The organism is Labrenzia sp. CP4 (assembly GCF_001579905.1).
Classification (GTDB): Bacteria; Pseudomonadota; Alphaproteobacteria; order Rhizobiales; family Stappiaceae; genus Roseibium; species Roseibium algicola.
In genome coordinates this window covers 820,001-935,343 of record NZ_CP011927.1, presented here as the reverse complement: position 1 = coordinate 935,343, position 115,343 = coordinate 820,001, and the positions used below count along the sequence as shown (strand labels likewise).

The 115,343-nt window shown below is 59.2% G+C and carries 94 protein-coding genes, 1 tRNA gene and 2 rRNA genes (2 of these 97 running past the window's edge); 31 read left to right on the top strand and 66 right to left on the bottom strand.

All coding sequences use genetic code 11. The features are described from left to right. The 10 genes from hemH to ACP90_RS04360 all read right to left on the bottom strand — a co-directional run. Positions 1-14, bottom strand: partial view of a ferrochelatase gene (gene hemH, locus ACP90_RS04405; RefSeq protein WP_023003580.1) — the beginning only. The gene continues 1,066 nt to the left of window position 1, outside the view; 14 of the gene's 1,080 nt are visible here — the first part of the coding sequence; the start codon lies at positions 12-14; the stop codon falls past the left edge of the window. A 299-nt stretch (positions 15-313) separates the two neighbouring features. Beyond that, the gene (locus ACP90_RS04400; RefSeq protein WP_023003582.1) at positions 314-1,552 is read right to left on the bottom strand and encodes an AMP-binding protein; all 1,239 of its coding nucleotides are present in this window, start codon (positions 1,550-1,552) and stop codon (positions 314-316) included. A gap of 40 nt (positions 1,553-1,592) precedes the next feature. Continuing rightward, on the bottom strand, positions 1,593-2,447 hold the full coding sequence (locus ACP90_RS04395) for an ABC transporter ATP-binding protein (protein ID WP_023003584.1): 855 nt from the start codon (positions 2,445-2,447) through the stop codon (positions 1,593-1,595). 61 nt (positions 2,448-2,508) lie between these two features. Beyond that, on the bottom strand, positions 2,509-3,840 hold the full coding sequence (locus tag ACP90_RS04390) for an ABC transporter substrate-binding protein (RefSeq protein WP_031270547.1): 1,332 nt from the start codon (positions 3,838-3,840) through the stop codon (positions 2,509-2,511). Between the two features lie 104 nt (positions 3,841-3,944). Next, positions 3,945-5,021 (bottom strand): branched-chain amino acid ABC transporter permease, encoded by a 1,077-nt coding sequence (locus tag ACP90_RS04385; RefSeq protein WP_023003588.1) that lies wholly within the window; start codon positions 5,019-5,021, stop codon positions 3,945-3,947. Positions 5,022-5,034: 13 nt separating this feature from the next. After that, on the bottom strand, positions 5,035-5,988 hold the full coding sequence (locus ACP90_RS04380; protein ID WP_023003590.1) for a branched-chain amino acid ABC transporter permease: 954 nt from the start codon (positions 5,986-5,988) through the stop codon (positions 5,035-5,037). A gap of 12 nt (positions 5,989-6,000) precedes the next feature. Beyond that, the gene (locus tag ACP90_RS04375) at positions 6,001-6,828 is read right to left on the bottom strand and encodes an ABC transporter ATP-binding protein (protein WP_023003592.1); all 828 of its coding nucleotides are present in this window, start codon (positions 6,826-6,828) and stop codon (positions 6,001-6,003) included. Next, complete coding sequence (locus ACP90_RS04370) at positions 6,825-8,810, bottom strand: AMP-binding protein (RefSeq protein ID WP_062486989.1); 1,986 nt, start codon at positions 8,808-8,810, stop codon at positions 6,825-6,827. Before ACP90_RS04370 ends, ACP90_RS04375 begins: the two co-directional genes overlap by 4 nt. 222 nt (positions 8,811-9,032) lie before the next feature. Beyond that, positions 9,033-10,061: a LacI family DNA-binding transcriptional regulator gene (locus tag ACP90_RS04365; RefSeq protein ID WP_023003596.1), complete on the bottom strand. Its 1,029-nt coding sequence runs from the start codon at positions 10,059-10,061 to the stop codon at positions 9,033-9,035. Positions 10,062-10,299: 238 nt separating this feature from the next. Beyond that, on the bottom strand, positions 10,300-11,430 hold the full coding sequence (locus tag ACP90_RS04360) for a porin (RefSeq protein WP_023003600.1): 1,131 nt from the start codon (positions 11,428-11,430) through the stop codon (positions 10,300-10,302). 728 nt (positions 11,431-12,158) lie between these two features. Between ACP90_RS04360 and ACP90_RS04355 the strand changes: the two genes are divergently transcribed. Both ACP90_RS04355 and ACP90_RS04350 read left to right on the top strand, forming a co-directional pair. Further along, positions 12,159-12,581, top strand: a complete 423-nt coding sequence (locus ACP90_RS04355; protein WP_023003602.1) for a MucR family transcriptional regulator — start codon at positions 12,159-12,161, stop codon at positions 12,579-12,581. Between the two features lie 56 nt (positions 12,582-12,637). Further along, positions 12,638-12,898: a hypothetical protein gene (locus ACP90_RS04350; RefSeq protein WP_139314245.1), complete on the top strand. Its 261-nt coding sequence runs from the start codon at positions 12,638-12,640 to the stop codon at positions 12,896-12,898. A gap of 33 nt (positions 12,899-12,931) precedes the next feature. On the opposite strand, the gene ACP90_RS04345 is transcribed toward ACP90_RS04350, so the two are convergent. Next, positions 12,932-14,845 carry a S8 family peptidase gene (locus tag ACP90_RS04345; protein ID WP_208993453.1) on the bottom strand — a complete coding sequence of 638 codons (1,914 nt, stop codon included), beginning with the start codon at positions 14,843-14,845 and terminating at the stop codon, positions 12,932-12,934. 168 nt (positions 14,846-15,013) lie between these two features. On the opposite strand from ACP90_RS04345, the gene ACP90_RS04340 reads away from it, so the two are divergent. The 3 genes from ACP90_RS04340 (at position 15,014) to ACP90_RS04330 (ending at position 18,545) form a co-directional block, all read left to right on the top strand. Continuing rightward, a complete protein-coding gene (locus tag ACP90_RS04340; RefSeq protein ID WP_062486983.1) occupies positions 15,014-16,984 on the top strand; it encodes a PAS-domain containing protein in 1,971 nt (656 codons plus the stop codon). Positions 16,985-17,136: 152 nt separating this feature from the next. Continuing rightward, positions 17,137-17,859 (top strand): response regulator transcription factor, encoded by a 723-nt coding sequence (locus ACP90_RS04335; RefSeq protein ID WP_062486981.1) that lies wholly within the window; start codon positions 17,137-17,139, stop codon positions 17,857-17,859. Beyond that, a complete protein-coding gene (locus ACP90_RS04330) occupies positions 17,856-18,545 on the top strand; it encodes a hypothetical protein (protein WP_062486979.1) in 690 nt (229 codons plus the stop codon). The genes ACP90_RS04335 and ACP90_RS04330 overlap by 4 nt, the downstream gene beginning before the upstream one ends. Before the next feature lie 80 nt (positions 18,546-18,625). Here ACP90_RS04330 and ACP90_RS04325 read toward each other — a convergent pair whose 3' ends face one another. The 3 genes from ACP90_RS04325 to ACP90_RS04315 form a co-directional block, all read right to left on the bottom strand. Beyond that, positions 18,626-21,292: a TRAP transporter large permease subunit gene (locus ACP90_RS04325; RefSeq protein WP_023003615.1), complete on the bottom strand. Its 2,667-nt coding sequence runs from the start codon at positions 21,290-21,292 to the stop codon at positions 18,626-18,628. 21 nt (positions 21,293-21,313) lie between these two features. Beyond that, positions 21,314-22,273, bottom strand: coding sequence for a TRAP transporter small permease subunit (locus ACP90_RS04320; protein ID WP_062486977.1), 960 nt, complete (start codon positions 22,271-22,273; stop codon positions 21,314-21,316). Between the two features lie 75 nt (positions 22,274-22,348). After that, the gene (locus ACP90_RS04315) at positions 22,349-23,449 is read right to left on the bottom strand and encodes a TRAP transporter substrate-binding protein (RefSeq protein WP_023003619.1); all 1,101 of its coding nucleotides are present in this window, start codon (positions 23,447-23,449) and stop codon (positions 22,349-22,351) included. A gap of 189 nt (positions 23,450-23,638) precedes the next feature. On the opposite strand from ACP90_RS04315, the gene ACP90_RS04310 reads away from it, so the two are divergent. The 3 genes from ACP90_RS04310 to ACP90_RS04300 all read left to right on the top strand — a co-directional run bounded on the left by ACP90_RS04310 (position 23,639) and on the right by ACP90_RS04300 (position 26,517). Next, positions 23,639-25,000, top strand: a complete 1,362-nt coding sequence (locus ACP90_RS04310) for a cache domain-containing protein (protein ID WP_055661157.1) — start codon at positions 23,639-23,641, stop codon at positions 24,998-25,000. A 7-nt stretch (positions 25,001-25,007) separates the two neighbouring features. After that, entirely contained in the window at positions 25,008-25,676 is a 669-nt protein-coding gene (locus ACP90_RS04305) for a response regulator transcription factor (RefSeq protein ID WP_055661261.1), read from the top strand. Positions 25,677-25,758: 82 nt separating this feature from the next. Next, positions 25,759-26,517 (top strand): gamma-glutamyl-gamma-aminobutyrate hydrolase family protein, encoded by a 759-nt coding sequence (locus ACP90_RS04300; RefSeq protein ID WP_062486975.1) that lies wholly within the window; start codon positions 25,759-25,761, stop codon positions 26,515-26,517. Here the strand turns inward: ACP90_RS04300 and ACP90_RS04295 are convergent, their stop codons facing one another. Further along, entirely contained in the window at positions 26,518-28,431 is a 1,914-nt protein-coding gene (locus tag ACP90_RS04295) for a DUF1007 family protein (RefSeq protein ID WP_286145736.1), read from the bottom strand. Between the two features lie 240 nt (positions 28,432-28,671). On the opposite strand from ACP90_RS04295, the gene ACP90_RS04290 reads away from it, so the two are divergent. Further along, entirely contained in the window at positions 28,672-29,745 is a 1,074-nt protein-coding gene (locus tag ACP90_RS04290) for a Glu/Leu/Phe/Val dehydrogenase dimerization domain-containing protein (protein ID WP_062486971.1), read from the top strand. Between the two features lie 133 nt (positions 29,746-29,878). Here the strand turns inward: ACP90_RS04290 and ACP90_RS04285 are convergent, their stop codons facing one another. The 5 genes from ACP90_RS04285 to ACP90_RS04265 form a co-directional block, all read right to left on the bottom strand. Further along, positions 29,879-30,418, bottom strand: a complete 540-nt coding sequence (locus ACP90_RS04285) for a TetR/AcrR family transcriptional regulator (protein WP_062486969.1) — start codon at positions 30,416-30,418, stop codon at positions 29,879-29,881. A 196-nt stretch (positions 30,419-30,614) separates the two neighbouring features. Further along, positions 30,615-31,514, bottom strand: a complete 900-nt coding sequence (locus ACP90_RS04280) for a LysR family transcriptional regulator (protein WP_062486966.1) — start codon at positions 31,512-31,514, stop codon at positions 30,615-30,617. A gap of 98 nt (positions 31,515-31,612) precedes the next feature. Continuing rightward, positions 31,613-32,113, bottom strand: coding sequence for a DUF2937 family protein (locus ACP90_RS04275; RefSeq protein WP_062486964.1), 501 nt, complete (start codon positions 32,111-32,113; stop codon positions 31,613-31,615). A 36-nt stretch (positions 32,114-32,149) separates the two neighbouring features. After that, a complete protein-coding gene (locus tag ACP90_RS04270) occupies positions 32,150-33,127 on the bottom strand; it encodes a WD40 repeat domain-containing protein (protein WP_062486963.1) in 978 nt (325 codons plus the stop codon). A gap of 12 nt (positions 33,128-33,139) precedes the next feature. After that, on the bottom strand, positions 33,140-34,234 hold the full coding sequence (locus ACP90_RS04265) for a GTP-binding protein (protein ID WP_062491349.1): 1,095 nt from the start codon (positions 34,232-34,234) through the stop codon (positions 33,140-33,142). A 230-nt stretch (positions 34,235-34,464) separates the two neighbouring features. On the opposite strand from ACP90_RS04265, the gene ACP90_RS04260 reads away from it, so the two are divergent. The 4 genes from ACP90_RS04260 (at position 34,465) to ACP90_RS04245 (ending at position 40,342) form a co-directional block, all read left to right on the top strand. After that, positions 34,465-35,646, top strand: a complete 1,182-nt coding sequence (locus ACP90_RS04260) for a pyridoxal phosphate-dependent aminotransferase (RefSeq protein WP_062491347.1) — start codon at positions 34,465-34,467, stop codon at positions 35,644-35,646. Between the two features lie 151 nt (positions 35,647-35,797). Continuing rightward, entirely contained in the window at positions 35,798-37,969 is a 2,172-nt protein-coding gene (locus ACP90_RS04255; RefSeq protein WP_062491345.1) for a diguanylate cyclase, read from the top strand. Positions 37,970-38,243: 274 nt separating this feature from the next. After that, on the top strand, positions 38,244-38,684 hold the full coding sequence (locus ACP90_RS04250) for a universal stress protein (RefSeq protein ID WP_208993452.1): 441 nt from the start codon (positions 38,244-38,246) through the stop codon (positions 38,682-38,684). Positions 38,685-38,713: 29 nt separating this feature from the next. Further along, positions 38,714-40,342 carry a BCCT family transporter gene (locus ACP90_RS04245; RefSeq protein ID WP_055661152.1) on the top strand — a complete coding sequence of 543 codons (1,629 nt, stop codon included), beginning with the start codon at positions 38,714-38,716 and terminating at the stop codon, positions 40,340-40,342. A 225-nt stretch (positions 40,343-40,567) separates the two neighbouring features. Here ACP90_RS04245 and ACP90_RS04240 read toward each other — a convergent pair whose 3' ends face one another. The 4 genes from ACP90_RS04240 to ACP90_RS04225 all read right to left on the bottom strand — a co-directional run bounded on the left by ACP90_RS04240 (position 40,568) and on the right by ACP90_RS04225 (position 44,096). Continuing rightward, positions 40,568-41,659: a LacI family DNA-binding transcriptional regulator gene (locus ACP90_RS04240; RefSeq protein ID WP_055661151.1), complete on the bottom strand. Its 1,092-nt coding sequence runs from the start codon at positions 41,657-41,659 to the stop codon at positions 40,568-40,570. A 115-nt stretch (positions 41,660-41,774) separates the two neighbouring features. Then, entirely contained in the window at positions 41,775-42,311 is a 537-nt protein-coding gene (locus ACP90_RS04235; protein WP_286145735.1) for an OmpA family protein, read from the bottom strand. 104 nt (positions 42,312-42,415) lie between these two features. After that, complete coding sequence (locus ACP90_RS04230; RefSeq protein ID WP_062486959.1) at positions 42,416-43,060, bottom strand: L,D-transpeptidase family protein; 645 nt, start codon at positions 43,058-43,060, stop codon at positions 42,416-42,418. Between the two features lie 130 nt (positions 43,061-43,190). After that, positions 43,191-44,096, bottom strand: coding sequence for a DMT family transporter (locus ACP90_RS04225; protein ID WP_023003659.1), 906 nt, complete (start codon positions 44,094-44,096; stop codon positions 43,191-43,193). A gap of 132 nt (positions 44,097-44,228) precedes the next feature. Here ACP90_RS04225 and ACP90_RS04220 point away from each other — a divergent pair, with 132 nt between their 5' ends. Beyond that, positions 44,229-44,684: a methylated-DNA--[protein]-cysteine S-methyltransferase gene (locus ACP90_RS04220; protein WP_023003661.1), complete on the top strand. Its 456-nt coding sequence runs from the start codon at positions 44,229-44,231 to the stop codon at positions 44,682-44,684. 141 nt (positions 44,685-44,825) lie between these two features. Here ACP90_RS04220 and ACP90_RS04215 read toward each other — a convergent pair whose 3' ends face one another. From ACP90_RS04215 to ACP90_RS04185, 7 genes are all read right to left on the bottom strand, one after another. Further along, entirely contained in the window at positions 44,826-46,799 is a 1,974-nt protein-coding gene (locus tag ACP90_RS04215) for a DNA/RNA non-specific endonuclease (protein ID WP_088665158.1), read from the bottom strand. A gap of 156 nt (positions 46,800-46,955) precedes the next feature. Next, complete coding sequence (locus tag ACP90_RS04210) at positions 46,956-50,054, bottom strand: AAA family ATPase (protein ID WP_062486955.1); 3,099 nt, start codon at positions 50,052-50,054, stop codon at positions 46,956-46,958. Then, positions 50,051-51,784 (bottom strand): serine protease, encoded by a 1,734-nt coding sequence (locus ACP90_RS04205; RefSeq protein ID WP_062486953.1) that lies wholly within the window; start codon positions 51,782-51,784, stop codon positions 50,051-50,053. The genes ACP90_RS04210 and ACP90_RS04205 overlap by 4 nt, the downstream gene beginning before the upstream one ends. A gap of 298 nt (positions 51,785-52,082) precedes the next feature. Next, entirely contained in the window at positions 52,083-52,421 is a 339-nt protein-coding gene (locus ACP90_RS04200; RefSeq protein WP_062486951.1) for a cupin, read from the bottom strand. Further along, on the bottom strand, positions 52,418-53,509 hold the full coding sequence (locus ACP90_RS04195) for an alkene reductase (protein ID WP_062486949.1): 1,092 nt from the start codon (positions 53,507-53,509) through the stop codon (positions 52,418-52,420). Before ACP90_RS04195 ends, ACP90_RS04200 begins: the two co-directional genes overlap by 4 nt. A 20-nt stretch (positions 53,510-53,529) precedes the next feature. Beyond that, positions 53,530-54,201, bottom strand: a complete 672-nt coding sequence (locus ACP90_RS04190) for an SDR family oxidoreductase (RefSeq protein WP_062486947.1) — start codon at positions 54,199-54,201, stop codon at positions 53,530-53,532. 1 nt (position 54,202) lies between these two features. Further along, a complete protein-coding gene (locus tag ACP90_RS04185) occupies positions 54,203-54,592 on the bottom strand; it encodes a glyoxalase (protein ID WP_062486945.1) in 390 nt (129 codons plus the stop codon). 117 nt (positions 54,593-54,709) lie between these two features. Between ACP90_RS04185 and ACP90_RS04180 the strand changes: the two genes are divergently transcribed. Next, complete coding sequence (locus tag ACP90_RS04180) at positions 54,710-55,588, top strand: LysR family transcriptional regulator (RefSeq protein WP_208993451.1); 879 nt, start codon at positions 54,710-54,712, stop codon at positions 55,586-55,588. A gap of 25 nt (positions 55,589-55,613) precedes the next feature. Here ACP90_RS04180 and ACP90_RS04175 read toward each other — a convergent pair whose 3' ends face one another. The 6 genes from ACP90_RS04175 to ACP90_RS04150 all read right to left on the bottom strand — a co-directional run bounded on the left by ACP90_RS04175 (position 55,614) and on the right by ACP90_RS04150 (position 61,182). Then, positions 55,614-56,594, bottom strand: a complete 981-nt coding sequence (locus ACP90_RS04175; protein WP_062486942.1) for a DUF1311 domain-containing protein — start codon at positions 56,592-56,594, stop codon at positions 55,614-55,616. Between the two features lie 256 nt (positions 56,595-56,850). Beyond that, positions 56,851-57,090 (bottom strand): hypothetical protein, encoded by a 240-nt coding sequence (locus ACP90_RS04170; protein ID WP_145915713.1) that lies wholly within the window; start codon positions 57,088-57,090, stop codon positions 56,851-56,853. Positions 57,091-57,239: 149 nt separating this feature from the next. Continuing rightward, positions 57,240-57,782, bottom strand: coding sequence for a MarR family transcriptional regulator (locus tag ACP90_RS04165; protein WP_062486938.1), 543 nt, complete (start codon positions 57,780-57,782; stop codon positions 57,240-57,242). Positions 57,783-58,009: 227 nt separating this feature from the next. After that, the gene (locus tag ACP90_RS04160) at positions 58,010-58,798 is read right to left on the bottom strand and encodes an ABC transporter ATP-binding protein (protein ID WP_062486936.1); all 789 of its coding nucleotides are present in this window, start codon (positions 58,796-58,798) and stop codon (positions 58,010-58,012) included. Between the two features lie 49 nt (positions 58,799-58,847). Beyond that, entirely contained in the window at positions 58,848-60,008 is a 1,161-nt protein-coding gene (locus ACP90_RS04155; RefSeq protein ID WP_062486933.1) for an MFS transporter, read from the bottom strand. 178 nt (positions 60,009-60,186) lie between these two features. Then, positions 60,187-61,182: a putative metalloprotease CJM1_0395 family protein gene (locus ACP90_RS04150; RefSeq protein WP_062486931.1), complete on the bottom strand. Its 996-nt coding sequence runs from the start codon at positions 61,180-61,182 to the stop codon at positions 60,187-60,189. Positions 61,183-61,354: 172 nt separating this feature from the next. Here ACP90_RS04150 and ACP90_RS04145 point away from each other — a divergent pair, with 172 nt between their 5' ends. Then, entirely contained in the window at positions 61,355-62,158 is an 804-nt protein-coding gene (locus ACP90_RS04145; RefSeq protein WP_062486929.1) for a creatininase family protein, read from the top strand. 228 nt (positions 62,159-62,386) lie between these two features. Next, positions 62,387-63,325 carry a LysR substrate-binding domain-containing protein gene (locus tag ACP90_RS04140; protein WP_062486927.1) on the top strand — a complete coding sequence of 313 codons (939 nt, stop codon included), beginning with the start codon at positions 62,387-62,389 and terminating at the stop codon, positions 63,323-63,325. 279 nt (positions 63,326-63,604) lie between these two features. On the opposite strand, the gene ACP90_RS04130 is transcribed toward ACP90_RS04140, so the two are convergent. Then, complete coding sequence (locus ACP90_RS04130) at positions 63,605-63,907, bottom strand: LuxR C-terminal-related transcriptional regulator (protein ID WP_077291702.1); 303 nt, start codon at positions 63,905-63,907, stop codon at positions 63,605-63,607. A 131-nt stretch (positions 63,908-64,038) separates the two neighbouring features. On the opposite strand from ACP90_RS04130, the gene ACP90_RS04125 reads away from it, so the two are divergent. Continuing rightward, positions 64,039-65,478: a helix-turn-helix transcriptional regulator gene (locus ACP90_RS04125; RefSeq protein WP_055661256.1), complete on the top strand. Its 1,440-nt coding sequence runs from the start codon at positions 64,039-64,041 to the stop codon at positions 65,476-65,478. Positions 65,479-65,748: 270 nt separating this feature from the next. Here ACP90_RS04125 and ACP90_RS04120 read toward each other — a convergent pair whose 3' ends face one another. From ACP90_RS04120 to ACP90_RS04050, 15 genes are all read right to left on the bottom strand, one after another. Further along, positions 65,749-67,368, bottom strand: a complete 1,620-nt coding sequence (locus ACP90_RS04120) for a GMC family oxidoreductase (protein ID WP_062486924.1) — start codon at positions 67,366-67,368, stop codon at positions 65,749-65,751. 258 nt (positions 67,369-67,626) lie between these two features. Further along, on the bottom strand, positions 67,627-69,138 hold the full coding sequence (locus ACP90_RS04115) for an FGGY-family carbohydrate kinase (RefSeq protein WP_201030452.1): 1,512 nt from the start codon (positions 69,136-69,138) through the stop codon (positions 67,627-67,629). After that, positions 69,131-69,973: a class I fructose-bisphosphate aldolase gene (locus tag ACP90_RS04110; protein WP_062486922.1), complete on the bottom strand. Its 843-nt coding sequence runs from the start codon at positions 69,971-69,973 to the stop codon at positions 69,131-69,133. Before ACP90_RS04110 ends, ACP90_RS04115 begins: the two co-directional genes overlap by 8 nt. Beyond that, on the bottom strand, positions 69,964-71,691 hold the full coding sequence (locus tag ACP90_RS04105) for a glycerol-3-phosphate dehydrogenase/oxidase (RefSeq protein ID WP_062491341.1): 1,728 nt from the start codon (positions 71,689-71,691) through the stop codon (positions 69,964-69,966). The genes ACP90_RS04110 and ACP90_RS04105 overlap by 10 nt, the downstream gene beginning before the upstream one ends. A 60-nt stretch (positions 71,692-71,751) precedes the next feature. Further along, entirely contained in the window at positions 71,752-72,747 is a 996-nt protein-coding gene (locus tag ACP90_RS04100; RefSeq protein ID WP_062486920.1) for an aldo/keto reductase, read from the bottom strand. Next, positions 72,737-73,717: a sugar-binding transcriptional regulator gene (locus tag ACP90_RS04095; protein WP_055661135.1), complete on the bottom strand. Its 981-nt coding sequence runs from the start codon at positions 73,715-73,717 to the stop codon at positions 72,737-72,739. The genes ACP90_RS04100 and ACP90_RS04095 overlap by 11 nt, the downstream gene beginning before the upstream one ends. A gap of 26 nt (positions 73,718-73,743) precedes the next feature. Beyond that, positions 73,744-74,688 (bottom strand): ABC transporter permease, encoded by a 945-nt coding sequence (locus ACP90_RS04090; RefSeq protein ID WP_051990117.1) that lies wholly within the window; start codon positions 74,686-74,688, stop codon positions 73,744-73,746. Between the two features lie 71 nt (positions 74,689-74,759). Next, the gene (locus ACP90_RS04085) at positions 74,760-76,277 is read right to left on the bottom strand and encodes a sugar ABC transporter ATP-binding protein (RefSeq protein ID WP_062486918.1); all 1,518 of its coding nucleotides are present in this window, start codon (positions 76,275-76,277) and stop codon (positions 74,760-74,762) included. A gap of 115 nt (positions 76,278-76,392) precedes the next feature. Next, complete coding sequence (locus ACP90_RS04080; protein WP_023003716.1) at positions 76,393-77,409, bottom strand: substrate-binding domain-containing protein; 1,017 nt, start codon at positions 77,407-77,409, stop codon at positions 76,393-76,395. A gap of 539 nt (positions 77,410-77,948) precedes the next feature. Next, positions 77,949-79,688 carry an OFA family MFS transporter gene (locus ACP90_RS04075; RefSeq protein ID WP_062491339.1) on the bottom strand — a complete coding sequence of 580 codons (1,740 nt, stop codon included), beginning with the start codon at positions 79,686-79,688 and terminating at the stop codon, positions 77,949-77,951. Between the two features lie 403 nt (positions 79,689-80,091). Next, positions 80,092-82,113: a HAMP domain-containing sensor histidine kinase gene (locus ACP90_RS04070; protein ID WP_062486916.1), complete on the bottom strand. Its 2,022-nt coding sequence runs from the start codon at positions 82,111-82,113 to the stop codon at positions 80,092-80,094. Continuing rightward, positions 82,106-83,410 (bottom strand): sigma-54 dependent transcriptional regulator, encoded by a 1,305-nt coding sequence (locus ACP90_RS04065; protein WP_353612768.1) that lies wholly within the window; start codon positions 83,408-83,410, stop codon positions 82,106-82,108. The genes ACP90_RS04070 and ACP90_RS04065 overlap by 8 nt, the downstream gene beginning before the upstream one ends. A 374-nt stretch (positions 83,411-83,784) precedes the next feature. Beyond that, positions 83,785-85,347, bottom strand: a complete 1,563-nt coding sequence (locus tag ACP90_RS04060; RefSeq protein ID WP_062486911.1) for a serine hydrolase domain-containing protein — start codon at positions 85,345-85,347, stop codon at positions 83,785-83,787. Positions 85,348-85,440: 93 nt separating this feature from the next. Further along, a complete protein-coding gene (locus tag ACP90_RS04055; RefSeq protein WP_158514157.1) occupies positions 85,441-87,162 on the bottom strand; it encodes a ShlB/FhaC/HecB family hemolysin secretion/activation protein in 1,722 nt (573 codons plus the stop codon). Between the two features lie 14 nt (positions 87,163-87,176). Continuing rightward, positions 87,177-88,451, bottom strand: a complete 1,275-nt coding sequence (locus tag ACP90_RS04050; protein WP_201030451.1) for a serine hydrolase domain-containing protein — start codon at positions 88,449-88,451, stop codon at positions 87,177-87,179. A gap of 218 nt (positions 88,452-88,669) precedes the next feature. On the opposite strand from ACP90_RS04050, the gene ACP90_RS04045 reads away from it, so the two are divergent. Both ACP90_RS04045 and ACP90_RS04040 read left to right on the top strand, forming a co-directional pair. Further along, complete coding sequence (locus ACP90_RS04045) at positions 88,670-91,414, top strand: AAA family ATPase (RefSeq protein WP_088665161.1); 2,745 nt, start codon at positions 88,670-88,672, stop codon at positions 91,412-91,414. 272 nt (positions 91,415-91,686) lie between these two features. Beyond that, positions 91,687-92,457 (top strand): IclR family transcriptional regulator, encoded by a 771-nt coding sequence (locus ACP90_RS04040; RefSeq protein WP_062486904.1) that lies wholly within the window; start codon positions 91,687-91,689, stop codon positions 92,455-92,457. Positions 92,458-92,488: 31 nt separating this feature from the next. Here ACP90_RS04040 and ACP90_RS04035 read toward each other — a convergent pair whose 3' ends face one another. The 10 genes from ACP90_RS04035 to ACP90_RS03990 form a co-directional block, all read right to left on the bottom strand. Beyond that, positions 92,489-93,994 (bottom strand): tripartite tricarboxylate transporter permease, encoded by a 1,506-nt coding sequence (locus ACP90_RS04035; RefSeq protein ID WP_088665162.1) that lies wholly within the window; start codon positions 93,992-93,994, stop codon positions 92,489-92,491. Positions 93,995-93,996: 2 nt separating this feature from the next. Then, a complete protein-coding gene (locus ACP90_RS04030) occupies positions 93,997-94,437 on the bottom strand; it encodes a tripartite tricarboxylate transporter TctB family protein (protein ID WP_023003738.1) in 441 nt (146 codons plus the stop codon). A gap of 19 nt (positions 94,438-94,456) precedes the next feature. Further along, the gene (locus tag ACP90_RS04025) at positions 94,457-94,843 is read right to left on the bottom strand and encodes a 5-carboxymethyl-2-hydroxymuconate Delta-isomerase (RefSeq protein WP_023003740.1); all 387 of its coding nucleotides are present in this window, start codon (positions 94,841-94,843) and stop codon (positions 94,457-94,459) included. A gap of 76 nt (positions 94,844-94,919) precedes the next feature. Then, positions 94,920-95,891, bottom strand: a complete 972-nt coding sequence (locus ACP90_RS04020; RefSeq protein ID WP_082809658.1) for a tripartite tricarboxylate transporter substrate binding protein — start codon at positions 95,889-95,891, stop codon at positions 94,920-94,922. A gap of 20 nt (positions 95,892-95,911) precedes the next feature. Then, positions 95,912-96,799, bottom strand: a complete 888-nt coding sequence (gene prpB / locus ACP90_RS04015) for a methylisocitrate lyase (protein WP_023003744.1) — start codon at positions 96,797-96,799, stop codon at positions 95,912-95,914. A 223-nt stretch (positions 96,800-97,022) separates the two neighbouring features. Beyond that, on the bottom strand, positions 97,023-97,784 hold the full coding sequence (locus ACP90_RS04010) for an HpcH/HpaI aldolase/citrate lyase family protein (protein WP_062491334.1): 762 nt from the start codon (positions 97,782-97,784) through the stop codon (positions 97,023-97,025). A gap of 5 nt (positions 97,785-97,789) precedes the next feature. Then, the gene (gene hpaH / locus ACP90_RS04005; RefSeq protein ID WP_023003750.1) at positions 97,790-98,590 is read right to left on the bottom strand and encodes a 2-oxo-hept-4-ene-1,7-dioate hydratase; all 801 of its coding nucleotides are present in this window, start codon (positions 98,588-98,590) and stop codon (positions 97,790-97,792) included. Then, positions 98,584-99,462, bottom strand: a complete 879-nt coding sequence (locus ACP90_RS04000) for a fumarylacetoacetate hydrolase family protein (RefSeq protein WP_062491332.1) — start codon at positions 99,460-99,462, stop codon at positions 98,584-98,586. The genes hpaH and ACP90_RS04000 overlap by 7 nt, the downstream gene beginning before the upstream one ends. 1 nt (position 99,463) lies before the next feature. Further along, positions 99,464-100,921: an NAD-dependent succinate-semialdehyde dehydrogenase gene (locus ACP90_RS03995; protein WP_062486901.1), complete on the bottom strand. Its 1,458-nt coding sequence runs from the start codon at positions 100,919-100,921 to the stop codon at positions 99,464-99,466. A 630-nt stretch (positions 100,922-101,551) separates the two neighbouring features. After that, positions 101,552-102,583: a LacI family DNA-binding transcriptional regulator gene (locus ACP90_RS03990; RefSeq protein ID WP_062486899.1), complete on the bottom strand. Its 1,032-nt coding sequence runs from the start codon at positions 102,581-102,583 to the stop codon at positions 101,552-101,554. A gap of 579 nt (positions 102,584-103,162) precedes the next feature. On the opposite strand from ACP90_RS03990, the gene ACP90_RS03985 reads away from it, so the two are divergent. The 11 genes from ACP90_RS03985 (at position 103,163) to ACP90_RS03935 (ending at position 112,703) form a co-directional block, all read left to right on the top strand. Beyond that, positions 103,163-104,455 (top strand): amino acid ABC transporter substrate-binding protein, encoded by a 1,293-nt coding sequence (locus tag ACP90_RS03985; protein ID WP_062486897.1) that lies wholly within the window; start codon positions 103,163-103,165, stop codon positions 104,453-104,455. 72 nt (positions 104,456-104,527) lie between these two features. Beyond that, a complete protein-coding gene (locus ACP90_RS03980) occupies positions 104,528-105,271 on the top strand; it encodes an ABC transporter ATP-binding protein (protein WP_023003760.1) in 744 nt (247 codons plus the stop codon). Continuing rightward, positions 105,271-105,999 carry an ABC transporter ATP-binding protein gene (locus tag ACP90_RS03975; RefSeq protein WP_055661121.1) on the top strand — a complete coding sequence of 243 codons (729 nt, stop codon included), beginning with the start codon at positions 105,271-105,273 and terminating at the stop codon, positions 105,997-105,999. Before ACP90_RS03980 ends, ACP90_RS03975 begins: the two co-directional genes overlap by 1 nt. 11 nt (positions 106,000-106,010) lie before the next feature. After that, positions 106,011-106,889 (top strand): branched-chain amino acid ABC transporter permease, encoded by an 879-nt coding sequence (locus tag ACP90_RS03970; protein ID WP_023003762.1) that lies wholly within the window; start codon positions 106,011-106,013, stop codon positions 106,887-106,889. Then, the gene (locus ACP90_RS03965; protein WP_062486895.1) at positions 106,889-107,926 is read left to right on the top strand and encodes a branched-chain amino acid ABC transporter permease; all 1,038 of its coding nucleotides are present in this window, start codon (positions 106,889-106,891) and stop codon (positions 107,924-107,926) included. Before ACP90_RS03970 ends, ACP90_RS03965 begins: the two co-directional genes overlap by 1 nt. A gap of 17 nt (positions 107,927-107,943) precedes the next feature. After that, entirely contained in the window at positions 107,944-108,738 is a 795-nt protein-coding gene (locus ACP90_RS03960; RefSeq protein WP_062486893.1) for a glutathione S-transferase family protein, read from the top strand. Between the two features lie 9 nt (positions 108,739-108,747). Beyond that, complete coding sequence (locus tag ACP90_RS03955) at positions 108,748-109,674, top strand: dioxygenase (RefSeq protein WP_062486891.1); 927 nt, start codon at positions 108,748-108,750, stop codon at positions 109,672-109,674. Further along, complete coding sequence (locus ACP90_RS03950; protein WP_062486889.1) at positions 109,671-110,417, top strand: SDR family oxidoreductase; 747 nt, start codon at positions 109,671-109,673, stop codon at positions 110,415-110,417. The genes ACP90_RS03955 and ACP90_RS03950 overlap by 4 nt, the downstream gene beginning before the upstream one ends. A 3-nt stretch (positions 110,418-110,420) precedes the next feature. Beyond that, complete coding sequence (locus ACP90_RS03945; RefSeq protein ID WP_062486888.1) at positions 110,421-111,299, top strand: 3-keto-5-aminohexanoate cleavage protein; 879 nt, start codon at positions 110,421-110,423, stop codon at positions 111,297-111,299. A 39-nt stretch (positions 111,300-111,338) separates the two neighbouring features. Further along, entirely contained in the window at positions 111,339-112,343 is a 1,005-nt protein-coding gene (locus ACP90_RS03940; RefSeq protein ID WP_062486886.1) for a zinc-binding alcohol dehydrogenase family protein, read from the top strand. A gap of 12 nt (positions 112,344-112,355) precedes the next feature. Next, positions 112,356-112,703: a cupin domain-containing protein gene (locus ACP90_RS03935; protein WP_031270608.1), complete on the top strand. Its 348-nt coding sequence runs from the start codon at positions 112,356-112,358 to the stop codon at positions 112,701-112,703. 324 nt (positions 112,704-113,027) lie between these two features. Here the strand turns inward: ACP90_RS03935 and ACP90_RS03930 are convergent. From ACP90_RS03930 to ACP90_RS03920, 3 genes are all read right to left on the bottom strand, one after another. Next, a tRNA-Met gene (locus ACP90_RS03930) sits at positions 113,028-113,104 on the bottom strand. Between the two features lie 249 nt (positions 113,105-113,353). Further along, positions 113,354-113,468: ribosomal RNA gene (gene rrf / locus ACP90_RS03925) — 5S ribosomal RNA — on the bottom strand. A 201-nt stretch (positions 113,469-113,669) separates the two neighbouring features. After that, positions 113,670-115,343 (bottom strand): 23S ribosomal RNA (locus ACP90_RS03920); it runs 1,049 nt beyond the window's last position.

Sequence of the window (115,343 nt, the reverse complement as noted above, 5' to 3'; positions counted from 1 at the left end):
GGTTGAACGGTCATCTGCGGGATTGGTCCTAAAACGATCTGTCTGTCTGACGCCATACATAGGCCAAGCACATGCCGAGGCCAATGCGGCATTTGTCATACGCAGATTTGAGCAGGCAGATCACCGAATTTCAGGCGGAAGTGCAACAACAAAAGACCTCAACCTGAGGAGAGCCGCCAGCTTCGTCCCGTCGGATGGGCAACCTGCTCCGGAGTATGCAGCCCATTCTTCGAAATAGCGGTTGCGCGCTTCTTCAGGATGAGACTGAAACTGGCATTAACTCCGGAGGCATGCCTGCGCGTTGCTTCGAGCCTCAGCCGTACTCCCGTTCATCCGCAATCACCTTGCCGTCATTCGGCAAACCACCCGGAGCAACGGTCAGGACGTCCCCTTTCAGATGGGTCACTTCACGCAGTGTTTCAGCAACCCGTTCCGGCAAGCCGTTGCCGGAGGCGTCGGTTTCCACGGTCAGTGTCATGGCATCGGCCTCGCCAATGCGGCTGACGGCAAGGCGGGCCTTGCTGATTTCGGGATGCGCGGCAACGATCTGCGCGATCTGCGCCGGGTCGACGAACATGCCTTTGACCTTGGTGCGCTGATCTGCCCGTCCCATCCAGCCGGCAAGTCGCATGTTGGTGCGTCCGCAGGGCGACTGTCCGGGAATGATCTTGGACAGATCGCCGGTTGCGAAGCGGATCAGCGGATAAAGGCTGTTGAAGTTGGTGACCACCAGTTCGCCGACCTCACCATCTGCCACCGGCTCGCCCGTGCCCGGGCGCACGATCTCCACGATGTAGTCCTCGTTGACGACCATGCCCTCCCTTGCCTCGCTTTCATAGGCGATGACGCCGAGGTCCGCTGTCGCGTAGCACTGTCCGACACGAATTCCGCCTGCCTCGTATTCCTCGCGCAGGGATGGAAACAGCGCACCGCCCGAGACCAGGGCCTTCTTGATGGAGGAGACATCCCGGCCCTGGTCCCGGCCACGATCGAGGAGGATCTTCAGATAGTCCGGCGTGCCGACGAAACCGGACGGTTTGAGCACCTCGATCGCTTCGACCTGACTGTCCGTATTGCCAACGCCGGCGGGAAACACCGTGCATCCAAGTGCAATGGCACCTTGATCCAGAATGAAGCCGCCCGGTGTCAGGTGATAGGAAAACGCATTGAGAACCACATCGCCCTTGCGGAAACCGGCTGCGAACAGGCTTCGCGCACCGTTCCAGGGATCGAGCCCGGGCGCCTGCGGTTCCCAGATAGGTCCTGGCGACATGAAAACCCTTGCAGCACCGGAAAGCTCACCTGCCAGAAATCCGCCGAAGGGCGGCTGTGCCCGCTGCTTTTCCAGAAGGTCAGACTTGCGCAGGACCGGCAGTCCCGCAAGCGCTGCCCGGTCGGTAACGCCAGCAATATCGCATCCGTCCAGATGTGCGGCCCACCCGGAGGATTTGCCTGTCGCATGGACAAGAAGATCCGGCAATCGGGCAAAAAGATCCCGTTCGCGCTGAGCGGCGTCTTGCCGCTCGCGCGCGTCAAACTGAATGTCGCTCATGGTCGTCTCCGCCTGTTTCGGCCCTGTGTCTGAAACCCCGTCAGGCCAGCCAGCGCTTCCTTCGCTTATAATGTTTGACATTCCGGAACGACCGACGGCCCTCGCCGCCAACGCCCAGATAGAATTCCTTGACGTCCTCGTTCTCGCGCAACGCCTTGGCGTCGCCGTCGAGCACAATGCGGCCGGATTCCAGAATGTAGCCGTAGGTCGCGTATTTCAGCGCCACGTTGGTGTTCTGTTCGGCAAGCAGGAAGGACACGCCTTCCTTTTGGTTGAGCTGGCGGACGATCTCGAAGATTTCCTCCACAAGCTGAGGCGCCAGCCCCATGCTCGGCTCATCCAGCAGGATCATCTTCGGCCGGCTCATCAGGGCACGGCCGATAGCGCACATCTGCTGTTCGCCGCCGGAGGTGTAGCCCGCCTGACTGCCACGCCGCTCGCGCAGACGCGGAAAATAATTGTAGACCATTTCCAGGTCCGCCTTCACGGCGCTGTACCCGTCCTTGCGGGTGTAGGCGCCCGTGAGCAGGTTTTCCTCGATGGACAGGTGACCGAAACAATGCCGGCCTTCCATCACCTGGATGCATCCCCGGCGAACCAGATCGTTTGGCGACAGCGCCTGGACTTCTTCGCCATCAAAAAGGATCTTGCCCTTTGTCACTTCGCCACGTTCGGCACCAAGCAGGTTCGAAATCGCTTTCAGCGTGGTCGTCTTGCCCGCTCCATTCGCGCCGAGCAGCGCCACGATCCCGCCTTTGGGAATCGTCAGCGACACGCCCTTCAGCACCAGGATCACGTGGTCATAAATGACCTCGATATTGTTGACCGACAGGATTGTCCCGGCAGCATCCCGAGCGCCCTGCGAACCAGGCTGTTCTACATCCAGCAATGCCATTCCCTCTTCTCCCTGGTTGCTCCGCCGCACGTTTATGCAGCGCGGCGGAGCGGACTGCCTATCAGTTCGGGCAGGGTTCGGTGCGCGCCGGCCACGGCGCATTCTTTTCTGCGTATTCCGCAGCGGCTGCTTCCAGCAGCGGACGGACCACATCGGTCATCGGCTCGATCCAGTCAGAAGCCTGACGCCACTTCTTGCCGTCCCACTCCTGGATGAACACCGGATGGCTGCCGGCATGGTCATCGCAGGTCACTTTCATCGGATGGGCGAAGCCTTTCAGGCCGAGCTCGGCCAGACGAGCCTCGTCCAGGTTGAGAGCCTCGAGACCAAGACGCATGTCTTCGCCTGTGATGACCGTCTTGCCGGTCAGTTGCTGGGCGCTGCGAATGCCTTCCGCGATGATGACAGAGTTCAGGACGCCGCGGTTATAGAGCGTGCTGCCGATCGTCTCCGCATCGGTGGAGGACTTGCCTGTATCGATGACGTGTTTCTTGATGTCATCGAGAGCCGGGAAGTCGGCGCCGACACCGGAGAAGTTCAGTGCCTTGTAGCCCTTGGCACCTTCACCGCCGGCGGCAGCATCGTCGTCACCTGCGGACCACCACACACCGATGAACTTGTCCATCGGGAAGCGGATCTTGACGGCTTCCTTGACGGCGGTCGGGTTCATCGCACCCCACCCCCACATGATCATGTAGTCCGGACGGTCGCGGCGTACGTTGAGCCACTGTGAGGACTGGTTCTGCATTTCCGCACCCGGAACCGGGTACTGCAGCAGTTCGAAGCCGTATTTTTCGGCCAGCTGCTCCAAAAGCGGCAGGGGCTCGCGACCGTAACCGGCGTCAAGGAAGATGTAACCGATCTTCTTGCCCTTGAGGTTCTCAAGACCGCCTTCCTGCTCACCGATGTACTTGATGACCACGGAAGCGCCGTCCCAATAGGTGTCCGGCACGTTGAAGATCCACGGGAACGTGGAACCGACAGCGGCAGCCGACAGGCCGTAGCCCATCGAAAGAACCGGGATCTTGTCGACACCGGCCTTGGGGATCAGCTGAAGCGTGATACCGGTGGAATAGGGGTTGTAGACCAGCGCGCCCTTGCCCTTGGTGGCTTCGTAGCACTCGACGCCTTTCTGGGCGTTGTAACCGGTTTCACACTCTTCCAGCGCCAGCTTGACGCCGCCGATGCCGCCATCGCGCTCGTTCAGCATCTGCAGGTAGTCATGCATGCCGTTGGCGATATGGATGCCGGAGCCGGCGTAAGGCCCGGTCCGGTAAGTCAGGAGCGGCACATAGTTGGTATCTTGTGCCTGGACCGCGGTCGTCATGGCGCCGGAGAGACCGACCCCGAGCGCAACAGCGGTTCCCAGCGCAAATTGCTTAATGCTTTTCATATTCTCCTCCCACGCGGCATCGAAATGAATACCGCCGGACCGGTTGCGCCATTCCTCACCGGATCGGTCCATGTCCGGATGGCGGGCGAAAAGGCTGGCAGCCCCTAGTAAGGGAACGGCCAGACCCTGAGCTTCTGCTTCGCGATCTGCCAGAGCCGCGCAAAGCCGTGCGGTTCGACGATCAGGAAGAAAATGATGAGAGCGCCAACGATCATGAAGGTCGCGTGCTCCACGGTCTCCGCGGCCAGGTCGATGCCGAGGAGGCCGGGTACGAATTTCAGAACAACAGGCAGGATCCAGATGAAGGCGGCTCCCATGAAGGCTCCGCCGAGGCTGCCCAGGCCGCCCAGGATCACCATGAACAGTACCTGGAAGGACAACCGGATGGAGTAGGACGACGGCTCGGCGGCATTCAGCCAGAAGAACACCATCATCGCACCGGCCACGCCGCAGATGTAGGACGACACGGCAAAGGCCATCAGCTTGGTCTGCAGCGGGCGAACGCCTATGAGTTCAGCCGCAATGTCCATGTCGCGGATCATCATCCAGGATCTGCCGATCCGGCCGCGCAGGACGTTCGCCATCAGGAAGGCGATCAGCACCGTGATACCGAGAACGATGAAGTAGCGTGCCAGCGGCGTTGCTTCCGCCCCCGTGGCGATGATGCCGAAAACTTCGCGGCGCGGCACTTCGATCGCGCCGGAGGCGTTGTAGTTGTAGAGCCATGGAATACGGATGAAGCACCATTCCAGGAAGAACTGCGCGGCGAGCGTTGTCACCGCCAGGTAAAGCCCCTTGATGCGCAGGCTCGGCAGTCCGAAGACCGCACCGATGGCAGCCGAGAACACGCCGGATACCAGAACCATCACGATGACATTGGCATCGGGAAAGATCGACGTCAGCTTGTAGGCGGCATAGGCACCGACCCCCATGAACGCACCGGTTCCCAGGGACAACTGTCCGCAGAACCCGGTCAGGATGTTCAGCCCGATCGCCGCCAGCGAAAACACCAGGAACGGGATCATGATGGAGGTCAGGAAGAAGTCGTTTGCAAGGGCCGGAATGACTGCAAACGCCGTGATGAGAATGACGGCCAGGCCGACGCGGTCCTGGAGGATCGGGAACAGCGCCTGATCCGCCTTGTAGCTCGTCTTGAATTGGCCAGCTTCGCGATAAAACATGGGTCAGATATCCCTAGATCCGCTCGATGATACGTTCGCCGAAGAGGCCTTGTGGCCGGAACAGAAGGAAGATCAGGGCGATGATATAGGCGAGCCAGGATTCAATACCGCCCCCCACAAGACCACCCCAGTACAGTTCGCCGATCTTCTCGCCGAAGCCGATGATCAGGCCGCCGACAATGGCACCCGGGATCGACGTGAAGCCGCCGAGGATCAGCACCGGCAACGCCTTGAACGCTACGATTTCCAGCGCGAAGGACACGTCGGACCGCGCCCCCCACATGATGCCGGTCGCCAGGGCCACGAGGCCCGCCGCGAACCAGACGATCGCCCAGATCTGGTTGAGAGAGATACCGACGGAAAGGGCAGCCTGGTGGTCGTCAGCAACGGCCCGCAAGGCCCGGCCGATCCGCGTCTTGTTGAAGAAGATGCCGAGCGCCGTCACCATCACCACCGCGATCACGGCTGCGGCAATATCGATATGCTGCAGGATCACGAGACCCCGGTCACCGAATTCGAACGCGGTCGAGCCGGTTGGAAGCCCCAGTTGCTCGGTAATCATCTGCTTGGGCTCGCCGCCGAAGACGAATTCACCGAAGCCAACGAGGAAATACGTCAGGCCGATAGTCGCCATCAGAAGGATGATTTCCGGCTGGTTGACCAGGGGTCTCATGACCACCCGTTCCACTCCGTATGCCAGAACCCCCATCACGCCGATGGTCAGGATCAGTGCCAGATAGGCAGGCACACCGTTTTCGTTGAGGCCCACCAGCGTCAGGCCGGCGAACACCACCATGATGCCCTGGGCGAAGTTGAACACGCCGGAGGCCTTGAAGATCAGCACGAAACCCAGCGCGATCAGCGCATACAGAATTCCGGCAACGAAACCTTCCCACAGGACCTGCAGGAAGAAATCCGGCATCTGGTACATCTGTACGAAGGGATCGATAAAAATGTCGTAGAGCATGGTTCGTCCCTCCTAGTGGCTCACACCGAGATAAGCGTCGATAACGGCCTGGCTGGCCTGCACTTCCTCCGGTGGCCCGTCGGCGATCTTCTTGCCGTAGTCGAGCACGACCACCCGGTCGGAGAGATCCATGACGACACCCATGTCATGTTCGATCAGGGCGATCGTCGTGCCGAATTCCTGATTCACGTCGATGATGAACCGGCTCATGTCTTCTTTTTCTTCAAGGTTCATACCGGCCATCGGCTCATCGAGCAGCAACAGGTCCGGCTCCATCGCCAGCGCGCGGCCAAGCTCGACTCGCTTTTGCAGCCCGTAGGGCAAGCGCCCGACAGGTGTCTTGCGGATTGCCTGAATTTCAAGGAAATCGATGATGTCCTCGACCTTGCGCCGATGTTCGATTTCCTCGCGCTCCGCGGGGCCGCGCCACAGAAGTTGCCAGAAGAAGTTCTTGTGCATCTTCAGGGTTCTGCCGGACATGATGTTGTCCAGCGTTGTCATGCCCTTGAAAAGCGCCACGTTCTGGAAGGTCCGGGCAATCCCCTGGCTGGCAGCCTCGTAAGGCTTCATCTTGCGGCGCACCTGGCCCTGCCAGGTGATCGTGCCTTCCTGCGGATGATAAAATCCGTTGATGACGTTGAGCATCGACGTCTTGCCGGCCCCGTTCGGACCGATGATCGCGCGGATCTCGCCCTTCTGGATGTCGAACGAAATGTCGGTGATCGCCTTCACGCCGCCGAAGGACAGCGACACGTTATCGACCCGCAGCAGCACCTCGCGCTCTGCCGGTTCCTGCGCACCATTCGGCGACAGTGTCTTGTCGGAAACGATCGCGTTCATTCGGCGGCCTCCTGTACGCCCGCTCCGGCGTCATGGGTGGACATGTCGCGGATCTCGACGGTGGCTTCGATTGCGCCCTTGCGGCCATCTTCAAAGGTTACTTCCGTACGCACATGCTTGGAGGTGGATCCGTCGTAAAGCGCGTCGATGAGTGGACCATAGCGTTCGGCGATGAAGCTCCGGCGAACCTTCTGCGTGCGGGTGAGCTCGCCGTCATCCGCGTCCAGCTCCTTGTGCAGGATCAGGAACCGCTTGATCTGCGCACCCGCCATCATCGGTTCGCGGGCAAGGTCCCGGTTCACCTGATCGACATGGCTTTCGATCATGCCGTAGACATCTGGATGCGCGGCAAGTTCCTGGTAGGAGGCATAGTTGACGTTGTTGCGTTCCGCCCAGGAGCCGACCGCGGTCAGATCGATGTTGATGAAAACCCCCACCATGTCCTTCTCGTGACCGAAGGCGACCGCCTCCTTGATGTTCGGGAAGAACTTCAGCTTGTTCTCGATGTATTTCGGCGCGAACAGTGCCCCGTCATTGAGCTTGCCCACATCCTTGGCGCGGTCGATGATCTTCAGGTGGCCGTTCTCGGCAATGATGCCGGCATCACCCGTATGCACCCAGCCGTCCGGCGTCTTGGTGCTGGCGGTAGCCTCGTCATTCTTGAAATAGCCGACGAAGACACCCGGCGAGCGGTACATCACTTCACCGCTGTCGGCGATCTTGAGCTCGACATCGGGAGCAGGTTTGCCGACCGTATCGCCGTAGATCTCGCCATCCGGCTGCAGCGTTATGTAGACGCTGGCTTCGGTCTGGCCGTAGAGCTGCTTGAGGTTGAGGCCGAGCGAGCGGAAGAAGCGGAAGATCTCTGGCCCGATGGCTTCACCGGCCGTGTAGCCGACTTTCATTCGGGTGAGACCCATGCGGTTCTTGAGAGGTCCGTAGACGCAGAACTCGCCGAGGGCGTAAAGCATCCGGTCCTTCAGGCCGACCGTTTCGCCATTCAGGATCTTCTCGCCCACGTTGCGGGCGACTTCCATGAAATAGTCGAAGATTGCACGCTTGGTTTTCCCCGCATCTTCCATGCGCACCATGATGCGGGTCAGCATGTTCTCGAAAACGCGCGGCGGTGCGAAGAAATAGGTCGGCGCGATTTCAAGCCGGTCCACGTCGATCGTGTCCATGCTTTCCGGACAGTTGACGCAATAGGCCGCCGTGAAAGCCTGCGCCAGGGAGAACACGTGGTCGCCGATCCAGGCCATCGGCAGGTAGGCGAGCACTTCTTCGGTCTCGTCCAGATGATCGAACTTGTTGCCGTTGCGCGCCGAAATGACCAGATTGTCGAAGGACAGCATCACGCCCTTCGGTCTCCCGGTGGTGCCGGAGGTGTACAGCATCACCGCAATGTCAGAGCCCTTGGCGTCGCGGAATCCGGCTTCCCACTCGGCTGCCAGGGACGGCGTTGCCGCTAGCAGCTCGCGTCCCTTTTCCTGTACCGAGGAATAGCCATGCAGGTGGGTATGATCGTAGTCGCGCAGGCCGCGCACTTCATCATAGATGATCTCGGTGAGCGACTTTACCTCGTCCGCCATCGACAGGAGCTTGTCGACCTGCTCCTGATCCTCGACCACCGCGAAGGTGACTTCGGCATGGCCGAGCACGAAGGCCATTTCCTCGGCGACACTGTCCGAATAGACGGGCACCGGAACGGCCCCGAGTGCCTGGGCGGCAACCATCGCCCAGTAGAGCCTTGGACGGTTCGCACCGACGATGGCGATCTTGTCTCCAGCCTTCAGGCCCAGAGATTTCAATCCGATGGAGAATGCGCGGATTTCTTCACACACCTCGGACCAGGTCCAGCTTTGCCAGATCCCGAAATCCTTTTCCCGGAACGCCGTCCGGTCTCCGAAGACTTGCGCGTTGCGCATGAGAATCTTCGGAAAGGTGTCCTCCCCGCGCGATGTAGCGCTGGCCGACCCTACCATAGATGTTTCTTCCCTTTAGAAGGCGCCCCGGTTTTCCAGGGTCGTTTCCTGTGGGGCTATGAAACGCCGTGCCGACCGAACCTTCAACCGGTAAATTGTTAAAGGCGAAGAAGGACGCTGTCCCAACCCGTTGAAAATCAGGCTAGGACGGCGGATTTTCAGCAATATGTTTCAATCGTGTCGAATTGTTTCATTTGCGTTGCATGTGCGAATGGCTGATGCCTAGACCAGCTCAACTGCACTCTTGCGAACCACCAGCCAGGGCTCCAGTTGAACGCTGCCGTTGTCCGGCTTTGCACCACCCAGCAGGTTGAGCAACAGTTTCGCAGCCTGCTCGCCAACTGCCCGGCGAGGCTGGTGGATTGTTGTCAGTGGCGGCACGAAATGGCCGGCAATGTCGATGTCGTCAAACCCCACAACCGAAACATCTTGCGGCACACGGATGCCGGCTTCGCTCAGGAATGAAATGAAGCCGAAGGCGGACCGGTCGCTGGCACAAAAGACGGCGGTCGGACGGTTCGGCAGGTCCAGCCATGCCTTTGCGGCCCTGACGCCGGCTTCCAGCGTGTAGTCCCCCTCGAAGATCCAGGCACTGGCCGGATCGAGACCCGCACCGCCCAACGTGGCCCGGAATCCGTCGAGCCGGTCCCGTCCCGGCTTGTGCGACAGGAGGCCCGTTACGTGGCCGATATTCGAGTGCTTCAGTTCGAGGAGGTGCGACACTGCCAGATCCGCCCCCATCAGATTGTCGACAACGGCAATTGGCACCGCCGGATCGTCGCTCCATTCGCCGGCCAGCACGATGGGCGGGGACTTGGGATTGGAAGATCTGATTCGGGAAATCGAGAAATGCCCGTCCAGGATAACGATCCCGTCGCAATTGTTCTTGCTGAAATAGTCACTCAGGCTCGAATGCGACATGGACGGCTTGCGCGTGTCGGCAATCAGCACTTTCAGCTGTCTTTCCGCGCAGACCGTTTCAATGCCCTGGAGAATGTTCGAAAAGTGGGAATTGCCGATGTCCGGAACGAGCGCAACGATCGTTCCCGTGTCCCGGCGGCGAAGATTGCGCGCGGCATGATTGAGGACGTAGCCGGTCTTTTCGACCGCTTCCGACACGCGGCGCCGGGTTTCCGCGGATACCCTGTCGGGTGTCGTCAACACGCGGCTGACAGTTGCCGTCGACACATTGGCAGCGCGGGCGACGTCCTGAACCGTCGGATTTTTCTTTTTGTATTCAGACTTTGGCATTCCGCGAATGTTAGCCGAGAACATTCTGGCGTCGCACGTCTTTTCAATTGGAGAGGCAAAGAATTTTCAGTCGCACCGGCTCGGTGTTGCCGCGGAAACCACAGCACAGCAGACACGGCGCTTTTCCTCTTGGCGACTGCGGGTGCCCTAAAACGGGGGAGGCCCGGCAGTTTGGAGTCTGCCGGGCCGATTGACTGACTGGAGGTCATTTTTAGTCAGTCAGAGTCTAACCGTAAGATTAGAAGGTGCGCTGCATACGAACACCGAAGAGGAGTTCGTCCTGGTCACCCTGGGTGTCGATGTCGGTGTTTGCATAACCAACGTCTGCACCCATGACGAAGCCGGAGACCGGCTCCCACTGAACCGAACCGTCGATTGCGTAACGGGTTACGTCGTTCAGGCCAGTTGCGGCATCGATGTCGGCATAGGAACCGTCAAGCGCGAGGCCGATCGTGGAAGTTGCCTGGATGTAGGCACCAGCAGACAGCGAGTAACCGGTGGAGGTGTCGTCGCCGTTGTAGTCGGCTACGCCGTCATACGTGGTGATGTAGGACAGTGCGCCATCAGCGTAGAAGCCCTGGAAGAAGATGTTCGAACCGGAGTTGAGCATCGGCAGGTTGATGGCAGCACCACCACCGACTGCCCAACCCAGGGAGTCTTCACCACCATTGTTGGTGCGGTTGGCAGCTGCATCCGGGTAAACCTGGTGCAGAGCACCGGACAGCTGTGCAGAACCCCAGCCCTGGGAAACGCCGAGAGCGGCAACGAAGTCCGGAGCACGGGTCCCGCCGTAATCACCATATTCACGATCGGAACGGTCTTCCAGAGCGATGGTCGCGGAGAAGCCGTTGCCGAAAGCAGCGGTGTAGGCAATCTGGTTGGACGTTACGTCGGACCAGTCACGATCCACGACACCGACAAAGGCCTGACCGGTGAAGATGTCGAAGTTCGAGGTCAGACGACCAGCTGTCAGACCGCCCCACTGGATGTAGGCGTTTTCCAGCGTGGTGCTGTTTTCGCCGTTGGTCACGGTGGAGTAGATGGACACGTAGGTGCGCAGGGTACCGAATTCGGTAGCCGTGCGAGCGTCCAGGTACAGGTAGCCGCGAGACAGCCAGGAGTAGCCGTCGGAATCACGGTCACTGAAGGCACCGTCTTCCAGAACGTTGTTGACGACAACCTGGGTACGAACACGGCCGCCAACGCGGAGGCAGGTTTCTGTGCCCGGGATGTAGTAGAAGCGCGCGCCGTATGCGTCACAAACGCGAACATAGTCGACCGGCTCCGGAGCGACCGGAAGGTCAGCCGCCTGGGCGGTGGTTGCAGCAGCAGCTGCGGCCGCGCCGAGCATCAAACTCTTGAGTTTCATTACATTACTCCAGTTTCAAATTCAGTCGGAAGGCTGAAGGAACGGATTCGAATACTTTAACGCGACCCCTTCAAACTAACCTTTAGACTACCAACAACAAGCGTTTACTTGCACCCCGTTGGCCGTCTCCGCATCAAAAAGCCAGTTCCGACGCCGGAATTCAAGCCAGAATTTTTCTCTGGCGCACATTGGCATTTGGAGTCATATTTTTGCAACACATTGATAATCCAACATTTTTTACAATTTTTCACTTTTTCATTTTTGCCCTTGAACTCCCGAAACCGCATCCCCATATCCCCCGCCCTTGCACTACTTTAAATACTTTGTGTTTATTTATGCTGTTTTTCTTACATTTGCTTTTGCTGCAGATGCGAATTTCATGACTACACTGTTCAGTTTACAGTTTTGAAAAGCAAGTTTTTCTATAGAGAAGAAATAGCATTTTCGATTTTGTCTATTTTTCCTGCAGATTTCAGCGGTTTTTGGAACAACCAGAATTTTTAGTCCAGTATTTCTTGAGAACTACAGTTGAGATTGCGCCAATGGAAAACTCTCCGGTTTCCCAAATCGGCGAAATTTCCTCATACATTTTTTTATTTGATAAAAACGTGATCGCTACTTGAAAAGCGAAGTCGTAAAACAAATCTATTTGGCACGGTTTGCCTGCGCGCCCGGCACCGCCCCGCCCACGGCCCTCTCCAGTCCCCAATTTCGGAAAAGGAACTCCCATGGCTGAACCAGAAGAAGGCGAGAGCTTCGATTCGCCGAACCTGATGGCGCTCACCGCGGGAATTGTTTCCAACTACGTGACGAACAACCCGGTCCCGCAGCAGGATCTGATCGAGTTGATTCTGGATGTCCACGTTGCCCTGGAAACCGCGACCAACAACACCCCGACCGTATTCAGGGCTCCCCTCGTGCCGGCTGTGCCAATAAAGCACTCGGTCACTCCGGAGTTCATCGTCTGTCTCGAGGACGGCAAGAAATTCAAGTTTCTGACACGCCACCTGAAGACGAAGTTCAACCTGACCCCCGCCGAGTATCGTCGCAAATGGGGCCTGAGTGCGGATTACCCGATGGTTGCACCGAACTACGCGCAAAAACGGGCCGAGATGGCCAAGGCCGCAAAACTGGGGCATCGGAAACGCTAACCCGGTTTTGAAGACCGGCAGCGCAGTGCTATATTCCAGGTATGGACTTCAGGCAGATGAAACTCAGCCCGCAGGCGCGCAAGGCGATCATGAGAAATGATCCCTCGGCGCAAATGAAGGCTATGGTCGAACTTGCACCGGGCAAGACCCCGGACGATCTGACTTTGCGTACCACCAGCGCGGGCGCCCCTGAATTGTTGTCCTGGAGCCCTCAAAGCCACCTGATGACGTTGCTCGTCACCGCAGAAAACCTCAACTCGCTCGCTGAGGATACCGCTGTCACCTATATCCAGGTCGGCGGTGCGATGCGGCGCTAACGACGCCGCATCCTGTTTTTCACATCAGAAGGCTCAAATCACCGCATCGGTGCGTCCGGGCTGATCGGGATCGCGCAGCAGCCGCAGAGCACGCGCCGCGTTCACCCGGCCAAAGCCCCAGGCAACATCGAACCCCGGTATGCCGTCCGGATTATCCGATGTCGCCATCAGGATGTTTGCGATCTGGGGCGCCGACAAGGAACGCGCTTCCTGAAACAGCAAGGCAACGATACCGGCAACATGCGGGGCAGCCATGCTGGTGCCGGATTTCAGCACACGCATCGGGTGGACCCCGCCGTTGCCGTTGTTCCGCCCGCCTTGCGCGCAGGACGCAACAATATTTGTTCCAGGCGCGGCAACCTCTGGCTTGTTCCGATTGTCGCGTGTGGGCCCGCGGCTGGAGGAAGCCGCCGGCGAAAGTGAATAGTGGCTGTAATTGGCAACCGCAATTGCCCTGCGTGTTGTTGCCGGAGTGCCGAGCGTGCGGACAGGGTCGAAATCGCCGCCCTGGAAGAAAGACTGATCGGCATAATTGTTGTCCCGATCACGCAGATCACGCTCGATCCAGGCGTCGAACCGGCCGTTTTCTCCTTCCAGTGCCTCCAGTTTCAAGGTCCAGACACCGGACCTCAGCATCCCGAGCCCGAATGGTGCTTCCAGTTGCATGTAGATCCGCGCTTGTCCGTTCAAGCTCGAAAAGCGCTCCGAATCGATAAAGACCTCGTCCTGAAGCAGGGATTTACCAGGGGTCACCGGTCCGTACTGTGTTCCATCCGGTGCTGTCAGTGTCACCGCAAACCTGTCGACACTCGAATACCAGATCTCCAGCTCGCTCGACGTCCTGTCCGTTCCGGTCTGGGTGATGGTTCCATCGGGCAAAGGCATGCCACCACCCGTTTTCCAGCGCAGTTCCCGGCTTTCGCCCGTCTTGATGTTTCCGGCGGCATGCCCATGCCAGACATGTTCATTTCCCGCCGCGCTCACGAACGCCCGCCCCAGAGGCTCCAGCAGACGGTCGATCGCCCTTTCGACAAGGCTCTCCCCATCGTGGCTACCGCCATTCTGCCCGAGGCTCATGTTGATGACACAGGGCATGTCGAGCGCATCCGCCTTGTTCATGATGTAGGCAACTGCATCGACCACGTGGCTGGAATCGGTAAATGTGCCGGACCCGTCGCGCGTATCCGGCTGAACAAAAATCAGCGTGGCTTCGGGCGCTGCTCCAAGATGCGCTCCTTCTGCGAAGTCGGAATCGTGCGATCTGCCGTTGCCTGCCGCGATTCCCGCAACATGTGTGCCGTGCGAAGCCGGATCCGGCCTGTGCCGGACAACACTGAACGGATCAGACGCATTCAGCGCCTGGTCAATCTGGTCGGCCCCATACTCCACGCCATAGGCGAAATCGTCCGGCGCGCTCTCGCCCGGACGGGCGTCGAGGCGCTGGTCCCAGAGAAACGCCAGCCTTGTGGTGCCGTCCGCCTTGCGGAAATCGTCGAGCGTGAAATCCATTCCGTAATCGATGATGCCCACCAGAACACCGGCCCCTGTGCGGCCCGGGACGCCGGTACTGCCCTGATGGACCGTGTTCGCCCTGGTTTCGGCAAGGGAGGTTTCGAGCATCGGAAACCAGCGCCGTCCGGCTTCGACAGTCTCCACCGACGGATGCGCATGCAGCTCCACCAGCCTGTTCATCGGAAGCGAGACGGAATAGATTTTCCCGGCCACATGTACCCAATGAAAGTCAGCAAAGGCCGCGGGCGGTTGATCCGCCTGCAGTTCGACCAGAACGCGCCGGACCTCCCCAAGCGGCGGCGACCCGGCAGAAGTGCTCTCCAGGGACGCGGGAGCGGACGGAAAGGTGTCGAGGGCGGTTTCGTCGTCAAATGATTTCAGTTCTGCCTCGGCCGCATACCGGCGCAGCCTCGGATCAAGTTTCTTTAATTGCATGGATCCCTCCATCGCAGGAAAAACAAAGTCAAAAATACTTGGCCAGCATATCATGAAAGGCGAAGTTTTTCGGCCTGCACGTGCCCCCCGTCGGGTCTTGTCGGCAAGGACTGCCATTCTCTTCTCGGATGAATGGTCAAACCTGCTTTTCGGGCTTACTCTCACCCCATGGAGGAGACACAACAGCTCAAGACGCAGCTCGATCTGATGCAGGCCGCGCTTGACCACATCAATCAGGGCTTTTCGGCCTTCGACGCCGATCTCAGACTTGTCGCGTGGAATCGAGGCCTTTGGGAAATGCTTGATTTTCCTCAGGAACTGGCTCGTCGTGGCACGCATCTGGAAGCGTTCCTGCGTGTCAACGCCGAGCGCGGCGAATATGGCCCCGGCGATATCGAAGGCAAGATCCAGCGCCGGCTGGAACGGGCCAAGCTGTTCGAACCGCATTATTTCGAACGCATCCGTCCAAATGGCCAGGTGATCGCCGTTTCAGGCACCCCACTGCCGAAGGGCGGGTTCGTCACAACCTATTCGGACGTCACCGAGGATCGTCGCCGGCAGGAAAAGCTGGAACGAACGGTGGAAGAGCGCACACGGGCACTGCAGCAGTCGGAAGACTGGCTCCGCCTGGTGACGGACAACATCCCTGCCCTGATTGCCTATCTGTCTCCCGGCCCCGTCTTCCGCTTCGCCAACCGCCGCTACGCCGACTGGTTCGGCCACTCGGTTGCCTCGATCGCGGGACGGCCGGCACCGGAAGTGGTTGGCGAGGAGCTGTTCAAGGAGCTGGAGCCTCATATCAACCGCTCCTTTGAAGGCAATGCCGTCAGCTACGAATATCAGCGCAATCGTTCGGACGGCAGTACCGCCTACATGCGCTCGACCCTCATTCCGGACATGACCAAGGACGGCAGGACCCTGGGCATTTTTGTGCTGTCGCTCGACGCCACGGACCAGAAGCAGGCGGAAGCAGCGCTTGTGCAGTCCCAGCGCATGGATGCCGTCGGCAAACTTACCGGCGGGCTCGCCCACGACTTCAACAACCTGCTTGCGATCCTGATGGGCAATCTTCTGTCTCTCGGGCGTATGGAAACGCCGCTCGACCGGGAAACCCTCGACAGCAAGCTGTCACCGATGCTCGAAGCGACCAAGCGCGGCTCGGATCTGATCCAGCGCCTGCTTGCCTTCAGCCGTGGCAAGGCGATCGATCCCCAGAATGTGTCGCTTGCCAAGGTCATCGCCAGTGCCGGCCGGTTGCTGGAAGGTTCCCTGCCGCCTTCGGTAGACGTGACGATTACCGCTCAGGACAAGGAAATCGGCGCCTGCATCGACCCGACGCAGATGGAAACAGCGCTGATCAACCTGGCCTTCAACGCACGCGATGCGATGCCGGAAGGCGGCACGCTGACCATCACTTTGGATGCATGCGAGTTGGACACCCGAGAAGCCGAAGACCTGGGCATTCCATCCGGCAGGTTTGCGCGTATTACCGTAGGCGACACTGGCGGCGGCATGGATCCGGACACGCAACTGCGTGTCTTCGAACCCTTTTTCACCACCAAGAACTTCGGCACGGGCAGCGGGCTCGGCCTGTCCATGGTCTATGGTTTCATTCGCCAGTCAGGCGGCGCGATCCACATCTCCAGTGCCCTGGGTGTCGGCACCTATCTGACCCTTTATCTGCCCTATAAGCGTATCACGCCAACCACTGGCCGGGACGCGGACGAGGGCGAAACGCTCCCCTTGAAACCGGGTCAGGGTGAACTTCTGCTTCTGGTGGAGGATGACCCGGACGTTGCCAACACGGTGACGGACCAGTTGCAGAACCTCGGATACGCGGTGCTGAGAGCCGAAAACGCGGAAGACGCCCGGAGCCTGGCGCTTGACCTTCCCGAATTGCGAGGAATGTTGAGTGACATCATCATGCCGGGGCAGATCAATGGTCTGGCGCTCGCGCGCGAGATCCAGCAGAAGCGTCAAGATCTGGGCATTGCACTGATGTCCGGTTACGCCGACTGGTCCGACCTTGCAGGACAGGAATGCGCCTGCGAATTTCCGGTCTTGGCGAAACCCTTCGCAGATGCTCAACTTGCAGACACCCTGCAAAAGATTCTCAGCCCCACACCAGATCCGGCCTGAAGGTTATGCAAAGAGTATTGCGATTGACCCATCAGTTCTGGTCCCGAGCCCCTTTCCAACTTGCCGGTCTCAGTTGCCAGGCTTTTCCGCTCAAACGATCCCACAGACGGATCGAAATCAGTAACCCTTGATCTAGGACACAGGAACGCGCCTTGCAGACACGCTCCCTCCAGGCAACCAAACGCACGGTTTTCATCGTCGACGACGAACCGGAAATCGGCAACTTGCTGCTGGATGCCCTTCTCCAGTTCGAGATGGAAGGCAAGGTCTTTTCCACGGCCTCACAGATGCTGATCGCACTCGGCCTGGAAACACCGGATGCCTGCATCGTCGATCTCGGCCTGCCTGATATGGAGGGCATGGCACTCATCAACGAGATCAGACGCCGGTCATCAGTGCCGATCATCGTTCTGTCGGCGCGCGGACATTCCACCGACCGTGTCATGGGGCTGGAACTTGGCGCGGATGATTACGTGGTCAAACCGTTTGACCCGCGCGAAGTGGTTGCGCGCATCCGCTCCATTCTGCGTCGCTCGTCCGACCAGGCACCGGTGAAGGCCAGCATCGACTGCGCCCGGTTCGAAGGCTGGACCTACCAGCCCGCCTCCCATTGCCTGACCTCTCCGGAAGGCGAGGAAACTTTTCTGTCCACCGGAGAGGCCACGTTGCTGGAAGCTCTGCTGAGAGCCCCGAAGCGCGTGCTGTCGCGAGACTACCTGCTTGAACATGGCGGCCGTGACGAGAGCCTCGACAGGTCCATCGACGTGCGTATTTCGCGCATCCGCAAGAAGCTCAACCGCAAGAACGAGCCCGCCCACATTCGCACCATCTACGGTTCCGGCTACATGCTGGCCTGTGATGTGAAGTGGTCATGAGCAACTCCGCACAGGAACTCCGAAAACTCGACGAAGGGCTCTGGACGCTCGATACCACCTTTACCAGGCTCGGCTGCAAGGGCAGCCTTCGCATGACCGTTCTGGAAACCGCTGCCGGACTGGTGCTCCACTCTCCGGTGGCACTGGACAAGGATGTCAGGAACGCCCTCCGCAGCCTTGGCGAGATCGCGGTGCTCTTTGCGCCGAACCTGTTCCATCACATGTATTTGCACGCCGCACAGGACCATTTTCCCAATGCCCGTGTACTTGTTCCCAAAGGGCTTGAACGGAAGATCGGCAAGATCGCGAACTCGGAAATTGTCACTGACAAAACAGTCGTGGCTGATGGAGAAATCGAGCATGCAACACTGAGCGGGCACGACTTGAACGAAACGGTTCTCTTTCACCGGCGTTCGGGCACACTGGTAACGGCTGACCTGCTCTATAACTACCAACCGGAACACAATTTCACCGAAAAACTGTTCTTCAGGGCAATCGGTTGCTACGGCGCGCCGGGCGTGGCCTTCTATCACCGCTACGCGATCCGCGACAAATCCGGCATCGTCCCCTTTCAGGAAGCCGTTGGCAGCTGGCCCGTGAAACGGATCGTCATGTGTCATGGCCGAATTGTTGAAGCGCCCGAAGCCGCCGGTATTTTCATGTCCGCCTGGCAGCGCTTCGCCTGACTTCCGCAAGGCCAATCAGACAATAAAAAAGGGCTGTCCACCGGGACAGCCCTTTTTGCATCTTGGAAAGCTTCTGAAGATCAGAAGCTCAGGGAAATATCCCGATGCCCGGACAGACATCCGGCAACATCCAGAGCCATATCCGTTGGCAAACGGTTCTGGGCTCTCACACCGATATTGGCTGCCACGGTGTCATCGAAGGTTTCCAGCTGCGGCAGGATTTCCTCGGCCCCTTTGCGGCGCCAGGCAAGATCCGCATCCAGAGCGGCAATCGACTTGTCGATTTCAGCAACAGCTTCTTCTGCGTTCGGCTGACGGCTGCGCATGATCTTGCGGGCTTCGTTCAGGCCATCACGGATATCGCTCGTGCCTTCCGCATCTCCAACCCGTGAACGCATAGCCGAAATCGCTTCTTCGGCCGCTTCCGGCTCAAGCGTCGGCACTTCGGCCTTCAGGGCTTCGAGTTCCGGTTTGAAGCTTGCAACAAGATCAGCACCGTTGAGGATCGCCTTCAGCTCCGCGATCGGCTCGTAAGCCTGATCGACAGTCCGACGATAGGTCATCCTGGCCACATCCTCTGCCTTCTGGATCTTGGCGAAGGTTGTGTAGGTATCCTGCCAATCGGACGGGATCTGAGCCATCAGGGCTTCATGCCGGGCTTTCAGCTCGTCGATGCGAGCCTGCGCACGTTCACCTTGTGCAGCCGTGTAGATGCCGGTTTCTCCCGACCGGTCAACGATGACCTGAAGGTCGGCGATCCGGTCATCAAGACGGCGGGCATCGCGTTCGATGGCACGAACCTGTGTGTGCACCGGCTTGTAGGCCCCTGCCGCTGCTGCTACTTCAGCTTCAGCCTGATGGATCGCTTCCATCTGCGGCATGGCTTCCTTCGCCTTTTCCAGACCGTCCATGACATCATCGCGCAGATCTTCCGGCAGATAGCTCATGTCGATGGATTCGACCGACTGGATTGCCGACAGGATCTTGTCGCCGTTCTGCTGGAAGTCCTCGTAGATGAGGGTCTCCATGCAGTACTGCAGACGCGGGTTCTTTGGCGGAGGAGCTGTCTCGGACAGCAGCGACGAGCGGTTCGGCAGATAGTTCACAAGCTGCGGATAGAGCCCGACGATGCCGAGTGCCAGCAACTGCAGGCAGATGAACGCAACCACGCCCTTGTACATGTCCAGCGTCTTGACCACGGCCGGTGCAACGCCGCGCAGATAGAACAGCGCGAAGCCGAAGGGCGGTGTCAGGAACGAGGTCTGGATGTTGAGACCGATCATCACGCCAAGCCACACGGCGGTGACGTTTGCTTCAGGATCGGCAAGCAGGATCGGTGCAACGATCGGCACCACCACGACGGCGATCTCGATGAAATCGAGGAAGAAGCCGAGGATGAAGATCACGAGCATCACGATCAGGAACTGAGCCCAGAACCCGCCCGGCAGGCCTTGCAGGAAGTTCTTGACCAGCTCTTCCCCGCCGAAGGCACGGAAGGCAGAAGTCAGCATGGCAGCGCCGAGAAGAATGATGAACACAAGCGCGGTGGTCTTGGCGGTTTCCACCATCACTCCGCGCATGGTGTCTTCGAACTTCAGCGTACGCCAACCGGACCAAAGGACCGCGATCAGCAGCAGCGAAACAGCGATGATAGCCAGCACCAGGGCGAGAACATCGTCGCTGGTCTGGATCAGCTTGATGTTGACCGAGCCGAAGAAACTGACAACCACGGCCAGCCCCAGCAAGGCCAGAATAGCCAGGATCGCCGGGCTGTAGGCTCCGCGCTTGCCGTCACGAAGGCGATAACCGGCCATGACCATCGCACCGACGGCACCGATGGCGCCAGCCTGGTTAACGGTAGCGACACCGGCGATGATCGAACCAAGCACCAGGAAGATCAGGGCCAGCGGCGGCACCAGGGTCAGGACCACCTTGCCTGCGAACGCACGCGTGAAGGTGCCTTCTTCATGGACTGCCGGTGCCGACTTCGGATTCAACAGCGCGAAACCCAGAATGAACAGCATGTAGAGGCCAACCAGGACAAGACCCGGCAGGAAGGCACCCAGGAACATTTCGCCGGCACTGGTCGACACGACGGAGTAGTCCGACGGCATCGACAGCTCGCCGGTGCTCGCCTTGTAAAGTGTCTGGCGCAGCGAACCGGCCTGATCGACCGCGCTGGCAAGCTGGTCGGCCAGAATGATCAGAACGATCGACGGCGGAATGATCTGTCCCAGTGTCCCGGAAGCGGCAATCGTTCCCGTTGCCAGCGGCACCGAATACTTGTTGCGCAGCATGGCCGGCAGCGAGATCAGGCCCATGGCGACAACGGTTGCGCCGACGATGCCCGTGGTGGCTGCCAGAAGAGCCCCCACGAACACCACGGAGATACCGAGACCACCCGGCACCGGGCCGAACAGCCGTGCCATCGTCACCAGCAGGTCTTCAGCGATCTTGGATCGTTGAAGCATGATGCCCATGAAGACGAACAGCGGAATGGCTATGAGCGTATCTCGCTCGGCCTCCCAGTAGATGCCACGGAAGTTCGTCACCCCCGCGCTGAGCCACTGGCTTGGGCCACCGTGAGAGAAATACGCGCCGGGGTCGCCGGCAAACAGGTAGCCCGATCCGGCAGCGATGCCGATGGTCAGGATGGCCGATCCGGGGAGCGCGAAGGCGACGGGGAAACCCGACCCAAGCGCAATCGCCATCAGGACGACCAGGAGAAGAAGGAAGAAAAGTTCCATATCAAGCGGTCTCGTCAGGCTCTATTGAACAGTGTGGCTGTCATGATCCCGGCCACCCGGTTCGCCGCGAATATCGGCAACCGCGTCCAGGAAATAGGCCACGAACTGGATCATCATGGAAACGGCGAACACGCCCAGGAAACCCGCCATGAGATATTTCACGTAAAGACCGAAACCGGCCTGCGTGGTCTCATAGGTCAGGATCGGGCTGTTGATGATGTTCTGCTTGCCGCCCATGCCGATGACCAGGATGACGGTACAAAGGCTGATGCCGAGCACAACGGAACCGACCGCGTTGACGATGCCCTTGGCTCTCGAGGACAGGCCCGCATAGAAGATGTCGACCCGAACATGCCCTTCTTCAAGCAGCGTGTAGGCACTGGCGAACAGGAACAGCGCCGCGTACCAGAACCGCACGAGATCGGCGAGGAAGGCCTGCTCGTAGGAGAAGACGAAACGGCCGATCACGAATGAAAGCGCGATCAGCGGCATGTGCACATAAGGGCCCCGGAACTGCGATTTGCCGAGATCGTCGGCAAGCGCCTGCCCGACGACATCGGGCAGAAAGCCCTCGATGCGCAGGAACGAGATCGCGCTGTCGACCAACCCGACGATCAGCACCGCGAAGAAGCAGGCCCTGATGAGATAGGCGTTGATGTTGGTGATCCGGACGCTGTCTTCACGCAGCGTGTTTCCGTTCGTCCGCACATAGCCGAAGGCCAACAGGACAAACGCCGCATAGAGCGCCAATTGCAACCAGGACCAGAGAATCGGCATGGATCCATTGGCCGCGCCGCCGAAGATGGGCGCAATGCCTGGTAGGTCTTGCCAATAGGTCAGGTAGTTGTTGAGCAGAAACGCCGTCATGATCGCCAATACGATCCAGCCGCACAGGCGGAAGAAGCGGGCGCTCTCCGGCGAGGCTTTACCACCGGAATTCATAACAGGCGAGCCGTCTTGAACATTGTCCAAGGCCGTCATCGTGGCTGTGCCTTTTTATCTTTGTCTAAGAAGAAGGGACGGGATTTCTCCCGCCCCTTTTATTTGCTCAACCGATTACTTCGGAATGCCGAGGTAACGGTTACGCTTGTTGCTGTAGGCAATGTCGGCGATCGCCATGTAGCTGCCGATTTCCTGACGTGCGTTGATGACGCTCTCGAAGATCTTCTTGGACAGCGGGGAATGATCCATCGCTTCTTCCAGAACTTCCTGAGCGGCTTCACCGAAGCTGTCGTAGATCTCGTCAGAGAATTCACGCAGCTCAACGCCGTGCTCGTTGATCAGGCGGGTCAGGTACTTACCGTTGTTGGCGTTGGTTTCAGCCATCGTGTTGGAGTTTTCTTCCGCACACGCTGCAACGATGATCTGCTGATCGACCTTGTCGAGGCCATCCCAGAATGCCTTGTTCATGCCCAGAGCAAGCATGGCGCCCGGCTCGTGCATGCCCGGGTAGTAGTAGTACTTGGCAGCTTCATAGAACTTCATGAAGTAGTCGTTGAACGGACCAACCCACTCGGTCGCATCGATCGCGCCGGAAACAAGGTTTTCGTAGATCTGGCCACCCGGCAGGGAAACCGGAGACGCGCCGAGTTTCGCCATGACGTCGCCGCCCTGACCCGGAATACGCATCTTCAGACCCTTCAGGTCGTCAGCGGTTTCGATTTCCTTGTTGAACCAGCCGCCCATCTGGACACCGGTGTTGCCCATGGCGAAGTTCTTCAGGCCGAATTCACCAGCCAGCTCATCCCACAGTTCCTGGCCGCCGCCGTACTTGATCCAGGCGTCCATTTCAGCCTGGGTCAGACCGAACGGCACGGCAGTGAATGCTGCCCAGCCCGGATGCTTGCCTTTCCAGTAGTAATCGGCGCCGATATAGGCCTGCGCGTTACCGGAAGCGACTTCGTCGAAGGAGTCAAAGGCACCAACGCGTTCGCCAGCGGCGAAATACTGAACGTTGAGGCGGCCTGCGGTCAGCTCTGCAATACGGGCTGCGAGGCGCTGTGCCGGAATACCGAGACCCGGAAAGTCGCGCGGCCATGTGGACACGATGACCATTTCCTTGGTGCCCTGCGCAATTGCCGGAGCAGCCAGCAAGGATCCAGCGGCAACACCGCCGGCACCAATACCAGCCTTTTTGATAAACGAACGACGATCCATTAGTTTCCTCCCTAATCGGACCCGATTTCGGACCGGGTACACACTTGCACCGATCTCGAGGTATGTCTAGTTGACCGAGTGTCTGAAGCGCTATTCGTGGTTCTGCGCAGCTTCTCAGTAATACTACCGAGAACCACGCAAGAGAGATAATCGTTTGCCGCATGTTCGCGCAACAAGAGAGCAAAATTCGTGACCTTCAAGACCAAATTGCTGCTCATCACGATCCTGCCATTGATCGCCGTCTCCGTACTCATCGGTGCGGCCACGTACTATCAGTCTCGGGAACTGATCAACACGCAGACCCAGGCAGTGGAACAGCGCATCCTGTCCTCCAAGCGCCAGGAAATCCGGAACTACGTCAGTCTTGCTCTCACCTCGATCGAGCAGATCTACAAGGAAGAACCGGGAGGTCGCGAAGCGGCGCAGGAAAAGGTCAAGATGATCCTGCAGCATCTGACCTTCGACTACGACGGCTATTTCTTCGTTTACACGCTCGACGGCACCAACCTCGTCCATCCCAAGCTGCCGCACCTGGTGGGGGGAAACTGGTGGCAGCTCCAGGATGACAACGGCGACTACGTCATCCGCAACCTGATCGAGGCGGCCCAGAACGGCGGCGGCTTCCACCAGTATGTCTGGCACAAGCCCTCGACAGGCACGGTCGAGGAAAAGCTCGGCTACGCAATCCTGCTCGACAAGTGGGGCTGGATGCTTGGCACCGGCCTTTACACCGATGACATCGCCCGCGAGGTCACCGCGATCCGCACCGACTTTGCCCGCTCCATCCGCCAGACACTGTTCGTCACCTTCATGATCACGCTTGCGGCCATCGTCATTGCGGGTTTCCTCATCGCCGGTGTGCGTTTCTCCGAACAGCGCTTTGCGGACACCAAGCTGAAGGAACTGACCAACAGGATCTTCCAGGTGCAGGAACAGGAGCGCAAACGCGTTTCCACCGAACTGCATGACAGTATTTCCCAACTTCTGGTGTCCGTGCGCTATGGCGTTGAAATGATCCATAGCGAGGCCAACCGGGATCCGGATCTTCAGGTGCAGGCAGCCAAATGCCTCAAGACACTGGATGGAACCATTGCCGAGGTCCGGCGGATATCGCGAGATCTCAGACCCAGTGTCCTTGATGACATGGGCCTTGCGGCGGCGCTCGGCAGTCTCGGCAAGGAGTTCCAGAACCAGTCGGGCATCACCGTCAACGTTCAGGCGGAGCAATGCCACGCCCGCTTGTCGGAAGGTGCCAAGACCGCCCTCTACCGTGTGGTTCAGGAATGCATGACCAATGTAGCGCGCCATTCCCACGCCAGCGAGGTCGCGATTTCCCTCAAGGTCGGCATGCAGCAGCTTGTGCTCTCGGTGGAAGACAACGGTGTCGGCCTCCCCCGCCCGCTGCCGAAATCCGGCGGCCTCGGCTTCCGCAACATGCGCGAGCGGATCGAGACCTACGGCGGCCGGTTAACCCTGAGCAGACGAGCTTCCGGCGGAACCCGTATTAAAGTCCAGATGCCGCTCGACAATGCGGCGGCAAAAGCGGCATGATGCAAAGATGACAGTGCATTCACCTTCACCCCGGTCATTTACCAGGCCCATCCGCGTTCTTCTGGCAGACGACCATGAGCTGGTTCGGGACGGTATCCGGGCCCGGCTGCAAAAGGTGGCCGACCTGGAAGTGGTCGGTGAAGCGACAAACGGCCGCGATGCCCTGACTCTCGCCCGTGACCTGCGTCCAGACGTTCTCCTGATGGATGTCTCCATGCCGGTCATGAACGGGCTGGAAGCGGCGACACAGATGCGCAAGACGCTGCCTGAAATCGCGGTGCTGATCCTGTCGGTCTACGACAACCCGGAGTATGTGCGCGGCGTCGTCCAGGCAGGTGCCCGCGGCTACATCCTGAAGGATATCTCCGCAGCCGAGATGATTACTGCGATCACCAGTGTTGCCAATGGCGGGTACTATTTCTCCTCCGCGGTCGGCCCGACGCTGGTTGGTGCCGGCACATCCGCACCGGTGGAAGACCCATACGGGCTGACCGATCGGGAGCGCCAGGTGCTGACAGCCATTGCCAAAGGCCAGCCCAACAAGGAAGTCGCCAAGGAACTGGGCATCAGCGTACGCACTGTCGAATCCCACCGCCTGAACTTGCGGGAAAAGGTCGGCAACAAGAATGCCGCTCAGCTCTACAAGGTCGCGCAGGATCTGGGATTGCTGGACTGATCCGGCTCGGCTAAATCTGTTTGGGTCCACACCCTGGCCAAACACTTCCGGAGACATGGATCTCCCATCTGACAGGCATGAAATGACCAAACCACTCGTCCTGGTAACCGCCGATGTGAAAACCATCGAGGGCTACAACTGGCACGCCGCGACCTCAACCTATCTGCAGGCCGTGCTGAAAGGCTCCGATGCCATCCCGATGATCCTGCCGTCCCTGGGGGCGGATCTGGATCTGGATGCGGCTCTGGAGCAGGTCGACGGCGTTTTGGCGACCGGCTCCCGGTCCAACGTCAATCCGGAACTTTATGGCGAAGTGCCGACGGAAGAGAACGGTCCATACGATCCGTCCCGCGATTCCACGACACTGCCGCTGCTCAAGCGCGCCGTCGAACGCGGCATTCCCGTCTTTGCCATCTGCCGCGGCATGCAGGAATTGAATGTTGCCCTTGGCGGTACGCTGCTGACCGAGATCCAGTCCCTTGAAGGTCGCGCCGATCACCGCGCGCCGACATCAGAACGGCAGGACGAACGTTTCCGGATTGCCCATCCGGTGGAAGTCGCCGAAGGCAGCTGTCTTGCGGCCGTTGTCGGCAACGAGCCTTTCGAGGTGAATTCGCTCCACCGCCAGGCTGTCGGCAGGCTGGGCAATGGCATGATCACGGAAGCGGAAGCCGAAGACGGGACCATCGAAGCGGCCTCCGTCAAGGATAGTGCCGGCTACGTCCTCGCGACACAGTGGCACCCGGAATACTGGGTGTCGACGGACGGCCCGTCGAAGAAGCTGTTTGCCGCTTTCGGTGATGCCGTCCGGGCCTATCGCGTCAAACGCCTGGGTTTGTAATCAACCCCAGCCGAGCGTTGCGATCAGCAGCGTGAGCCCCAGCAGGAAGACGATGGCTGCCCCGACGATTTCAATCGTCCGGTGAACCTTCACCGCCATCGGACTGCCTTCGCCGAAAAGCCGCACGGCAAGTTCCTTGGCCCCGACTGCCATGCCTGCAAGCAGCGAGACGGTTATGCCGGTGCCAACCGCCATCGCCAGGGTGGAAGCGATGCCGGCTGCGATCATGCCTTGCGAAAGAGCAAAGACCAGCACCACCAGCGCACCGGTACAGGGCCGAAGACCAACTGCAAAAATGATCGACACGGCCCGGGCAAGGGTGATCTTGCCCTGAAGCATGTCCGGCGTCGGGGCATGGGCATGACCGCATGTGGTGCACACGCCATCTGCACCGATCTCGTGATGGTCATGGTGGTGATGACCGTGACCATGATGATGGTGGCCATCGTGACTGTGGCCATGACCGTGATGACCGGCCGCCGAAGCGCCCGCGAGCGCGAGTTGCGAGCCTGACAGACGGGACGCCACATTCATGGCCAGCGGACGAAGGGCTTTCTGCCACAACAGCCAGCCGCCCAGACCGGTGATCAGCACATAGGATCCGATCTCGAACCACCGCGCCGTATCCTGTATCGCGATGCTGGTGAGATTGAAAACGACGGCCAGACCGCCAACCAGCAGGATCGCGGTCACCGCCTGTGCGAACGCCGAGGCAAAGGAGAGATAAATACCCTTGCGAAGGGTCTCGTTGTTGGCAACCACATAGGACGTGATGATGGCCTTACCATGCCCAGGCCCTGCGGCATGGAAGATGCCATACGCGAAGGAAAGCCCCATCAGCAGCCAGGCCGCATGCGGATTGTTGCGAAAGGCCCTGAGACTGGCGACCAGCGCCTGGTAGAATTCCTTCTGCTTGACTGCAATTGTCCCGAAAACCGTATCGAGGAAACCCGCCTTCGGCGCGGCAACCGCTTCTTCTGAAGCCTTCGCCGTATCGAGTGCAGCCGTAATTGCGGCGGCAGCATCGGCGGGCGAGCTGGCAGCAGTGTCCGTGGACGTTGTTTCGGGCGTTGCGGCTTCCGAAGTTCCGGAAGAGGAGCTCGCGGCGGCTATTGCATCACCACAGGCAACCAGCATCTGATTGACCTGCGAGGCGGCAGCGGACTGAAGCTCGGGCGGCAGGTCACGCTGGTCTGCACCGATCTGTGCAAGCGCATAGGCTTCGGCATCATCCAGCGGCGGCGGTTCCTTGCGGCTCACACGGCAAGTGCCCGGTGCGTTTTCCGTTCCCAGCGCATCGTCCCCCGCACCAAAGCGGAAATCGACGTAATAGGTCGGATCGTAAACGTCGAGCGTGATCAGGCTCTCGGTATCGCTGGGTTGTTTGAACGGCAACGTGAAATGCAGTTCCAGCAGGTTCACATCCTCCGGCATGGAGCCGCCATTCATGCGGACATCTTCCTCCATGGCCTCGAAGTCCTCGGGCTTCATCACCCAGTAGTCCTTGAGGGGAACCTTGACCACTTCCAGCCAGTAATCCGTCGGGTCATCGAAATCGAATTCGACCCGGCTGTTGTCACCGAACGTGAAATAGCCGTAATCGGCCATGCTCTCCACGTTGACCTTCGCCAGTTCACTCAGCTCTTCACGGGAATAGTGACCGTCGCCATCCTTGTCGAAACCCTGGATGGCGAAAGCGGAAAACGCATCATCGAAACGAAACACGTGCTGAAGCGCAATCGCCTGTCCGGCATCGTCGAAAACCAGCTTGCTTCGTGCCTCGACAAAGACATGCGGGTGCGCACTGGCTCCGGCAAGAGCAGCCAACAGAAAACCCAGACCCAACAGGAAACGGCGAGAGGCCGCAGGAAGAACCTTGGCTCGAAAGGTGGAAAGCAAGCGCAACGGGATCACCCACTGATCAGATGTAATATGTTTACATGACACGCAGTGCGTTGTTTGACCAGAGAAGACGGCAGGAAGATGACCGCGACAATTTCGCGGCGCAAAACGCCCAAGAAACAATTTTCGCACTTGGCAATCAAATAAGGAATGTTTCAACTCATTCGACGATCAAAATTAGGAGAAAAAAGACAATATTCCCGGGATGCAGCCTAAAATATTCACAACAATAACCACTGCACCGAGCCAGCCATGAACGCCTTGCATAAATCAGTTCACCACAGTGCCGTTTTCGATCATCCGGAGATGGGCGATCACGAAGACATCGTTTTCGTCCAGGACAAGGCCACCGGCCTGAAGGCAATCATCGCCGTCCACGACACCACGCTCGGCCCGGCACTTGGCGGCTGCCGCGTCTGGCCTTACGAGAACCCGGCGGATGCGCTGACGGATGCTCTGCGCCTGTCCCGCGGCATGACGTACAAGAACTCTCTGGCAGGCCTTGATCTCGGCGGCGGCAAGGCCGTCATCATTGCCGACCCCCGCAAGGACAAGTCCGAAGCCCTGATGGAGGCGTTCGGTCGCCATGTGGAGCGCCTGTCCGGCACCTACATCACCGCAGAAGACGTCGGCGTGTCGCCAGACGATATGGAAGCCGTTGCCCGCCAGACCGCCCATGTGCGCGGCACCAAGGCAACCGGCCTCGGCGACCCGTCGCCCTATACGGCTCTCGGTGTCTTCGAAGGTATCAAGGCGTCCGCAAAATTTGTCTATGGCAGCAGCGACCTTTCCGGAAAGACTGTCTCCGTGCAGGGGCTGGGCCACGTGGGACATGACGTTGCCCGCCAGCTTTACGAAGCCGGTGCAAGGCTCATTGTTTCCGACATTCATGCACCGGCTGTACTGCGTGCCATCGATGCGTTCGGAGCCACAGCGGTTGATCCGGCCGAAGCTCATATGGTGGAGGCGGATATCTTCGTTCCCTGCGCGCTCGGGGCAGGCCTCAATGCTCGCACCGTTCCGCAAATCCAGGCGAAGATCGTTGCAGGGGCCGCCAACAACCAGCTGCAGACGCCGGCGGACGGCGAGGCCTTGAAGAAACGCGGCATCCTCTACGCTCCCGACTACGCGATCAATGCCGGCGGCGTGATCTCCATTGCCCTGGCAACAGCGGACAGCGGCGACAAGCTGGTGCGTGAAAAGACGATCGCCATCGGCGAAACGCTGGCAACGATTTTCGAGCGGGCCGCCCGCGAAAGCAGCACCCCGGAACGCGTGGCCGACACAATGGCGGAAGAGCGTCTGGCAAAAGCGAAGTCTGCCTGATTAAAACTTTCACGAAAGACGGAAACGGCGGCCTTGAGCCGCCGTTTTTTGCTTTGCCTGTTTCCGGTTTCCGAGCCTGCATACGGTCGGCAGAAGAAAGCACTGCAACAGTGCGCCTGATTTAATGCTCAGGTCAGGAAAACTGGCTTTCGTTGGCTGCCTTGAACATCTGCCTCACGAGGTTCTTCGCGTCCTCAACGGCTCTTTCCCCCATTTCCGCATAACAGGCGGTGACGCCTTCATGCAGGAGGTAAAGACGCGAGGCGAAGCTTTCCTGCCCGCTCAATTCGCCGAAGAAACGCAGAAGCTCGCCTTTGTGGCGCTTGACCATCGCCGCTATTTCGGTGCTGCCGGGATTTGCTGCAAGCGCCTGGCGAAACAGGCACTCCTTGCCCGCCGTCATGCGCATCCAGCCTCCCAGCTTGTCAAAAAGCTGAACGGCGGCCTCAAGCCCGGGCAACGTCACACCTTCGCGAACATAGGAGAGATAGCGCCGATGCCGGTATTCAAGGGCGCCCAGCACCATCGCCTCGCGCGAGGGAAAATGACGGTAAAGCGTGCGCATGCTGACACCTGCACCGGCCCTGAGCTCGGGAACGCTCGGTTCGGCGAACCCCCGGCTCCAGAAAACCTCTTCCAGGCGAGCGGCAATATGTTCCTGCGCGTTTTCCATGAGTAAACCTTGGGATTTATACATCGGCTTTTCAAGGAAAACCTTCACCGAAACTTATTGTAAGTAATTTCCCTTAAATAACCTTAGATAGAAATTTCCAGATTACAGTTACACAAACAAGAAAAACGAACCGGAGAATAAACTCCGGAAATGTATTCTCAAAGGAATGAGAAATAGCTGAACCAGCTAAAAAAAATCAGCAGTCATTTTGACCTGACGAATACCACTCGACCAGAAAATCAACAAAGGCGCGCACCTTGGCACTCAGGTGCCGGCGATGCGGATAAACTGCATGAATACCGCGCATCGGCTCTTCAAAGTCCTCCAGCAGCGTGACCAGTTTGCCGTCGCGAATATCTTTGGACACAAAAAACAGGGGAGTTCGAAGAAAACCGAGGTTGCATAACGCCGCTTCGCGCGCCGCGGCAGCGCTGTTGACTTCCAGCGGGCCCTTCACAGCCACCGACGAACGTTCTCCATTCGTGTAGAAGGCCCAGTTCTGCTTGTAGCGGTAGTTCGTATCGATGATGCAAGGCCGTGTGGAAAGATCGGCGGGCACATTCGGCGCCCCATAGGTCTCGATCGTTTCAGGCGTGGCACACACCACGGTGCGAAAGGGAGCAATCTTGCGGGCGATCAGGCTGGAATCTTCCAGCTGGGTGACCCGGACCGCAAGATCGAAACCCTCTTCCACGAGATCGACGAAGCGGTCTTCCAGCCTGAGGTCCAGATTGATTTCCGGATACTTCACCAGAAAATGCATCATGGCTTGATTCAGCAGGTCGTCGCCCATCGAACGGGGAGCCGAAACACGCAAACGCCCACGGACTTCCTGGTGCGAGGACTGAACCGAGGCTTGCAGATCATCGATTCGCTGCAGGATTTCGGCGGCTTCCTTGTAATAGGCTTCGCCGACTTCGGTGAGCGACACCTGACGGGTGGTCCGGTTCAACAGGCGCACACCAAGTTCGTCTTCCAGCTCGCCGACATATTTCGAGACCAGCGCCTTGGACCGCCCCATTTCACGGGCCGCTGCGGAAAATCCGTTTGAATCGACAACTTGAATGAAGCAGCGCATCCGCGTGATTGCGTCCATCCGGCATCCTTCCCGTTGGGGCCATTCCAGAAACCCTGCTTATCGTATTTTCCGGCGGCCGGTCAAAGGCTTCGCCAAAGGCCGGCCTTGCGGGGCGTTTAGGGACGGGCAGGTCTGGTGCGGCGTCCAAGGCGCGCGGCGCCGATCAGCAGGCGCATCACAAGAAGCCCGCCAAGCGCACCGACACCTGCACTGGCAAAGCCGGCCGGCGTTACCGGAACGGCCGGTTCGTAGTCTTCGGCCGTTGCCTGCGCCAGGCTCGGGTCGAAGCCGCGCGCAAAGATGATCATGCGATCCAGCGGCCCGGCCGTTTCAAGCTCTTCCCGCTGCAGTTTCAGCCTGCTCAAGCGGATTTCGGCGTTCAGCATGCTGTCGCCCCGCGCTCTGATAAAGGGATCTTCCGAAGATTTCTGACGCGCTATGGCTTCTGCCGACGTCAGCCCGTAACGCGCGGCGTCACGATTGAAATCGGCCAGAATTTCCTCCAGAGCGTCGATGGCCCCACCAAGTCGCTGGCGATATTGCTGCGTGAACTCCGGCAACTGGGACGTCGCGGTTCCACTCAGCAACATGAAAATCAGCATCATGATACGTGCCATCGCGTGTCAGGATCTCCCCTTCCAGGTTACGGACCGTCAGTCCTGCAGACTGATGATCCCGGCTTCCGCGGTTTCCGTTCCGAAGACCAGCCGAACTCCATCGGCATCCCAAGCCATTGTAGACACCGGCCCCAGGCCCGGGCGCCGCAGCAGTACCTCGGCATTGTCTTCGAACCGGCACATCAGGATCATGCCGTCCTGATAGCCGACAGCAACGACATCCTCCTTCGGGTGGCAGGCAACGGCGCTGACCAGGTTGTCCCCCCTTGTGCCCAACTGCAGCGGTGTCTGCCCCATCGGCCCGGTTTTGCCGAAGAACGGCCAGAGGATCGCGGCATTGGCACCGGAGGTCGCCAGATATCGCCCCTTGACCGACCAGCTGAACGACTTGACCTTGGCCGGGTAGCCGGTCATGCGCATGTCCTGGCTGTCCGACAGGCGCCAGCCGTGCAATGCGTTTTCCTGCATGGCGGTAACAACATACTTGCCGTCAGGCGAAAAGCTCACGCCCAGATGCGCGCCATTCCAGCTGAGCTCGACCGGTGCGCCGTCCGTGCCGGCCCACCAGAGCGTCGCTCCGTCGTAGCGCCCGACCGCCAGCCGCATGCCCTTGGGCGCGAAGGCAAGACCGCCGACGGCCCGTTCATGCGCGAATTCCTTTTCGCGCCCGTCCGCGAACCGCACCCAGGCGGTGCGGCCGCTGGCAAAGGCAAGCGCACCGGACGGTCCGACAGCGATCAGGTCGATCCACTTGCGCGGCCGTTCAGCAACGCATTCGCTCGATCCGTCCACCGCACTCAGGAAGATGCAGCCGTCGTCACCCGATGTGATCAGCCCCTTGCCGTCGATTGTCGGCTCGGCAGCCAGAAGCCCGGCCTTGTGCGGCTTCAGTTTCGTTTCACCCTGCCCGGACAGGACGATGTCGCCTTCTCCGGACGCAAAAAAGGCCGTGTCTTTCAGATAGCCGGCGCGGACGACGAAGCCGTCCACCTCCACGGGAGCAACTGTCGGCAAGTCTCTTCTTCCTTATTGCGCGGCGCAGGCCTGGAAACTGTCTCTCAGGACATCCCAGTTGAGATCGCGTCCGATGAAGACCAGGCGGCTTTCTCGCGGCTCATCCTCTTTCCAGTCGCGCTGATGATCGCCTTCCACGATCATGTGCACCCCCTGGATGACATAGCGCTGCGGATCCCCCTTGAAGGCAATGATGCCCTTCAGGCGCAGAATGTTTGGGCCTTGAACCTGCGTGACCTGGTTGATCCAGGGAAAGAACATGTTGGGATCAAGGTCGCCTGCCTTCAGGGAAATGCTCTTGACCGAATGGGGATCCTCATGGTGGTGATGATGGTGATGCCCATGTCCATGTCCATGATCGTGTCCATGGTCATGATGATGGTCGTGGCCGTGATGGTGGTGGTCATGGTCGCAGTCCGGACCGCATTCGTCGGCGTGATGACCATGCTCGAGGAAATGCGGATCGAGCGACAGGATCCTGTCGAGATCGAACGCCCCCCGATCCAGCACCTTGGCGATCTCGATGCCGCAACGCTCGCTCCGGTGGAGCACGGCATACGGATTGATCGAACGGATACGCGCCTCGACAGTGGCAAGCTCTTCGCCCGAGACGAGATCGGTCTTGTTGATCAGGATGACGTCGGCAAAGGCGATCTGGTCTTCGGCCTCTTCGGTGTCTTCCAGACGCTGCAGCACGTGGCGGGCATCGACAACGGCCACAACCGCGTCGAGTTTCGCGGCGGCACGCACATCGTCGTCCATGAAGAAAGTCTGTGCGACCGGAGCCGGATCGGCAACGCCGGTGGTTTCGACGATGATCGCGTCAAAGGCATTCTTGCGCTTCATCAGGTTCTGCACAGTGCGGATCAGGTCACCGCGCACGGTGCAGCAGATGCAGCCGTTGTTCATTTCGAAGATTTCTTCGTCGGATTCCACGAGCAGATCGTTATCGATACCGACTTCGCCGAACTCGTTGACGATGACCGCATAACGCTGACCGTGGTTTTCGGTCAGGATCCGGTTGAGAAGTGTGGTCTTGCCGGCGCCCAGATACCCCGTCAACACTGTAACGGGGATCTGTGCCTGGCTGTCCTGGGTCGCAGTCATTGCGCGCTTTCCTGGCAGAAGATAAAGGGTCGCCCGCCGGTCGGCGGGCCGCTTGGGCGCGAATATAAGCATTTCACCGCCGTATTGGGAGGGCGGTACGGAAATTTCCCTTTTCCCGGCATACCTGTGGACACTCGCCCGAACGCTTTGACCGTTCTTCAGCCTTTTCAAATCCTTGTCCACCGCATTAACGTCGGCTCGAGGAAGCGCGCAAAGGCATGGAGACCAAAATGCTGCACACGATTGGCGGATTTGACCGGATTGGCGAGGAAAACGCATTCGCCGTGCTGGCGCGGGCAACGGACCTTGCCGCACAAGGCCGCGACATCATCAACCTGGGCATCGGTCAGCCGGACTTCAAAACGCCGGATCACATCGTTGAAGCGGCCATCAAGGCCCTGCGCGACGGTCAGCACGGTTACACGCCCGCAACCGGCATTGCCCCGTTGCGCGAAGCAGTCTCCGCCGACCTTCTGAAACGTCACGGAGTGGAGACTGACCCGGGCAACGTTCTGATCGTTCCCGGTGGCAAGGTCACCATGTTCATGGCCATCTTGATGTTCGGCGAACCGGGAAGTGAAATTCTCTATCCCGATCCGGGCTTCCCGATCTACCGCTCGATGATCGAGTTCACTGGCGCCCGGCCCGTGCCGGTTCCGATCCGCGAGGAAAACGACTTTGCCTTTTCTGCCGAAGAGACGCTGTCGCTGATCACCGACAAGACCCGTCTGCTGATCCTGAATTCGCCGGCCAACCCCACCGGCGGCGTCACCCCCCGCGATGAAATAGAAAAGCTCGTCGCCGGCCTGGAACGCTTCCCTGATGTAGCCGTCATGTCCGACGAAATCTATTCGCAGATGACCTATGACGGCATGGAGCACGTCTCCCTGCTGGGGTTCCCGTCGCTGCGCGACAGGCTCATCCTGCTCGACGGCTGGTCGAAGACCTATGCCATGACCGGCTGGCGGATGGGTTTTTCCCTCTGGCCTGAAGGCCTGATCGACAAGGCGCGCAAGCTCGCGGTCAACGCGTGGTCCTGTGTCAACGCCCCCGCCCAGTTCGGCGCTCTTGCAGCCCTTACCGGACCGCAAACCGCAGTGGCGGACATGGTTCGGGAATTCGACGGCCGGCGAAAGGTGACCGTTGACGGCCTGAACGCCATCGAGGGCATTTCCTGCCGCGTTCCGCTTGGTGCCTTTTATGCCTTTCCGAATATCAAGCAGACCGGCTGGAAGGCCAAGGCACTTGCATCCGCCCTCTTGGAAGAAACCGGCGTTGCGACCATCGGCGGCCCCGACTTTGGTGTATTGGGCGAAGGCTACATCAGATTGTCTTACGCGAATTCCACAGACAACATACGCGATGCCCTGGGACGGATAGAAAAATTCCTGAACGAAAACCGCAAGAACTGAGCACTTGGCATAAATACTGATCGCTAGACCTGACCAAGGTTAACATGCGTATTTTCTTCAAGGAGTCTTCCGTTACGTATCCCTTTTATTAAACTTTTATTGTCTTGAATGACACCGCGGCCCGCACAAAGGTCGGACAATGGGGACGGAAATGACCAAGAACATCACTTTGGATCTTGAACAGACGTTCGGCGATTTGAACGAATGTGTCCTCGTGACCAACCCCGAACGCACCATCGTTTTCGTAAACAAGGCTATGTCCAAACTGCTGAAGGTGGATCGCGAAAAGGTCGTCGGCACGACAACGAAACGGTTCTTCGCCGATCCGAACCAGTTTGCCCAGATGGCGGAACTCTACCAATCGCCAACGGATCACCGGAACCGCAAGGCCTATTCAATAGATCTGGCGCTCGAAGACGGGTCGACCGTATCCGTCGAGGTTGTCAGCGCACCGCTGTTCGATACAGATCACACATTGACCGGCATCCTGTTTATCGCGCGGGATCAGGCGGAACGAAAGGCGCTGGAAAGCAAACTGAGCGACATCGCCTTGACGCTTGAAGATGCTCTGGACGCGATTTCGGAAGGCTTCGCACTCTACGACAAGGATGACCGGCTGGTTATCTGCAACGACAATTATCGCGAGATCTATGCCCATTCGGCACCGGCCATGTTCCCCGGCAATCGTTTCGAGGACATCCTGCGGTTCGGCCTAAACCGCAAGCAATACGAGACGGGCGGCAAGACGGACGACGAATGGTTGGCGGAGCGCCTCGATCGGCATCAGGCCGGCGATGGCTCGATCCTGGAGCAAAACCTCAGTGACGGCCGCTGGCTGCGCATTTCGGAAACCCGCACCCGCGCCGGCGGCATCGCCGGCATCCGGTTCGACATCACGGAACTCAAACACGCTCAGGCCAAGGCGGAAAACGCTTACAAGAACCTTTCGCTCATGGCCGACAACATTGTCGCCAGCGTCACCGAGGTCGATCTGGAGGGCAGATGCGTCTTCATCAACAAGACCGCGTGTGACTGGTTCAACGAAAAACCGGAAACTCTCATCGGCACCCGGCTTCGTGACCGCTTGCCCTGGAAGGAACGCGAAGCCGTTCGCACGATCTTCGAGGAAGCGATGAGCGGTGAGAAGGTTTCATCGGAAGTCAGCTTCCATTTTCCCGACGGCATTTTGCGCGAATGCCTGATGAGCTGTAACCCGCGCTTCGGCGATGATGGTGCCGTTGAAGCTATCGTGGTTCTGATATCCGATATAACCGACCGGAAGAAAACGGAACGTACGTTGGCCGAACTTTATGCCATCACCTCGACCCGCGAGCTCGGCCACGAAGACAAGATTGCCGAAATCCTGCGTCTGGGGACCGAACATTTCGAGGTTCCCTTCGGCATTATCAGTCACGTGATTGACGACCACTACACGATCACGCACGCCCAGAGCCCGGAAGGAGAACTCGTTCCGGGCACTTCGTTCCCGTTGCAGGACACCTATTGTCTGTTGACGCTGAAGTCCGAAGAGCCGATCGCGACCGCAAATGCCGCGAGCTCGGAGTTCGCCAGGCATCCCTGCCACGAGATCTTCAAGTTGGAGACGTACATCGGCGCCCCGATTCTCGTGGATGGTGAAGTTCATGGGACAATCAACTTCACCGCCCCGGACGTGCGCAAAAGGGCATTTTCCCCGTCGGATCTTCAGATCGTGCGTCAGTTCGCGGACTGGGTCGGACATGAGATCGCCCGCCAGCGCGATCACCAGGCCCTGATGAACGCCAAGATCAACCTGGAGCGGGTCGCCAGCATCGACGACCTGACCCAGATCCTGAACCGCCGCGCTTTCCTGGAACGGGCCAATACAGAAGTGCAACGCTTCCGCCGCACCAAACGCCCCTTCACGGCTGTGATGATGGACATCGACAAGTTCAAGCAGATCAACGATCTGTACGGCCATGCCACCGGCGACGAGGTTTTGAAAAAATTTTCCGATACCGTCAGCAGCGCCCTGCGTGCTGTCGACATCTTCGGCCGGGTCGGCGGCGAAGAGTTCTGCATGATCCTCCACAACGCCGAAATCGAAGATGCCATGCTGGTGTGTGAACGCCTGCGGGTGAAGATTATCGAGGAATGCCAGCTCGACATCGTCAAACAGACCGTCACCTGCAGCATGGGCCTTGCCACCGTCGCCCGCGAAGATCTGGAGTTTTCGACCCTCATGCAAAAGGCCGACACGGCGCTTTATGAGGCAAAGGCGACGGGCCGCAACAAATGCGTTGCCCACAAGAGTTCGTATCCGGAACACGCTCCGGCCCTCTGACCGGCCCAGACCGTCTGGCCTGCTCGCGGCCACGTTCGACACGCGATGCCGTAGCGTTTTCCCGGCTTCCCGCGCAAAATTGCGCGCTAATTCGAACCCAACGCGCCAATATGTCGCATCGGGACGTATTCTTGCCGTTCTTTTGACGCCGCCCTCCGTATATGCAACAGTAGTGTAATCGTAGCGGAGCGGGACAAGACGACATTACACTAGAATGCAATACTGAAGCGGACCCTCCGCGCAAGGACCTCTACGGCTTGAATCTTGTATATTCTTGCCTGAACAGATCTTGGAGGGACATTTGTTCACAAAAATACTAGTTCCGATTGACCTCAGTCATGCGGATAAACTTGAAAAAGCCATCGCAACGGGTGCTTATATAGCAAAAACCAATAGTATTCCCGTGGTATTTGCGGCGGTAACTTCAAACACCCCAAGCGCCCTTGCCCACACTCCGGACGAGTTTCGGGAAAAGCTGGCTGCCTACGCTGCAGCAGAAGGGCAGAAACACGGGATCACCGCTTCCGGTCATGCCGTTTTCTCTCACGATCCGGCTGTCGACCTGGAAAACGCGATTCTGAAGGCTGTTCACGATACCGGCGCGGATCTCGTGGTCATGGCAACGCACATCCCGCACGTACCGGATCACTTCTGGCCGTCGAACGGTGGTCGCGTCGCGAGCCATGCAGATGTTTCCGTCTTCCTCGTGAGATAACCCGTTTCCCGAACAAAAGGAGCGCTCCCATGAGCGACAATCAAGGCATTCCGGATCCGGAAGGCGCCGCCAATCTCATCGACACCGAATACGAGATTGGCCAGGACAACATCGAAACTTCTGTCGGCCCTTTCAGCCTCGACATCCACAATCCGGTTTTCCTGGTCTCTGGCCTGACCATCGTTGCCTTCGTCTTTCTGACCCTTGCCTTTCAGACCGAAGTCGGCCCGATGTTCGATCACCTGCGCAAGTGGCTGACATCGAACCTCGACTGGTTCTTCATCATCTCCGGCAACGTCTTCGTCCTCGTCTGCCTGGCGCTGATCGTCACCCCCCTCGGCAACGTCCGCATCGGTGGCAAGGACGCCGAGCCCGACTATACCTACTTCGGCTGGTTCGCCATGCTGTTCGCCGCCGGCATGGGCATTGGCCTGATGTTCTTCGGCGTTCTGGAACCGGTCTATCACATGGCCTTTTCCGAGCCGATCGGTGTGCCAAAGCCCTTCGACGCCGACGGCAATATCATTCCGGAAAATGTCGCGGCCGCGAAGGCCATGGGCATGGCCGCAACCATCTTCCACTGGGGCCTGCACCCCTGGGCGATCTACGCCGTGGTTGCACTCGCTCTTGCGATCTTCTCCTTCAACAAGGGTCTGCCGCTGACCATGCGCTCGGTGTTCTATCCGATTTTCGGTGAGCGCACCTGGGGCTGGCCGGGCCATGTCATCGATATCCTGGCCGTGTTCGCGACCCTTTTCGGTCTCGCGACCTCACTTGGCTTTGGCGCCCAGCAGGCAAATGCAGGTCTCGATTTTGTCTTCGGCATTCCTGTCAGCACCACGGCACAGGTCGTGTTGATCATCGGCATCACCGGCGTTGCGCTTGTCTCGGTTCTGCGTGGTCTCGACGGCGGCGTGAAAGTTCTGTCGGAAATCAACATGCTGATTGCGGCTCTGCTGCTGGTGTTCGTGATTGCCGCTGGTCCGACCGCAACGCTGGTCTCCGACTTCTTCTCCAACATTATTGCCTACGGTAGGGAAATCGTACCGCTGTCGATGCCGTTCGGCCGCGAGGACGACAGCTTCCGCCAGGGTTGGACATCGTTCTACTGGGCCTGGTGGATTTCCTGGTCGCCGTTTGTCGGCATGTTCATTGCACGCGTCAGCCGTGGCCGCACTGTTCGGGAGTTCATCGTCTGCGTCCTGATCATTCCGACCATCGTGTCCGTAATCTGGATGACTGCGTTCGGCGGCACCGCCATCGAACAGGTCCTGGCCAGCAACGACAGCCAGGTGCATGAATACGTGATCGCGAGCTACAGCCCTGAACTGTCGCTGTTCGGCATGCTCGCCGATCTGCCGATGGCATCGATCACCTCGTTCATCGCCATCATTCTGGTCATCGTGTTCTTCGTCACCTCCTCGGACTCCGGCTCGCTGGTGATCGACACGATCACGGCAGGCGGCAAGGTCGATGCGCCGGTGCCGCAGCGCGTGTTCTGGTGCACCTTCGAAGGTCTGGTCGCCATCGCGCTTCTGCTTGGCGGAGGTCTGGGAGCCCTGCAGGCAATGGCGGTCTCGACCGGGTTCCCCTTCACGATCGTGCTGTTGCTGGCCTGCTACGCCATCTTCAAGGGACTGGCGGACGAACCGCGCTGACCTGAAACAGCAGGAACACCTGGAACGGGCGGCTCTGGCCGCCCGTTTTTGCATCCGAACATGACGAGCCACGTTGCAGTCATCGCGGTGAGGCGAAGCGCGAGCCGAAATCAGGGAGCTGCCGCCTCAAAATATTTTGGATTGTTCCAGACGCGCGCGGGGCGAGGGTCGACCGGATGATCCGACGGCCTCTTAAAAGCAGGCAGCAACCGCCAGCCGACTTGTCTAGTCGGCCAGCTTGGGGGCCAGTCGCACGCCGGGAGGCGGCGAGCTTTCACGGATCCGCACATCGGGTTCGATCACGATGGGCGTATTGGGCACGCGGTCACCCGCGATCTGGCGCAGCAGGGTCAGTGCTGCCAACCGTCCGATCTTGTCCGGCTGGGCTGACACCGTGGTGAGCGCGGGCGTACGCGCATCGGCGCCGTCGATATCGTCGTAACCGGTAATCGCCATGTCCGGCCCCGGCTCGATCCCCGCTCGCCGGAACGTGGTCATCATTCCAAGGGCGACGAGATCGTTGAAGCCGACGATGGCTGTGGGGCGATGTTCGGCTTCCAGGATCTTCGGCACTGCGGCCCGGCCATCGGCCTGGGTCATCAGCTCCGGCAGGTCAAGCTGGCTTGCGGGATCGATCCCCGCTTCTTCCAGCGCCTTGCGCCAGCCGGCATTGCGGTAGCGGCCGGTCGAGCTGCCACGGCGACCGCCAACCATGGCGATGTCCTTGTGCCCCTGCTTGATCAGGTGCTTGGTGATCTGATAGGTGCCGGCAAGATCGTCACCGCGTACGCACGGTGCCCAGACCCCCGGAACTTCGCGCGCCACCAGCGTCACGGGTATCCCCTGGTCCACCAGCCTGTTGATCTCTTCGGCCGAGGTTCCGACCGAAGGACACAGGATCAATCCGTCCGCGCGGTGCTGCAGCAGCGTGTTGACGAACGCACGCTGGCGTTTGACGTCGTCACGGTGGTTGCAGATGAAGATCATCTGCCCCTGCTCTTCCAGAACATCCTCGAGCGCAGAAAAGACTTCGGCGAAGTAAGGGTTCAGGATGTCATGAACGGCAACGCCCACAATCTGGCTGCGGGCGGTTCTGAGAGAAGCCGCCGACCGGTTGTAGATATATCCGATCTCCTCCGCGGTCTGCTTGACCTTCGCCCTGGTTTCCTCGGCAACAAGCGGACTGTCCCGAAGCGCCAGCGACACGGTTGCCGTGGAAATACCGAGCTGGTCGGCAATGTGCCCAAGAGTGAGCCTTTTACCAGGCTTTTGCGGAAATTCCGGCTGGGAGGGAGGGGAACCGTTGTCTTCAGACATTCCTATTTCTCAATAACCGCAGCGGCGTTGGGAGAGACCGTTATAGCCCTCTCCCCTCTGGGTAAACAGGTTTTTCTGTTTTTCCGAAGTTTGGGATCGAAGCCCCTCACAAAGATCAGCGCCGTCCAGCGGGAGCGGAATCGTCGAATTCCTCACGTAGATTGACGACAACCCTGCGGTTCTGAGACTGACAGGTGACCTTGTCGCAATCCGTTACCGGACGCTCCACGCCATACCCCTTCACCCACATGCGCTTTGGGTTGACCCCCAGCTTGACCAGTTCGGCCATGACCGCGTTCGCCCGTTGGGTCGACAATGTCTTCTGCGCAGCCTCGCTGCCCGGATCGTCGGCGTGCCCCTGGATCTTGACCAGCCACTTCTTGTTCGACTTCAGCCACTTGGCCTGATTTTCGATTGTGATGCGGGCCTCATCGGTGACCACAGCCGAGCCTTGGTCGAAATAGACCCGGCGACCGACATTGATGATGAATTCTTCTTCCGAACCCGACGAAATATTTCCGAAACCGGCTGCCGGTGCGTTGGTCACGTCGGGTGACGACAATCCACCGGCGCTGTTGCAGCCGGCGACTCCAAATCCGATCATGAGCGCAAAGACTGCGCCCCGGCCGATCTGGCCAAATGTATTTTCCAAGGAAGCCCCCAAATCCTCTTTAAGTTTCCCCCTCGCCCGGCAGCCCTCAGCCCCTTCGACTGCAGCTCCGCCGGTCGATTGCAAATTGCTCCGGATGAACGGGCTCAGCCCGCTTTCTCTCCAAGATGCTCCAGCACCAGAACGCCGGTTCCCTTCGGGCAGCGCTGGTAAAGGTCGACAATGTCTTCCGGGAACATGCGCACGCAGCCACTCGACACATCATGGCCGATGCTCCAGGGCTCCAGCGTGCCGTGCAGCCTGTACCCGAGGTCGCTTCCATCCCGATAGAGATACAAGGCCCGTGGCCCGAGTGGATTGTTGGCAGCTCCGCCTTCGACCATTCTTGGCAGATCCGGCTGCCGCTTCAGCATCTCCGGTGGCGGCACCCACCGCGGCCACAGGGCCTTGCGGTCAATCCTGGCGCGGCCGAACCACTGGAAGCCTTCACGCCCAACGCCAACGCCATAACGAAGCGCGGTGTTGTTTTCCCATACCCAGTACAGGAAGTGATTGTTGGTATCGACCACCACGGTGCCGGGTGGCTCGTCACTGAAATACTTCACCATCTGCCGATGCCAGACGGGATCGATCTTCTTGAAGTTGGTTCGTCTGTATTGAAACCCGCTATCTTCCTGATAGCCACTGAAATAAGCGTTTGCAGCTGCATTGGCGTGCGCCATCTGCGGCAAGGCCAATGAGCCTGCCGTGGCTGCTGCCCCTGTCAAGAACCTGCGGCGGTTCAGCTCCATCCCACACCTCCCTTAAAGGCTGGCGATCCTTCCTGACCGGCGGTTGTTTTAACCCCGGCGGGTATTAAGACGGGAACTATCCAATCCCGTCAACCGCCTAAGGCCAGCGTACGGGCAGATGCAGCCTTGATCAGATCCCCTTCACGCGTTCCCGGTAGAGGATGTAGAGGCCTGACGCGACGACGATGGCCGCTCCGAGAATGGTCGTATACGTGGGCACGTCGTCGAAGATCAGGAAGCCAAGCGCGATCATCCAGACAATCTGCGTATAGATGAAGGGCGCCAGCACCGGTGCAGGCGCGATCCTGTGCGCCATGATGAACAGGAAATGCCCACCCGCACCAAAAGCGCCGGTCGCGAACAGCAGAACCCATGTCCACAGGTCCGGAGGCGTGACCCAGACCGAGATACCAGCCGGCGCCATGGCAATGGCTGCGACAATACCTGAAATGATCAGCATTCCGGCAGAACTGTCCGTTGCCGTGAGCTGGCGTGTCAGAAGCGCATAGACCGCGTAAAAGGACATGGCCGCAACCGAATAGATCGCCGCCCAGTGCATGCCACCAAGTCCTGGCCGGGTGACCACCAGTACCCCGATGAAGCCGACAATGATCGCAATCCAGCGGCGTAATCCGGCCCATTCACCCAGCAGCGGCCCGGCAAGGGCGGTGATGACGAATGGCGCGGCGAACATGATCGACATGGTTTCAGCCAGCTGCAGGTAACGAACCGCCAGAAAGTTGAAAATGGTGGTGCCGAGCAGACAGAACGACCGCACGATCTGCAGGACCGGCCGGTTGGTCTTCAGGAGCGAAGGTTTCTTCCAGACCTGGAACAGGACCAGGGAGAGGATCACATGACTGACGAACCGCATCCAGACGATCTGCAGCGTCGGCAGGCTGGCCGACATGTATTTGGCCGTTGCATCCAGAACGGAAAAACTGAGGCAAGCCAGCACGATGAGACCGATCCCGGCGAGCGGCGCCGTGGCAGCGGCGGCATTGCCGGTCGAACGGTGCTGACTGTCATGCGCCATCGGCGGCGGCCCTTTTCAAACGATCATCCGCAGATGAAAAAGAGAGTAGCGGACATGTCCCGGCAGGAACGGTCCGGTTGAGATAATTGCACCAACCCACTACCTAACCTTAAAAGACAAGCGGGGACGGTTATGCCGGTTGCAGAAATTGAAACATGGCTGGGACGCCTTTCCATTACGGAAGTTGACGGCGCAATCACCCAATTACACTGGAACGGGCCCTCTGGCAAAGAAGAAACACCGTTGCTCAAGGAAGCGGCACGCCAGGTACAGGCCTATCTCGCGGGTGATCTGAAAACCTTCGACCTGCCGCTCGCCCCGAAAGGCGGCGAGCTGCACCAGGCGGTGTTCAAGGCAATGCTCGCAATCCCCTATGGCGGAACCCGCACCTATGGCGACCTTGCCAGGGAACTGGACACATATGGGCAGCCGATCGGCCAGGCCTGCGGCGCCAACCCGATACCGATCATCATCCCCTGCCACCGGATCCTGTCGGCGAACGGCCTTGGCGGATATTCCGGCTCGGGCGGCACGGAAACAAAGATCGCCCTTCTGAAACTGGAGGGGGGCTACCCGTTCCTGGTCTAGCGCAACTCAAGTCGTCGATGTCAAACACCTGCCACTCCGGCCCTGCCGATAAAGGCAAAGACCGGAGCAACGGCAGGGACCCGCCGAGACGCATGCTCGGATCGATTGGTCATCTCACGCGCACGGCAGGCTCACATTTTCTCACAGGACCAGAGAATCTGCTCCCGTGATCTCAACAAACTGCGGTCGGCTGTCGGGCAGCTCAAGCTCGTCTGCAAGCGCCGCCAGCGGGTCTGCATCCCTCAACTGTCCAAAATCGAAGCCCGACAGGTCTTCCAGAAAGGCAACGGACACCTGGAACGTCTTGTACTCACCAAAGGCGAACCCTTCGACAGCTTCCGACTCGCGGCGGTCCTGCAGGTATTTCTGAATGGCCTGTCCCTGGCTTAACAGATAGGCGGTCGCGTGTAGCCGAAGACTGCCGTCGTCCTGCAAGGCATCCATCACCACCACTTTCCAGTACTGCAGGGGCAGATTGATGCCGACCCCATCGAGGAACGGATCCTCGTCATCGTCGAAAAAGGGGCCGGTGAAGACCGTTGCCCGGAATGCATGGGTCTTTGTGCTGTCGAGGATATGATTTTCCAGACCTTGCCAGGTGGACCGGTTCTGGTTGAGGGAGGAATGCTGCGGCGAGGCGTTCGTGTAGTGGAACGTATCGTCGTTTGCCAGTTGCGCCACCGGGTGGTCATCGCCCCAGTTCGGGTCCTCGCGCCGGACCATGTGTCCCCGGTCGAGATCTCCCGGGAAGTCGCCCTTGCCGAGCTGCGCTTCCACCGGAATGCGCCGATCGAAAAACCACTTGTCCGGTTTCTTGCGTTTGATCTTGATTGCCTTTTCGCCGTCGATGTTGACGACAGTGACCACGGGGCTTCTGCGATCGACATCATAGAGAAGCCCGAAGTGGGTATAGCGCAGCTCATGCGGACGGCCGGCGAGCGCATCCGTCGGGCTGGCCAGATTGAACATGCCGTCCGGCAACTTCGGAAAGTCGACCTTTTTCGACAGGAAGTTGGGATCGTAGCCGTTCCGGCCGATAAAATGGTTCGGGTCGTGGAAACCGTCGGCCACCTCCTGTTCAAGGCTAGCCTCGACCAGGACCTGCGTTGGCCGGTTGCCTGACAGAAGGTCCCGCAGCGTGCTCGCCCTGACAGCGCTGTTGGCAATTCCATAGGCTCCGGCGAAGTGCAACCCCACCACCTTGTTGCGATCAAGGCTCAGGATCGGCGAGCCGGAGTTTCCACCGAGCGTGGTGCAGTCGTGGCTGAGTACGGTTCCCGGCGTAACCGGCATCATCTTGCCCGGAGCAAACCGCTTCACATCGTAGAGGCCCTTGAAATACTTCTCCATTTCGGTGCGATCGTTTCGGCTGTCGAAGGCCGGATAGCCGATCACCGCAACGATCTCGTCCGTTTCCGCGTCCGTATCCACCAGAGGCAAGGGCGCCACGGCGAAGCCGACAGGTTTTTCGATCCGCCCGATCGCGACATCGGCGCTGGCATCATCTGCAAGATAGGTGAAGCGAAGGATCTCGGCCGGGCGCTCGTCTGACGGCAACGCGCCAACCTCTTCGTTGAAATCCACGCGCGCACCGTAACGGACCATCGTGAAGGGCGAGCGCATGAAGACGCCCTCTCCCCTAGCGTTTCGGCGTGCGACAATCTTTGCCACGTGCCGGTTGGTCACGACAAGAAGATGCCGGCCATCGGCTTCTTCTCCAACCACCCAGGCGGTTCCGCCCCAGGTCATCGAGTGGTTGATGAATTCAACCCGCCCGACCGAGCCGATCCAGTGTTCGTTCCGCTTGATCTTGATATCTATGTCGGCACCAAACTCATCCGGCAGCGGGATCAGCGAGACCGCGCCGTTTTCAACGACCATCGGCGGCCGGGTAACCAGTCGCACGATGGCTTCCAGTTGCGTCAACGGCGTGCCGGCGGCTTCAAGCTGGCCGAGGGACATATCCAGCGCATCAAGCGTGTCCGGTATGTCCAGTCCAAGTTGCTCGACAAAGGGGTGTCCTGCCTCGATGGCGCGTTTCGCAGCCTCAAGCCGTCCGCCCGATTTCAATGCTTCGAGCCGTCCCTGACTTTCCAATAATGCTCGCGTGTTCATGGAAATTCCTCCAATATCAATGTCTGTATTATTGTCCGGTATTCCCCATAGGTTCGGGCTTCGACGAGGCTTGCGGCCTCGCCGGAAACACGGAACCTGAACAGTGCCCGGTTCTCTCCTTTCTTTCGTGTTTGACGAACCTGCAAACGCACGCGACTAGAACAATGTCGACACGTCGACCGGTTCGTTTCTTTTCGCAGCATCAGCCCCGATCACGGCCAACGCCGCTGTCAGGGCTGGCCCCATGAGCCTGGGTGCAAGGGCAGCTGCAATGTCCTGGGCAGAGCCCGCGGTCATCGCCATTGCCAGAGGCCGCATCAGTCGCCGCTCGAAAACACTCCGGGCACGCCGGGCCCCTTCTTCCGTGTCGGGATAGTCGGCCGCATAGGCCAATCGCCGCAACAGCGCCCGGGCGGTTGCCGGCGGATCCTTCCGCGAAAGCAGACTGTTGACCCGCGCCATCAGCAAGACATCGCTCTCGCTGTTGCCCCAGTAAGACGGCGGCGTACCCGGGTAGGACCAGATACCGCCACTGAAGCGACGCCAGCGTTCGGCCGCCCGCGCAACCGTCGGCGCATCCGGAACAGCATTGAACACTGCAAATGCCCCTACCCAGTCGCAGGTAAGGCCCAGCGCCCCCAGAATTTCCGGTCCTTCGATCTCGATGTCGCTGGAGTAGCGTTCAAAACTGTCGAAGAGATCAGGCGTTCCCAGCATTTCCAGCGTTTCATGCAACCCCTCGTAAAAGCCGCGCAGATATTGCGCCATGCGCGGACTGTGCTGAATGCGTGCAAGAACGCTCAAGGGCGCGATTGCAGGGTTCATTCGGGCAATGGTGTGCTGATCCGTGTCGGGATGCTGTTGTCCGGTCATGATCGCAAACCGCTCGGCGCGGTTGGCACCCTGCCGGATTGCATCTGCCGGGTACTCCGAAACTCTCTCACCGAACCTGAAGACGGACATGGCAACCGGATCCAGGATCTCCACATACTCCGGCCGCCCTTCCTGGCTGGCCATGAGAGCGAATTCCAGCGCCCCCTTCAGGGCAATCCTGGAACCCTCGGAACGCGCCTGCCAGGCTGTTGCCGCCAGTTTTTCATCACCCCGCAACCGGGCGACAAGTCCGTCGAAATCCGCTTCCGCCTCGATTTCCAGCAGAACCAGCCCGTAGAGGCCCGGGTCTTCACGGCTCAATCGTTCCAGCAAGGATTTCGGCAGCTTCCGCCAAAGTGACATGGCCCGCGCCCACTGGCCGGACAGCCAGAAATAGGCAAGCGTGGCAGCAGCCTCGGGACGGGAAGGTGACGGATTTCGCGGAAAGGCGTTGTTGAGAGTGAAGATATGATCGGCCTCGAACACATCGCCCCGCCGAAGGGTCAGTTCGAGTTCGCGGATCAGTTCCGGCTCGACCTCCTCCGCTTTTGAAGTCGGAACCGGTTCGGATGTTCCCTGCTCGCTGCTGGTATAGCGCGCCCGGCGCGAGCGTTCCCCGCGCTCCTGCAGGATGGCATTCGTCGCCGGAAGAGGAAGCTCGTCCAGCTCATCTTCGCTGAGGCCCGCAACGTCGCCTGCGGTGAATTCTGGCATCGGGTCTCCGGCCCGCGTCGCCTGGAAGGCATGATAGAGCGCGGTCTCTCGGTCGAACCCGGCAAACCAGTTTGCCGCCGCCCGGTCTATTCTTGCGGCCAGCTCCGGCTTTTCGACGTAGAGCATGGGCAGGATTTCCCGCCGCAGGTCGCTGCGGTGTTTCAGCCAGTCCTGACCGTCAACGGCCACCAGCCAATGGTGGCTGCTGAGTTCCTGCCAAAGTCGCCTGGACGCAGCTTCGTCGATATGCTCACCGAGCCCGAGCGCCGGCGCCAGAACGAACTGGATTGCCTCGGCGCTGATCCGGCGCAGGACAAGACCAGGGTGTGCCAGCTTCGCCAGCAGCGGGTCGTCAATGCGCGAAAGGATAGCCCGGTAAAGATAGGCTTCCGTGATGCTGCCTGCTTCGCCGTATTCCAGTTCGCCCGGATCGAAGTCCTCCGCCTGCGTTACCTTGGCTGAAAGCCGCAGCATCAGCGGGTTGCCACGCGAAAGTTCGAAGATCCTGTCATGCAAATCCGGCGGAGCCCCCAACTTGTCCAGAAGATTGCGGGATTCCGTCTCGCTCAGGCCTTCCAGCTCCAGAGGCGGTCCCTCGATGCGTTTGCGGACGGAATCGAGCGCATCTCCCCGTCCGGCCGCAATGATCGAGATCGGCGACAGCCCGGCCCGCACCAGATTGTCCAGAACCTCGAACAGCAGAATGGGCCGGGTTTCGCCATGACCGCGCAACACTTCAAGCGTATCCAGCACCAGGACCACCTGCCCGCCATGCGAGCGCACCGCAGCGCCCATGGCATCGACCAGCTCGGTCGGCAAAAGGGTACTGCTCACCGTCGTGCCGGTCGTTTCCGCATTGCCGGAATACTTGAGCCTCAGGTCGCGCAGTCTGGGGGCTTCGTCTGTCAGGATGTCACCCAGCTGGCGGGAGAGCTCATGCACCAGCTTGTCGGGATCTTCCAGGTTCAGCCCGCGCCGGTCGAAGTCCAAGCGCAGAACGATTGGCGCCTTTTGAACAGACCTGTGTTCCGCCATTGCCCGGTCAATCAGAAAGGATTTGCCGATGCCCGGCAGGCCGGTGATGAACAAGGCGCTGACAGGTGTTTTTTCCTGAGGCCGCGCGCACCAGTCGAGCAAGCGGGCCAGTTCCTTCTCCCGGCCAAAAAACTCTCGGCTCAGCATGGCATTGGCCCGCCTTGCTGCATCCACGCGGTTCATGACACCGCGCAGGCGCACCAGCAACGGATAGGCAGGCGCACTCGGTCCGGCCCTGTCGAGGTCATCGGATATCTCCTCGATCCGTTTGAGCTGATCCTGCTCGGGCAGATCCGGAGTCTCCGCAATCAGTCGTTCGATGGTCTCCTGCGAGAACGGTTCGTCACCACGCAGGGCTCTGGCAACAGGTGTGTCTTCCTCCGGTGTTTCGATGGTCTTGAGCACACCATGGCGAGGCCCGTTGCGAAGAGACCAGACCGGCTCGGAGGATATTTCCAGGACGACCTTGTTGAGCTCTGTCAGCAGCCGGGCAATCGTCAATGGCGTCAGCTTGTCCTGCAAGACCTTGGACGCCGCCTCCACCGCATCACGCGGCGTGAAGGTTTTGCGCGTTGCGGCAAACCGCATGGCCGCCTTCAGGCCTTCCGCGAGCTGATCAGCGTCCTTGCTCATGGCGATGATGCTCCTTCGGCCGGAAGCAACGGTGCGAGAGACCTTTGCAGATTTTCCGAGACGGTTTTCACTTCCGCACTGCGATAGACCGTTCCCTGGGCTTGCACGCCGTGAAGGGCCTGCATCAGAACGAAATCGACCACATGCGTCGGCAGGCCAAGCCCCAGCGATCGGTTGATCGCCTCAAGCGTATGACGCACATCCTCGCGGTCGAACTGGCCGATGTAATCCACCATCACCCCCGGCCCGGTCAGCGCACTGGCATTTTCCGCCTTTGGCCCCGGAACGCTGTATGTCTCTCCACCGGCCATGACAAATCGAAGGCGCGTATCGCTCAGGATCATTGCCAGAAGCAGTTCCAGTTGCTGTTGTGCCGCCTTGCGCAAGCCTCCGCGCGGATTGTCGAAATAAATCCAGCTCGGCTTGTCCGCGGTTGCGCCGGTCGTCTTGGCCAGGAGGTCCACCAGTTGTCTGGCGCGGTCCTTGTCGCTTGCCCCTTCACTGGTTTCGTCGTCCGCAGCCCCCGGCCGTGCCAGCAGCGGCGTTCCGCCGTGCAATCTCTCGTTCAGCGTTTCCAGCAGGTCTTCCATTCCCAGAGACAGTTCAACCCTGAACACCTGCGCCGCTTGACCGTTCTGCGCCAGAACCTGACACAAGAGATCGTAGGAAAATTCAAGACCGGTCGTCTGGTCGATTTCCATCCGCTTGATCCAGATCCCGCGCAAGTGACGGGCGGCTCCCCGCACCACGTCATGGATGGCATGACAATAGCGCTGCCGTCCGATAATCAGATGACCATCGACACGCCCTGTCAGCGAATAGATGTAAGGCGGTGCCCGGTCCTCCGCAATTGCCTGGGTAAATTCCTCTATGCCAGCGAAGGTGGCGTAAGGAACGATCTCGGAAACGCCGTTCAGCTGTCCCTGATGGAAGCCTGCGAATGCAAGATCCGTGTCGAAAACCGACCCGCCTGACGACCCGGGTTTGGTGACGCCGTCCTCCCATTCCAGTTGGATACGAGGAGGATCATCGATCGTCGCCCGACCGGTAACGAAGGTGACGCCCCTGCCGTTGTCGTCCTGTCTGTGGCTCAGGCAAAGCTTTCTCCGCCCGGTGATCCACGCCGGAGGTTTCGCCGGCAATTCGTAATACGTTGTCATCGGTTGCTCGATGGCGAGCAAGGCGACATCCGGGTTGGCACGCAGGATATCCCCGTCCTGCAGGCCGACATCCCATTGATCGTCATGGCAAGGCATCTCGAAACGCACACCAAGCACGCGCAGCGACTTGCTCCCTTCTTGCGTGCGAACCGTGAGGCCGGACCGGCGCTCCTTCCGCTTGTCCTTGACCGTCACATGCCAGGCGGTCAGCGCGAGCCGGTGAGACACGAGTGTCGCGATACCGCAAAATCCTATTTCATCGAAAACATACAGCTTGAAGCCCAGCATCTTGTGCGCGAAATCACCGAGATCCTCGAGGTCGAAATTGGCGGCGTTGATCGGCTCGATTGGTTGGGTGAGGTGGAACATGAACTCCCAGCCGAGATTTTCCTCGTTCAGAAAATCAGCCAGCAGTTCTTCAAGAGGCTGCCCGGTGATGCCCGCCGTGCTGCGCAAGGCATCCAGCGTCATCAGGGAATCCGTGAACCCCTGAACCCGGCGCAACACCCTGTCGACAGCCGCTTCATTCTGCTCCAGATGCTGCTTCAGCTCTGCACTGGTTACCGGCATGACCAACACCGTATCGAGAATCGTTAAAACAATGGAGCCTGTCTCTTCGAGCCGGCACGTCAGTCAACCGCCGACGGTCGGATGAGAATATGCGTCTTGTCGGTCAAAATACGGCCAACCGCACGTTCTCCCAGGCTTCGGAACCCAAGGACACAATTATAGCGTCATTCAAGCTGAAAATAAACGCACAAGTATACGCCGCCTGATGCTGCCGCAGACGCTGAAAAGGACGGTCCTGTGCTCGCAGCAAAGCAACAGGTATCGTCCTCATTCCACTCGTCCTGACGCCGAAACCCGTTTACCGAACGAATTCGACGGTCACGAAAACAAGTTCCGCTTCGCCCGTGTTGGTGAGATCGTGCACGAAGGCCGTATCCGGCGACAGATCTGACATATGCCGGGTATCACCCGCCCTATAGGTCACGTCCAGAATGCGGCCATCCGCCTGACGAGAAGTCGCCTTGCCATCGGTCAGGACGCTCCAGAAATAAGGCCGCTCGTGCCGGTGGGCGGGCAGCGTCTCTCCCGGCGCCAGTCGGAGATGCCAGACTTTCACGCCGTTTTCTTCCGACACCAGATGCGTCCCGACCCTGTCGGTCGCCATTGCAATCTCTGCCTTGCTCATTGGTGTGGTCATGCTGCCACCGGATAGCTTGTGTAACCTGCGGCATCGCCACCGAAGAGCGTCGACCCATCGAAATCGGCAAGCGGCACTCCGTCCGCCAGGCGGCGCGGAAAGTCCGGGTTCGCGATGAAAGGACGACCGAAGGCAACGAGGTCCGCATATCCATCTGCAAGGATCCGGTCTGCCTTCACCTTGGTATAGCCGCCGGCAACAATGACGGTACCGGAGTAGGCCTCTCGCAAGGCAGCCCGGAAGCTTTCGGGCGTTTCAGGCGCGTCGTCCCAATCGGCTTCGGCAAGATGAACATAGGCAAGACCGATCTTGTCCAGTTCCCCGGCGAGCTTCAGGATCGTCTGCGGTGCTGCCGGATCGTCCATGCCACGCTGGGTGATGAAGGGTGAAAAGCGAATGCCGGTCCGCTCCGCCCCGATGACTTTTGAAACGGCTTCGGCCACTTCCCACGCAAACCGGATGCGGTTTTCCTGACTGTCGCCATAAGCATCCGTCCGCCGATTGGAGGTCGATCTCAGGAATTCGTCGATCAGATACCCATTGGCGGCATGGATCTCGACACCGTCAAACCCGGCTGCCCTGGCGTTGGCTGCAGCTGTCCGGTAATCCTCGACGATGGCAGAAATCTCTTCAACCGTGAGTGCTCGCGGAACGGGACATTCGATCATGCCACCCTGCCCGGTCTCCGGGTCAACCGCCCAGATGGACGCAGCCGGGGCGATGGCCGAAGGGGCAACCGGCTGGCCTCCACCCTGGAACTGGGCATGGCTCATGCGGCCGACATGCCAGAGCTGCAACACCATGCGTCCGCCTTTTTGGTGAACGGCGTCCGTCACCTTGCGCCAGCCATCGACCTGTTCCGCCGAATGGATGCCGGGAGTGAAGCTGTAACCCTGGCCCTGCGGTGAGATCTGCGTGGCCTCGCTGACAATCATCCCGGCGCTTGCCCGTTGGGCGTAATAGTCCGCCATCATGTCATTGGGCACATTGCCCGGCTGCGTACTGCGCGAGCGCGTCATGGGAGCCATCACGATGCGCGACGGCAGGGCAAGCGGACCGAGGTCATATCGGTCGAACAGGCTGGTCATGGAAAGTCCTTTCACAAACGTCAGTTGATCAGGGCGCCGCCGTCGACATCGATCACGGCACCGGTCATGGAAGGGTTGTCGATCAGGAGGAGATAGGCCGCCGCCACATCCGCCGGCTTTGCGAAACGCCCGGCGGGAAGGGTCTCAGCAGCCTTGTTCAGCATGGCTGTCCGGGCAGCTGGATCCATTGCGGCGTAAGCGGATGTATCGGTAAGGCCCGGGCTGACGACATTGACCCGGACGGGAGCAAGCTCCTTCGCCAGCACCTTGGCACCTGCCTCCAGCGCCGCATTCATTGTGGTTTTCACAAAGGTTCCGGGAACCGTTCGCCGCGCTAGAAAACCGCTGGTGAATGTTATGGTACCGCCCGGTCGAACATGCTTGGCCGCAGCTTGCGCCACTGCGACCGCACCCCAGAATTTCGTATCGAAAGCGGTTTTGGCTGCCTCGAGATCAAGACCGGACACGGGTCCACCCGGTGCCTGGCTGCCGGCCGTGAAAACCACATGGTCAACCGGACCGATCGCGGCGAAATAGACAGCAACCTCTTTCGGGTCTTCAACGTCCAGTCCATTGGAGCGCCCTGCGCGCAAGACCTCTCCCGGCCGGCTTTCCAGCGCATCGGCCACGGCACTTCCGATGCCGTATGTGCCGCCAATGACCACGGTTCTTGTTTCCTTGGTAAATGTCATCTCACGCACTCCTTTGGTCGGTTTCCCGAAAGACGGTTTCAATCAGCTGACCGGTGGGCGTGCGAAAGAACAGACGACGCTCGCCCAGTTCCGGCAGATCCATGGGGGAATAGGCAATGCCGAGCCGTTCCAGCTTTGCCCGGAAAGCCTCGTAACCTTCGAGGCGGAAACCGATGTGGTCCCAGCCGTCGGCCTGCCGATCCTCTTCGGCGTGTGGAGGAATTCCGATCAGATGAATGAGAGGTTCATTGCCGTAGTAGAGCCAGTGCCCCGGAATTTGGCGGATGCGGCGAGGACGCGGGCGCTCCTCCAGATCGTCGAAGACCTGAAGGAAGAAGGCACGTGTCGTCACGAGATCGTGGGTTCTGATGGTGATATGATCGAGCAGCATCCCGTTTCCTTTCCGGCAGCAATCATCGGACTGCCTTTGTTGCCCACGAACCTAATGCTTGCGGCAAGGGCAGATAATTGAGACAATTCCGAAACTAAAATTCGGAATTTTCGAATAATGTTGGACAATCTCGCGCTGTTCGTGCGCATTGCGGAAACGGGAGGCATTGCCTCCGCGGGCAGGGAGATGGGCTATTCCCCCGCTACGACGTCCGAGCGGCTGGCAGCACTTGAGGCTCACTACGGCGTCAGATTGCTGACACGGAGCACGCGCGCCCTCAGTCTGACCGAGGAAGGGCGTTTGCTGCTGGACGGCGCCCGTCGCCTGCTCGCCGAGGCCGAAGAGCTGGATGCCCGTATCCGGTTAGGCGCTGAAAGACTGGCCGGACCCATTCGCCTGTCGGCACCGCTTGATCTCGGCAGAACACGCCTTCGGGCCGTGCTGGATCGGTTTCTGGAAGTTCATCCGGACGTGACGATCGATCTTCACCTGAGCGACGGTTTCGTGGACGTTGCCTCGCAGGGGTACGACGTTGCGATCCGGTATGGGGAGTTGAAGGATTCAACACTTATCGTCCGCAAGCTTGCGGCCAACGCCCGGATTGTCTGTGCGGCTCCGTCTTACGTGGAACGCCATGGCCGTCCGCACCATCCTCGGGACCTTGCCCGGCACGATTGCCTGCTGATGCGTTTTGGCTCCGAGCCCGACAATTCCTGGCAGTTCCTGATCGACGGCAAGATAGTGCGCTGGCCGGTCAGTGGACGGCGCACGGCAAATGACGGCGGGCTGGTGCGCGACTGGTGTCTCGCCGGGTTCGGGATTGCCCGCAAGTCCCAGTGGGATGTTGCTGAAGACCTGGCAGCGGGCAAACTCGTGCCATTGCTGCGGGAATTCGAGCTGCCCCCCGCCGGGCTACAGGCTGTTTATCCAAAAGGCCGGTCAGAGGTGCGGCGGATCAAGGCCTTGCTGGAGGAACTGGAAACTGCATTCAAATGAACGCAGTCCAGCCGCCAGCCATTGGTCAGTCGTATTCGGGCCAGACTGCGCCCCCTGCCCCGTCCGGCCGGTACTCCAGCCGTCCCTTTTGAATCTGCCATTCGATGAAATATTCGCCCGTACTCTCAACGACGGGTTCAGCGCCCCGGACCACCGGGTCGAACAGGGTCAGACGCTGGGAATGTGCGCCCTTGTGGCAAACCGCGACAAAAAGCGGACGTTCCGGGTCTTCGCGCATGGTGTAGATACCGTCCTGCTCGCAATTGTCCGCATCACCCGAACAAAACGAGCAACCAGAGATATCGAGTGGAACGACCTCTCCGGACACACTGTCCGACACGACGATCCGGGCGTCTGGCGTGGGCTCGAATGTCCACGACAGGGAGCTGCCCACAATCTCGACTGCTTCGCCCGGCACCGGCTCGCCCTTCCGGCTTGCGTCTTCGACCAGTTCGTAGGAAGGGCACCACGGATTGGCAAAATCCTCCAGTAAAGCCAGCGCCTCGCTTTGCTGAAGTGCCAGCGTCATCTCGCAGGACGCCATGTTGATATAGGACGCGGTATTTCCCGGGAGCTTGCCAAGCAATCCGCATTCGCTCTGGCGCAGCGCTTCCCAGGTTTTTCCACCTTCAAACAGCTGTTTCGTATGCGCGGGATTGCAGAGCCGTTCAGCGAGTTTTTCGCGTCTGCGGTCCAGTTCCGCCCGCCGTTCCGCTGCCCGGTCCTCCAGGCACTCGCCAATCGCGGCGCCGCCGATCCGGTTCGCTGGATCCGCCTTGCAAGACTCAATCTCGGCTTCAAGACCCGCCGGCAATTTCGGTTCGGGATCAGGCGTCTGCGCGGTTGCCGCTGAACTTGTTCCGGCAAGGAAAACAATGAATGCCAGGAAAGGCAGGAGGGTTTTACCGTGAGCCAGCGTCGCAGAGAGCCGGGCAGCTTTCCCGCGCCTGACGGCTGCGGATTGCCCGAACCAATTCTTTCTCCCGCCAGTCATCGTGGCACTCATGGCATTCCCCCAGTTGCTGTTGACGACAGCGGTTGCTTGCGACGTCCTCGACAATCTTCATAAGCCGGATCAACCGTTTGTGAAACGCGAATGCTCTAGCGCCGGAGAGCAGAGCCCTGCATCCCCCAGATGGGCCATGGCCGGTAGACACAAAAAAGCGACGAACGGTCCAGCCGTTCGCCGCGTGTTCATCTCGTGCCGGTGCCGCTTTGTCCGAAGCGTCACCGGTAGGTTTCAGCCAGGATGGCAGCGATGTCTAGAGTATCATCAATCCGATGAAGACCATCACCACCGCCAGCACACTCCAGGCCATGAGCTCCTGAAATTGAGACTGACGGGATTTGACCTCGCTCCAGGTGCGGGCTTGCGCACCCTGTCTCAAACCGAATTGCGGGTGGTTGATGGAAGCATCCGACACGTGCCGGAACCGGTCTCGCAGCTCTGCTGCCCGGCGGGCACCGCGGTCCTCGTTTATCGTCCGATACCTCAGTTGCATGTGTGCATCCTCCGTATGTGCCAGTCTGGCTGCGACGGAGGTAAGAAGCACAAAGCCCCTTTTCAAATGACGGATTTGTAATCTTTGCCGGCCGCCTTGCACATGGTGCCATCTGGCGGCTGACGGGAGTTTCGGGAGCCAGACGCGGATCAGGCCACTGAAAGTTCCTTCTCCTTGGCCTTGTCTTTTTCCTTGGCTTCGGCTTCCGCGACTTCATCGCCGTCTGTGTCGAAATCGGCCTCGTGTTCCGGGTCGTCGTCGACGGAAATCGACAGGTTCTTCTCGACCTGCCGCAGCAGCTTCCGCAGTTTCTTGCGGTCCTTGTCCTCCAGACCGGACATGGCTTCCCGTTCCAGACGCTTCCAGGCCTTGTCCACCGACAGCACCAGTTCACGGCCGACATCGGTCAGATAAACCCGGGCAAGTCGGCCGTCCGTGTCGGAAACCTGGCGGCGAACATATCCCTGACTGGAAAGCCGGGTCACCATCTTGGTGACGGTGGGCGGCTGCACACCAAGCGCGAGAGCCAGCTGGCTCATTGTGCGCCCGTCCGTATCTGCCAGGACCTTCAGCACCAGTTCCTGGCCGGGGTGCAGCCCGATTCGCATGAGATGCGCCCCGGACCGGGCCCGCTGCGCCTTCGCCGCCTGAACCAGCCGAAACGTTATGCTTTTCTTGTAATTAAAAGCCATCGCAGCAACCCCGTCTTCCAATCAACTCGAATCACGTTCATCAATGATGCGGCGGAACCCTAGCGGGAGTATTTAACCGTCAAATGACACTCGCCCGAGAAAAGTCGATTTTACTGAGACTGCGCAGACTTGGCGCTTGTTATCCAGCTAACTTTTGATGTACCGACCGCTGACGTGCCTCTGTCGAACGGTGATACAGACCATTACCATGGACATCCGGCACCTTTTTAAAGCGCGTCAGCCGGCTCAAGTGCACCATGCAGCGCATCGGAAACCTCGCGGCAATATTGACTGTATTCGGCGGAAGTCCGGAAACTGTCTTCTCGCGGGTAAGGCGCGTCGATTTCCATCTCGCGTATCACCCGGCCTGGCCGGGCGGCCATCACCACGATGCGACTGGAGAGATAGACGGATTCGAATACCGAATGCGTCACGAAAAGCACGGTCCAGCCAAAGGTCTTCTGCAGGTGCAGCAGGTCGTTGTTAAGCTTGAACCGGGTGATTTCATCAAGCGCGGCAAAGGGTTCGTCCATCAGAAGAACTTTTGGCCGGGTGACAAGCGCCCGGGCAATCGAGACCCGCATCTTCATGCCGCCGGATAACTGACGGGGAAAGTCTTCTGCAAAGTCAGCCAGTCCGACGGTCGCAAGTGCTTCCATCACCCTGTCCCGGGCAGCCTGGCGAGATACGCCCTTTAACCGCAGTGGCAACCAGACATTGGCAAAAACCGTTGCCCACGGCATCAGGGTCGGCTCCTGGAACACGAACCCGAGCTCATGTTCCTCCTGCCCGCTTCGCTCCGCCGGCCAGGAAACGGTCCCCGTACTGGGATCGGACAATCCGGCGATGATCCTGAGCGCACTCGACTTGCCGCACCCGGATGGCCCAAGCAGGGACACGAATTCACCTTCACGCACATCCAGGGAGAAATCGTCGAGCGCGGTCGTGCCGTTTTCGAAAACCTTGCCGATACCGTTCAGGGATACGACGACGGGGGCCTTTTTGTGTGACGTCATGTGATCGCTTCCAGCGTTCCCGTTATGTGAACCGTCTCCACAGTATCCGTCAGTCCTTGACCTTGAGCGCCCCTGCAAGCAGCGGAATGGCAACCGTCAGCACCGCAACGGTGATGAACGACGCTCTCAGCGAGAGATAGTCGCCAACAAAGCCCAGCAGCGGCGGACCGAACAGAAAAGCTCCATAGCCAAGTGTCGCAACGGCCGCAAGGGCAGCCCCTTTCGACATGTGCGGATCACTGGCTGCCCGCGACATGGCAAGCGGAAACAGCACCGCATACCCAAGGCCCATCACGAAACAGCCGGCCCACACAGACCACAGACCTGCGCCGGAGACCAGCAGGATGCACCCGAGCAGCGCGACGATACCGCTGACCCGCGCGGTCGGCACGGGCCCGAAGCGGGCGATCACCTTGTCACCGGACAGGCGCATGATCACCATGGCGATAGAGAAAATCGTGAAAGCGGCGGGCGCGATCGACTCGGCAACGCCAAGATCCTCGATCTGATAGAGCGCGGCCCAGTCCGTTACTGCGCCTTCGCCGAGCGCTGCCACCAGCGCCATCAGCCCGACCAGCACCAGAGCCCCCTTGGGCAGCGCGAAAAGCGGTGCCTTGCTGCCATCTTCGTTTTCCGTCTTGGTCTGCGGCCAGGATTGGCGCCAATACCAGACAAGGAATGGCGCCGCGACGATGCCCCACAGGACAAAATGCGACAGCACGCTGAGATCCGCCATGATCGCAAGCCCGCCGGCCAGGGCAGCAACACCCGCACCCAGGCTGTACAGCCCGTGATAGGAGGACATGATCGGACGCTCCAGCGCCTTTTCCACTTCAGCACCCCAGCCGTTCATGGAAATATCCAGCGCACCAATGCTCAGCCCTGCCAGGAACAATGCCGCTGTCAGCAAGGCCACGTTGGGCGAAAGACCGATCAAAACGAAACTGATGATGTTGGCGACTGCCAGCAACTTTGTCATGGGAGCCGCGCCCAGGCGGTCGATCAGCATTCCGGTTATGGGAAAGGCGACAAACGCACCGCAAGCCATGACAAGCAGAAGAATGCCGAAGCCGCTTTCATCGAGCCCGGTTGCAGACTTGATATTGGGAATTCGCGATGCCCACGTACCGATACTGGTTCCGCACATGAAGAAGATCGCCGAAACGACACGACGCGCGGCAATGGCTTGGCGCTGAATTGAAACTGACATGGAGCTAACATTTTCTGGGAGGGCGAGCGCCCGAAAGGGAGCCGTCTTTCTGTCACGCAAGTGCCGGCCTGACAAGCATCATTCCGGGTGAAATGAGCAGCGCCTTAAACCGGCTTCCGCGATAGGAAAAAATGCCTGCAGCCAGGTCTCGTTTCTACGCAGGACCAGGATTGCCGGCTCAAGTGGCCAGCCCGGACAGACGGGACTGGATTTCATTGGTCCGCTCCACTGCGGACTGATAGGCGGAAATGGCTGCAGCTGTTTCCGCCCGGGCCCTGTCCCCGCTGGTTCCGGCAACATTCTCGGCACTATCCGAGCCGCCAGAATTGTTCCGGCCAGTCGTGCTGTCCGCACCGACAGTTTCAGGATCGGGACCGGAGGCGGAATTGACATTCCCGTCGTCATCATCCCCGGACAGTTCTTCCGACTTTTTCTGCCGGACTTCTGCCTGCGCTTCGGAAATCTGGGCCCTTGCCTGCTGCGCCACCTTCAGATCCTGAGAAGACGGATCGGCAGGTGCGGTCGCAGCGCGAATGACGACCTGCATCTTGCGGATCGTGGCTTCCGGTGTGCGTTCCCTGGAGGTATCGATCTGGACCTCGCCCCCTATGGCATACCGCTTGCCGTCCGGTCCCTGCTGAAAGGTGTAGCTGGGCGCCCCGGCATAAGCACCGCCAACACGGGCATGTGCCTGCTCATGGGCACGGACTTCCTGGTCCCGCTGTTTCAATTTGTCGACCTGCTTTTCCTCGGCCTGGTCAAGGCCGTCGCCATCAGGATCTTCGTCCTTTGCAGCATCATCCTGTGCCTGGCCAGCTCCACCGCTGGCGGCTTCGGTCTCCGCATCAGCACTGTCGCCAGCAGGCGCCGCATTTGCGGGCGTTCCGGTCTCGGTCTCTTCGCTTTCGGGATTTCCAGGTGCAGTTGCCTGGCGGGATCGACCCGGCGCATCGGCAGAACCGTCGGCTTCCTGCAGGGCGATCACGGCTTGTGCGGTCAAGGTCGGCGTATTGCCGGCACGGGCAGAGATTGCCTGGGCACTTGCCTGGCTTGCACGCGCAGAAGCCTGGTCCCGGCCATGGGTATTTTCCCCAGAACCAGGATCGCGTTCAGCCGCGACACCGCTTCCTCTCAGGATCGTTGCCGGCGTATTTGACAGGATTGCGCCGATCATGGCGCGAATTGTCCCAAAAAGGCGTCAGCAAATTCTAAACACCGGTTAAGAATCCGGCATCATAAGTTCGTGAAGACCCACTCGCTCAATGGCCGTTCTGCTACCGCCTCTTGCCTGCTCGGACACGCTATGCAAAGGAGAAAGTGACGTACCTTCAAAGCGGAACGGATCCATGCTGCCCAAGCCGTATTGGCAAGACATGACAACCCTCGACTTTCAGTCGCAAGGAGTTGAAGACTGGATCGCGGTTCTTCCCGTTGCGGCCATCGAACAGCACGGCCCGCATTTGCCACTGTCCACGGACACGACGATCGCAGAAGGTCAGGTCAAGCGGGTACTCGAGCTTCTGCCCACTGGTCTGCCTGTGACTTTCCTACCCGTACAGGCCGTCGGCAAATCGGACGAACACATCTCTTCACCCGGCACATTGACCTTGGCCTGGGACACGGTCACACGCGCCTGGCTAGAGCTGGGTGAAAGCGTCGCTCGTGCCGGAATTCGCAAACTTGTGCTGATCAACTCCCACGGCGGCAACGTTCCTGTTCTGGATATCGTGGCGCGGGAGCTACGCGTGAAACACGACATGTTCGTCACCGCCACCAACTGGCTGCGGTTCGGTCAGCCCGACGGGCTGTATGCCGACGCGGAATTCACCTACGGCATACATGGCGGCGACATCGAAACATCACTGATGTTACATCTGCGTCCTGATCTTGTCCGCATGGAGCTTGCCACCGATTTTCCGTCGGAACAGCAAACTTACCTGCAGGAATTCAAGCATCTGCGTGGCCACGGCAAAGCCCAATACGGCTGGAAGGCGCAGGACCTAAACGTAACGGGCGCGCTCGGCAACGCCTCGCTGGCCACGGCTGAAAAGGGTCGGCAATCGCTCGATCACGCAGCACGCGGCTTTATCGAGCTGCTTGAGGACGTCAACAACTTCGATCTTGCAAGGCTCTGGTCACCGGCACCTTGAGACCAGCCGGAAATCGTCCCGAGCTTGCCGGGACGGCTTGAGCTTACGCGAAGGGAAGCATTCGATTTCGTAGTCTAGCAATATTACGGGATCGAAGCAGGTATTATTCGCGTTTATTCAGCTAAACCCACAAGAATACACGACAATTCTCTGCATGTATTGACCTGCACCTGTTTAGGCGACACATTAATAAAGGTGGAGATTTGAGAGGGCGGTTCTCGCAGAACCATGAATCTTTCTATTCGGCAACTGGCGACCTTTCGAGAGGTCATGCGAAGTGGCTCGATTTCTGAAGCCGCGCGTACGCTTGGCCGGACGCAACCTGCAGTCAGCTCCACAATCGCGGGTCTTGAAACCGAACTGGAATTGAAACTGTTCGTTCGCGAGCAAGGCCGTCTGGTTCCGACACCGGAAGCGGAATTCTTCCTGGAAGAAGCGGAAGCCATTCTCAAGCGGCTGGAAATTTCCAAGCGCACCCTGCGCGGTCTCGCCAACCGGGAACACGGCCAACTGCGGGTCGCAGGCATACCGGAAGCGACGGCCGATTTCCTGCCCAACAGCCTGTCGAAGTTCATTGCCGACAAGCCAAGCGTCAAGGTTGCCCTGGCCAGCAGAACGTCAGCCGAAATCGAGGAACTGATCGCCGCGCAGCAATTCGATATCGGATTTGCAGAAACACCGAGAGCCCGAAATTCCTTCGACCAGATCGACTTCGACCTGGAATGCATGTGCGCGATCCCCGCGACCGATCCCCTGGCCTCGAAGGAAGTCATTACCCCGACTGAACTGGATGGATATCCGCTGGCGCTGCTTCATTCAGAACATCGCAGCCACCGGCAGACACTCGCCCGTTTTCGCGATGCCGGAGTTCGTTTCAACCAGCGCTTTGAACTTCAGACGGCCTGGCTTGGGCTCCGCTTCGTCGAAGCAGGCCTCTGCGCCCTGATGTGCGACATGATCACGGCCTACAATGCGCAGGAAAAGGGTCGGCTCGGCATGGGCCCGCCCATGATCGTCTTTCGTCCGTTCCGGCCGCGCATACAGAACAGCCTGTCGATCCTCACACCGACCCACCGGCCGATTTCCATTGTCGCCAAGGACTTTTGCGACTTCCTCGCCACGGAAGTGGAAAGCATCCGCACATCCATGATCAAGCGGACAGCCTGATACTTTGCCGGAAACGTCCGGCCCGTATGTTCAGCGGTGTCGGGAAGCAGGTTTTCGACGACCAAATGCAAGCGACTGACGGCGGTCTCGCCGTCAGACAGGCTGCGGTTCGCATTTATTTTTTCGCGATATTCCGCAGTCGATGGGGCTTACACAATCTGTCAGACGCACGCCTGATCAAAAAAAGTCGAACTGGCTGCACCGGTATTTCAGTTTGACCCACCTCCGGACACCCACAGGTTTCTGGCTGGATGTCCGGAAGGCTGGTCTGTCACCAGATCAGGCGGCTGCGTTCTGGAAAATCGCGCTGTTGGCAGCGACGATGGCAACCGCATTGGTGCGATTTTTCGCCCCGAGACGTGTGATCGCATTGCGGATATGCGCTTTGACGGTCGCAATCGACACGTCCAGCTCATAGGCAATCTGCTTGTTCACCTTGCCTTCGCACAGCTTCACCATGATTTCCAGCTGGCGCGGCGTCACCAGGTCGGTGAGGTTGATCGGCCAACGGATGCCTGCGGCGAACGGGCCGGCGCTACCATTGACTGCGGAACTTGTCGGCAAGGCGAAATGAGCGGTCATCACTATGTTCCTTGGGTTTGTATTCCTCCGTGGTGGCAGGACTTTTCATGATTATCAGGCTATTGTAAAATGTTAAAATGCATACTGCATAATGTTAAAGTTTTGCAATTTGATCCTGAAGGATGCCAAGCGTGAGCAAAAAACTCTATTCCGGCCACACGTTGAGGCAAATCCGCTCGGATTTCGGCCTATCCCAGGTGGAGTTTGCAAAGAAAATCGGCCTGTCCACCGCCTATGTGAACCAGATCGAAAACAACAACCGCCCGGTCACCGCCTCGGTATTGCTAACGATTAACAGGATCTTTGGCGTCGATCTGTCAGCCTTCGAACAGAACGACCTCGACCGGGTGGTGCAGGATCTTCAGGAAATTTTCGCCGACACCCAGTTTCTGACAGCCTCCGTCGGCCGGCAGGAAGTGCATGAACTGGTCACTCGGGCACCAGGCGTCACCAAGGCGATCATGGATCTTTACGGCGCGCTGCGGACCTATCACGACCGGGAAGCGAACGAGGACGATCTGGTCCAGCTCGGCGGTAGTCCGGAAAGCGGTCCCGGACCTCGGAAATCCGCTTATGAAGAGGTCCGCGACTATTTCCACTACATGGACAATTACGTCGACAGCATCGACCGGGCCGCGGAGAAGCTCTCTCTGGAGATCGGACTTTCGAAAGCCCCTTCGAAGTTCACCGCCCTGACCACCTGGCTTCAGGAACGCTTCGGTATATCAGTCACGGAATTTCCGGACTATCGAGGCACGTTGATCCGTCAGGACGATTTCGCCCGTACCATCGCGCTCTACAGTGCCATTCCGCAATCGACCAAGAGCTTCCTGCTTGGGTCAGTCGTCGCTGAACTGTGTGTCCGGGACCTCATTTCGGAAGAGGTCACCAGGGCAAGGTTCAAGACCAAGTCGGCGGAAAGCATCGCACGGCTGGCCTTGCGGAACTATTTCGCGGGCGCCTTGATCCTGGCCTATGACGACTTCCTGAAAACCGCTGCGGAAACCCGGCACGATATCCAGCTTCTTTCGAACCGGCTGGACGCCAGTATCGAGACCGTCTGCCACCGTCTGTCGACTTTGCAGCGCCCCGGCGCCAAAGGTCTGCCGTTCTACTTCGTGAAGATCGACCGGGCCGGCAACGTCGTCAAACGCCACAGTGCAACCCGGTTCCAGTTCGCCCGCTTCGGTGGCTCCTGCCCGCGCTGGAACGTCCATCAGGCCTTTGAACAGAACTCCAACAAGTTCACCTCGCAGGTCGCCCAGATGCCTGACGGAGTACGCTATCTTTGCGTGGCGACCAGCATCACCAAACACCAGCCGGACTACCGCAGCGGCGAGCGCCGCTACGCGCTTGGTATCGGCTGCGAGGTGCAATATGCCGATGCGGTCGTCTATGCCGACGGGCTTGCGGTCGACGAGATCTCCTCGCCCGAGCCCATTGGCGTCAACTGCCGCATCTGCCCGAGGGACAATTGCGACCAGCGCGCCTTCCCGGCCGTCGACAAGGAACCTTTCATCGATTCAGGCCAGCGCGGCATTGTGCCATATCGGGTGAAGGCGGCTGATTAGGTGTGAAATTTCAGAGGCTTGCCGGACACGCCGCAAGCAACTCAATTCAGGTTTGCTCAGCTGAAGTTAGCGCGACTCAGTTCAGCCCAACCAACTTCCCCCTCATCCTGAGGAGGACCGTCAGGTCCGTCTCGAAGGATGGGCCGCTTGCCCAGAATATGCCGCCCATCCTTCGAGACAGCGCCAAGGCGCTTCCTCAGGATGAGGCAGTGGGTGGGCAGATTTCAGCAGAATGGACCAACCACACCCAATTTCTCCGACCAGTGCCCCTCAGCCCCGTTGCTCCATCCGGATCATGTCCGCCGCCTTTTCGGCGATCATCACCACGGGCGAAGCCGTGTTGCCGGAAACGATCTTCGGCATGATCGAGGCATCGATAACCCGAAGGCCATCGAGACCGCGAACTTTCAGCTGAGGATCGACAACCGACTGTTCGTCCGGACCCATCCGGCAGGTTCCAACCGGGTGGAAGATCGTGGTGGCGATATCGCCGACCTTTTTCAGAAGGTCCTCGTCGCTGTCGACCTGAGGCCCCGGCAGGATTTCCTCCGGCTGGTAGGCCTGCAAGGCCTTGGCCGTCATGATCTCCCGCGCCTGACGTACGGACTTGAGGGCAATGAGCTTGTCCTTTTCCGCCGACAGGTAATTCAGCTTGATGTCGGGTTGCTGCCCACTATCACCGCTCTGAATATGTGACGCACCAACGCTTTCCGGACGAAGGTTGCACACCGAAACCGTGATTGCCGGGAACGGATGCAGCGGGTCGCCGAGCTTGTCGGTCGAGAGAGGCTGGACGTGATATTCGAGATCCGGCGTTTCAAGCGACGGATCTGACTTGGTGAACATGCCGAACTGGCTGGGTGCCATCGACATGGGCCCGGATCGCATCAACCCGTATTGAAGCGCAATCGAGGCTTTTCCGAAAAGACTGTTGGCCATGGTGTTCAGGGTCTTGGCGTTCTTGACCTTGTAGACCGTTCGGATCTGAAGGTGATCCTGCAGGTTCTCGCCAACGCCAGCACGTTCATGCTTCACCTCGATGCCGTGCTGCGACAGCACCGCGCCATTGCCGATACCGGAGAGCTCCAGGATCTTGGGTGAATTGATCGCCCCCGCAGCCAGCAGAACTTCGCGCTCCGCCCGCGCGGTCCTTTCCTGCCCCTTCACGGTGAAGGTAACACCGGCTGCACGCTTGCCTTCCAGCAGGATCGACCTGGTTTCGGCATGGGTGATCAAGCGCAGGTTCGGCCGTTTCAGTGCCGGGCGAAGGAAACCTTTCGCCGTGTTCCAGCGAACGCCGCCATTCTGGTTGACCTCGAAAAAACCGCTGCCTTCGTTGCTGCCGTCATTGAAATCCGCACGCGGTTCGACACCGAACTCCCGTGCGCCTTTCTGAACGGCTTCGAGGATTTCCCATTTCAGGCGCTGCTTGGAGACTTTCCACTCACCGCCACCGCCATGCAAACCTGACTTTCCGGCATGATGGTCTTCCGACTTCAGGAAATAGGGCAGCACATCATCCCAGGACCAGCCGACGTTGCCAAGCTGACGCCAATGGTCGTAATCCGCCGCCTGGCCGCGCATGTAGATCATGCCGTTGACGGACGTACAGCCACCCAGAACCTTGCCACGCGGATAGACCAGGCTGCGTCCGTTGAGGCCCGGCTCGCTGGCTGTCTTCATCATCCAGTCGGTGCGCGGATTGCCAATGCAAAAGAGATATCCGACCGGGATATGCACCCAGTGATAATTGTCCGAACCGCCGGCTTCCAGAAGCAGCACCTTGACCGAAGGATCTTCGGTCAGCCGTTTTGCCAGAACACAGCCGGCCGTTCCGGCCCCGACGATCACATAATCGTAGGTTCCATCGAGTGAAGTCGGACCGCTCATGTCGTTTCCCGTTTCCTGCCCATTTCCTGTCCGCAGTCTTTCCTGCTGCGGTCCAAACTTCGATGATCTGCATCATGCCGGACCAGGCAATCTTCCGCCGGCACTGATGTGACCCTTTAACACCCTCATCCTGATCAGGTTTTCTGTTTCTTCGCAAACTCGAAAAGAGACATATGTGGGCGCTCGCCGATGCGAATTCGCCCGGCTGTTTCCCTCACACTAGAAGATCCTGACGTTTCGGCAATTCCTCCAAGAGGACTATTCGTCCATGACATGCATATCGGCCCAGAAGGACCGAAGAGCATCTGTCAGCTTGCAGTAGGTCCGGTAGCGCCGGTCGTAGTGCGATTTCATCGTAGCCACCGGCAGATATTCCTTCTGCGCCCTCGTCATGGCTGCAACAGCCGTCTCGTAATCAGGGAAGAGACCGACACCAACACCGCCTCCAATGGCCGCGCCTAGCGCACCCGTCTCACGAGCTTCCGCAACGGTGATCGGAACACCCAGACAATCGGCGAACATCTGCGGCCAGACCGGGCTGCGTGACCCGCCTCCGGATAGCACTGCCCGGTCGAACGTGACACCGGTTCTCCCGAGCACCTCGATATGGCGGCGATGTTCAAAGAGAACCCCTTCGAACAAGGCCCGCAGCAGGTGCCCTTCCGAATGCCAGCCGGCGAGACCATAGAACCCGGCGCGGAAGTCCGCCCCAAGCCGCGAGCCGTAAAGGAACGGATGAAAGAACGGGTCGTCCACCGCGGGCGCGACCTCCGCGATCCTCGCGTTGCAATAGCCGAACGGATCGTCGTGATGTTTCCCGCGCTCCACCAGCTCTCGCACATACCATTCCAGGTTGGCGGCCGATGTTGCGCTCGATTCGATATTGACGAACCGGCCGGGGGCAAAACCCGAGGCCATGAACATTGCCTTGTCGACGATCGGGGCCTCCGAAAAGACCTGATTGATGCTCCAGGTGCCTGCAATGATCGAGGCTTCGCCGGAATGGACAACGCCCGACCCGAGCGCACTGGCGATCACGTCAAAATAGCCGCCGACAACCGGCGTCCCTTCCTTCAGTCCGGTCGCAGTCGCGGCTTCTGCCGTGACATGCCCGGCCACATCCGCCGGTTCGACCAGATGCGGCAGCATCGGCTCTGCCTCGCCGAGACCATAAAGTTCCAGCAGCTCCCTGTCGTAGAGATTGTCCGGTAACCTGAGCAAACCGCACCCCGACATGTCGGAGATCTCGCTGACGCGTTCTCCGGTCAACTTGAAGGTGATGAAGTCCTTGCAAAGGAGCACGGTTCCGGTCCGGGCATAAAGATCCGGCCGGTTGTCCTTGATCCAGGCAAGCAGCGTCGGGGTCTGGGACGGCCAGGGTTCCTGCAGACACAGGGCGTGCAGCCTGTCACCATGCGCCTCACGCAGCTTGCCTGCATGATCCGCGGCGCGCGTATCCAGCGACTGGATGCCCAGCAGTGGCTCATGGTCCTTGTCCAGCAGGTAAAGACCGTTGCCGTGCCCGGCACAACCAACTGCCGCGATCTGCGAAGGCTCGACACCGGCTTTGTCAAGGCACTCGCGGATAACCGTTTGCGCATTGCGCCACAACTCTCCGAGATCGCGTTCAACATGTCCGGGAGCAGGTGAAAACGATTGGCCGTCCAGTGCGCTCATCGCCACCTGGCGGCCCGCCAGATCGAACAGGACAGCCTTGATCACCGTGTTGCCGGCATCAAGCCCCAGCAGATAAGTCCTGTCGTCAGCCACGGTTATAGATGTCCCATGCTTCGTCACCGTCGGCACCGTTGTGGATCATTGCCATGAGTGCCGCAATCACCGCTTTCGGGTTGTCGTGCTGATAGATGTTGCGTCCATAGACCATGCCCTTGGCACCCTGGCGCATCAGTGCAGCGGATTTCCTGAGAACAGTCTTCAGGTCTTCCTTGCCCCCACCACGCACCAGAACCGGAACGCGCGCCGCTTCGACCACCCGGTGGAAATCTTCCGCGTTATCGGTCGGGTCCGCCTTGATGATGTCGGCTCCCATCTCGCTTGCCAGCCGAACCAGTGTCACGATCTTGTCTGCGTCGCCATCAACCTGATAGCCACCCCGGATGTCGTTCGGCAGCATTACCAGCGGCTCGATCATCAACGGCATGCCGTACTTGTGGCAGGCAGCGCGCACCCTGGAGATATTCTCCACGCATTGGCGAAACAGCTCCGGCTCGTCCGGCAACATGAACAGGTTCACCACGACACAAGCCGCATCCATTTCCAGAGCCCCGATGATCGGCTCGTCGGCATTCTGCAGCAGCGACCACATCACCCGGTGGCGCTGGTCATTGTAGGGGTTGCCCATGTCGATGCGCATCACCAGCGCCGGCTTGTCCTTCTCCGGACGCGACTGCAACAGATCCGCCTGGCCATAGGCCATCTGGATCGCATCAGGCCCGGCCTTGACCAGGGTGTCGACAACCCCGGCCATGTCTTCCAGGCCAACCATGAAGCTCGGTTCGTTGCACACGCCATGATCAACGGCAACATCCAGGCAGCCGCCGTGGGTGAACATCCGGTTCATCCGGGCTTTGGGGCTCAAACGCATATTCTGCTCCTGCTTGTGTCTTGGTTCCGGCGATCTTCAAACGAAACGCCATAATAGGTGGAAAGGTCTTCGATCAGCCGGTCGCGCTGAAGCCCGCGCTCTGCGTCGGACCAGCCGAGTTCTTCACCGGCGACGGCCGCCAGCTTGTCGAGCAGCTCTTCACTGATCAGTCCTTGGATGGCGAGTGTCGTCCGGCGCAACACGATGTCGGCAAGGGTCACCACGCTTTCGCGGGAGGCGAGGAACGCGATCTCCGCCGCTGTGATTTCTGTCTGCGGCGAAAGTGCCTCGTCGTCCGGCCTGCCCTGACAAAAGGCCAGCAGCTCCGTCGCCGTGGTGCCATAGGTCGCCACCAGGTGCGCGGCGCGCGCGGGACCAATGCCATGGTTCGAGATCAGGTCGCGCTCCAGGATCACGGCAGCATCAGGAAAATCCTTTCCGCCGCCGATCGGGCGCGACAGGGTGCCGACATGCCTGGTCCGGCCAAGTTCGCTGAGCACTTCGTCCGTCGCCTGTTCGGCAAAGGCACGGAACGTTGTCCACTTGCCGCCGATCATGCAGATCTGCGGAACGGGTCCTTCGATACGGGTCGTAAAATGGCCCCTGGAAATCCGGCCTGTAAAATCATGATCGCTCTTCGGCAACGGCCGAATGCCGCTGTAACTGAAAACGACATCATCCGCATTGAAGTCGATCTCCGGAAAGACCAGCCGGAGCGAGCCCAGAATGTAGGCTTCTTCTTCCGGCTCACAGCGCACACGTTCGGCTGTCTTGACGCGGATATCCGTCGACCCGGCCAGAACCTTGCCGAAGAACGGAAAGACGATGCAGACCCGGCCATCCGAATTCTCGAAATAGACCATATGGCCGCCAAGCGCCTTCTCCAGCGCCGGATTGTCGAGAATGAGATGCGATCCCTTTGTACCCGACACCAGGCGTTCGTGGCTGGAATTGCCGGCAAGCTCATCAATGGCATCATCCAGCCAGGCGCCTGTGGCATTGACGAGGATCTTCGCCGAGATCTCTTCCGTTCGGCCGCTCACCTGATCTCGCACAACAAAACCGCTCCCGGCCGGCTCAAGACAGGCATAGTTGAGGGCGACACAGTCGGGAGCCACCTCTTCCACCTCCCTGACCAGTTCCAGACCTAGCCGCTCCGGGTGGCTGATCCAGGCATCGTGATAAGTGGCCGAACACCGGATGGCGCCGGTCAGACCCGGCCAGGTATCCCGGGTCGCCTTCGCTCCGCGGAAACGGTGTTTCGGCAACAGCCGGCGTTTGCGTGTCACCCAGTCATAAAGCGTCAGCCCGAGCTTGATAGGGACCGCTCCCCGGCTGGAAGGCTGACCTGAAAAGCCAAAGAAACTTGCCGCGCTGTTCAGGAGCCCGGAAAAGAGCGATCCGATGGGAATGACGGTCGGCAGCGGATGGACCAGATGAGGCGCATTGACCAGCAGCGCGTCGCGTTCGCGCAGGGATTCGCGCACCAGGTCGAACTCGCCGTTTTCCAGATAGCGCAATCCTCCATGGATCATGCGCGACAAGGCAGAACTGCACCCCGAGCAAAAGTCGTTCCGTTCCACCAGCAGCACCCTGACACCCTGCAGCGCCAGATCCCGGTAGACCCCGATCCCGTTGATACCGCCGCCGACGACAACGGCGTCGAACGCGCCGTCAAGCGCGATACGGTCCCATTTTCCTTGCCGTTGTTCGGACATGCCTTCCCCGTTCACCGGACGGATGCCCGGTGCCCTTTCCAATCTCAATTTCGAAGTCTCTTAAGCGGCGAGTTCGGTCAGATGGGTCGCGGCGGCATCGCCGATGAGCCCGATTTCTTCACTGGTCAACCTGAGGCGCCCCGCCTTGGCATTCTCCCGCGCCTGCACCGGATCACGGGCTCCGCACAAGGAGAAGGTGATGCCCGGCTGCTGCAGCGTCCAGGCGATCACCACCTGGGCCTTGGTGGCACCATGGGCCTCCGCTATCGGAGCGATGGCGTCCATCAATCTGGCAACCTTGCGGCGGTTTTCGACCGAGAACCGCGGATTGTCCTTGCGCTGATCATCACCTTCGAAGGTTCTGTCAGGACCGATCTTGCCCGTCAGAAGACCTAGCGCCAGCGACGAATAGCTCAGCACCGAAACCTTTTCCTTGAGGCAGAGAGGCACCAGGGTGTCCTCGATGTCGCGCTTGATCATCGAATATTCTTCCTGGATCGCGTCCAGCTGCCCTGCAGCCACATAGGCCTTCACATCGTCGGCAGTCGTGTTGCTGGCACCGATGGAGCGGATCTTGCCCTGGGTCTTCAGGGTTTCCAGCGCCTCCATGGTTTCCGCAATCCGCGTGGTCGGATCCTGCCAATGGGTGATGTAGTGATCGATGTAATCGGTCCCGAGCCGCTTCAGGCTCTGCTCCACCTCATGGACGATCGCATCCTTGCCGAGATACCGGTGCACCGGCTTGCCGTCATAATCAAAGAAGTGATTGCCCTTCTGGGTGTGCCAGACGAGACCGCATTTGGTTGCCAGCACCACCTTTTCGCGGCGGCCTGCAATCGCCTTGCCGACAATCTCCTCCGACAGCCCCTGGCCATACGCCGGAGCAGTGTCGATCAGGCTGATGCCTTCATCGATGGAAGCCTGAATTGCGGAAATCGACTTGGCTTCATCCGTGCCGCCCCACATCCAGCCGCCAATGGCCCAGGTGCCGAGCCCGATAGCCGACGCCTCAATGCTTGAGCGTCCGATCTCGCGTGTCAGCATTTCATGCAACATTCTGTTTGCCTTCCATGGTTGCAAGGACCGCTCCCGCGGTGTCCTCGTCCAAGATGAGTGAATTCAGATAGTTTCCGTTGAGGACGGCCCGGATCGGCCAGATCTTTTCATCGCCCGAGGTCACCCCGATGACCCGCTTGAAGCGCCGCAGCTCTTCAGGCGCCAGTGCGACCAGCCGCGAATTGAGGGCGTAGTCGGCAACCGTCCCGTCCTGGCGCATCAGGTAGGCCAGGAATTCGGCGCTGACACCGCTACCAACCAGCATCTTGCGGTCCGATTCAGGCATCGGATGCAGGTCGTAGTAGCTCGACCCGGGCGTCGCGATGGATCCGATGCCGACCAGAGCGATCGTTGCCTGCCGTGCCAGGTCCAGGACCTCGCGAATGGAGCCGACTTCCATCAGCATGTCGCGCTGCTCCCGGCTTTCGGCAAAGAGCGGCGCATGAAGCTGCAGTGCCTTGCCGCCCAGCTTCTCGGCCATCAGGCTGGCCTGATGATTGACATCCGTGTGGTACTTGCCCTGCACCCCTCCAGTGAGCGGCACCACGGTGACGTCAAACTTCCGGTCGGTCTCGATGTTCTGCACCACCGCCCCGACGGCCTTGCCACCCGTGATGGCGATGATGTCGCCATCACGGATGGTCTCCACCAGATGGTTGGCAGCGGCAAGCCCGACCTGCTTCAGCGTCGTGTTGGGGCTGCCTTCGACGGACGATGTAACCAGCGCTTTTGAAAGGGGCGTCGATTGTTCCAGCAGGTTTTCCAGATCAGTCAACCGCTGGAACGGGTTCTCGATATCGATCTTGATCATGCCCATCTTGCGGCCCTGGGTGATCAGACGGTTCACCTTGGACGTCGACAGGTTGAGCAGTTCGGCGATTTCCGACTGTTTCTTGCCTTCCAGGAAATGCAGCACGAGAACCGTGTGCATCTGGCGCATCAGCTCGATATCGTTTTTCTTGTCCGCCATCTGGTTGCCTCTTCGCTGGAGCCGGGTCAGGCGCGTTTCTTGACGAGATAGTGGTCTATGGAGACCGCCGCCAGCAGGATCGAGCCGCGGATGATGTCCTGCCAATAGACCGAGACATCCAGAAGCGCGAGCGAGCTGGAAACAACCGACAGCAGCACCGCCCCCAGGATCGCTCCGAAAATGGTACCCGAACCACCCTTGAGGCTCGCCCCGCCGATAACGGCCGCCGCAATCACGTTCAGTTCCATGCCGATGCCGAAGGTCGGCTGGGCAGAACCGAAGCGGGCCATGTAGATGATGCCGGCCACACCACACAGAGCCGAGCAAAGGGTGGTCGTGAAGAACACCACGCGCTTGGTACGGATGCCGGAATAGGCGGCGGCCTTCTCGTTGCTGCCGGTATAGAACACCTTGCGGAACATGGTCGTGCGGCGCAGCAGGAAGTCGAAGCCGATCACCACCACAAGGAAGATCAGGATCACGACCGGGATCGGTCCAATGGACCCCTGACCGATGAACTTGAACTCGGGCGGCAGCGTGAACAGACCGAGCGGACGCCCGCCCGTGCCCAGAAGACACGCCCCCCGGGCGATCACCATGATTGCCAGCGACACGATGAAATGATGAAGGCCGACGCGGGTGACAAAGAACCCCATGAACGCCCCGATGGCCGTGCAGGCGGCAATCGAAATCGCCGACGCGACCCAGGGGTCGACCCCGTTCAGGAACAGCCAGCCGGCAATCACCATGGCCAGCGCTGTCACCGAGCCAACCGAAAGATCGATCCCGCCGGAAATCAGCAGGATGGTCATGCCGACCACCACGATGCCTTCCACCGCAAAGGCCATGACCATGGCGCGCATGTTCACCCAGGTCAGGAAGTAGGGCGAGGCGAAGGACATCACGATGAACAGCACTAGGATGATCGCGATCAGTCCCGTTTCACGCATGCGCAACAGTTTGCGGATCATCGATACGTCTGCCGGTTTGCCGTTCGGCGCGTCTGTCAGGGAGACGGCGTCTTCCATGGTTTCCCCCACGATTAGTTTATGGTTGCCTGGGCGCCCACGGACGCCAGGTGCATTATGTTTTCTTCGGTCATCTGATCGCCCGTGACTTCGCCGCTGATCTGTCCCTCCCGGACGACCAGCACACGGTCACAAACGCCGATCAGTTCCGGCAGCTCCGACGAGATCACCAAAATTCCGACCCCGCTGCTGGCGAGATTGCGCAGGATGCGATGGATCTCGGCCTTTGCGCCGACATCGACACCACGCGTCGGCTCATCCAGGAAGATCAGCTTCGGATTGACCGACAGCATTTTCGCGATCGCAACCTTCTGCTGGTTGCCTCCGGAAAGCGATGACACCGGGTCCGACAGCGAGCCACATTTGAGATTGAGACGCTTGCCAAGCGTGTCTGCCTGCGCAACCTCCCGGCTTCCGGCAATCAGACCAAAGGAATTCGCGACCTGTTCCGGTTTCAGGGCGGAGACATTGGCGGCAATGGACATATCCAAAAAGATGCCGTCACCCTTGCGGTCTTCGGACAAATAGACGATGCCCTCGGAGATGCTGTCCCGATAGGTCTTCAGCGACAGCTTGCGGCCATTGAGCGAAACCTCCCCGGTCACGTCGCCTTCAAGCCGGCAGATGCCCTTCACGATCTCGCTGCGCCCAGCACCGATCAGCCCGGCAATCCCGAGGATCTCGCCCTTGCGGAGCTGGAACGAGACATCCTTGAAACGCGTGCGTTCACTCAGGTTCTGAACGTCCAGAATGATATCGTCCGTCTCTTCGCTTTCGGACTGCTTGCGCGGGTAAAGCTCGTCGATAACCCGGCCGACCATGGCATTGACCACGTCATCGGGCTGGATCTCCGCAACATTGCGGGTCGTGATGTAGGTGCCGTCCCGGAAAACGGAGACCCGATCGCAGTTGTCGAAGATCTCGACCATGCGATGGGAGATGTAGATGATCGAGATGCCCTTGTCGGCAAGACGGCGCATGATCTTGAAGAGGATCTGCGCTTCTTTCTCTGTCAGCGCCGCCGTCGGCTCATCCAGGATCAGCACCCGGCAATCGAGTGTCAGGGCTTTGGCGATCTCGACGAGCTGCTGGTGGGAAATCGACAGATCCCGCACGAGTGTCGTCGGCTCGATGTCACCAAGCTGGCCGAGCACTTCAGCCGCTTTCTTTTCAAGTGCACGATAATTCATCAGGAACGAACGGCTGACATTGGTCGTCGCCATGAAAATGTTTTCGGCAACCGTCACATCGGGACACAGCGCAATCTCCTGGTGAACGAAGCCGATGCCGAGCTTCTGCGCCATCGCTGGAGATGAAATGACCACCGGTTCGCCATCGAAGCGGATTTCTCCGCTGTCCGGCTGCAGGATGCCGTCGATGATATTCATCAGCGTCGATTTGCCGGCGCCGTTTTCCCCGGCAAGCGCATGGATCTCGCCCTTGCGCAATTCGAAACTTACCCCCTTGAGCGCCTGAACCGGCCCGAAGGATTTCGAGAGGTTGGAGATCTTGAGGATCACATCGTCAGTCATGACAGGGCCGATTTGCTCGCAATTCCGGAGAAAGAACGGGCTGCCTGATCTGCTGCATTGATTGCAGGCAGCTCGCCGTATCACACGGGGCTCCAAAGGAGCCCCGGTTTGTTCATCAGCTCGGGTCGCGGCCTTCCATGTAGGCGTTGAGGTCGAAGCTGTCGGCGTTTTCCTTGGTGATCACGGCAAAGCCGTTGTCGACGTAAGGGATCTGAACCGGGTTGTAGCCGGAAACCTTGTAGTCGTTGAACGGATCGAACACGTCGGAATGTGCGGCGAGGAACACGGCCATGAAGCCCATGAACCCCTGCATGCCCTGGTTCGGATTCAGCGCCATGTGGATGTTGCCGGCCTTGATGTGCTCAAGAGTGGTTGGCGTCACATCGGCATGCATGATCAGCACTTTCGCTTCCGCTTCCAGCACCGCTGCGACAGCTCCTTCCGCGGAGCCCGCTTCCGGGATCCAGAGAGCGGCAAGGTTCGGGTTGGCCTGAAGGATTGAGGCCGTTGCCCGGTAGGCGGCATTGCTGTCCTGGTTGGTCGCCTGGCGGCCGACCAGTTTCATGTTCGGGTAGTGCTCTCCCATGTAGTCGAGCAGCGCGGTCACGCGCAGATCGTGGTTCGACTGACCCGGGTTTTCAAGAACCGCATATTCCGCGCTGTCACCAACCTGCTTGACGATTTCTTCGGCGGCAAACTTGGCTTCGGCAAGGTTGTCGGAGGTGATATAGGCACTGCGCTTGGACTTCGGAGAATCCGCCGCGAAGGTCACGACCTGCGTGCCGTTGTCGACGGCCCGGTCGATCGGCTCGATAAACGGATCGGACTGCATCGGGTGCAGCAAGACACCAGCCGGCTGCTTGACCATGTCCTGCTCGAAGGAAGCGATCTGCTTGGTGATGTCATAGTCCGGCGTGCCGGAGAAGATCGTCTCGCAGCCGAATGCGGACGCAGCCTGCTTGAAGCCCTGATAGACCGGCACCCAGTAGGGATGGCCGGAAACCATCACGTTCATGATGTAGGTTTCGCCCGGCTCGCATTTCAAACCGTCTGCCGCGGCCGGAGCTGCGGTCAGAACTGCAGCCGACAGCATGGTCGACGCGAGAATTCCCTTGAAGATAGAAGTGCCCATGGTTTTCTCCCTGGACCAACGGGCTGCCAACCGCGAACGGCCGAATGCCCGATGGGTGATCGATTTCAGATTGTCAGGACATCCAGTCTGCGTTCCTCTCAACGCAGGGAGCCTGACGCTGCTCCTCCCGGTCTTGCAGGTCAGCCTGTCAAAGAGACCAGCTCACTGCAAGAAATTTCAAACACTGGTTTTTATCCCAGCGAGACCATGGATAAGGGCAGCCCCCGAAAGCCGTCAAACTGTTTTGGTATTTATTTCTTTTTCTGAAATTTATTTCAACCAGCGCCTCAAATAAGACATTGCCGAGTAAAGACCCGAGAGAGAACACAAGCCATTGAGAGAAAATATCTTTTCATGGAAGGCATTGCATCTGGTCACTTGAAAACGCTCACCATGAACGTGCCGGGAAACTGACGGAACGCCCCTGACGGGTCCGAAATCCGACCCCCTATCCCTCAGCTTTGTGATGCATATGAACACAAAAAAGGCCCGGAAGCGGATGCTTCCGGGCCGGTTGATCGTGATGGCAGAAGCCTTGATCAGGCCTTCGCCGGCTCCGCACCTTCCGGAACCGGGCTGGTCCCGTCGGCACCGGCTTCCATGTGATGCTTGTCGTGCACCGGCTTAACCAGCGAGTTCGCGATCAACGCGATCACGAGCAAGCCTGCCATGGCATACATGGTGGTATTGTAGAGGCTCGGTGTGGGATCCACCGTGCCGGCCGGAGCGATTTCCATCAGCCGGGCAACAGTCACCGTCTTTGCGGCCACCAGTTGGTCGAGCTGATCGACACCTGCACCGAATTTCTCGGCAAAGGCACTCGGGTCCACCTTGGCGGCAAGATCCGTGATCGCATTGTTCAGGGACATGTTCCGCAGCTGGGTGATCGCCAGCGGCCCCAGAACGCCTGCCGTACTCCACGCCGTCAGCAGACGCCCATGGATACCACCGACATATTTCGTGCCGAAGATATCGGCGAGATACGCCGGGATGGTCGCAAAGCCGCCGCCATACATCGTGAAGATGATCATGGTGGCTGCATAGAACATCACGAGCCAGGTGACGGCCGGATTGACGCTCACCTGCTCTGCTGCAAACGGAATCGACAGGTAAAGGATGATCCCGAGCACGAAGAAGCAGTGGTAGGTGTTCTTGCGGCCGATGAAGTCCGAAGTGGAAGCCCAGAAGAACCGCCCGACCATGTTGAAGACCGAGATCATGAACACATAGGTTGCCGCAAAGGCCGAATTCACGATCAGCGGCAACGTGGTGCCGAAGATTTCCGTCATCATGGTCTTGGCAACGCCGATCACGCCGATACCCGCCGTCACGTTGAAGCAGAGCACGATCCACAGCAGATAGAACTGCGGTGTCTTGAGCGCCTGATCGATGTGAACGTTGTTGTGGGTGATCATCTTGCGGGACGCAGCATCGGCAGTTGGCGGTGTCCAGCCGGCCGGACGCCAGCCTTCGCGCGGAACCCGGTAGGAGAAGGCCGCGATGATCATCACGACCAGATAGACGATGCCAAGCGTGAAGAAGGTCCCTGCAGCCCCGGTGTTACCGGTACCGACCACATAGATCCCCTCCTGAAGCGCAACGGGCGCTGCTGCCACCTGCTTGGCGCCTGCGATAACCACTTCCACCATCTGGCCGTTGACTTCCGCAAGGCGCTTGCCGCCTTCGGTGATCAGGGCAACAGATCCTTCAGGCCCCAGGTATTCCGGCGCCTTGTAGAACAGACCGAGCAGATATTCCTTGATCGGCGTTGCGATCATCGCTCCACCGCCAAAGCCCATGATGGCCATGCCGGTGGCCATGCCGCGCCGGTCCGGGAACCACCGGATCAAGGTGGAAACGGGTGATACGTACCCAAGCCCCAGACCGCAGCCGCCGATCACGCCGTAACCGAGGTAAAGCAGCCAGAGCTGGTGCGTCATGATGCCGAAGCCGCCGATGATGAAACCGCCGCCCCAGCAGAAGGCGGCAACGACGCCGACCATGCGAGGGCCGACTTCCTCAAGCCACTTGCCACCAAAGGCGGCTGCAAGCCCGAGAAACACGATGGCAACGGAAAAGATCCAGACGACCGAAGACAGGCTCCAGTCTTCCGGCGCTGCGGCAACCACCCCGAACTGTTTGATCAGAGGCGGGTTGAAGATGCTCCAGGCGTAGACGGAGCCGATACAAAGATGGATGGCGATGGATGCTGGCGGAACCTTCCAGCGGTTAAATCCGTCCTCTGCGACGATATGTTCCTTTTTCAACCGATCAAACATGCACTTATTTTCCTCCCATGCACGGTTGTCGGGCATTCCTCCGGGAAGGTGCCGGTCCCTTTGCGGCCGGCCTGTCATGTCTCCCCCGGTCCGGCAAGACAAAGCCGGATGCCCCGCTCCCGGCAGACGCGGACCTGTCGAAGCCTCCCGCTTCAGGTCCGCAACGCAGGAACGGTTGCACCGTCCCGCGCCTTCCGGCAGCTCCTTACTGATGGCAAGTTCGGGGCCAGTTTCTTTTCTGTTGAATTTCAGACAGTTAGATTTTCAGGAAGAAAGACGAGTGGACATTTTGTCCACATTCAAAAGTTGTTTTCTAGCCGTTTGGGACAATCTGTCCGGAAGCCCTTGACCGCCCAAACGGCCTAGAGGCCGGGAGCAACTCAGGGGCAGCCCACCCGCAACGTCAAGTGCCTTCAGGCAACCAGATTGTGAAAACGGTCCCGGCCCCTTCGATGCTTTCCACCTTGATATCGCCGCCCTGACGGCTGACCAGCGTCTGGGTAATCGAAAGCCCCAATCCGGTGCCCTGCCGGCTTTTCGTCGTATAGAAGGGGTCGAATATTCGCGCGATAACATCCTCGCTCATGCCGACACCGGTGTCCGAAATCTCGATCGACACTCCGGCGACATCTTCCTTATTCATATCCCAGGTTTTCATCGTCAGCGTGCCGCCGCCGGGCATGGCATGGATGGCATTGACGATGAGGTTGATCAGCACCTGCTGCAGTTCCGTCCGGTTCATCAGCACCAGACGGGAGGCAGTGGCCTCGCGAACAACCTCGATATCGGTCTTGCGCAGGAGATGGCGGACCAGCGGAAGACAGTCAGAAATCACTTCGTCCGGAGCGTGCCGATCGGCATAGCCTGCATATTCGTCCGGCTTGGCGAACTGCAGCAGCTTCATGACGATCTGGTTGATCCGGTCCACCTGCTCGTCGATCAGGCGGATTTCCGTACTGGCAACCTTTGCATGATCACCGAGCAGCATGCGCAGCACTTCCAGATTGCCCTGGATCACTGCAATCGGATTGTTGATCTCGTGGGCAACACCGGCGGTGATCTCGCCGATGGCGGCGAGCTTCTCCGACATGATCAGTTGCTTGGTGGTGTCTTCCAGCTGCCTGTTCGCCATCTTGAGGTCGCGCGTGCGTTCCTCGACGCGGGTGTTCAGCTCCTCGTTCCAGGACCTGAGCTGCCGGTCGCTTTCCTGAACCAGATCGAGCAGATGATCGAGATGCTGGGCGACACGCGCAATCTCGTCACCGCTGCCTTCGGACCGCGTGCGGGCGCCAAGGTCTCCCTTTTCGATGCTGGCAATGGTGTCCGTCATCTTTTCCAGTGGCTTGAAGACACCGCGAGCCCACCTCAGGAACAGCGGCACGCTGCCAGCGGTCACGACAAGAAAGCCCAGCAGCAGCGCGACCAGTGTCGCCAGCTTGGCTTCCCGGAATGGCGTCTCCAGAAAGCCGACATAAAGCATGCCCACCCGCTCGCCGAAACTGTCGGCGATCGGTTCATAGGCCGAGATGTACCAGTCGTTGACGACGAAGGCGCTGTCGAGCCAGACCTGACCCTCGCCCAGCACTTTCTGGCGAACGGCGGCGGACACCCTCGTCCCAAGCGCGCGCTTGTCTTCGAACAGACGGACATTGGTGCTGACGCGGACATCTTCCAGAAACAGCGTCGCGGTGCCCTGGCTGCCTTCGGGAAGGCTCGCCTCGCGGTAGACGAGATCGTTTATCGTGTCGATGAAGACGAGGTTCTGGTTGAGCAGGATGCCACCGACCAGAGCTGCCACGGGCGCACCCGGCACGGTGACCGGGCTTGCGGAGTGAACCACCATGCCGCGTGTTTCCGCGGCCCTTTCGGTCGGCACCGCATTGGGTGTCGGGACGAGATCCAGCCGGGCCCGATCTGCTAGTGCCGGAGAAATCGCCGTCAGATCACCGGCTTCGAAGATATCCACGCTTGTGGCGGCAGATCCTGCAAAGGCCTGTTCGATGACCGGCCAGTCCTTGGAGACCGGCGGAACGGCACTTGGCGGAGAGGCCGCCTCAACTGTCCTGTCCCTGCGCACGACATACAGAAAATCGAGACCCAGCTCCTCACGCCGCCGCTCCAGAAGCCCTGCCAGAAGTGCAGCATCACCACTGTCTGCAACGTCGCGAAAGGAGGCCGACTGGCCCAGCGCATCGATCTTTTCACCCGAATTTTCCAGGATTCTCGAAAAGTACTGATGGGCAATGGTCAGGTCGCCATTGACCTTGGTGATCAACAGGGAATCGAACTTCGCGTTCCAGCGCACCATCGCCCAGCCGAGAAAGAGTGGCAGAACCACAAGTGTCGGCAACAGGGCGATGGCCAGAAGCCTGACTCTGACGGACAGGCGGCTTCCCGATTTCCGGCGTCGTCTCTCCTCAGCCATTCCAGTCCATCAGCTTCCTGTCGATGGTCTTGCGCGAAATGCCGAGCCGCCGCGCCGCTTCGGCACGGTTTCCACCGGCTTCCTCGAGCACCATCAGGATATGACGCTTCTCCATGTCCTGCAGCGTTTCTCCGCCGGGCAGCAACAGGCTCTGCGTACTGTGGAACTCCGCCGGAAAGCGGCCAAGGATCAAGGTTCGTTCGACCGTGTTGCGCAGTTCGCGAACATTGCCCGGCCATTCATAAGCCAGCAGTCCGGAGACCACTTCATCCGTAAAAGGTACCGGCGGCATTCCAAGCTGAACGGACAGCTTCTGCATGAACAGCGACGCAAGTTCACGGATGTCGTCACCACGCTCGCGCAGCGGCGGCATTTCGAGCTGAAGCACGTTGACCCGGTAGTAGAGGTCCGCCCGGAACCGGCCCTCCTCCACGGCCTGCTCCAGATTTGCGTTGGTCGCGAACACGAACCTCAGATCGACAGGCACTTCACGCTCGGACCCGACCGGCCGAATTTTCCGGTCTTCGATTGCCCGCAGCAACTTGCTCTGTAGTGCCATTGGCAGTTCGCCGATCTCGTCCAGAAACAGCGTACCGCCATGCGCGTGCATGAACAGGCCGTCGCGGCTGGACCCGGCGCCGGTGAAAGCGCCTTTGAGATGCCCGAACAATTCAGCTTCGATCATGTCTCCTGGAATGGCGGCGCAATTGACCGGAACGAAGGGCTTGTCCGCCCGATCGGAAAGATCGTGAAGCGACCTGGCAGCAACTTCTTTTCCGGTCCCGGATTCCCCCGTGATCAGAACGGATGTCGGCAGCGGCGCGACGCGGGAGATCGTTTCGCGGATCTCGCCGATCTGGCGCGAATGTCCGATCAGTTTGTCACGCAGAAGAAGATGGTCGGATGTTGCCTGCAACTGGTGGCGCAACAGCTGGTTTTCCCGCAGCAGCGTGACCCGGTCGAGACACCTGGCAACCGCGTTCAGCAGTTGGTTGGACCGGAAGGGCTTCAGGATGAAATCCACGGCACCTGCCCGCAAGGCCTGGATCGCGGTTTCCAGATCCGCATAGGCCGTCATCAGGATCGCATCGGCGAAAAACCCGATCCGCCGCTGTTCGCCAAGCCATTCCACGCCGGATTTGCCTGGCATGATATTGTCGAGGATCACCACGTCATAATGGTGGGTATCAAGAAGCGCCGAGGCCTCGACCGTGTCAGCGGCCTGCTCGATGCGTTTGCAATAAGGCTCGAGCGTGCGGACCAGAAAATTGCGCATGCCAGGCTCGTCGTCGACGATCAGGATCGACGCCTGCGGCAACCAGGGACCGAATTCCGGCTGTGAATCTGCCTCTTCAGGACGTTTGGAAACACCGCTCTTCATAGCCCCTCCCCGGCAGTTTCATCCGTTCTTTTGTCATGGTCCATCCTCCGGCCCGGAGCATTGCATATTCCAGTATGCAATGTCTTCCGGAGACGCACGTGCAATTACAACTATCTGAAATCGCGCAACCAATTGCCCAGACAGGAAGCAGCCTCAGCACCGGAACTCTCAAGTATCCCGACGTCTTCTGCTTATTCTCTCTGCGGATCAGGTGCTGAGGGTGTGTGAAAGCAAAAACCCCGCAGGACGTCCCTGCGGGGTTTTAATGTGCGTCGCAGAATCAGCTCACTCTATTGCGCAAGCCTTTCGAACCGCGCAGGCCCGTTCAGCACAAAGAGCTCGATTTCCAGGGTGCTTGCTTCCTTGCCATCGCCTGAGAAAGTCACGGTCGAGCGCGAACCCGCCACGGCATTTTCGTTGGCAATGTCAAACACCATCATCGACCCGTCCCAGGCATGCAGCGGCAGCTTTATTGGCTGGGGACCGGCAAGCAGGACGAGCCCGCCATCCTCCTCTTTCACCTCGACCGTGCCGAAGTAGGGATGCCCGTAACGGCCCGTGCAATAGCCAGCCGCAGGAGCAGGTGCGGCAGCGGCAGGCGCGGGTTCACCGGCCGTGAAACCGGCAGGCGTATAGAAGGAAGCGAACAGGCCTTCGTATCCGGAGAACCAGTCTCGGGTCACACGCCCGAACTGAACCATGTCGGAGAAGGATGCGCCGATGGATTCAACGGCACCGACAGGAGCCGCATTCGACAGGACCACGATCCCTATGTCGAGCGAGGGGATCATCAGGAAATAGGTCGACGCACCAAGGATGAAAGCACCTGAATGGCTGAGGATTACCCGGCCGGACGGGTCAGTGCCGACATTGAAACCATAGCCGTAGAACCCGGCGCGTTCGTCAGGCGTATGGGAACGGCTGGAAAAGCTCTGCGGACTGATTGCAGGCTGCAAGGCTTCGGGAGAAATAAGCTCCCCACCATCGGCCAGAACCATCTTCATCCATCTGGCCATATCGTTGATAGAAGAACTCACCCCGCCGGCGGGTGACTGGGCGTCCGGCTGCCGCTGGTACAGCGCCTCGAAACCGTCACCGCTTCTGGCATGCGGCACCGCGCGGTTTTCCCGTGCCATGAAATCATCGAACCGCGCACTGGTCCTGGTCATGCCAAGCGGCTGAAACAGGGCCTCGTCAGAAAGGTCGGCCCATTCGGCCCCGGATGCTTCGGCAACCGCCTCGGCGCCGGCGGTCAGGCCGAAATTCGTGTAGGCGTAGCTCGTGCGGAAGGCGCGCAGGGGCTGCAGGCGCAAACGTTCGAGGATCGTCTGCCTGTCAAAGCCGATGTCTTCCAGATCGTCACCAGCATGGTCCGGCAGGCCGGAACGGTGGCTGTAGAGATCCCCCACTGTCAAACGTTCGGTAATATCGGGATCGGCAAGGCTGAACCATGGCAGCAGGTCGCGCATCCTGCTGTCCCACGAAACAACGCCGCGCGTGACCTGCCGGGCAACGACTGTTGCCCCGATCGACTTGGACACGGAAGCCATCTGGAAAACGGTGTCGGCGTCAATCGGTTGATCGCCCTCGCCGCCCCGCGTTCCGAAGCCTTTCGCGTAGACAGTCTCTCCCTTGTGTACGACGGCAACCGCTAGGCCCGGCACCTTGCTGCGCGCCTTGATGTCTTCAACGATCCCGTCAAGCCCGGCGATCGCCTTGTCGATCTGGCCAGGCGGAACTTCGGTTCCCGCCGTTCTGGATGGCGGCAGGTCCTCGGCAAGGGCTGGTGCTGCCAGAACCGCGAGAGACGCGGACGCCAGGAACCGGCGCCGGGTGAGCTGGAAGAACGACATGTGTAACCTCTCAATCAGTCTTGCTGTTCGCGCCTGCAGGTCATTGCAGATGGGTTTCGGCCGATCCGGCCGGGGCGATACTTTCCGGTGTCGTCAAAGCGCCAGCCCCAGCCTGAAGAAAACCCGGGTCCCCGGATCCTCGGCGTTTTCCGGCCGATGCCAGGGTGTGGCGGTGAGAACCTGAAAATTCACCCGGTCGGCAACCATGCCACTGACACCGACACCGGCTGAACCGAGTTCGTCGCGGTCAAAGTCGGCGGCTTCATCCACGTTCCAGACGACGCCATAATCGGCAAAGGCCGTCAGGGTGAGACCGGGAAGCGCAGACCATCCGGTTTCGATGTCGTGACTGACTTCAAACGCCGACGCAAAGCCACTGTCACCGGAGAGGCTGCCGCCATCGAACGCCCAGCCGTAGGGGTCGCCGCCAAGAGCGAACCGGACCGCACCGGGCAGCGGTGTCGGCGAATACTGGCTGGCCGTGCGCAGCTGAAGCCGAGCGATGGACGCCAGATCGTATGAGACGCCGAAGTTGAACCGGCCAAAGCGATAGTCGTCCGGGTCAATTTCCATTTCACCTTTGTGGTTCAGGCTCTGACCCAGTTCGGCTCCAGCGGAAAATGAGGCAGGGCCTGCATCAAGGTCGTACCGGAGGGACACCGTCGCCCAACGCGCCTGTTCACGGGCAGCCCGCGCGCCCATCACGTCGATCCGGTCGTTCCGAAGATTGATTTCCACCTTGCCGTAAAGGCTCTGGTCGATGGTGCGAATGAGCAGATACTGGAGATGAGCCGAACCGATAACGGTTTCGATGTGGATGTCCTGCTCTTTCAGGTCTGCGCCGGGCTTCTGTGTCACATAGGTCAGGTCGTAGCCCGCGGAGAGCCCGTTGAACCCGATTGGAACCGACTGCGAAGCCTGCAGCAGCACCATTTCCTCGGGCGCGTCCGGAACGGTCACCCCAACCAGGCTTGTCGTTTCGAACAACCCGAAGATGTCGTTGACCGTGGCATTTCCGGAAAGTTCCAGCGGACCGACCGTATCTGTTCCAAGGTTGTCGAGACCGACGCCAGCGCTGTATCGGCTGAAATCAACCGCGAGCTTCAGCGTACCGCCACCTGTGGGCGTTTCCGGGCGCACAATTGTTCCCTCGATCTGCAGACCGGCAAGATCGCTCATCAGCAGCAGGACGCGTTCCGCTTCCTTGATCCGAATGGGCCGCATGGAGGTCAGGCGGTTGATATAGGGCGTCAGGCGCTCCCTGATGCGCGGGATGGAACTGGTGATCTCGACGGTTTCAACATAGCCTTCGTAGACCCGGAGCGAGACCGCACCGGACGCAAAGTCCTGCACCGGAACGACGGTCATCGAAAAATAGCCGGCTCTCAGATAGGCGGCATCAACCGCCTCGGCGATCCGGTAGAGATCCGCAAGAGACATGTCCTTGCCGATCTTGCCCTGCCAGATGGCCGCCAGATCGGTGTCCGAAACCGAATGAGCACCGGCAATCGATACCGACCGGAGCGTGAAGCGTACCCTCTCGGCATCTTGTTCTGAAACACGCTTGCGCTGATCCTGCACCGTGATGTCGACCGTGCCCGGCCTTGTAGGCGGCGTGAACCGTTCGATAATGACGGTCTGCCCGGCGACGGCCTGATCCAGCGTTTGAGCCAGTGCAGAATGAGAAAACACCGCGGCCACGAAAGAGACGGCCAGAACCGAAGCAGCCCGAAGCCGAAAGGCAGATTTGGAATTAGCAGCGGCAGCACCGCGCAGGGTTTTTGTTGCCGGGGGAGGCAGTACCTGTCTTGTCACGGACGGCTCCGTTCTTATTCAGCGGTGTTCTGGGGAGCCGTTTCGCCGAGTAACGGAGCGACGGCGTTAAAAATGCGCATGGCAGGCAGCGAGCAGGTCAGTCCCGAACCTTCGTCGGCGTCCTGAGCCTCCTTTCCCTCCTCGCAATCGCCGGACGGCATGTCGCTGTTCGCCTGGACAACAAGGGTCGTGTCAGTCCGCGGGCTATGGAAAACGACCGTGGTGTATCCAGGCACTTCGCCCGTGTGGCCGACCCACTCTCCGTTGCACCGAAGCGCCAGGCCGTACCCATCAGGCGGAAGGAAGGATCGCAGCCGCGCTTGCTGCATCTCGGTTCCGAGAAGCCCTTGGCCGGACCCGAGGGCTCGGCCATAGACGAGCAGATCGTCGAGGTTGGAAATCAGCTCCCCCGCTGTCCAGAGCGAAGCCGGGTTCCAGTGTGTAGCAACAAGAGGCGCTTCCGGCGTCGCATCGACGCCCTGAATGGTTACGCCCTGGGCGTAGGGCTCCGGTAGTTCGGTCCTGCTTCCCGGCCAGACTGTTTTCTCCAGTCCGAGAGGCTCCAGGATCATCTTCCGCAAAGACGTTTCGAAGGGCTGCCCGGTGGTCTTTTCAATGACCATGCCAAGGAGGATCGTGTTCGTGTTGGAATAATCGTATTGCGTTCCCGGCTCGAAGAGCGGCGAATTCTCGACGGCAAAGGTCAGCAGATCCTCGGGCGAAAACGCGACACCGGGTTGATCGAGAAACAGCTCCACAAACCGTTCGGAAGCGGTGTAGCTCGCCACACCGCTGGTCATGTCCGCGAGCTGGCGCAGCGTGATCCTGTCTCCGTTGGGAATTCCCTCGACATAGGCGTCGATCGTGTCATCAATAGAAAGCCGTCCGGCTTCTGCAAGCTGCAACAGCATTGTTCCGGTGAAAGTCTTGGTCACGGACCCAATGCGCGTGTGCATGCCCGGCTCCATCGGAGCTCCGCTTGCGGGGTCGGCGACGCCGTACCCTTTTTTCCATGTGCCGTCAGGTGTTTGGACACCAACAATGACACCCGGCGTTTCGGCAAGTGGAAGCGCGGCCAGCACCGCGTCATCCAGCTGTTGGGAAAGTGCTGCGGAGAGCGGCGTGCCGGGCCTGGCGTCTGCTGCCGCGGAGGTCACACCCCGGTCAAAATCCTCAACACATGATACGAACGCTGCGGCGGGGTTAACGCCGCACACCGACACCAGCAGGGCTGCAAGCAATTGCACGGCCCGTGCTGTCACCGGGCCTGTTGTGACCGATCTTGCCAATCTGGGCTGTCCTCTTTTCCGATTGCAGACGGGGGATCGCGCTTGCGGCAGGGCATGCCACAGGGGCGCGTCCCCATGAGGACTGGTGGTAGGGAAATCAGGATGGCAAACAAAGTCGGCAACGGTGCAAAAATGGTATAAGTAGTTCGTCAGTCAGTGTAATTCTTCATCGAGGCACGGTCCTCGTACCTCACCGGAACATCGGAATCTGCGTCTCAGTGCAAAAAATCGAACTTGATGTTTCTCGTGGCGAACTGCTGCGTGACGGGGAAGCCGTTCGTTTGCGCCCCAAGACTCTCGCCGTGCTGGTGGAGCTGCACGCCCGCGAGGGAGAGATCGTCAGCCAGCAAGAGCTGAGACATCTGATCTGGGGACACCAGCATGGACGCGAGACCGGTCCAAAGCAGTGTATCCGCGAGCTTAGACGCTTGCTGGGGGACAGCGCCGAAACACCCGGGTTCATCGAAACGGTCGGCAGGCAGGGCTACCGCCTTGTCGGCAAGATCACGGTTCTGAACTCCGGCACGGAGACCACCGGAACGACCCCTTTTTGCGTGGGCCGAACCACGGAACTGCAGTCCCTTGCGGAGTGCGCAGCTGCAGTGCGTGCTGGCAAGCGCATTGTGAACCTTGTCGCAGGGGAAGCCGGATCGGGCAAATCAAGGCTGGTGGAGACGTTCGCCGCCACGCTGCCACGCACGGCAGACTTCTGGTCTGCCCGGGGGCAGTGCATTCCCCATCGAGGTGCCCGGGAACCCTATGGCCCACTGATCGAGATCGTGACACAGCTCGCCGAAGGTGCCTCACGAAAACGGGTCTTGCGGCTTCTTGAGGATGTCGCGCCGTCCTGGCGAGACCTGCTGCCGCAGCTTCGTTCTGGCCGGGAGCCCGCTCCCCTGCCCGCAAAATTCACGGACACGCAACCGGACTCAATGTTGCGGGAGCTGACCGCACTCATGGAGCGTCTTTCTCAGCAGCAGCCCGGTGTCATCATTCTGGAAGACCTGCACTGGGCCGATCAGAGCACGCTGGCATGGCTTCTTTCCTGGGCTCAACGCCGCGCTCCTGCCAGAACCCTTGTGGTTGGAACCTACAGGTTTGATGAACTGGACAAGTCTGGAGATCTTCAAACGACATTGCATTACCTCCAACGTGTTCAGGACTTTAGCCCGATCACGCTGGACGGCCTCGACGAAACAGCCGTGGCGGACCTTCTCAAGCGACGCTATCCGGACCACGGACTGCCTGCCTCCCTTGCCGGCGAGTTGAGGCGAAGAACGGAGGGGCATGCCATCCTGGTCGATGCGATCATCGACCAGTGGCATCGGGACGGGGTCCTGGAGAGTTCCGAAAATCAGCAGGCACCCGAGCAGGACATCAATGAAATCGTTTCGGCAATCTCACGCGGGGCCGGAAAATTCATCGCGGGCGAAATCGGCCGGCTGGACCCATACGAGCGGCAATTACTCGACATTGCCAGCGTTGCCGGAATTCGCTTTTCAGCAGCCATGTTGAGCGATGATCGGCTCGAAGTGGAAAAAGGCGAAGCGGTTCTCGACCGCCTTGCAAGCGTCAGGCGCTTTATTCAACGGGCCGGTGTCATGGCCTGGCCGGACGGGACCCAGGCAACACGCTACGTCTTCCGGCACGCGCTCTATCAGGAGGCGCTTTACGACGCTATTCCGGCCGCAAATCGGCAAGGACTTCACCAACGTATCGGCAGCCGGCTGGAAACCGCGTTCAAATCCCGCACTGGCGAAATCGCGTCCACACTCGCCGATCATTTCGAGCGTGCCGCCGATTGGAAACGTGCTGCCGTCCATCGAGGGCTTGCAGGCCTGACCGCGCTGGAACGCGGCGCAATCAACGATGCGGCCGCTCAATTCCGGCAGGCGCTTGTCTCCTTCGCCGCCTGCGAGCCTGACCCCGAAATGCACACGGCGGAATGCCGCACGCTACTGGGTCTGGGAGCGGCACTTATTGTCGGGGATCACTTCACCACTGACGAACTTCGGGACGTTTACGAACGCGCCGCGACACTTGCAGGCCGAACCAATGACCCGACGACAATTGTGCCCGCACTTGCGGGGCTCTGGAACCACCACCTGACCAAGGCAGACCTTGCAGCAGCCGACGAACTTGCCAAGGGTCTCGATGACCTGGCAGAGAATGCTCCAGCGCTCTATGCAATGGTGGCCCACAATGCCGTCGGGCAAACACGGTTCTTCCGTGGTGATCTTGCCGCCTGTCTGCCTCATATCAAGGCTGTTTGCAGCGCCTACGGCACGAACCACGGCGCAGAGGCATCGGTTCTGTTCGGTGAAGATCCCGGCATCGTCTGCCGCCAGTATGCCGCTTGCGTTCATCAGTTGCTCGGCCAAAGCGAACGTGCCGAACGCCTTTATGCCGAAGGCATGACGTTGACGGACACATTGGAGCAGCCTTTCGGTCGAGCGCAGATGCTTTGGGCAGGAGCTCTGATCGCTCGTGAACGTGAAGACCCGGTGCGTGTGCTGGAACGGGCGACAGCCCTGATCGAAACCTGCGAAGCAGCCGCAATTCCGTTCTGGCGCCCTTATGGCGACCTGCTGGCCGGGTGGGCCCAGGTAGAGCTTGGGAACGCTTCCGGCCTTCAGCAAATTCACGAAGGTCTGAACGCTCAGGCGGCAATGAACGTGACGCTGACCCGTCCTTACGGACTGGCACTCTACGCAGAAGCGACCAGCCGCTGCGGTAGCCCGGCCGAAGGGCTGAAGGCACTTGCGTCGGCATTTAAGATCATCAGACGTACTGGCGAGCGCTGGCACGAAGCGGATCTCCATCGCCTGTGGGCCTTGCTCTCGGTGCAGACCGGCCGAACCCGAAACGCTTCAGCTGCACTTCGCCGTGCAATCAGGTTTGCACGAACCCAAAACGCCGTGACTTACGAAAAACGTGCGCAAGACCTTCTGGACCGGATTTAAGGTCAACTGACCTGAGAAGCACTCCGCCAACCCGCGTCCGGATAGGACTTCAGCCTGCGTCTCCAGCCGTTCAACAGGCTTCTAGTTCCCCTCATTCCGACCTGGAGACACAGTGGCAACATCGGATCCGGAAACGAGGCCTTTAGCCATGCCAATAAATTCCCGAATGCCCTTCATTTCAATGGACCCGTGTGCCCTCATGCAATACCACTCTACTAGGACATTCGGTCGAATTAGATATTAAACACATACGATTATAGAGACTTACGAGGATGACTGCAGGAACACAAAGCATCGACCGCGCAGCGATGCTGCTCGATCTTGTCGCGGGTGGGCATCCCGACGGTGTTCCCTTCGCGGACATACTCGCAAAGTCCGGTCTGACCCGGCCGACTGCCCGGCGGGTGCTGCAAGCGCTTATCGAACATGGCTTCGTCGATCAGGATGCGGAAAACCGTCGCTTTTTTCTCGGCTCCAGAATTTACGAACTGGGTCTGCTGGTCTTCCCGGCCTATGACCTGCAAGATGTTTGCAAGCCGGAACTCGAACGTCTGGTCGAGGTAACGGGCGACACCGTTTTCCTCAATCGTGTCGTCGGTGACAAGATGACCTGCATTGCCCGGGAAAGCGGCACATTTCCCGTGAAGGCGTTTGTTCTGGACGTCGGGGTTCATCGCCCGATCGGGCTGGGCGCCGGCGGCATGGCTGTCCTTGCCGCCCTTCCGCCTGCAAAAGCCGAAGCGATCCTGGACAGAAACACCGGTGACCTCAAGGAGTTCTCCGGTGGCGTCACGAAAATCCGTGAGATGGTCGAACTGGCAAGAGAGACCGGCTACATCGACAGGGTGTCGGACGTAGGCGTCAGGACCGTCGCCATGGCAATCCGCGACAGTGCCGGCACACCCTTTGCGTCAATCAGCGTTTCCAGCATCATGGCGCGCATGACCGGCGAGCACCTGCAATCGGTACTCGCCATCATGGGGGAGGAAGTCGCGAAGATCAGCGCCAAGCTGTCGAAGATGCGGCCGATAGGTAGAGCCTGATCAGGCGTCGCCTTCCGCTTGACCGAGGCTGTCAACCGGCAACGGGTTTTTCGTTTTTACGCTTGATCCGCGACCAGATCAGGTTGAGCAGCGGCAGCACGATGATCAGGATCGTGATGCAGTGGATCGCGATGGCCGTGCTGGATCCGAGAAGATAACCGAAATCTCCTCCTGAAATCATCAGGGCGCGGCGCAGGTGCTCCTCGAGCATCGGCCCCAGAACGAACCCGATGAGCAGCGGTGCGGGCGAATAGTCGTAAAATCGCAGGATCGCCCCGATAACCCCCATCAACAACACGGCCCAGACGTCGAAGGTGGAATTCGCAACGCCGAAGACGCCAGTGCAGATCAGCGCAATGATCACGGGAAACAGGAACCGTCTCGGCACCGCAACCAGTCGCGCCCAGACCCCGATCAGCGGTACGTTCAACACCAGCAGCAACACGTTGCCGATCCAGAAGCTGGCGACCAGGCCCCAGAACAGGTCCGGATGATCGACCACCAGCTGTGGTCCGGGTGCGATGCCATGGATCATCAAGGCACCCAGGATGATCGCCATCGTCGGCGTTCCGGGAATACCGAGCGTCATGGTCGGAATGAAGGCCGTCTGGGCGGCAGCGTTGTTGGCTGCCTCAGGCGCGGCAATCCCGTTGATGCGTCCAGTGCCGAATTCTTCCTTCTTGCCGCCCACGGACCGTTCCAGCGAATAGGCCAGGAAAGAGGAAATCGTGGGCCCTGCACCGGGCAAGGGCCCCAGGATGCCACCAACGGAGGCTCCGCGAAGGATCGAGAACTTGATGCTCTTGAGTTTGCCGAAAGCGAGAAACATGGAGCGGGCGGAAATGGCGATCGGTTTCCTGTCGCCCTGGTCATCCCTCAGCTTGTTGATGACCTCCGGGATGCCGAACAGGCCCATGGCAACGGCGACGATCGACAGCCCGTCGAGAAGGTTTGCATAGCCCATGTCGAACCGGGCAACGCCGCTGTTGAGGTCAAGGCCGATGCTGCCCAGCAGCATGCCGATGAAGACCATCGCAACGCCCTTGAGCGCCGAGCCGCCCACCGCAACCGATCCGGCAACGAGCCCCAGCAGCAAGGTCGCGAAATACTCCGCCGGTCCGAAGGAGAGCGAGAACTTCACGATCAACGGGGACAGGAAGACCATGGCCAGAATGCCGAAAGTGCCACCACTCAGCGAGGAGATCTGCGCTGTCAGCAGGGCAAGACCAGCCTCGCCCCTTTTCGCCATCGGGTAACCGTCCAGCGTTGTGATCGCGTTGGAAGCAGTGCCCGGCAAATTGAGGAGGATCGATGCGATGGAGCCACCATATTCGGCTCCGTAATAGACACCGGCCAGCATGATGACCGCGGTCGTCGGCTCCAGATAGAAGGTGACCGGCAGCAGGATCGAGATCGCCGCGATCGCGCCGATACCTGGAAGAACACCGACGATATTGCCCAGCAGAACACCTGCGAAACAATAAAAGAGATTTACCGGATGCAGTGCGACCGTAAACCCTGAGAGGAAATCCATCATGATCAGAACCCGGGGAAAAGCCTGAGAGGCATGCCGAGGCCCAGAACGAATGTGAGCCACAGGAAGGCAGAAACGCCGATGGAGAGCAGCACCGTTTCCAGCCATTTCATGCGCGGAATGACGAGCGCCAGCACCGAAATCGCACACAAGGTGGTGAGTGCGATGCCGAGCCGTTCGATCAGCAGAGCGTAGAGTGCGATGGAGGCAACGACCCCGCAGAGACCGAGCCAGGGGAATTGCCCTGGAAGGGTGACGTCACGAACGACATTGACGACCGCGATCAGCAATCCGAAGACAATCGTCAAGGCACTCAAGACGACCGGGAACATCCCCGGCCCCATGTTGCGCGGCACGCCCATGTCGAGATCGCGGGAAGCGTAGAGGAAAATTGCACCTACGAGCGCGACCAGCAGCCCGTCCTGTGCCTTGAAGAGAGCCTTCATCCCATCCTCCAGAAAACCGTCAGCTGGCTTTCAAGTGTTTGTGCAGGTTGTTCATCTTGTAACTGTAAGCACTCGGGATCTCTTGCATTTCCATTGCGTATGCAAGCCGGGCACGGTCAGCGAGAGGCTTCAGATGCGACGAAGTCCGATCAAAGATCAAGTCTGCCGCCTCCTGTTTGGTCTGCGCATCCCTGCCTTCACCGATACGAAGGGACAAGTGGACGAACCCGTTGTCCGGGTTCATGTCACCGACCAGGCAATCGTCAATGCGGGTGATGCGGATGCGGATACCCGCGATCGGGAAGATACCGGCTTCCGTCATGGCGGCGTGGACACAGCGACCAAAAGTTTCGACCTCGGTCTGATCTGCAATATTACCGGAATATTCGATCCAGGCGTGCGGCATGGTTCCATCCTTGAAAGGGCGAGCCGAAGCTCGCCCGGTAGGTTCAATTGTTGCGAAATGGAAGTTCAGGGAAAGGTCACTTCGGCTCGATGCCGGCGTCCTTGATTTCCTGGCCCCACAGGTCGACCTCGGAGGCGATGAATTCTGTCGTCGCCGCAGAGTTCAGGCCACGCCGGGACGGCGTTACACCGATGCTTTCGAGTTTCGCCTGCACGTCCGGATTGGCAATGGTCTTGTTGAAGGCATCGCTCAGAACGTCCAGACGCTCCTGGGGGACACCAGCCGGAGCAACGACACTGTACCACCCAACCACGTTGAAACCGTCGAAGCCGAGTTCGTCTGCCGTTGGCGTGTCGGGCAGCGCGGCGTAACGGTCCGTGCTCGTGACGAGGATCGGCTTCAGGGCACCGCTCTCAACATGCGGCAGGACCGAAACAGGACTGCTGATCATCGCATTCACACGGCCGGCCAGGATATCGGAAATTGCATCTCCGGAACCCGAATAGGGAATATTGGTGAAGCTGAGATCCGCCTGCCGGGCCAGCAAACGCGCTGCCAGAAGCGCCGCGCTGCCTCCGTTTGCCATGGTCAGGTTTTCCGTGGCGGCCGCGGCAAAGCCTTCATAGTCGGAGATTTCGGAATCCCCCGGCACCGTGACCACATAGGGCGACTCGGAGATCACCGCGATCCCCGAGAAGTCTTCTTTCGAGTTGTAGGTCGCCGACTTGAAAAGCGACGGGTTCAGCGCAAGCGTCGCCTGGATACCGAACAGAATGGTATACCCGTCAGCTTCTGCCTGTTTCGCCAGAAGCGTGCCGACCGTTCCGGACGCACCCGGACGGTTTTCGACGACGACAGGCTGCCCCAGGTACTCCTTCATGTTGTCGGCAACAATCCGGGCCGTAGTGTCTGTCCCCCCTCCAGGCGAATACGGCACAATCAGGCGGACCGGCTTCTCCGGAAACGCGTCCTGCGCGATAACCGGAGCCGCCACTGTGAGCGCCAAGGCGCCCGCTGCGATTGACAACAAAGTTCTCTTGGTGAGCATTCTTTCCTCCCTTTGCTCAATTACTTCCGACTTTGGAACAACTCGTCGATCTTCCTTTCGTAGTCGTGGTAGTTCAGGAAGTCGTAGAGTTCCTCGCGCTTCTGCATGATATCCAGCACACCGGTCGCCGATCCGACCTCACGAATATGCTTGTAAACCTTCAGGGCTGCCGCGTTCATTGCGCGATTCGCAGACAAGGGGTAGAGCGCCGCTGAAACACCGACGCTGCGCAGCTCGTCCAGAGTGAAGTTCGGCGTCTTGGAAAACTCGGTAATGTTGGCGAGAACCGGATACGGCGTGTCGAGTGCATCGACGAAAGCCTTGTACTGCGACAACTCCGTGCAGGCTTCTGCGAAGATCATGTCGGCGCCAGCCTCGACGTAGGCACAGGCCCGGTCGATCGCACCGTTCAGGCCCTCGATGGCCAGCGCATCCGTGCGGGCAACAATGAAGAACTGATCGTCGGTCTTTGCATCCACGGCCGCCTTGACGCGGTCAACCATCTCCTGCTTGGAAACGATCTCCTTGCCCGGACGGTGACCGCACCGCTTGAGCTGAACCTGATCTTCCATGTGCATGGCACCGGCGCCGTCCTTGATCAGGCCGCGCACAAGGCGCGCGATGGTGAAGGCACCGCCGAAGCCGGTATCGACATCAACCAGGACCGGCAGACTGCTTGCATCCGTAACGCGGCGGAGATCCGTCAGCACGTCACTCAGGTTCGTGATGCCGAGATCGGGAAGCCCGTAGGATGCGTTCGCGACGCCTGCACCGGCAAGATAAAGAGCCTTGTAGCCCACGCGCTCTGCCATCATCGCCGTGTAGGCGTTGATCGACCCCATGACCTGAAGCGGATTTTCTTCCTTCAAGGCCTGCCGGAACCGTGCGCCTGCCGAAAGTGTCGTCATTATGAACCTCTCATTTTTGACTGATCATAATATGATCATTTTTTGAACTCTTTATTTGATAAAGATCATATTATGGCTTTTTTCAAAGTCAATACGTTATTTCCCGATGATTTCGAGCCGCCTCAGCCGCAGAAAACAGCCAAAAACAAAGGCCCGCCGCGCTTTCACGCAACGGGCCTACCTGTTCATAATATGGTCACGCCCGGCCGTAACCGGGAAATGATCAGGGAAATGCCTGTCTCAACTCCGCAAGACCGCGCGCAAAGACACCGACATCAGCCCCAACGGCCAGAAACTCGACACCCATGAGCGCATAACATTTCGCAAGTTCATGATTGGACGTCAGGATACCGGCAGGCTTTCCCGCGGCCCTGATCCGCGAAAGGGCCTCAACCACGACCGCTTGCACAGGAGCCGCTTCGGGCTGGCCGACATAGCCCATGTCCGCGGCCAGATCCGCTGGCCCGACAAAGACGCCATCGACACCTTCAACCGCCAGTATCTCGTCCAGCGCATCGATGCCCTTGCAGCTTTCGACCTGCACAAGCAGACACACCTGCTTGTTTGCCGTGTGCAGATAGTCGGTTATGCGACCATAGTCCGATGCCCTTGCCAGGGCCGCGCCGACACCGCGCGCCCCCTCCGGCGGATAACGGACCGAGCCCACGGCTTCCTGCGCCTCCGCTGCCGTTTCGATCATCGGCACCAGAATTGTCTGCGCCCCGATATCCAGCATCTGCTTGATCAGGGCACGGTCATTCTCGCGGACGCGAACCACCGCATGGCTGCTGCCGGAGAGAACCCGCAGCTGCGCCATGATTTCGGCAAGCCCGTTCGGCCCGTGTTCGGCATCGATGACGAGCCAGTCGAACCCGGCTCCGGCGCAAATTTCCGCGGCGCCGGGATGTGCCAGCGCCATCCAAAGGCCAATCTGGGTCTCCGGCTTTGCAAGCCGTGCCTTGAAGAGGTTTTTCGCTAAGGTCATGACGATCACGCAAATCTGGTGGAGACGGCGCCGAACGGTCCGAAGTCGGCCCGGATCGCCGTGCCGGGTGGACATTCGATGGGGCCGATAAACGATCCCGTCAGGACGATCTGGCCGGGTTCGATGCGGTGGCCGTAGCTGGCCATCCGCCGGGCAAGCCAGACAAGCCCCATAACGGGGTCGTTCAAGACAGCCGCACCAAGACCGGTGGCTGTGACCTCACCATCCTGTTCGACGATAGCCCCAACCCAGCGAAGATCCACGTCGCCGGGGTCATGCCGTTGGGCTCCCAGAACCACGCCCGCATTGGCGGCATTGTCCGCCACGGTGTCGAAGATGCGCCGGCGCGTTCCCGTCTCCGGATCAGCACGCAAGATGCGGGTGTCCAGGATTTCAAGCGCGGGACTGACATAATCCGTCGCCGCGATCACATCTTCACGGGACACGTTGCCATCGATCGGCGCCTTCATCACAAACGCTATCTCGGCTTCCACGCGCGGTTCGATAAATCGGCCGCGTGGCACCTGCCCGCCATCCGGGAACAGCATGTCGTCATAAAGCACGCCCGAATCCGGCGTATCGATACCGAGTGCGTTCTGCATGACCTTGGATGTCAGGCCGATTTTCCACCCCAGGATGCGCCGCCCGGCTGCCAGTTTGGTCGCAAGTTGCGCCCCCTGTATGGCATAGGCATCATCCAGCGAGATGTCCGGGTAACGCACGCTGAGAAGGCCAGTCTGTTGCCGGGTTGCTTCCGCTTCCAGAAGCTCGGCCGCCACGTCCTGCACCTGCGCGGCACTCAGCATTTTTCGTCCTCAATGCCGTTGCGCAGGATACCGATGCCTTCGGCTTCGACTTCCACAATATCACCCGGCTTCAACCAGCAAGGGGGCTCCATCCTTGCGCCGGCACCTGTCGGAGTGCCACAGACCAGAATGTCGCCAGGCATCAGCTGTGCAAATGTCGAGACGTAATTGACGATATAGGGGAAGTCGAAAATCATTCTCGACGTCCGGTCCTGCTGGCGAACTTCACCGTTGACGCGGGTTACAAGGGCGACATCCTGCAATTGGGCCGGGGAATGCAGCGGGACGAGAGCCGGGCCGATGCTGCCGGTCCTTTCCCAGTTCTTGCCCTGCGTCACGTTGAATTTCGCATGGCGCGTCCAGTCGCGGATCGTTCCCTCGTTGCAAAGGGTAATCGCGGCAATATGGTCGAATGCCGTCTCGCGCGGAATGCGACGGCCGGCTTTTCCGATGACGATCGCAATCTCGCCTTCATAGTCCAGCTGATCGCTTTCCGGTGGCCGGATCAGTGGCTGGCCATGACCGGTGAAGCCGCTCGCAAACCGCGGAAAAAGAGAGGGCCGCATCTGTTGTGCCTGGCCGTCCTTGTACTCTGCGTTCCTGTCCGGGTAGTTCACCCCGACGCAGATGATCTTCTGCGGAGCAGAAATCGGGATCTGGAAGGCGACATCTGCCGCCCGATAGCTCACCGGACGCCCCTCGCCGGCCTTGACCAGTTCCAGCAGGGCGCCGGCGGCAACAACGTCCAGAAGATTACTGAACCGGGCTTCCAGATTGTCGGTCACGTCCACCAGATCATCGCCTGTCAGGACGCCATAACGCAGGGCGCCTTCTGCCCGAAACGCTGCAATGGCTGGCTCATATGCCGTCATGTCAATTTCCTTCATCGATTCCGCCCACACACAGGTATTTGGCTTCCAGGTATTCATCCAGGCCGAGGCGGGATCCCTCCCGTCCCAGGCCGGATTGCTTGATGCCGCCGAACGGTGCTTCGGCAGTGGAGATCAGGCCCGTGTTTATGCCGACCATGCCGTACTCGAGACGCTCGCCGACCCGCCAACTGCGCGCGAGGTCGCGTGTAAAGAAGTAGGCTGCGAGCCCGTATTCGCTGTCGTTGGCAAGCGCGATCACTTCTTCTTCCGTGTCGAAACGGAAGACTGGCGCCACAGGCCCGAAGGTCTCTTCACGTGCGATGCGCATCTCATGGCGCACACCCGTCAGAACGGTCGGCTGAAAAAAGGTGCCACCAAGGGAATGATGCGTTCCACCCAGTTCAATCCTGGCACCATTGGCAATGGCATCCGAGATATGCGCCTGGACCTTGTCTATGGCTGAAACGTCAATCAGCGGACCAAGGTCCGTATCACCAGCCTGCCCATCACCGACCTTCATGGTCCGCATCCGTTTCACCAGAGCGGCAACGAACGCGTCGTGAACACCCGACTGCACATAGATGCGATTGGCGCAAACGCAGGTCTGGCCGCTGTTGCGGAATTTGGCGACCACAGCCCCTTCGACGGCGGCTTCCACATCGGCATCATCGAAGACGATGAAAGGCGCATTGCCGCCGAGTTCCAGCGAGATCTTCTTGACGGTGTCGGCGCACTGCCGCATCAGCAACTTGCCGACGTCCGTTGAGCCGGTAAAGGACAGCTTGCGCACGAAGGGACTGGAGGTCATCGCTGCGCCAATCCTGCGCGCGTCCCCCGTGATAACCGTGAAGAGACCAGGCGGAACACCTGCACGCTCGGCGAGCGTCGCCAGCGCAAGGGCTGAAAAAGGCGTTTGCTCGGCGGGCTTGACGATAATTGCGCACCCGGCAGCCAATGCCGGTGCAACCTTTCTTGTGATCATTGCATTCGGAAAGTTCCAGGGGGTGATCGCCGCAACCACACCAACAGGCTGCCTGATCACCAGGAGGCGCTTGTCCCGGGACGTCGCAGGTATCGTCTCGCCGTATTTGCGGCGCGCTTCCTCGGCATACCATTCGACATAGGAGGCACCGTAGAGAACTTCCCCTTTCGCCTCTTTCAATGGCTTGCCCTGTTCCAGGGTGATGATGCGCGCCAGATCGTCAGCGTTCTCGACAATCAACGCAAACCAGCGCTGAAGCACCTCGGCCCGTGCCTTCGCAGGCTGTGCGGCCCAATCGGCCTGTGCCTCTCTGGCATGTCTGATGGCCAACCCTGTCTCAGTACCCCCAAGGTTGGGAACATTGCCGAGGCAAGCGCTGGTCGCCGGGTTCGTGACGGTAAGGCTCTCAACACCCGCTTCGTAGATGCCTTCACCAATACGGACGCTTTCGCAGAGAAGGCTCCTGTCTTTTAACACTGATGCATCTCCCCCTGCCCGGACACTCAATTCAAAAAGTTCATATTATGGATATATATTCAAAAAATCTAATAATCACAATCACATTATGAGCTAATTTGTTCAAGGGACGCTTGACTACAGTGTTTTTGGGAAGCCTTGTCGCCGAGAGCAGAAGCTGCGGCTGCCCAACCGCGGCTCGAACCGGCGTTTGAAAGAAGCAGGACGATCCAGCCACCATCGGGTTGCCGGATCGGTCACTTTCGTAAGTATCTGAAAAGACGAATGAATGAGTGCCACTAGCCAGGCACTGAACGTTTACGCGGCTGTACGGTCCGGCAACGAAGGCGAAAGAACCGAAGGAACATCAACGATCTGGCTCAGCGACCACATTCTGAACCCGTCGAGCGGGCACACCAAATGGAAGGAGCCAACAGTGAAATGCGGGCTCAAGCAAACCAGGCTCGCGATCAGGGCACCTCGATCGTCCAAACTGAAGCTAACAGCCGCTGTCACGAGTGTCGCCCCAAGGGAACGATGTGCCCTTGTTGTTGGTCTTTTTGGGTGACTGTTCTTCACCCCAGGGCCGGATGACAGCGCACTTGAGGCTGCTGAGCAAAAATCGCCCTGCCAGCAGAAGTCAGGCGCTCTCTAATGGTCGGGTTCTATCCGAAGGACGCTGTTTCGGCATTTCAGGCTGACCGGAAGAACTGTTTCCCTTGGAACCTTGCCGTCACAGCCGTCAATCATCTGAACCAGCAGCCTGGCAGCGGTGGCCCCTGCATCAAACTGTTCTATGCGCACTGTTGTGAGGCCAGGCGGAATGAGATCCAGGAACGGCATGTCATTGAAACCGGTGATGGAAATCTTGTCGGGGCACGGATGCCCGTTTCTGGCACAATAATCCATGGCCCCGAGGGCCAGCCTGTCATTGGCGCACAGAATTGCGGTTGTCTCCGGTGACCGGCTCAATATCTCTTTCGCACAACGGCGGCCTTCCTCCTCCTCGAAACGGCAGGCGTCCTCGATGACAAGTGCATCGGCTGAAAGTCCGTAGTCCCGGGCAACCGAGCAGAACGCTTCACGACGCAGCAGTCCGGTCGACAAGTCCCGAGGTCCGGCAAGATGCGCAATTCGCCTGTGACCATGATCATGAAGATGATCAAAAATCATGCGGATCCCGGCTTCCTCGTCGTTGATCACATAAGGGATCTCGGCTTCTTCGACCTTTCGATTCAGCGTGACAACCGGAAGACCCTGGCGCGCCGCTTCCACGATATTGGGATCGCTGCGCAACACAGCCGTATGGATGATGCCATCCACGCCGCGCTCCTGGAGCGTCTCGGTCAATCGGCGCTCCCGGTCACTGTCACCATCGGTGTTGACGATGATGGAAGCATAACCCAGCGGCTCCATCACACTTTCGATGCCGCGAACGATCGGCGGGAAAATCATGTTGGTGATATCCGGGATCATCACCCCGACCGTCATCGACTTCTGCTTGCGCAAACTGAAGGCAATCCGGTTGGGCCGATACCCCAGCCTGTCGGCCGCTTGACGGATCTTCACGACAATTTCTTCGGTCAGCGAGCTGCGCTTTTGCGGATCAAGCGCACGGGAAACCGTGGAAACATGAACACCTGTTTCCCGGGCTATATCCTTCAGTGTCGGCCGTCGGCTCATCTTTGCGTCCTCCCACCCTCCATATAGCCGGATGGAGCCCTCTTCGCAATCGATTGCATAAAACTGTTGACACCTCGTTTGTGATCGTGTTACCGATTATGCAATCGATTGCAGAGATTTGGATTTCGCGTTCTGCGACTTGCCTGAAATGGGCACTGCACCGGTACGTGCGGTTCATTCATTGTGGCGAGGGCAAACCCGAAGCGGGTTGGACTGGTGAAAGATCTGTGCTTCGATTTGGGACAGTCAGCCTTGGGAGAGGCGTCGGCCCAACGCTCTGAAACACGACACGTGTTTCGGGCGCTATCGATGATTTGGGAGGGAGTCAGGCTTATCCTGTCCGGCACATCCGGATCAGAGCGTGACGATTTTCGTCGCGTATATTATTGCGAATATCTGTGCAATCGATTGCACGACTAAGTTCGATTGCTGAAATGCATGAGGTGATGTGAAGGCCGCCCCGATCTCGAGCGTGAGCAAGGGGCACGACGAATGGCTACGGTATGGTGCAAGGGCTTGGGAGGGCTCCACCGCAGATCTACCGAAAAGGATCTGATCTCATCTTCAGGGAGGAAAAAGATGAAACGCATTAATTGGACGGTGGCAGCTCTTGTGTCTGCCAGCATGCTTGCATCTGGCTATACCGGAATGGCTCAGGCGGCTGATCCGCTCAAGATCGGTGCCAGCCTGCCCTTGACCGGTGGTTTTTCGATTGCCGGACAAAAACACCAGCAAGGCTATGAACTGTGTGTCGATCTCATTAACGAGCGCGGCGGCATCATGGGGCGCCAGGTCGAGCTGCTTGTTTCCGATAACAGATCCGACCCGGCAACTGCCATCAACCAGTACGAACGCTTCATCAATGTCGACGGCGTGGAGGCGGTATACGGAACCTTCTCCTCGCGTCTGTCCTTCCCTGTCGCCAGCATTCTGGCAAAGAACAACATGGTTCACCCGTTGCCGGCCGGTGGCGCCCTGCGCATCTATACGCAGGGTCACAAGAACATCTTCTATTTCCAGCCGAATGCCGCCGAATATGTCGGCGCTTCCCTCGCAGGCATCATCAAGGACCTGATCCCCGAGGGTGAAACACCCAAGACTGCGGCCGTGATATCCGCGGACGACTTCTTCGCAAACGGTGTCTGGTCGGGCCTGATGGGCGAGAAGGTCATGGACCCGGCGGACGGTTCACTGGTGCGCGACCTCGCACCGGGATACCTTGCTGAAAACAACATCGAAGTCGTCTTTTCCGAGCGTTGGCCGGAAGAAGGTTTCAGCGACTGGCTCAACCTTGCCAATCAGGTGAAACGCTCCGGAGCGGAACTGATCATCGGACTGACTGCTTCCGCGGAAGAGGCGGTCCAGCTGACACGCGCACTCAAGACAGTCCGGGCGGAGCCGAAACTCGTCTATTTCAGCCAGGGAACACAGGCTGAATACCTGGAAGGCACCGGCTCAAGTGCAGAAGGCGTTATGGTTCATACCTCCTGGCACAAGGATGCACCATTTCAGTCGACACTGGCCGGCGAACCGTTTTCCAACAGCGACTTCGTCGCCTCCTATCAGGAAAAATTCGGGGCGGTTCCCGATGAGGACGCTGCCATTCCATTCGCTGTCTGCCAGGGCATCGAGCAGGCAATTCTCGGTGCCGGTTCAACCGACAATGAAGCCATGGGCAAATGGTTGTCGGAACGCACCAGGGACGAGCCGGTTCGCACGATCCTCGGTCGGTTCAACTGGGATGAACTGGGGCTGCCTGCAGACAAGCCGTTCCTGATGACCCAGTGGAACGATGGCGAACTGCAGTTTGTCTATCCGACGGACGAGTTTGAAGGCGTCAGCGCCCTCACCTACCCGAAGGGTTCGTTCTGACGGATCGAACCGGTCCCGGGCGCGTGGCGCCCGGGAAGCTCTCCTGACATTCCAAGCGCAAAGCGAGTTCCCATGCTCGAAATAGATAACCTGTCCAAGCATTTTGGCGGGATCCGCGCAGTCGACGGCTGTTCGTTCACCGTTCCCAAAGGCAGCATCACGGCCCTGATCGGCCCGAATGGCGCAGGCAAGACCACCGCCTTCAACTGCATAAGCCGGACAACCGAACCCTCGGCCGGCAAGGTTCTTCTTGAGGGCCAACGCATCGAACATCTGCGGCCGCACAAGATCACCCGCATGGGCCTGAGCCGCACGTTCCAGATCAGCCGAAACCTGGCGGACATGACGGTTCTGGAAAACGTCATCTGCCAATCCAGGATCGGCGGCTGGCGGGATCTTTTCAAACCCGCCCTTGGTGCGGAAGAAGTCGAAAAGGCGATGGAAATCCTCGACTTCCTCGGCATTACGCGGATCGCCTACGAGGACGGCTCCAACCTGTCCTACGGCCAGAAGAAACTGATGGATCTGGCAGCGCTCCTGATGAGCGACCCCAAGATCATTCTGCTCGATGAACCTGCTGGCGGGGTTAATCCGACGCTGCTTGAGGAAATCATCGGCCACATACAAAAGCTGAACGAACAGGGCCTGACGGTGCTCATCGTGGAGCACAACATGGACCTCATCATGCGCTTGTCCCACAAGATCGTGGTGATGGCCCAGGGCAAGGTCATTGCTGATGGCAAGCCCGAAGAAGTCCGCGAAAATCCTGCTGTTCTCGACGCCTATCTTGGTGGCGTCCTGGAGGAGGCTGCGTGATGAGCGAACTTCTCCACGTTTCCAATGTGACCGCCGGTTACGGCGACGGCCCGGCAATTCTGGACGGAGCCGAGCTTCGTGTCGAACCCGGCAAGGTCCACTGCATCATCGGTCCGAACGGCGCCGGCAAGTCCACCTTGCTGAAGGCCATCTGCGGCATGCTCAAGGTGCGCAACGGCGACGTTCTCTATAAGGGCGAAAGCCTGAAGGGCCTTCGCCCGGACCAGGTGCTTCGAAAGGGAATTTGTTTCGTTCCCCAGGAGCGCGCGCTGTTCCCGAAAATGACCGTGCGGGAAAACATGCGCATGGGCGGCTTTTCCATGAGCGACAAATCCGGTCTGGAAAAACGCATCGACGAGATCGAGGAGCTCTTCCCGATCCTGAAGGAGCGCCGCGACCAGCACGCAGGCACGATGTCTGGAGGTCAGCAACAGACCCTGGCCATGGCCCGCACCATGATCCTGAAGCCGGACATTGTCATGCTGGATGAACCGTCGCTCGGACTGGCGCCAAAGATCGTCCAGGAAATGTTTTCAATCATGAAGATGATGGCCGCAGAAGGCATCACGATCCTTCTTGTTGAACAGAACGCCTTGATGGGATTGAAGAATTCCGACCAGGGCGTCGTTCTGGATCTGGGACGCACCCTGTTTTCCGGTCCTGCGGACGACGTCCTGCGCGACCCGCGGATACAGGACCTTTATCTCGGCGGCAAGAAGGCAGCCTGAGGAGGGCAACCATGGCTGATATTATTCAAACTCTCATTCTGGGCCTTGCTCTTGGTGGTGTGTTCGCCCTCATGGGATCCGGGCTCAGTCTCGTATTCGGTGTCATGCGCATCGTAAACCTGGCGCATCCGGTGCTGATCATCGCCGGCGCTTACGTCGCCTACTGGGGTTTCCGGCTGTACGGCATCGACCCCTTGATGATGCTGCCCGTGGCGATCGTCATTCTGGCCGCCATAGGTGTGGTGCTTTACAAGCTGGTTTTCGAACGGGAAGCACGCTCGGCCAAATATTCGGAAATGACGGTCCTGCTCACCTTCGCAATCGCGATGGTTGTCGAAGGGGCACTGGGAGGGTTCTTCTCGAACACCCAGCGTGTGACGTCTCCGGACTACGCGACCGATGCGATCTTTATCGGTGATGTCTTCATTCCGACCGGCCAGCTTTATGCGGGCATTCTGTCGCTGATCATCATTTCCGTGCTGGCGCTTTTCCTGAAGTATTCCAGTTTCGGCTACGCCATCCGCGCAACCACCCAGAACCGCGAAGCGGCTGAACTGCTGGGGGTGAATGTCAACCGCGTTGCCCTTGTCAGCTTCGCAATCGGCATTGGTCTCGCCGGGGCTGCTGGCTGCCTTGTCTCCTTCGTCTTCTCGTTCTTTCCGGCAAAACACTGGGAGTGGATCGCGGTCCTCATGTCCCTGGTGGTTCTCGGCGGCATGGGCTCGTTGCTCGGCACGGTCGTCGCATCCTTCCTGTTGAGCGTGATTGCCGCCTTCGTCGGCACCTATGTCGGAGCGACATGGTCGACCATGACCTTCTTTCTCGCCCTGTTTCTCATCCTTCTCGTTCGGCCCCAGGGGCTGTTCGGTGAAAAACCGGAGCTTGCATAATGTCCCTTGCTTTCAACGAGACGTCCAACGTTCTGCAGGCCCGGGCCGAGCACAACGAAAAGCTTGCACGGCGCGCCGACAGGACACGGGCCACCTGGTTTCCGATCGTCCTTCTGGCCCTCTTGCTGGCGGTTCCGGCACTGCAATTTGTCGGCAACTTCAACTATGTGATCCACCTCATCCTGTTCACGGCCTGCTATGCGGTCATGGCATCTGGCTGGAACATTCTTGGCGGTTTCACGGGTTACATCTCGCTGGGACACAACGTCTTCTTCTGCATTGGCGGCTACTTTGCCGGAATGCTGCTGGCACGCTTCGGCATTTCGACGCTTTTGACGGCACCTCTGGCAGGCCTCGTTTGCGCTGCTGTCGGCTATCTGATCGGTCGTATCACGCTCAAAACGCGCGGCCCGAGCTTCATCATTTCCTCGCTGGCGCTGGTGATGATTGCCCGCATCCTGTTTGACAACTGGCACTTTGTCGGTGGGGCCAATGGCGTCGCCCTACCTGCCAACGACCTCAGTGTGGAATGGGCCAAGCTGCCGTACTACTACGCCTTCGTCGTCCTGGCGGCGCTGACCGTCTTCATCAGCTACAAGATCAAGCATTCGAAATTCGGGCTCGGGCTGCGCGCCATTTCGAAGGACGAGATCAAGGCCGAGAGCGCAGGGATCGATACTCGCACCTACAAGACGCTCGCCTTCGCCATCTCGGCAGCCTTTGTCGGCATGGCAGGCGCTATCTGGGGTGAATATCTCACCTACATCCGTCCGAACATCTTCCTGATCATTCTTGTCAGCGTGAACATGGTTCTGATGTGCATTCTCGGCGGCAAGGGCACGATCGCGGGCCCGGTCATCGGCGCAATCCTGATTGTCGCCTTCAACGAGATCTTCGTCGCAACTCTTGGCTCTTCGGAATTCAACATCCTGGCAACCGGCCTGATCATGGCGCTGGCGCTGATATTCTTTCCCCTTGGCATCGTTGGAACCCTGGCAGCGAAACACCGCCTGCCCCGCTTCCTGAACTGGGACTGAGAGAAAGGGCTCAACCGATGGGTTTCGTACTTTACAACGCGCCTCAATCCACCTGCTCGCAGCGTGTGCGCTTCTGCCTTCACGCAAAGGGACAGGCATTTGAAGAAAGAAAGCTGGACCTCTTCAGTGGCGACCAGCTCAAGCCGGATTATCTGGCGATCAACCCCAATGGCGTGGTTCCGACCCTCGTGCATGATGGGGTTCCCGTGACCGACAGCGCCGTCATCATGGAGTATCTGGAAGACATATTGCCGGACACCGCCCCGATGCGGCCGTCTGCTCCTCATGAGTGTGCAAGGATGCGGGCGATGTTGCGCTTCATCGATGAAGTGCCGACACCGGCGATCCGCGTACCATCCTATAATCTTGCCTTCCTGCCGCATTTTCAGGCCATGAGCGCAGAAGAATTTCAGGCACTTTGCGACAGCAAGCCGTTGCGCCGCGAGTTTCTCATGAAAATGGGCCGCACCGGTTTTCCGAAGGCTGACATGGACGAGGCGCAGGGACGCCTGGACCGGGGCGTGGACCGGATGAACCAGTGGCTTCTGGAAGGAGGTGGCCCCTGGATCATGGGACAGACCCTCACCTATGCCGATATCGCCATCATGCCGGTCATTGTGCGCATGGACGACATCAACCTGGGCGATGCCTGGGCAGACAAGCCCATGATCTCGGCATGGCTGGACAACATTCGCAAGGAGCCCGCCTTCAGGGCCACCTATTACCACGGCTCCTTGCTCACCGAAAAATATCCGCACCTGAAAGCAGCCAGGGCCGACCAGGCCTTACATGCGACAGCGGCGTCCGCCTGAGGGAACGTCATGGACAGCTACGTTACGACTACAAGACTGATCAGCAAGGAAGAGGATGTTACCCCTGCCGTTCTGGCGGCCATGGAGGCGACATCGGATCCGCGTTTCAAGGAAATCATCACCTCTCTCGTCCGGCACCTGCATGCCTTCCTGCGGGAGGTTCGCCCGACCGAAGCCGAATATGAAAAAGGCCTGCAGATCCTCAATGCCATAGGCCAGCAGACCGACAACGCTCACAACGAGGCGGTTCTCATCTGCGACGTTCTCGGCGCCTCGACACTGATCGATCTCATCAACAATGACGGCATGCAGGGCGAGACGATGTCAGCCTTGCTTGGCCCCTTCTATCGGGGATCTGCACCTGACTGCGAGTTTGGCGACACCATCGCACGGTCGACCACGTCGGGAGACCCGCTGGTTCTGAAGGGCCGTGTACTGGACGTGAATGGTGAACCCATTGCCGGGGCAACGCTTGATGTTTGGCAGGCATCCCCGGATGGACTTTACGAGAACCAGGACAAGGACCAGGCCGACTTCAATCTGCGTGGCAAATTTGTTTCGGACGAAAACGGCAACTACCTCATCCGCACGGTGAAACCGGCCGGTTATCCGGTCCCCGTTCACACCACCACGGGAGACCTGTTGAGGGCACAGAAACGGACACCCATGCGTCCGGCGCATGTCCATTTCATAGTGTCCGCCCCTGAACACAAGACACTCATCACCCAGATTTTCGCCGATACGGACGAAGCGATGGTGAACGACGTTGTGTTCGGTGCGAAGGAACAGATCGCGGGTGATCTGGAACTCCGGGAAACACCTTCAGCCGAATATCCCGACGTTGCCACCCCCTTCTACACCTGCACCTACGACTTCATCCTGAAGCCAGGCGAACCCCGTTTCCCCGAACCGCCGATCAAGGGGAAAGTGTCTTGAGCCAGTCATTGAAAGGGAAAGTCGCCGTTGTCATTGGCGGCTCCGGCGGAATAGGCGCAGCATCTGCCAAACTGTTCGCAGAGGCGGGCGCGCGTGTCGTCGTCGGATATCGCTCCAGCGAAGACAAGGCGCAGGCAGTCGTCACGGCACTCGATGGCGACGGCCATCTTGCGCTGAAAGTCGATGTCATCGACACGCCAAGCATCGAGGCTTTCAAGGAGGAAATCGCGAGCAGACTTGAGCGGGTCGACATTCTCGTGAATTCGGCGGGCACCACGACGCCGGTCGCTCACAAGGATCTGGATGGACTGACGGACGCCATCATCGACGAGGTCTTCGCGTCCAATTTCCGGGGGGTGTTCGCGTCCATTCGCGCCTTTGCTCCCCTGCTCAAGGCGAGCGGCGATGGTGCGATCATCAACGTGTCCTCGATCGCAGCCTTCAAGGGGTTCGGTTCTTCCATCGCCTACTGCGGCGCAAAGGCGGCACTCGATTCGATGACCCATACGCTTGGCCTGGCACTTGGACCGGAAGTCCGGATCCTCTCCGTGTCTCCAGGAATGGTTGCGACGGATTTTGTTCCAGGCAGAACACGGGAACAGGTCGAAAAGGCAGGTGCAGCGACCCCATTGCAAAAGGTTGTCGAAGCCGAGGATGTCGGCAAGGCGATCTTTGCGTCCGTTGCCTACCTCACCCACTCCACGGGCACGCGCATCGTTGTCGATGCCGGGCGGGGGCTTTGAACCATGGTGCACAAAACCATCATCACCTGCGCCGTGACTGGAAACCTGACCACCCGCGACCAGCACCCTGACCTGCCGGCAACCCCTCAGGAGATTGCCGATGCGTGCCTTGAGGCTGCCGAAGCCGGCGCCGCAATTGCCCACATTCACGTGCGGGATCCGGAGACGGCCAAGCCATCGATGGAGATCGGCCTGTACGAAGACGTTGTCAGGCTGATCAGGCAGAAGAACACTGATCTGATCCTCAACCTGACGACAGGTCCAGGCGGCCGTTTCGTCCCCTCCGATGACGATCCTTCGGTCGCCGGCCCGGGAACGACGATCCTGCCTCCAGAAAAACGGGTGGAACATATCGCAAGGATCCGTCCGGACATCTGCACACTGGATTTCAACACCATGAACTCGGGTGCGCAGGTGGTGATCAATACACCTCGGAATGTGCGCGTGATGGCTGAAGTCATCCGCGACTGCGGTGTGAAACCGGAACTGGAACTGTTCGACACCGGCGACATCGTCATGGCCAACGATTTTCTGAAGGCCGGACATATCGAAGGTCCCACCATGTGTTCGCTTGTAACGGGCGTGAAATACGGCCTGCCTTCAACTCCGGATGCCATGTCCATGGCTTCACGAATGTTGCAGCCGGGCACGGTGTGGACCGGCTTCGGTGTCGGCCGATGGGCTTTTCCGATGCTGGTGCAAGCCTGGCTGCTGGGTGGCCACGTGCGCATTGGCATGGAGGACACCGTCTATATCGGCAAGGGCAAACGGACAAAGGGCAATGGCGAACTGACCGCCAGAGCCCGTGACTTCATTGAGAAACTGGGAGGCGAAATCGCCACTGCAGGCGAAGCAAGGCAAATGCTTGGCCTCCAGCAGTAAGCGCGCCGCAACAAAGTGAAAAGGACGGGGACAAGAGCCATGAACGTTCAAAGCAAGACAGTGACCGGCAAGGCCCTTTGGGTGACGGAAAAGTCGCCGGATCTGGACAATCTTCTGATCGACGTGATCGAACCGGCAATACCTCAGCACGGGCCGGGTCAGGTCCTGGTTGAAATCAGGGCAGCTGGTGTAAATCCTTCAGACGTGAAGGCGTCTCTCGGCCATATGCCGCATGCGGTTTGGCCAAGAGTTCCCGGTCGCGATTTTGCAGGCATTGTTGTTGATGGACCAGCGCATCTGATCGGCAAGGAAATCTGGGGAGGAGGCGGAGAACTCGGCATCACTCAAAACGGTTCTCACGCCAAGTATATGGCCTTGCCACAGGCCGCCGTCCGCGAAAAACCGGTCAACTTCAGCATGGAAGAAGCCGGCTCGATCGGTGTTCCCTTCATAACCGCCTTTGAAGGTCTGCGGGAAGCTGGCGGCGTCCAGCCATGGGACAATGTCCTGGTTTGTGGGGCCAACGGCAAGGTCGGACAGGCTGCAATCCAGCTTGCGACAATGGCAGGTGCAACAGTGTTCGGTGTCGAATACAAGCCCATGGAATTTCTCGGCCATAGTGCGCAACCCATCGAAATGTTCGACAGCTCTTCTCAGGACGTCGCTGAACTGGTTCGCGAGAAGACCGGGGGGCGGGGCGCTGATATCGTCTTCAACACCGTCGGAAGCCCCTATTTCGAAATGGCCAACAAGGCGCTTGCAAAACAGGGGCGTCAGGTCTTCATCTCCACGTTCGACAGGGCGGTAGACTTCGACATCTTCACGTTTTTCCGCGGGCGTCACAAGTTCATCGGTATCGATACATTGGCGCTCGACAGTGTGTACGGCGCGAAGATCTTCGACGTGCTCAAGCCGAAGTTCGAGGCCGGTGTTCTGAAGCCCTTCCCGATCAATCCGGAAACCGTCTACGGATTTGACGACGCCGCCAAGGCCTACGCTTCAGTTCTGCGTGCAACGCCTGAGCGGGTTATCCTCAAGCCTTAGAAGGAAACGCACATGCAGGTAACCCGCATTGACAGCGCGCAGCAATATGAGGCGCCGGAACACTACGCGATGGCGTGCCTTCGTCTTCAGGGAAAGGAGGCAACGTCAACGCACTCTATGTGGGTAGGCCTGTCCCATCTTCTTCCTGGAGGCCACACGTCTCTCAAGGCGTCCCCACAAGAAAAGATCTATGTGGTCATTTCCGGCCAGGTCACGATCACCAATGGAAATGAAGTGGTGACCCTTGGACCACTGGATTCCTGCGTTCTATCCCCAAATGAACCAAGAGCTCTCGAAAACAGGACAAACCAACCGGCCACCATCCTTCTGGCGATGGAGGAAACAGCCCAAAGTCTCTAGAAGGCCTTTGGGTTAACCGGTCGTGGCTCTTGTTTCAGTGGTCCGTCAGGTTGGTGTCTGTGTGAACAGGCTTTTTGTTTGGGCTCGTCGCCGGATTTGAGAGTTTTCTACCCCGCTGCGTCGGTCTTCCGCCCTGCCCCCTTCATACATAACAAAAGAACCCCGGTCAGTTTTTTCTGCCGGGGTTTGATATTGTTTCGGTAGTTTGCTTTGAGCGTTTTTGTGCCGGTGCGTCGGGCATAGCGCTTTTTGTGGGGGCGCTGGTCAGTTTAAAATCTGTATCGGTTACCAACAAAAAACCCGGCGCGCGGCCGGGTTATTTGTTGGTTGCGGGAGCAGGATTTGAACCTGCGACCTTCAGGTTATGAGCCTGACGAGCTACCGGGCTGCTCCATCCCGCGTTGTTTTTTTGTTTGTCCTTGGCGCGCTGGGCGTTTGGTCAAACTGGGTTTGGTCCCTGTTGGGGATACCCTTATGTTTCGGTTTGACCGGAAGACTGCGCTGATATGGGATAAGAGATCCGGAGCGCAGCGGAGGCAAGGCCGAGTGGCCGCCGGCCGGTCAGGCCGCCCGCGCGGAGCGCAGCCCTTTAGGGCGGTGCGCGCGTGAGCGACAAACAAGTTGAAGAGGTTTCAAATTGCGATTTGCAGGCCTGGCGGCGACCTACTCTCCCACACCTTAAGATGCAGTACCATTGGCGCTGGGGAGTTTCACGGCCGAGTTCGGGATGGGATCGGGTGGGGGCTCCCCGCTAGGGCCACCAGGCCGGCGAAGCGCAATTTGCGTGAACTGGTCTATATATTTTTTTGATGTTTTGGTCGGCCTCGCCTGGGACGAAGGTTCCAGGACGTTGGCCGTATGGATCATTTCAAACGCGCTCAAGCAGCCCGAAGGGCGGTAGCGCACTTAAAATGATCTTTTTGATGCGCCAGGGGCGCATCCAAAAGATGAACATTGACTAATGAGAGGATCAAGCCGAACGAGCTATTAGTAAAGCTAAGCTTCATGCGTTGCCGCACTTCCACACGCTTCCTATCGACGTGGTGGTCTTCCACGGCTCTTCAGGGAGAACTGGTTTTGAGGTGGGTTTCCCGCTTAGATGCTTTCAGCGGTTATCCCTTCCGTACATAGCTACCCTGCAATGCGGCTGGCGCCACAACAGGTCCACCAGAGGTACGTCCATCCCGGTCCTCTCGTACTAGGGACAGATCCTCTCAATTCTCCTACACCCACGGCAGATAGGGACCGAACTGTCTCGCGACGTTCTGAACCCAACTCACGTACCACTTTAATTGGCGAACAGCCAAACCCTTGGGACCTGCTCCAGCCCCAGGATGTGATGAGTCGACATCGAGGTGCCAAACAATGCCGTCGATATGGACTCTTGGGCATCATCAGCCTGTTATCCCCGGCGTACCTTTTATCCGTTGAGCGATGGCCCTTCCACGAGGGACCACCGGATCACTATGGCCGTCTTTCGACTCTGCTCGACTTGTCAGTCTCGCAGTCAGGCAGGCTTATGCCATTGCACTCAACGAGCGATTTCCGACCGCTCTGAGCCCACCTTCGCGCGCCTCCGTTACCATTTGGGAGGCGACCGCCCCAGTCAAACTACCCGCCACACACGGTCCCGGATATTGTTGTACCGCGGTTAGATATCCATGACGACAAGGGTGGTATTTCAAGGGTGACTCCACAAGAGCTGGCGCTCCTGCTTCAACGTCTACCACCTATCCTACACATGTCGTGACGAATACCAGTGTGAAGCTGTAGTAAAGGTGCACGGGGTCTTTCCGTCTGACCGCAGGAACCCCGCATCTTCACGGGGAATTCAATTTCACTGAGTCTATGCTGGAGACAGCGGGGAAGTCGTTACGCCATTCGTGCAGGTCGGAACTTACCCGACAAGGAATTTCGCTACCTTAGGACCGTTATAGTTACGGCCGCCGTTTACTGGGGCTTCAATTCGGTGCTTGCACACCTCCTCTTAACCTTCCAGCACCGGGCAGGCGTCAGACCCTATACGTCGCCTTACGGCTTCGCAGAGCCCTGTGTTTTTGATAAACAGTCGCCACCCCCTGGTCTGTGCCACCCCACAACGGTTGCCCGTCGTGAGGTCTCCCTTCTCGCGAACTTACGGGAGCATTTTGCCGAGTTCCTTCAGCATAGTTCTCTCAAGCGCCTTGGTATTCTCTACCAGTCCACCTGTGTCGGTTTCGGGTACGGTTTATACGGTGGAGCTATTTCCTGGAACACCTTCGCTGCACCCCCAATCCAATAAGGAGATACAACACACGGCATCCGTCACTACCACCAAGCTGCAGAATATTAACTGCATTCCCATCGACTACGCCTTTCGGCCTCGCCTTAGGGGCCGGCTAACCCTGCGCCGATTAGCGTTGCGCAGGAACCCTTGGACTTTCGGCGAGCGGGTCTCTCACCCGCTTTATCGTTACTCATGTCAGCATTCGCACTTCTGATATCTCCAGGAGCCCTCACGGGTCCCCCTTCGCAGACTTACAGAACGCTCCGCTACCGCGCATCATAAGATGCACCCGCAGTTTCGGTGTATGGCTTGAGCCCCGGTACATTTTCGGCGCGGAACCCCTTATTTAGACCAGTGAGCTGTTACGCTTTCTT

Coding starts and splice junctions, on each gene's coding strand:
- ACP90_RS04400 (WP_023003582.1), bottom strand. CDS start 1,552: ATGAGCGACATTCAGTTTGACGCGCGCGAGCGGCAAGACGCCGCTCAG.
- ACP90_RS04395 (WP_023003584.1), bottom strand. CDS start 2,447: ATGGCATTGCTGGATGTAGAACAGCCTGGTTCGCAGGGCGCTCGGGAT.
- ACP90_RS04390 (WP_031270547.1), bottom strand. CDS start 3,840: ATGAAAAGCATTAAGCAATTTGCGCTGGGAACCGCTGTTGCGCTCGGG.
- ACP90_RS04385 (WP_023003588.1), bottom strand. CDS start 5,021: ATGTTTTATCGCGAAGCTGGCCAATTCAAGACGAGCTACAAGGCGGAT.
- ACP90_RS04380 (WP_023003590.1), bottom strand. CDS start 5,988: ATGCTCTACGACATTTTTATCGATCCCTTCGTACAGATGTACCAGATG.
- ACP90_RS04375 (WP_023003592.1), bottom strand. CDS start 6,828: ATGAACGCGATCGTTTCCGACAAGACACTGTCGCCGAATGGTGCGCAG.
- ACP90_RS04370 (WP_062486989.1), bottom strand. CDS start 8,810: ATGGTAGGGTCGGCCAGCGCTACATCGCGCGGGGAGGACACCTTTCCG.
- ACP90_RS04365 (WP_023003596.1), bottom strand. CDS start 10,061: ATGCCAAAGTCTGAATACAAAAAGAAAAATCCGACGGTTCAGGACGTC.
- ACP90_RS04360 (WP_023003600.1), bottom strand. CDS start 11,430: ATGAAACTCAAGAGTTTGATGCTCGGCGCGGCCGCAGCTGCTGCTGCA.
- ACP90_RS04355 (WP_023003602.1), top strand. CDS start 12,159: ATGGCTGAACCAGAAGAAGGCGAGAGCTTCGATTCGCCGAACCTGATG.
- ACP90_RS04350 (WP_139314245.1), top strand. CDS start 12,638: ATGAAACTCAGCCCGCAGGCGCGCAAGGCGATCATGAGAAATGATCCC.
- ACP90_RS04345 (WP_208993453.1), bottom strand. CDS start 14,845: ATGCAATTAAAGAAACTTGATCCGAGGCTGCGCCGGTATGCGGCCGAG.
- ACP90_RS04340 (WP_062486983.1), top strand. CDS start 15,014: ATGGAGGAGACACAACAGCTCAAGACGCAGCTCGATCTGATGCAGGCC.
- ACP90_RS04330 (WP_062486979.1), top strand. CDS start 17,856: ATGAGCAACTCCGCACAGGAACTCCGAAAACTCGACGAAGGGCTCTGG.
- ACP90_RS04325 (WP_023003615.1), bottom strand. CDS start 21,292: ATGGAACTTTTCTTCCTTCTTCTCCTGGTCGTCCTGATGGCGATTGCG.
- ACP90_RS04320 (WP_062486977.1), bottom strand. CDS start 22,273: ATGACGGCCTTGGACAATGTTCAAGACGGCTCGCCTGTTATGAATTCC.
- ACP90_RS04315 (WP_023003619.1), bottom strand. CDS start 23,449: ATGGATCGTCGTTCGTTTATCAAAAAGGCTGGTATTGGTGCCGGCGGT.
- ACP90_RS04305 (WP_055661261.1), top strand. CDS start 25,008: ATGACAGTGCATTCACCTTCACCCCGGTCATTTACCAGGCCCATCCGC.
- ACP90_RS04300 (WP_062486975.1), top strand. CDS start 25,759: ATGACCAAACCACTCGTCCTGGTAACCGCCGATGTGAAAACCATCGAG.
- ACP90_RS04290 (WP_062486971.1), top strand. CDS start 28,672: ATGAACGCCTTGCATAAATCAGTTCACCACAGTGCCGTTTTCGATCAT.
- ACP90_RS04285 (WP_062486969.1), bottom strand. CDS start 30,418: ATGGAAAACGCGCAGGAACATATTGCCGCTCGCCTGGAAGAGGTTTTC.
- ACP90_RS04280 (WP_062486966.1), bottom strand. CDS start 31,514: ATGGACGCAATCACGCGGATGCGCTGCTTCATTCAAGTTGTCGATTCA.
- ACP90_RS04275 (WP_062486964.1), bottom strand. CDS start 32,113: ATGGCACGTATCATGATGCTGATTTTCATGTTGCTGAGTGGAACCGCG.
- ACP90_RS04265 (WP_062491349.1), bottom strand. CDS start 34,234: ATGACTGCGACCCAGGACAGCCAGGCACAGATCCCCGTTACAGTGTTG.
- ACP90_RS04260 (WP_062491347.1), top strand. CDS start 34,465: ATGCTGCACACGATTGGCGGATTTGACCGGATTGGCGAGGAAAACGCA.
- ACP90_RS04255 (WP_062491345.1), top strand. CDS start 35,798: ATGACCAAGAACATCACTTTGGATCTTGAACAGACGTTCGGCGATTTG.
- ACP90_RS04245 (WP_055661152.1), top strand. CDS start 38,714: ATGAGCGACAATCAAGGCATTCCGGATCCGGAAGGCGCCGCCAATCTC.
- ACP90_RS04240 (WP_055661151.1), bottom strand. CDS start 41,659: ATGTCTGAAGACAACGGTTCCCCTCCCTCCCAGCCGGAATTTCCGCAA.
- ACP90_RS04230 (WP_062486959.1), bottom strand. CDS start 43,060: ATGGAGCTGAACCGCCGCAGGTTCTTGACAGGGGCAGCAGCCACGGCA.
- ACP90_RS04225 (WP_023003659.1), bottom strand. CDS start 44,096: ATGGCGCATGACAGTCAGCACCGTTCGACCGGCAATGCCGCCGCTGCC.
- ACP90_RS04220 (WP_023003661.1), top strand. CDS start 44,229: ATGCCGGTTGCAGAAATTGAAACATGGCTGGGACGCCTTTCCATTACG.
- ACP90_RS04215 (WP_088665158.1), bottom strand. CDS start 46,799: ATGAACACGCGAGCATTATTGGAAAGTCAGGGACGGCTCGAAGCATTG.
- ACP90_RS04210 (WP_062486955.1), bottom strand. CDS start 50,054: ATGAGCAAGGACGCTGATCAGCTCGCGGAAGGCCTGAAGGCGGCCATG.
- ACP90_RS04205 (WP_062486953.1), bottom strand. CDS start 51,784: ATGCCGGTAACCAGTGCAGAGCTGAAGCAGCATCTGGAGCAGAATGAA.
- ACP90_RS04200 (WP_062486951.1), bottom strand. CDS start 52,421: ATGACCACACCAATGAGCAAGGCAGAGATTGCAATGGCGACCGACAGG.
- ACP90_RS04195 (WP_062486949.1), bottom strand. CDS start 53,509: ATGACCAGCCTGTTCGACCGATATGACCTCGGTCCGCTTGCCCTGCCG.
- ACP90_RS04190 (WP_062486947.1), bottom strand. CDS start 54,201: ATGACATTTACCAAGGAAACAAGAACCGTGGTCATTGGCGGCACATAC.
- ACP90_RS04185 (WP_062486945.1), bottom strand. CDS start 54,592: ATGCTGCTCGATCATATCACCATCAGAACCCACGATCTCGTGACGACA.
- ACP90_RS04180 (WP_208993451.1), top strand. CDS start 54,710: ATGTTGGACAATCTCGCGCTGTTCGTGCGCATTGCGGAAACGGGAGGC.
- ACP90_RS04175 (WP_062486942.1), bottom strand. CDS start 56,594: ATGAGTGCCACGATGACTGGCGGGAGAAAGAATTGGTTCGGGCAATCC.
- ACP90_RS04170 (WP_145915713.1), bottom strand. CDS start 57,090: ATGCAACTGAGGTATCGGACGATAAACGAGGACCGCGGTGCCCGCCGG.
- ACP90_RS04165 (WP_062486938.1), bottom strand. CDS start 57,782: ATGGCTTTTAATTACAAGAAAAGCATAACGTTTCGGCTGGTTCAGGCG.
- ACP90_RS04160 (WP_062486936.1), bottom strand. CDS start 58,798: ATGACGTCACACAAAAAGGCCCCCGTCGTCGTATCCCTGAACGGTATC.
- ACP90_RS04155 (WP_062486933.1), bottom strand. CDS start 60,008: ATGTCAGTTTCAATTCAGCGCCAAGCCATTGCCGCGCGTCGTGTCGTT.
- ACP90_RS04150 (WP_062486931.1), bottom strand. CDS start 61,182: ATGATCGGCGCAATCCTGTCAAATACGCCGGCAACGATCCTGAGAGGA.
- ACP90_RS04145 (WP_062486929.1), top strand. CDS start 61,355: ATGCTGCCCAAGCCGTATTGGCAAGACATGACAACCCTCGACTTTCAG.
- ACP90_RS04140 (WP_062486927.1), top strand. CDS start 62,387: ATGAATCTTTCTATTCGGCAACTGGCGACCTTTCGAGAGGTCATGCGA.
- ACP90_RS04130 (WP_077291702.1), bottom strand. CDS start 63,907: ATGACCGCTCATTTCGCCTTGCCGACAAGTTCCGCAGTCAATGGTAGC.
- ACP90_RS04120 (WP_062486924.1), bottom strand. CDS start 67,368: ATGAGCGGTCCGACTTCACTCGATGGAACCTACGATTATGTGATCGTC.
- ACP90_RS04110 (WP_062486922.1), bottom strand. CDS start 69,973: ATGCGTTTGAGCCCCAAAGCCCGGATGAACCGGATGTTCACCCACGGC.
- ACP90_RS04105 (WP_062491341.1), bottom strand. CDS start 71,691: ATGTCCGAACAACGGCAAGGAAAATGGGACCGTATCGCGCTTGACGGC.
- ACP90_RS04100 (WP_062486920.1), bottom strand. CDS start 72,747: ATGTTGCATGAAATGCTGACACGCGAGATCGGACGCTCAAGCATTGAG.
- ACP90_RS04095 (WP_055661135.1), bottom strand. CDS start 73,717: ATGGCGGACAAGAAAAACGATATCGAGCTGATGCGCCAGATGCACACG.
- ACP90_RS04090 (WP_051990117.1), bottom strand. CDS start 74,688: ATGATCCGCAAACTGTTGCGCATGCGTGAAACGGGACTGATCGCGATC.
- ACP90_RS04085 (WP_062486918.1), bottom strand. CDS start 76,277: ATGACTGACGATGTGATCCTCAAGATCTCCAACCTCTCGAAATCCTTC.
- ACP90_RS04080 (WP_023003716.1), bottom strand. CDS start 77,409: ATGGGCACTTCTATCTTCAAGGGAATTCTCGCGTCGACCATGCTGTCG.
- ACP90_RS04075 (WP_062491339.1), bottom strand. CDS start 79,688: ATGTTTGATCGGTTGAAAAAGGAACATATCGTCGCAGAGGACGGATTT.
- ACP90_RS04070 (WP_062486916.1), bottom strand. CDS start 82,113: ATGGCTGAGGAGAGACGACGCCGGAAATCGGGAAGCCGCCTGTCCGTC.
- ACP90_RS04060 (WP_062486911.1), bottom strand. CDS start 85,347: ATGTCGTTCTTCCAGCTCACCCGGCGCCGGTTCCTGGCGTCCGCGTCT.
- ACP90_RS04040 (WP_062486904.1), top strand. CDS start 91,687: ATGACTGCAGGAACACAAAGCATCGACCGCGCAGCGATGCTGCTCGAT.
- ACP90_RS04035 (WP_088665162.1), bottom strand. CDS start 93,994: ATGATGGATTTCCTCTCAGGGTTTACGGTCGCACTGCATCCGGTAAAT.
- ACP90_RS04030 (WP_023003738.1), bottom strand. CDS start 94,437: ATGAAGGCTCTCTTCAAGGCACAGGACGGGCTGCTGGTCGCGCTCGTA.
- ACP90_RS04025 (WP_023003740.1), bottom strand. CDS start 94,843: ATGCCGCACGCCTGGATCGAATATTCCGGTAATATTGCAGATCAGACC.
- ACP90_RS04020 (WP_082809658.1), bottom strand. CDS start 95,891: ATGCTCACCAAGAGAACTTTGTTGTCAATCGCAGCGGGCGCCTTGGCG.
- prpB (WP_023003744.1), bottom strand. CDS start 96,799: ATGACGACACTTTCGGCAGGCGCACGGTTCCGGCAGGCCTTGAAGGAA.
- ACP90_RS04010 (WP_062491334.1), bottom strand. CDS start 97,784: ATGACCTTAGCGAAAAACCTCTTCAAGGCACGGCTTGCAAAGCCGGAG.
- hpaH (WP_023003750.1), bottom strand. CDS start 98,590: ATGCTGAGTGCCGCGCAGGTGCAGGACGTGGCGGCCGAGCTTCTGGAA.
- ACP90_RS04000 (WP_062491332.1), bottom strand. CDS start 99,462: ATGACGGCATATGAGCCAGCCATTGCAGCGTTTCGGGCAGAAGGCGCC.
- ACP90_RS03990 (WP_062486899.1), bottom strand. CDS start 102,583: ATGAGCCGACGGCCGACACTGAAGGATATAGCCCGGGAAACAGGTGTT.
- ACP90_RS03985 (WP_062486897.1), top strand. CDS start 103,163: ATGAAACGCATTAATTGGACGGTGGCAGCTCTTGTGTCTGCCAGCATG.
- ACP90_RS03980 (WP_023003760.1), top strand. CDS start 104,528: ATGCTCGAAATAGATAACCTGTCCAAGCATTTTGGCGGGATCCGCGCA.
- ACP90_RS03975 (WP_055661121.1), top strand. CDS start 105,271: ATGAGCGAACTTCTCCACGTTTCCAATGTGACCGCCGGTTACGGCGAC.
- ACP90_RS03970 (WP_023003762.1), top strand. CDS start 106,011: ATGGCTGATATTATTCAAACTCTCATTCTGGGCCTTGCTCTTGGTGGT.
- ACP90_RS03965 (WP_062486895.1), top strand. CDS start 106,889: ATGTCCCTTGCTTTCAACGAGACGTCCAACGTTCTGCAGGCCCGGGCC.
- ACP90_RS03960 (WP_062486893.1), top strand. CDS start 107,944: ATGGGTTTCGTACTTTACAACGCGCCTCAATCCACCTGCTCGCAGCGT.
- ACP90_RS03955 (WP_062486891.1), top strand. CDS start 108,748: ATGGACAGCTACGTTACGACTACAAGACTGATCAGCAAGGAAGAGGAT.
- ACP90_RS03945 (WP_062486888.1), top strand. CDS start 110,421: ATGGTGCACAAAACCATCATCACCTGCGCCGTGACTGGAAACCTGACC.
- ACP90_RS03940 (WP_062486886.1), top strand. CDS start 111,339: ATGAACGTTCAAAGCAAGACAGTGACCGGCAAGGCCCTTTGGGTGACG.
- ACP90_RS03935 (WP_031270608.1), top strand. CDS start 112,356: ATGCAGGTAACCCGCATTGACAGCGCGCAGCAATATGAGGCGCCGGAA.